The organism is Luteibacter anthropi (assembly GCF_011759365.1).
GTDB lineage: Bacteria > Pseudomonadota > Gammaproteobacteria > Xanthomonadales > Rhodanobacteraceae > Luteibacter > Luteibacter anthropi.
The window spans coordinates 54863-158146 of record NZ_JAARLZ010000013.1; the positions used below are offsets into that span (position 1 = coordinate 54863).

Consider the following 103284-nt stretch of genomic DNA (forward strand, 5'->3'; position numbering starts at 1 on the left):
ATGTCGTCTTCCTTCAGTTCAAAGGCGACGCGCAACTTCTTCAGTACCACGTTGTTGTTGACCCGCGGCTCCACGGGCCGGGCGGGCTGGCTTTCGTCGCGGCCGCGGCGATGCACGATGAGGCCGTCGAGGAAATGGGCCATGACCAGGTCGGGCATGGCGACGAAGCCGGGCTCTTCTTCTTTCTTCAGCCACGACTCGACGTCTTCGCGGGTGGCTTTGTAGCCTCCCAGGGCGAGGATATCCACGACGTGGACGTCGCCGAGGTCGAGCATGTAGCGGATGCTGCGGAGGGTATCGTTGTTCTGCATGGCGGCAAGGATACCTGTAGGAGCGCGCCTTGCGCGCGACCTGGGGACTGAGGCAATGCCGGGCCTGCCCTTAAATCCCGGTCGCGCGCAGGCGCGCTCCTACAAAAGCGGACGCCGCCCGGTGAGGGGCGGCGTCTGTAGGAGCGCGCCTTGCGCGCGACCGGTGCAGCAGGTCGCGGCTTAGTTCGGCAGCCCCAGGTCGTCGATCATGGCCTTCAGGAAGCGGGCTGCCTCACCGCCGGTGGCGGCGCGGTGATCGAAGGTGAGCGACAGCGGCATGCGGCGGTGCACTTCGATGCCGCCCATCACGGCGACCACGTCGTGGCTGAGCTTGCCGGCGCCGATGATGGCGACGGTGGGCGGTACCACGACCGGGGTGGCGTAGCGGCCGGCGAACATGCCGAAGTTCGACAGGCTGATCGTGTAGCCCGAGAGCTCCGACGGCGGGATGCTGCGGTCTTCCACCGAGGTGCGCAGGCGCTTGATGGCGGCACGCACGCCGGCACCGTCGAGGACGTCGGCGTTGCGCAGGGCCGGCACGAACAGGCCGTCGTCGGTGTCCACGGCGATGCCGATGTCCACGTGCGGATGCAGCGTGCGGGTGAGGTTCTTGCCGTCGAACCAGGCGTTGAGCGCCGGCACCGTCTTGCAGGCCACCACGATCGCGCGCACGAGGCGGGCAGTGATGTCCTGCTTGCCGATCCATGCGTGCAGGTCGGCATCGTCGACGATGCTGGTCGGCACAACGTTGGCGTGGGCATCGGCCATGACGCGGGCCATGTTGCGACGAACACCCTTGAGCTGTTCCGGCTGGCCCATGGCCTCGGCACCCGGAGGCGCGGTGCGCACCGGCTTGCCGGCCAGCGACACGGAGGTGCGCTGCTGCGGCGCCGGACCCGGTTCGGGCAGGCTGGGAGCCAGGTGCTGGGCCGAGGCCGGACGGGCCGGGGCGGCGCCGAGCTGCGCGCTGCCGTTGGCGGCGGCGTTCTTGACGTCCTGCATGGTGATCACGCCACCGGCGCCGGTCGCCTGCACGCGGGCGAGGTCGACCTTGAGCTTCTTGGCAGCGGCACGCACGGCCGGCACGGCCTTCACGCCGCCGGCGCTGGAGACCTGCTCGGTGTGCACGGCGTTGCCGCTGACCATGGCGCCCACGACGGTGCCTTCGTCTTCGCGATCGGCCTTGGCCTTGGGCGGATCGATCTCGCCGCCGTCATCGGAGGCGACGACCTTGGAGGCGTCATCCGGTGCCGGGCTGCCCACGCCCTTCTTCGGGCCATGGTGGTGGCCGGTGGACTCGGCTTCGGCACGCTGGCGGGCGTTCGGATCGATCTCGAAGTCGGCCAGGGCCGAACCCGTCTCGATGATGTCACCGGCGGCGCCGTGCAGCTTCTTCACGGTGCCGGAGTAGGGCGAGGGCACGTCGACGACGGCCTTCGCGGTTTCCATCGACACCAGCGGGGCGTCGAGCTTGATCGTGTCGCCTTCCTTGACGTGCCATTCCACGACGGTCGCGTCGGGGAGGCCTTCGCCGAGGTCCGGCAGGTAGAAGGTCTTGATGTCGGCCATGTGCTGGATTCCTCAGGATGCCGCGAGCGTGCGCTCGGCGGCCTCGACGATGCGTTCGACGCTGGGGAGGTACTTCATTTCCAGGCGGAACAGCGGGATGTGGGTATCGAAACCAGTGACGCGTTCGACCGGTGCGAGCAGGCTGTAGAGGCATTCCTCCGACAGGCGCGCGGCGATCTCGGCGCCGAAGCCGGCCGTCTTCGGGGCTTCGTGCACGATGACGCAGCGGCCGGTCTTGGTGACCGACTCGGCGATGGTGTCGAAGTCGAGCGGCGTAAGCGTGGCGACGTCGATCACCTCGGCGCTGATGTCCTTGGCGGCCAGTTCGTCGGCAGCTTCGAGGCATTCCTTCACCTGGGCGCCCCAGGTGACCAGGGTGACGTCGGTGCCGTCGCGCAGCACGAAGCACACGTCGAGCGGCAGGGCCTCGCCGTCGTCGGGCACTTCTTCCTTGTACTGGCGGTAGATGCGCTTGGGCTCGAAGAAGATGACCGGATCCGGATCACGGATGGCGGCCAGCAGCAGGCCGTAGGCACGGGCCGGCGACGACGGCATCACCACGCGCAAACCGGGGATGTTGGTGAACAGGTGCTCGTTGGCTTCGGAGTGGTGCTCCGGTGCACGGATGCCGCCGCCCCACGGGGCGCGCCACACGGCCGGCACGGTCATGCGACCGCGGGTGCGGTTGCGCATGCGCGCAGCGTGGCAGGCGATGTGCTCCATCATCGGGTAGATGAAGCCTTCGAACTGCGCTTCGGCAACGGGCTTCATGCCCTGGGCGGCGAGGCCCACGGTGAGGCCGGCGATGGTGGCTTCGTCCAGCGGCGTGTCGATGACGCGGTCTTCGCCGAACTGTTCCTGCAGGCCCTGCGTGGCGCGGAACACGCCGCCATTCACGCCGACGTCTTCGCCGAGCACCACGACGCTGTCGTCGTTGCGCATTTCATAGGCGAGCGCCTGGGTCACCGCTTCGATAAGAGTGATCTGTGCCATGGGAAGGAATCCTTACTTGCGATCGAGCGAGGCGACGAGGTCGCGCTGCGATTCGAGGTCGGCCGGGAGTTCGGCGTACAGGTAGTCGAACATGGCCGTGGCCGGTTGCACCTTCGATTCGAGGTACGCGTTGACTTCGTTGTCCATCCAGTCGTCGCACTCGGCCTTCCAGGCTTCTTCTTTTGCGTCGTCCCACTTGCCCTTGGCTTCTAGCCACTTGCGCAGGCGCGGCACGGGATCGCGTTCCCAGGCGTCTTTCACTTCCTGCTCGCCGCGGTAGCGACGGGCATCGTCGGCGGTGGTGTGGTCGCCGAGGCGGTAGGTGACCGCTTCGATGACCGAACCGCCCTGGCCAGAACGGGCGCGCTCGAGTGCGTCTTCCATGGCCTTGCGCACGGCGATGATGTCGTTGCCGTCCACCTGGATGCAGTGCAGGCCGGCGGCGATGCCCTTCTGGGCCAGCGTGCCGGAGCCGCTCTGGATGCGGCGGGGTACCGAGATGGCCCACTGGTTGTTCACGATGACGGCGACCAGGGGCAGGTTCTGCGCACCGGTGACGTTGATGGCACCGTAGAAGTCGCCCTTGGACGAACCACCGTCACCGATGGTGCACACGGCCACGCGCGGTTCCTTGCGGATCTTGAAGGCCATCGCCGAACCGGCGGCATGCAGGCACTGCGTACCGATGGGCACGCACCAGGCGAAGTCGTGCGCGGGGGCTTCGGAGAAGTCGTTGCCGCGCTCGTCACCACCCCAGTAGGTGTAGACCTCGCGGGGCTTCACGCCGCGGTACAGCTGGGCGCCGTATTCGCGGTAGGAGACGGCCAGGGAGTCTTCGCGACGCATGGCACTGCCGATGCCCACGTGAGCCGCTTCATGACCCAGGCACGAGGCATACGTGCCCAGCTTGCCCGTGCGCTGCAGGGCAATGGACTTGGTGTCGAACACGCGGGTGGACACCATGAGCTTGTAGAGCTCGACCATGTGGTCGAGATCCTTGGCGAAGGCGGGCAGCTCCTTGCCGGTTTCCTTGCCGTCCTGGTCAAGGTATTGCAGGTATTCGATTTCGAACTTGGCGGCGATGGACACGACTCGCTCCCAGGGGATGGTTAGAAACGACACGCAGTGGGGGAAGCGGTCGAACCCATCCAGCGGGGTGCGACACAGCTTTTGGGTTCTTGCGAGCCGGACTAGATATCAGGGGTATTATCACCCGGCAAGGCACGGCGCAGCATCAAACGCCCGTTAACGGCCCACGAATGGCGCCGCAGCGCGGTCGTGGCGGCTGTCAACCCCCTCTATGTGAAAACGTCCATGGCCAATCCGCAGCGCGACCTCGAAGCCGGCATACGCACCGATCTCGACGGGCGCCTTACCTACGGGCAGTACCTGAAGCTCGACCAGCTGCTCTCAGCGCAGCAGCCGCGCAGCGAGCCCGTGCAGCACGACGAGATGCTGTTCATCATCCAGCACCAGACCTCGGAACTATGGCTGAAACTGCTGATTCATGAGCTGGACGCCGCGCTGGCGTGCCTGCGCAACGACGACCTCGATGGCACCCAGAAGATCCTTGCCCGCGTCAAGCAGGTGCAGCAGCAGCTCTACGAACAGTGGGCCGTGCTGGAGACGCTCACCCCCGCCGATTACCTGAAATTCCGCGATGTCCTGGGGCCGTCGTCGGGTTTCCAGTCGGTGCAGTACCGCATCGTGGAGTTCATGCTGGGTAACAAGCACGCCGACATGCTGCGCGTGTTCGAGCACGATGCGGCGGCGTATGGTCGGCTGCGCGCCGTGCTCGATGCGCCAGGTCTCTACGACGAATACCTGCGTTTCCTGGCCCGTCGTGGCCATCTCGTGCCGGCCGACATCGTCTCGCGTGACGTGACCCAGCCATGGACATCCCAGCCTTCGCTGCTGCCCGTGCTGCGGCGCATCTACGAAGATACGGGGCGCCACTGGCCCGAATATCACCTGAGCGAACAGCTGGTGGACATCGAGGAATCCTTCCAGCTGTGGCGGTTCCGCCACATGAAAACCGTGGAGCGGATCATCGGTTTCCGTCCCGGCACGGGTGGTTCGTCCGGCGTGGCCTTCCTGCGCAAGGCGCTGGAGCAGAGTTTCTTCCCTGAGCTGATCGAAGTACGCACCATCCTGGGCACCTGAATTTGACGGACGGCGGTCCGGACGGGTACACACGCAGATCGTATTTTCACGCGCGGGCCACGAATCCGCCGCCGTACCCAAGGGAATCCATGACACCGACCGCCCCAGCCGACGCCCGGCCCGTGCCCGACTACCCGCAGACCATGGGGCATCCACGACCCTTGTGGATGCTTTTCATGACCGAGTTCTGGGAGCGCTTTGCCTTCTACGGCATGCGCTGGGCGCTTACCCTGTACATCGTGGCGGAGTTCTTCTCCGGTGATCCGTCGGGGCAGGGCTATGCCAGCCGCACCTACGGTGCCTACCTCGCCCTGGTCTACGCCTCGGCCATCTTCGGTGGCTATGTGGCGGATCGCGTGCTCGGTTACCAGCGTTCCATCCTGGTGGGCGCCATCGTGATGGGCGCGGGCCTGTTCATGGTGATGGTGCCGGATAGAGACGTCTTCCTCGTGGGCCTTTCCACGGTGATCGTCGGCAATGGCCTGTTCAAGCCGAATATCTCTTCCCTGGTGGGGCAGATCTATCCGGTGGGCGATGATCGCCGCGATCGCGGCTTCACCATCTTCTACATGGGCATCAACATGGGTGGCTTCCTCGCCCCCCTGGTCACCGGCTGGATCGCCTCGGTGCTCACCGATACGCCCCTGCAGCAGAACTACCGTGCCGTGTTCCTTTCCACGGGCATCGGCATGGTCATCTGCTTCATCTGGTTCCTGGTCGGCAAGCGCCAGCTCAAGGGCGTGGGTGCGCCGCCGCCGGAACGTCATCCCACCAAAAGCCTCGCCGCCGTGGTGATCGGCATCCTCGTGGCCGTGCCGCTGGTGTACCTGCTGATGGCACAGGCCGGCGCGATCTTCGTGGCCTGGCTGCTGGGTGCGCTGTTCATCGGCGTGGCGGTGATGCTGGTGGCCGAAGCGGTGCGTCACGACCGCATCCAGATTCATCGCGTCATCGCGATGCTGGTGCTGTTCGCCTTCAACGTGCTGTTCTGGATGTTCTTCGAGCAGGCCGGCAGCTCGTTCAACTTCCTCGCGCAGAACATCGTCGACCGCCAGATGTTCGGCTGGGAATTCCCCACCGGCTGGTTCCAGTCGGTGAACTCGGCGGCGATCCTGGTGTTTGCACCGCTGGTGGCACTGGCCTGGGCCGTGCTGGCGCGTGCGCGCAAAGAGCCCTCGATCCCGCGCAAGTTCGGCCTGGGCCTGCTGTTCAACGCCGTGGCCTTCCTGATCCTGATGTATGCGCTGAAGGACCTCGTGGACGGTCGTGGCCTGATTCCGTTCTGGCCGCTGGCCGCCTGCTACGTGGCACAGACCATCGGCGAGCTCTGCCTGTCGCCCATCGGCCTGTCGATGGTGACCAAGCTTGCGCCGCTGCGCGTCGTTGGCCTGGCCATGGGCGGCTGGTTCCTCTCCACCGCCATCGGCAACAACCTGTCCGGCCTGCTGGCCGGTCACATCAGCGGCGAGAGCGGCATGACGGTGGGCTCGGCGCTCTCGGGCTTCACCTTCAGCTTCGAGCTGCTGCTGGGCGCAGGCATCGTGCTGTTCCTGATCGCTCCGCTGATCAACCGCCTGATGCACGGCATCAAGTAAACCCATGTAGCAGCGCCAAGTAACCCCCTTGTAGGAGCGCGCCTGCGCGCGACCGGAAGAACCGTCGCGCGCAGGAAACCTGAGCCCAACGGCGCTCGGGCATTCTCCGGCATAGCGGTATCCCCCGGTCGCGCGCGAGGCGCGCTCCTACAGGGCCTGTCAGGCGGTCATCAGCTTGTCGAGGATGCGGCCCAGCCAGGCGGTTTCGTCGGCGTCCAGCTTCGCCAGCAGAGCGCGCTCGTGCGCTCTAGCCCGGGGCGCCACCTCGTCGTGGATCGCCCAGCCGGCCTCGGACAGCTTCAGCACCGAGCGCCGCTTGTCATCGTCGTGGATGCCCTTGTCCACGCGTCCGGCCTCCACCAGGCGCGCCACGGCGCGGCTCACGGCCACCTTGTCCATCCGGGAGCGGTCGACTACCTCCCGCGCGGAAACCTCCGGAAAACGGGCAAGGATCGTCATCACGCGCCATTCCGTCATGCTCAGGTCGAATTTGTCCTGGTATTCCGAGGCGATGGCCTGGCTGACCGTATTGGACAGGATCGACAGCCGATAGGGGAGGAAACGTTCTAGCTCGAGAGGGGCGTGGGCGGGGACGATCTCTGTGGACATTGCTGCGCCAGTCCTTGCAATTGGTTACAAGTGAAACTATAAGTTCGATTCATAGGGCGCAAGCCGCGCCCGCGCCTGCCAGGAGTATCGCCCATGAGCGCCCAGCCCAACATCGGTATGGAAGTCACCACCTTCGAAAACCCCCAGGGGGTCGATGGCTTCGAGTTCGTCGAATTCGCGGCTCCCGACGCCAAGCTGCTTCATGACCTGTTCCCCAAGCTCGGTTTCGTCGCCGTAGCGAAGCACAAGTCGAAGAACATCACCCTGTATCGCCAGGGCGAGTGCAACTTCCTCGTGAACGAGGAGCCCGACTCCTTCGCGACCGATTTCGTCGCCAAGCACGGCCCCTGCGCCTGTGGCTTCGCCATCCGCTTCAACCGCCCGGCCACCGATGTGCAGGCCACGGCCCTGTCCAACGGTGCGGAGAAGCTCACCGCCTTCACCGACACGCTTGCCCTCGACGTGCCCACCATCAAGGGCATCGGCGACGCCTGCCTGTACCTGATCGACACCTACGGTGAGAAGGGTGACTGCTTCGACGCCGAGTACGACTTCTTCGCGGGCGTGGATCGTCATCCGAAGGGTTTCGGCCTCACTTTTATCGACCACCTGACCCACAACCTGCACTTTGGCAACATGCAGAAGTGGTCGGATTACTACGAGCGCCTGTTCAACTTCCGCGAGATCCGCTACTTCGACATCAAGGGTGCGAAGACCGGCCTGGTGTCCAAGGCGATGACCGCGCCGGATGGCATGGTGCGCATCCCGTTGAACGAAAGCTCGGACCACGGCTCGCAGATCAACGAATACATCCGCGAATACAACGGCGAAGGCATCCAGCACATCGCCCTGTTCACGGACAACATCTACGAAACCGTGGAAGCCATGCGCGAGAAGGACGTGGCCTTCCTTGATACGCCGGACACGTACTTCGAAGTCATCGATGTCCGCATCCCCGGCCATAGCGAAGACGTGCCGCGCCTGCAGAAGAACAAACTGCTGATCGACGCCGATCCGGAGACGCACAAGAAGCTGCTGCTGCAGATCTTCACGCAGAACAACATCGGCCCGATCTTCTTCGAGATCATCCAGCGCAAGGGCAACGAAGGCTTCGGCAACGGCAACTTCCAGGCCCTGTTCGAATCGATCGAACGCGACCAGATGCGCCGCGGCGTGATCTGATCGACACCTGCAGGAGCGCGCCTGCGCGCGACCGGTTTTTGCGAGAGACTACGCAACGCGACAACCGGTCGCGCGCAAGGCGCGCTCCTACAGACACCAGAATCCAGGTAGCCATCGCACCAGGACACCACGATGACCCACACCGACGATACCCGCGGCTACCAGACAGGCTTCGCCAACGAATTCGCCACCGAGGCGGTAGCGGGCGTGCTGCCTACGGGCCAGAATTCGCCGCAGCGCGTGGCGAAGGGCCTGTATGCCGAACAGCTCACCGGCAGCGCCTTCACCGCGCCGCGCCACCGCAACCTGCGCAGCTGGCTCTACCGTATCCGTCCGGCCGCACAGCATTCGCCATTCACGGAGCTGGCGCATGCGAGCTTTCATAACCGCTTCGACGAAGCACCGGCCACGCCGAACCAGCTACGCTGGGACCCGCTGCCGATGCCCGAGGCGCCGACCGATTTCCTGGACGGCCTCTACACCATGGGCGGCAATGGCGGCCCGGCCGAGCAGGCGGGTGTCGGCATCCACCAGTACCTCGCCAATCGTTCCATGGAAGGGCGTTATTTCTACGACGCCGACGGCGAGCTGCTGATCGTTCCGCAGCAGGGTCGCCTGCGCATCCGCACCGAACTGGGCGTGCTCGACGTGGCACCGCTGGAGATCGCCGTGGTGCCGCGTGGCGTGCGTTTCCTCGTGGAGCTGCCCGACGGCCAGGCCCGTGGCTACATTGCCGAGAATTTCGGTGCACCGCTGCACCTGCCGGATCTCGGCCCCATCGGTGCGAACGGACTGGCACACCCGCGTGACTTCCTCACGCCCGTGGCTGCCTACGAAGACCTCGATGGCGATTTCGCGCTGGTCGCCAAGTTCCAGGGCCACCTGTGGCAGGCCGCCATCGGCCATTCGCCGCTCGACGTGGTGGCCTGGCAGGGCAACTATGCGCCCTACAAATACGACCTGCGTCGCTTCAATACCATCGGCTCCATCGCGGTGGACCATCCGGATCCGTCGATCTTCACCGTGCTCACCTCGGCCAGCGACACGCCGGGCACGGCGAACATGGATTTCGTGATTTTCCCGCCGCGCTGGCTGGTCGCCGAACACACCTTCCGTCCGCCGTACTTCCACCGCAACGTGGCCAGCGAGTTCATGGGCCTTATCGACGGTGCGTACGATGCCAAGGCAGGGGGCTTCGTTCCCGGTGGCTCCAGCCTGCACAATTGCATGAGCGGCCACGGTCCGGACGCGGCGAGTTTCGAGAAGGCATCCCATGCCGACACCTCGAAGCCCGACCACATCACCGGCACCATGGCCTTCATGTTCGAAACGCGCAAGGTCATCCGCCCCAGCCGCCAGGCGCTCGCGTCGCCGGCGTTGCAGGGTGACTACTACGAATGCTGGCGTGGGCTGAAGAAACACTTCGACCCGAACGCCGCCTGATCGAAGGACACGCATGAAACTCGCTTCATTGAAGGAAGGCGGCCGCGACGGCACCCTCGTCATCGTCAGCCGCGACCTGTCTCGCGCCGTCAAGGCGAAGGGCATCGCAGCCACGTTGCAGGCGGCACTGGATGACTGGCATACCGTGGCGCCGCGTCTCAATGCGCTGTCGGAGGACCTCAACGAAGGCAACGCCGAAGGCGCCTTCGACCTCGACATGACGGCACTGGCCGCACCCCTGCCGCGCGCCTTCGAATTCGTCGATGGCAGCGCCTACCTGCCGCACGTGGAGCGCGTTCGCCGCGCCCGTGGCGCCGAAGTGCCGGAATCGTTCTACACCGATCCGCTCATGTACCAGGCCACCAGCGCCGGCTTCCTCGGCCCGCGCGATCCGGTGGTGGTGCCCAGCGAGGATTACGGCATCGACCTCGAAGCCGAGGTCGTGGTGATCACCGACGACGTGCCGATGGCCGCCACGCCGGATCAGGCGTCGGGACACATCCAGCTCGTGGGCCTGGTCAACGACGTCTCGCTGCGCGGCCTCATTCCCAACGAACTGGCCAAGGGTTTCGGCTTTCTCCAGTCCAAGCCGCGCTCTGCGCTGTCGCCCGTGTTCGTCACGCCGGACGAACTGGGCGATGCCTGGCAGGGCGACAAGCTGCACCTGCCCATGCGCACGTGGATCAACGACCAGTGGTTCGGCGAAGCCGAATGCGGTGTCGACATGCAGTTCGACTTCTCGCAGCTGGTGGCCCATGCGGCGAAGACGCGCCCGCTCACCGCTGGCACCATCGTAGGCTCGGGCACCATTGCCAACGAAGATACGTCCAAGGGCGCATCGTGCCTGGCCGAACAGCGCACGGTGGAAACCCTGCGCGACGGCAAGCCCGTCACGCCGTTCCTGAAGTTTGGCGACACCGTGAAGATCGACGTAACCGACAAGGCCGGCGTGTCTATTTTTGGTGCGATCGAACAGGTGATTCGCAAACTCTGAGCGTGATGGCCGCGCCCCTCGCAAGGAGCGCGGCCATGTTCGTCAGGAGCCTTCCACCTTGTACCCGTGGCGGATGCTGCTCATCGAGACGGGCATGAGGGCATAGCGCATGTCTTTCTCGCCGGGCTTCAGCGGATCCCAGTGCATCTGTTCGACGGCTCGTGCCAGGCGCATGCCGCTGCTCGGCTCCGGATAAGCGTCGATCAACCAGCGGCGGGTGATATCCCCGTTGGGGGCCACCTCGATAAAGTACTGGGCGTACGAACCCTCGTCGCGCTCGGTGTTGGTGATGGGCGCCAGGCGGAACCTCGCAGGGCGATGCAGATTGCCAAGGCCCGGACCGTCAGGCTTGTGCCAGGGGTGCGCTGCACCGAGCTTTTCCAGCCCCGCCATGCGTGTATTCACGTCGGCGATGAGTTTCTGGTCGTCTACCGGTCCCAGTGCATCATTCACGCGCTTGAGCAGCATGGTGAAGTAACCGGCACCGGCGATCGTATCGCCGCCTTCCTTGTTCGCGTAGTCGTGCGTCTGGTAATAGGCGTGTTCGATCTGCACCCAGATCATGGCTTCGCGGGCATGGCCGTCGGTCAGTTCCAGCTCAGCCAGTTTCAACATGGCGCCCAGCCGTCCCTGTGCCGCAGCACCGTTCAGCAGGTCGCGTGCCTTGTCGTGATCTTCCTCGAATACATGGGCCGGGTGCCGGGGCCCCCAGCGATAGAGCGAGCCGGCCACGTCCATGCTGTTGGCATTACCGGCAACGGCCGAGCAGAGCAGCAGGTGGGCCAGCTCCTGGCGCTTTGCGTCAGGCGTGTCTTTATCCAGCAGGCCCTCACCGATAAGTGCGCCGGTAGGCGGCAGATCGCTCGGGCAATCCGCAGCAAAAGCCATCCGGGTGGCGAGCGCCAGGCAGGCGAGGGCGGCAAGACGTCGTGTCATTCGTTTCATCCCCTGAAAGAAGCGTCCACGCAACATGCGCAAACGATGCGATTCTGCCCCCCGATTATGGCGAAAGAGTGGCGGTGCAGAAGCGCGTTTTGCGCGCGATAGCCTTTCGCGATGACCTGACCACCAAAGGTTCAAAAGCCGACCGCGTCGAGGATCCCCACATTGCGACAACCTGCTTGTGTAGGAGCGCGCTTGCGCGCGACCGGTTGGATCGAAACGATGAAGGTTTCCGCGACAACCGGTCGCGCGCAGGCGCGCTCCTACAACAGCCTGCGATCACGTTTGGCAGAGGCGGCGGGGGCGGCCCTTGGCGCGACTGATGGAGGTGAGGGGAGTGGGCGGAAAAGGCCCGAAGGGGGCCGGCCAGGAAGGCCGGCCTTTTTCGCCGAGGCAGGAGCCGAGTCGAAAAACCCCGCACGCTCCCCGGGCCCGAAGGGGCGTAAGCCATAAGACACTGAGCCGCGCAGCGGCTCCTCCTTTCCCTAGGGACACCGCAGGCCGGAGCGCCAAGGGCCGCCCCCGTCGCCTCTGCAACGCCACGTTCCAGCGCCGAGTGCGAGGCCGATAGGCGAGCCCTTCCTACGGAGCGAAACACCGCATGGGCTGCGTCCCTACGGAGCGCAGCATCGCCGATGCGATCGGCTTTCACACCTGCGGTAGGGACGGCTTTGGTTTACTACGGAGCGTTACGTGTTAAACGGTCGCGCGCGAGGCGCGCTCCTACAGGGGGTGGGGCGTGGAGGTGCCGCCCTGCGGGGCAGGGCGGCACGGGGTCTTACTTGGCGGACATCAGCGCCTTGGTCATGTCGAGCATGCGGTTGGAGAAGCCCCACTCGTTGTCGTACCACGAGAGAACCTTCACCAGGGTGCCTTCCATCACGCGCGTCTGCGTCGAGTCGTAGATCGACGAGTGCGGGTTGTGGTTGAAGTCGATCGACACCAGCGGCTGCGTGTTGACGGCCAGGATGCCCTTCAGCGCGCCGTTGGCGGCTTCGTTGATGGCGGCGTCGATTTCTTCCTTGGTGGTCGCGCGGGCGGCCGTGAAGGTGAGGTCGACCACCGAGACGTTGATCGTGGGCACGCGCATGGCGAAGCCGTCGAGCTTGCCGTTGAGTTCCGGCAGCACCAGGCCCACCGCGGCGGCGGCGCCGGTCTTGGTCGGGATCTGGCTGTGCGTGGCGCTACGGGCGCGACGCAGGTCGGAGTGATAGACGTCCGTCAGCACCTGGTCGTTCGTGTAGGCGTGGATGGTGGTCATCAGGCCGTGCACGATGCCGACCTTCTCGTGCAGCACCTTTGCCAGCGGAGCGAGGCAGTTGGTGGTGCAGGAGGCGTTGGAGATGACTTCGAGCTTCGAGGTCAGCTTGTGGTCGTTGACGCCCATGACGAACGTGCCGTCCACGTCCTTGTCGCCGGGAGCGGAGATGATCACCTTCTTGGCGCCGCCCGCGATATGCGCGCTGGCCTTGGCCTTGGAGGTGAAGAAGCCGGTGGATTCCAGCACCACGTCGACGCCGTGCTCGCCCCAGGGCAGCTTCGACGGATCGCGCTCGGCGAACACCTTGATGCGATCGCCATTGACGATGAGGTCGCCGTTGTCGACCGAGACGTCGCCCGGGAAGCGGCCATGGGCCGTGTCGTACTGGGTCAGGTGCGCGTTGGTCTCGGCATTGCCGAGATCGTTGATCGCGACGATCTGGATGTCCTGGCCATTCTTCTTCGACTCATAGAGCGAGCGCAGGATGTTGCGACCGATGCGACCGTAACCGTTGATGGCGACCTTGATGGTCATGTGCAGCCTCCGGGAGTGGACTTGCGAGCGTAGGTAAGGGCAGTGCCGTAAACCTCCATGGTAACGGAAGGTCGCAGGGGCCGGCTTGCTGCAATGCCGCGATTTGTCATTCGTGCCTCAGTCGGGCTGTGGCACACTTGGCCGTTCGCCCGCGACGGAAACGTTTACAGACCCATGAAAACCCTCCATAAGCGCCGCACCATCGCCACCCTGCTGGCCCTGGCCGTCACCGCTGCCGCCGGCACCGCCCAGGCCTGGGGCGACATCGGTCACCGCATCGTCGCCGAACTGGCCTGGCGCCAGCTCGACCCCTCCGCGAAGGCCGAGGTGGAGCGCCTGCTCAAGGCCGATGGCTCCGACTCCCTTGCCGACGTGGCCAGCTGGCCGGACAAGCTGCGCGACATGCCGGGCAAGGAAGACCTGGGCAAGGCCACCGGCCCGCTGCACTACATCAACTTCGCCACCGGTTGCCGCTACCAGCCCCAGGGCGATGCCGGCACCGAGCGCAACGTCGTCGGTGGCCTGCAGAAGTACGTGGCCATCCTGAAGGACCGCAGCAAGTCCAACGCCGAGCGCGCCGAGGCCCTGAAGTTCGTGGTCCATTTCGTGGGCGACGTGCACCAGCCGCTGCACGCGGGTAACCGCGACGACAAGGGTGGCAACGACTACCAGGTGCAGTTCCAGGGCAAGGGCACCAACCTGCACCGCGTCTGGGATTCCCAGATGCTCTACACCACGAACCTCAAGTGGCAGGCCTATGCGGACAAGCTGGCCGCCGAAGGCCCGGTGACGCTGCCGAAGCCGATCCCGCCGCTCGACAACCCCTACGCCCAGTGGGCGGAGGAATCGTGCCAGATCGTGGCGGCACCGGGCTTCTATCCTGACGGGCATACGCTCGACGACGCCTATGTCACGAAGTACCTCCCCGTGGCCGAGACCCGCCTGCGTGATGCCGGCAAGCGCCTCGCCGACCTTCTGAACAAGACGCTCGACTAAGCCGCAAGCGTCCCGACCGAATTCGAAACCCAAGGTAAGCAAAGATGACCGATATCCAGGTACGCCGCACCAAGATTGTCGCCACCCTCGGCCCCGCCACGGACGCGCCGGGCATGCTCGAGAAAATCCTGGAAGAAGGCGTGGATATCGTTCGCCTCAATCTCTCGCACGGTACGCCGGACGACCATCGCGCCCGCGCCGCCGCGGTGCGCGCCGCTGCCGAGACGGTAGGTCGCGAAGTCGGCATCCTGGCCGACCTGCAGGGTCCGAAGATCCGCGTCGAGAAGTTCGCGGCCGGCCCGGTCGACCTCATGGCGGGCGACAGCTTCACGCTCGACTGCCGTCCGGATGCTCCGGATGGCGACCAGACCCGCGTGGGTGTCAGCTACTACGACCTGCCAAACGACGTGAAGGCCGGTGACATCCTGCTGCTCGACGATGGCCTGATCGCCCTGGCCGTCAACGAAGTGGCCGGTGCCGAAGTGCGTTGTACGGTCGCCATCGGTGGCCGCCTGTCCAACCGCAAGGGCCTCAACCGCCAGGGCGGCGGCCTCAGCGTTTCGGCCCTGTCGGATAAGGACAGGAACGACATCAAGCTCGCTGCTGAAATGGGTGCGGATTTCCTCGCCGTCTCGTTCGTGCGTTCGGCGGCAGACCTCCACGAAGCCCGCCGCCTGCTCCGCGAAGCCGGTGGCGATGCGGGCATCGTTTCCAAGATCGAACGCGCCGATGCCATCCCCGTGCTGGGCGAGATCATCGACGCCTCCGACGTGGTGATGGTGGCCCGTGGCGACCTGGGCGTGGAAATCGGCGATGCCGAGCTGCCGGGCCTGCAGAAGAAGATCATCCGCGAGTCGGTGTTGCGCAACCGTTCGGTGATCACCGCCACGCAGATGCTTCAGTCGATGGTGCGTGCACCCATCCCGACCCGCGCCGAAGTGCTCGACGTAGCCAACGCCGTCATCGACGGTACCGACGCCGTGATGCTTTCCGAAGAGAGCGCCGCGGGTGCCCATCCGGACAAGGCCGTGGCCGCCATGCGCCGCATCTGCCTCGGTGCCGAGCGTCAGTTCGAGCCGCGCGACGACCTGGGTCCGGCCACGCATTCGCTCGACCGCTCCGACCAGGCCATCGCCTTTGCCGCCATGCAGCTCGCCTCGAAGGTGGGCGTGCGCGCCATCGTTTCGCTGACGGAGTCGGGCGCCACGGCGCAGTGGCTGTCGCGTTATCGTTTCGCCGTGCCCATCTATGCCATGTCGCCGTCCGACGTGGCCCGCCGCCGCATGCTCATGCTGCGCGACGTGCAGCCGGTGGCCTTCGAGACGGGCAAGCTCGACCCCGCACACACCGCCCGCGCCGCGCTCCAGCACCTGTTCTCGCTGGGCAAGCTGGTGAAGGGCGATCGCGTGGTGCTCACCCATGGTGACCACATCGGCAGCCATGGGGGCACCAACACGCTGAAGCTGCTGGTCATCGGCGACGATGGCATTGCGGACAGCTTGCGCGATCTGTAAGCCGCGGCAGGCCCCGTTGTGTGTTTGGGGCAATAAGGCTTCGACGGTCGCGCGCGAGGCGCGCTCCTACAGGACTGGCCCTGTAGGAGCGCGCCTCGCGCGCGACCGGCCCGAAGCGGCTGTTCTGGAAAGCACTCCGCGCTGCCAACTCCAGCCAGACACACCATGCACGCGCTTGCGGAGTAAACTCGTAGCCCAAGGCAAACCAACGAGGGCGTCATGATCCGCAATCCCGTTCGTACCGGCGCCGTGCTCGCCGCCGTACTCCTCGTCGCAGGCCCCGTGGCCGCGCAGAACGTGCGCAAGGTCGCACCGGACCGTCTCCCGAACTACTGGACCCTGACCAACAGCTCGGTCAACGCGGACGTGCCCAACACCGGCAAGAACCTCGACCAGCCAGGCTGCGTCGCCGTGACCTACATGATCGGGTCCAATGGCCTGACCCAGAACGTCGTGGCCGCCAAGACGGTCCCCCAGGGCGACCTGGACAAGGTCGGCGTCAGTGCCGTCAAGGATTTCCGCTACGGGCCTTCCGGCGTGAATCGTGCCGCCGAACCGGTCAGCACGTACTACGTGGTCGGCTTCAACCTCCCCGAGGACCCGGCTCGCAAGGCCGCGATCATGAAGCAGTGCGAACTGCCCGGCTATAAGACCACTTGATCGCGCCGCACAACGGCTTTCGCGGGGTATTCCCCTATACTCCGCCGGTTTTCGCACTAGCCCCGCCTCGTTACTGGGGGCATACCACTACGTCCACGGAGTTCTCATGAGCATCGATAACCTCGAACAGATCGCGCAGGCGATGGTTGCACCCGGCAAGGGCATCATCGCCGTCGACGAATCCACCTCGACCATCAAGAAGCGTCTCGAGGCCGTCGGCCTGGAGAACAACGAGGAAAACCGTCGCGCGTACCGTGAGCTGCTGCTCACCGCCCCGGGCCTCGGCCAGTACATCTCGGGCGCCATCCTGTTCGACGAGACCATCCGCCAGAAGACCGGCGACGGCCGCAGCATGGTCGAGGCCATGGAAGCCGCCGGCATCATCCCGGGCATCAAGGTGGACAAGGGCACGCACCCGCTCGCCGGCTTCCCCGATGAAGTGGTCACCGAAGGCCTCGACGGCCTGCGCGAGCGCCTGCAGGAATACGCCAAGCTCGGTGCCAAGTTCGCCAAGTGGCGCGCCGTGATCAAGATCACCGACGGCACGCCGACCTCGGCGGCCGTGGAAGCCAACGTGCACGCCCTGGCCCGTTACGCATCGCTGTGCCAGGAAGCCGGCATCGTGCCGATGGTCGAGCCCGAGATCCTCATGGACGACAAGGAAAGCGTCCACGATATCGACACCAGCTACACGGTGCACGAGGAAGTCCTCCGCGCCCTGTTCGGCCAGCTGGCCCTTTTCAACGTCAATCTGCGCGGCCTGATCCTCAAGGTCAGCATGGTCATCCCGGGCAAGTACGCCCCGGCCGAGGAGCAGGTAGACGTCGAAGACGTGGCCCAGGCCACCGTGGATGTCTTCCAGAACGCCGTGCCGGCTTCCGTGGCAGGCATCGTGTTCCTCTCGGGCGGCCAGTCCGACGAGCAGGCCACGGCGCACCTGGACGCCATCAACAAGCTCGGTCCGCACCCGTGGCCGATCAGCTTCTCCTACGGCCGCGCCCTGGTCTCCAAGGCCCTGGACGTCTGGTCGAAGGATCAGAAGGCCAACTGGAAAGCCGGCCAGGAGACCGTGGTGGAGCGCGCCAAGGAAAACAGCGACGCCGCCAAGGGCAACTGGAAGAAGCGGGCCTGACGGTTCCTGCCGTCTAGACCGAAAAAGGCGCCGCTCTGTCGGCGCCTTTTTCTTGTGACCGGATCGCGCTTTCCCGTGGTTTTCGGTTGCGGCACGCTCGGCCCGGCGTTCCAATCGCACAAGGGGGCGTGTGCCACGCCCACGGGCTTGAGGGTTAGGGATGAAACAGCGTGCATGGGTCGCCCTGGCGGCCTCTCTGGCCTGTGCGGCCGCCGGATCGGCGGTGCTGCAAGGTGGTGGTTCACCTGTGCGCTGGGCGCTTGCCGACGGCGGGGACGCCGATGCACCCGCGCCGGCCGTTTCCACGGCTGCCGTCGCACCGCGGATGGCCGTGAATGCCCCGGCCAGACGCAGGGCCTCGGCTGGTGCCGATAACGGCCCCACGCTGCCCCTGCTGGTGATCACCGGCTCGGAGCCTCCCCGGCACGAGGGAGTATTTACCTATTACCCGGTGCGGATCGACGAAAAGCAGGCTCGCGCGGCGATGAAGGGCGGCCACCTGTCCATCCCCACGCCCGACGGCTCCCATCTCGACCTCGCCTTCGAGCATGCCGTGGAACACGAGAACGGCAACTGGAGCTGGGTCGGTCATCTCGACGGCCCGGACGATACCCAGCGCGCCGTGATCACCTTCGGCCCGGATTCCACCGTCGCCACCTTGCCCGACAGCGACGGCCAGCAGCGCAAGCTCACGGTGGAAAGCGGCCAGACCTATCTGGTGAGCGCGCCGCTCTCCAGCCTCCACGTCGGTGTGAATCCGCTGGGCGACGCCATCAAGCCGGTGGGCGTGCCGGGAGCGGGCCTTGCGGGAACCGGTGCCCTGGATGAAGCGCTGGGAACGCCGATTGTTTCCGCTGCCGACGCGGCGGCGGGCAAATCCATCTCATCTGCCGCGGGTCAGACCACGGTGGACGTGCTGGCAATCTATTCCAGTGGCTTCCGCCAGGCGAAGGGCTCGACGTCGGCCGCCATCACCGAACTGACCAATCGTTTCGACGTGGCCAACCAGGTACTGCGCAACTCGCAGATCGATGCATCCTTCCGCATGGTCCGCGCACAGGAAGCACAGGCTCCTGACGACACCGACAACACGCAGATGCTGGATGCGATCCGCACCAGCACGCCCTGGGTACAGACCATGCGCGACCAGGTGGGCGCCGATCTGGTCACCTTCGTGCGCCAGTACAACCAGGCGAACAACAGCTGTGGCGTGGCCTACATTCCGCCGGGTAACTACGCCGCGGCAGGGGACCTGATGTATTCGGTGGTGAGCGACGGCAGCCTGCCCACGGGCTACTACTGCGAAGCGACCACGCTGGCGCACGAACTCGGTCATAACCTCGGCGCCCAGCACAATCACGAGCAGGATGCGACAGGTGGCCTGTTTCCGTACTCGTATGGCTATCGCAACTTCTCTGCGAAGTTCTACGACGTGATGGCCTATGGCCCCGATGCCACCCAGCGCTTCTGGACGTTCTCCAATCCGCAGGTGCAGTGCAAGGGCCTGCCGTGCGGCGTTGCCGATTACGCGGATGTGGCTCGCACGCTACGCCTGACGATGCCGATTGCGGCGAAGTTCAGGACCAGCAAGACGCATTGAATGGAGTGTAGGAGCGCGCCTTGCGCGCGACCGCTCTTGGCGACAATCCGGTCGCGCGCAAGGCGCGCTCCTACAAAAAAGCCGGTGCCCTGGGGCACCGGCTTTTTCATTTCAACACTTGAAACGTGGATCAGAAGCGGTATTCAGCGCTGATCGAAGCCATGTTCGTCGACAGGTCCACACCGTGCTTGTCGGCATCGTAGTGGTCGTAGTTGATGCCAAGGCTCCAGTTGCTGTTGAAGTCGTAGCCCACGCCTGCACCGGCGTACCAGCTGGTCTTGTCGATGCTGCGACGGCTGCTCAGGTCGATGTCGTCGTTGCTGAGGCCATGGCCCTGCCAGCCGTAGATGCCGCCACGAGCGCTGATGTACCACTGCGGGGTGATGTTGAAGTGGCCGTTCACGCCGGCGGTCCAGCCATGCAGCTCCGACTTGCGGCGATCGATAACCCGGTTGCCGTTGAAGAAGTTCTTGGCGTGGATGTTGCCGAGATCGTTGTAGCCGACTTCGACGCCGAGTGCGGCCCACGGTGCCACGGCCCAGCGGTAGCCGCCGTTCAGGGCATAACCGGTGTCATGACCGTTGTAGGCGTTCTTGTCGACCGAGGTGCGACCAACGCTGCCGTTGACGAACCAGCCGGCTGCGCCATTGGCATCCTGGGCGAAAGCGGGGGTGGCGACGGCGCCCGCAGCGACGAGGGCGAGGGCAATAAGGGTCTTCTTCATGGTGATCTCTCCTGCTTTTTGTTCTTGTGAGCGGCGGCGACCTTAGGGGGAATGTCGTCTTTCGCTACCCGCGCACGAGTGGGGTATTCGTGCGTCCAACCTTAGATGTGGCAGTCCTGTGACGATTCAATACCGCGAGGTTTAATATTTAAAATCGGTTAAGTCTTCAAAGCGTGTTAAGCGCGCAGACGAAACAGGCCGCGACGGTTGCCCGTCGCGGCCTGTGAAATACCGTGAAAACCGGTATCTGTACGACTTAGAAGCGGTATTCGCCAGCCAGCGAGACGATGCCGGTGGAGCGCTTCAGGCCGGTCGAGACGTCGCCGGTGGCGTTGTTCTTGACCTTGCCGGCATTGGCGTGGAAGTAGTCGTAGTTCACGCCTACGCTGAAGTGCTGGTTGATGTCCCAGCCCGTGCCGATACCGGCATACCAGCTGCCACGACCCGGACGGCCGCCGTTGGAGAAGCCGATGTCCTGGCCCACGCTGTTGTTGTAGTTGTTGCTGTTGTCATTGGCGCGGAAGTAACCGCCGTGCGCGCTGATGTACCACTGCGGCACGAGGTTCAGCTTGCCGTTGACACCGACCATCCAGCCGCGCAGGGCGTTGCGGCTCTTGCGCTGGTTGACGTCGTTATCGTTGAAGATGTTCTTCACACGGTAGTTGCCGAGGTCGGTGTAGCCGCCTTCGACGCCGAGGCCCAGATCCTGGCCGACCTTCCAGCGGTAACCGCCGAGGACGCCATAACCGGTGCGACGGCCCTGTTCACCGTGCAGGAAATTGAAACCGCTGGCATTGCTGCCGAAACCGCCGGTGTCGCTGCCGTTGGTACGGCCGACGTTGGCGCCGATGAACCAGTTGCCGCTACCGACGGCCTGTTCCGGCTGGTAGTTGCCGGAGACAGCCGAGTTGCTGTCCTGGGCGAAGGCCGGGATGGCCGCGAACGAGATGCAAGAAACCGCAAGGGCAAGAGCTGCCTTCTTCATGGGAATGTTCCTCTTATTGTCGGGGCGGCCACCAGGCTTGGGGTGGGGGAGCTTTGGTGGCCGATACCGATTAGACCCCCCCGAACCTGAAGAGATTCAAAAATGCGGATGAAATTATTAAGGCTTGGTTAACTTGCCCACTGTCCCCTGAATCTCCACGACAACGTGATACCCAATGCGCGACAATGGCGTTTTTTCCGCCGCCTGCTAACTGGAGAACGCCGATGACGACACGCCGCGAACGCGCCAATGCGATCCGCGCCCTGGCCATGGATGGTGTGGAAGCTGCAAAGTCGGGTCACCCCGGCATGCCCATGGGCATGGCCGACATCGCCGAAGTGGTCTGGGGCGATTTCCTCCACCACAACCCGTCGAACCCGCACTGGCCCAACCGCGATCGCTTCGTCCTCTCGAACGGCCACGGCTCGATGCTGCAGTACGCGCTGCTGCACCTGACCGGCTACAACCTGCCGATCGAAGACCTGAAGAATTTCCGCCAGCTCAACCATCACACCGCGGGTCACCCGGAATACGGCCACACCCCGGGCGTCGAGACCACCACCGGCCCGCTCGGCCAGGGCCTGGCCAATGCCGTGGGCTTTGCCATTGCCGAGAAGGTGCTGGCCGAGCGCTTCAACAAGCCGGGCCACGACATCGTCGATCACCACACCTTCGTGTTCCTGGGCGATGGCTGCCTCATGGAAGGCATCTCGCACGAAGTGTCCTCGCTTGCCGGCACGCTCAAGCTCGGCAAGCTCGTCGCCATCTACGACGACAATGGCATCTCCATCGACGGCGAGGTGCACGACTGGTTCACCGACAACACCGCCGAGCGCTTCAGGGCCTACGGCTGGAACGTCGTGGTGGGCGATGACGGCAAGCCGGTGGACGGCCACGACGCCGACTCCATCAAGAAGGCCATCGCTTCCGCCACCTCGCAGAGCGAGAAGCCGAGCCTGGTGATCTGCAAGACCATCATCGGCTTCGGTTCGCCGAACAAGGAAGGCAAGGAATCCTCGCACGGTGCCCCGCTGGGTCCGGACGAAGTGAAGCTGGCCCGCGAGCAGCTGGGCTGGAAATACGGCCCGTTCGAGATTCCGGACGACATCTACGCCTCGTGGAATGCGAAGGACGCCGGTGCCAAGGCCGAAAAGGCCTGGAACGACCAGTTCGACGCCTACGCCAAGGCTCATCCGGAGCTGGCTGCCGAATTCAAGCGCCGTACCGCCGGCGAGCTGCCGAAGAGCTGGCACGAAGGCGCCGCCGCTTATGTTGCGAAGATGCAGGCCGAAGGTCCGGTCGTGGCGTCGCGCAAGGCGTCGCAGATGGCCCTCGATGCGTTCGGCCCGCTGCTGCCTGAGCTGATCGGTGGTTCCGCCGATCTCGCCCCGTCGAACCTCACCATCTGGAAGGGTTCGAAGAACATCACCACGGGTGGTGCGGATGGCAACTACATCCACTACGGCGTGCGTGAGTTCGGCATGTCGGCCATCGCCAACGGCATTGCACTGCACGGTGGTTTCATTCCGTACGACGCCACCTTCCTGGTGTTTTCCGACTACGCCCGTAACGCGGTGCGCATGTCGGCGCTGATTCCGGCGCACGCCATCCACGTCTACACCCACGACTCGATCGGCCTGGGCGAAGACGGCCCCACCCACCAGCCGGTGGAGCACCTGGGTTCGCTGCGCCTGATCCCGAACAACCGCGTGTGGCGTCCGGCCGATGCGGTGGAATCGGCGGTGTCCTGGAAGAAGGCGATCGAGCGCGCCGGCAACCCGTCGTGCCTGGTCTTCTCGCGCCAGAACCTCAAGCACAACCCGCGTACGGAAGCCCAGGTGGCTGATATCGAGAAGGGCGGCTACGTCCTGTTCGAGCCGTCGGAGAAGTTCAAGGCGATCATCATCGCCACGGGCTCCGAAGTCGGCATCGCCGTCGAGGCCGCGCAGGCACTGGGCGACCAGGGCGTGCCGGTCCGTGTCGTCTCGATGCCCTGCACCGAGGAATTCGACGCCCAGCCGGTGGAATACCGTGAAGGCGTGCTGCCGTCGTGGTGCCGCGCCCGCGTGGCGGTGGAAGCCGCCAGCGTCGATTTCTGGGCCAAGTACATCGGCCTGGACGGCAAGGCCATCGGCATGAGCACCTTCGGCGCCTCGGCCCCCATCGACAAGCTGTACGAGCACTTCGGCATCACCACCCCGAAGGTGATTGATGCCGTGAAGAGCGTCATCAAGTAAGCGACGCTGCTTCAGGAACGAAGGCTCCCGCATGGGGGCCTTCGTTCGTTATACGCCCATGGTTTTTCGGATAAGCCGTTCGTCACGATGACATCCTCCCGTTCGCCCCACGCTTATTTCCCCTATATCGACGGCTTGCGTGCCATCGCGGTGCTGTCTGTCGTGCTCTACCACCTGCATGGAAGCTGGCTGCCAGGCGGCTTCGCTGGCGTGGATGTGTTCTTCGTGATCTCGGGTTTCGTGGTAAGCGCCTCGGTGGGATTGCGTGAGCGGTCGTCGCTTGCGTCATTCTGGGGCTATTTCCTGGCACGCCGGTTCCAGCGCATTGCTCCCGCGCTGCTTGTCTGTCTGCTGGCGACTACGGTTGCCGCGACGCTATTCATCCCGGAGGCCTGGCTCAGCGGGCACAACCAGAAGACGGGACGCTTCGCGTTTTTCGGTTTCAGCAACCTCGTGCTGGCGAACAACGACAACAGTTACTTCTCGCCGATCACCGAATTCAACCCCTACACGCACACCTGGTCCCTGGGGGTGGAGGAGCAGTTCTATCTGCTGTTCCCGGTACTGTTCTGGGCCTGGAGTTTCGGCGGTCGCTGGCGTCGCCTGACGCTGGGGCTTTTTGCGCTGTTAGGCGTCGTGTCCTTCGGTTATGCCTGGGCGATCCGGACTACGGACAGTCTCGCCGCCTTCTATCTGCTGGCGCCACGCTTCTGGGAGCTGGCAGCCGGCGTGATGCTGTATCAGGCCATGGCCTGCATGGGGCGGCGTTTTGACACGTCCACAATGGATACGGTGATGCCCTGGAAGGTGGCGGTTGCCACCATCGGGTTCATTTTTATGGGTATCGGATTGTGGTTCTCGCAGCCCGATCAGTTTCCCGTGCCAGGTGCACTGTGGGCCGTTGCAGGTTCGGTGCTGGTGTTGGGCGCGCTTCATGGCCAGCCGGATGCAGTCTGGCCCGTTCGCCTGCTCACGGCATCGCCGATGCGCCTGCTTGGAGGCATGTCCTATTCACTCTACCTCTGGCACTGGCCGGTGTTCGTGCTGTTCCGATGGACGGTTGGCCTGGGCGACTGGCCGTGGCTGCTTGCCGCACTTGCCCTGACGTTTGTGCTGGCATGGTGTTCATGGCGCTGGATCGAGCAGCCGTTCCGACGGTCGCAGCGTATCCGGCGGCTACCACGCTGGGCTGTCGTCGGATGTGGACTGGTGATCCTGGTCATGGGGGCATCGCTGCACCGCTTCATCGACCACCGGCAACCGCGCTGGTCGTTGAGTACGGTCGCCAGGCATGCTGACGACTGGTACCCGACCACGGTCACGCTGAAAACGGCGCCCGCTTGCGGCGTGCCGGAGCCAGCCGTGGACGACCTGGAGCATGGCAAGCGCATCCGTTATGCGAGGACGGCCTGTGACCGTCCGGTGGACGGTCCGGATGTCTTTGTCGTGGGTGACTCGCATGCGATGGCGTTCGGCACGTTGTTCGAGGCCTACGTGGCGCGCACTGGTGCGCATGTCACGCTGTACAACAATTCAGGTTGCGCCTTCCTCGGCCTTCGCCCGGAAAGCGATGCAGGCGATCGGTGCAAGACGGCATCGGCCATTTCCGAGCGCGATATCCTTGCCCGGGTGAAACCGGGGGACGTGGTGTTTCTGCCTTCGTTGCGCATGCCGCGCTTCGTCGACCAATGGATCCGATACCCGCGCGACGCTGCGATCGCCCAGGCGCTGGATGCGGGCCGATTGGCGAAAGAGAGCGGTGCCGAACAGGCGGCGATCGATGTCGTTTCGCGTTTCAGCGCGAAGGGAGCACGTGTCGTGCTCGAAGCGCCCAATGTATTGCTCAACGCGCCGGCTTATCGCTGCGCCGACCCCTGGACGCGCAGCAATCCCATGTGCCTGCCAGGCATGGCCGTTGACCGGTCCTGGTTCTTGCACCTTCGGCAACCGATGCTGGAGGTCGAGATGAATGTGGCACGTGCCGTCCCGGGAACGACGGTGTTCGACCCCCTGCCCACACTGTGCCCGGAAGGAGCGGAGTGCACGGGATTCAGGGGCGGCCGCCCTTTGTTCTTCGACGGCGACCATGTGAGCGGCTATGGCAACAAAGTGCTCGCATCGGCGTTCGAAGCCGCGATGCGCGACGCGGCCAAGGGAACCCTTCACGGCCCAGGGTAGGCGGCCGAGCTGCCTGCGTCGGGCATATTGTGCAAATTCTCACGTGCCGACAGGATGCGCCGGGCGCAAGAAGGACTTTTCTCGATCGCTGGAGTCTGACCGCCCACGGTGGCCTGGCTAGGTCTCGTATCGAGGAACGAATCCGGTCGGATATCACGGTCGACACGGGGAATGGTCATGTCGTAACGGTCTACAGCCGTAGCTATTTCAGAATTCGCGGCGTCGATCGATCAGATCGCGACCGTTTTTTCCTCGGACAAAAGCTCAGAACCTAAGTCGCCAAATATCGAAGGAGGAAGGAATACACCAGGTCGGTGCGGCGCACGGGGGGTGGCCGGGATGTTTTGCTGGGCGACGGTCATACTCTGATGCAGTCCAGATCTCTCTGACTCCATACGTGGTCAAGTTGCCATTTGATGCCAGTGCGAGAAAGCCAAGGGAGCGAATCAAGGAGGTGCTTGGGCCGTACTTCGGCGCGGGCAAGCTACCTGCGTGGAAATTTCTTTTCTTTCCACCTGTTACGTGTAGGCCATTATCGATGTGAGCCGATGAGGCTCGCCAAGTGTGGGATGCCCAGATAGCCACCCCATGACGATACAGCACAAGGTTTCCGTCCGCCTGGAAAATCAGTGTGTGCCCATTGGCATGTGTGTAGTTCTGTCCTTTGTTTAATGCGGTTCCGTTACCAAAGATCATCGGCGTATTGTTGCTCACGCCCGACATGCCGGAGTCGCTGTTCCACGTTGGAACGATGGCGAGGACCATGGCCTGCCCATGTTCGGTAACGGTAAAGAAATGCCCTTGACCATGGCTTCCTGTCTGCCATACGGCCCTATGATCGGGCGTATACAGGACCAAGTTTCCATCAGATTGCATGACGGCGCGGTTTGCTCCGAGACCAGCAGTATTTGTCGACCAGACTGCCGAGTTTGTACCGTTGTTTCGGTAGACGACGAGATTTCCATCAGATTGCATGGCCGCAAAGTAATGAAGGTCGTCGGAGTACAGAAAGCTCCCTTGCCAGAGCGTTTCTCCTGCCTTGAGTGCCGCCGCTTGAGATGGTGTTGAAAACGCAGCCATCATCGCGATAGCGACCACCCGTAGTGGATATTTGTTCATCAGTGTTCCGTATCAGAAGCCAAAAATGTGGCTCCCGAAGCCTGGAACTATCCTTGCGTATGCTCCATCGGGCCGTCACGCCTCTGCACTGTCCAGTTCCTGACAGTCCTCGTACGGTTTCGAGGACCTGAAGTCGGCTTGAAGAAAGGTGACGATCAGGGGCCGCCTTCGTGTGGAAGACTTGATATGACTTACCGCTCATCCAGCGAGTTGTCGTCACCTCTGTGTTGTTAAAAGAGGGCGGATGTCAGGTGGTCGTTGATTGAGCAAAGGGCTGTTCGCTGTCGATCTGAGCGACCTGGTTTGAAAGTATCCTTTGGTCTGAAGTGCCATCGACGTCGCATAGGTGAGCCAGAGCGTCGCGGAATCAGTTCGTGGTGTCTGGTATATGCGCAGGTGGATACGGTTGCTGGATTTTGGCCCCTTACGCTTCGAATCTTCGAAGGGTGGGTGCCACGACGGTGGGGCGCTGGCCTGCCAAATTTCAGCAGCTGCCGATGATTGTGCCGCCACCAAGCAGGTCGTCATAAGAAAAGCCAATGCGGTTGGGTGCATAGGGTCGCTTCGCAGGTCTCGTGAATGAGGGCTACGAGGCTACCTGGCGTGGCCGTTATGACTATAGGCCGGGCAATCAATATGGCGCTGCGGAAACCGCGTACTTCCGTAGGAGATCGATGAAGTACGCGGTTCGATGTTTCCGTCAGGTAAGTGAGCGAAGCTCGGATGGTGTTCCAAGTGTCTTCCATGCCCCGGCTTTTTCCAGTTCATCCTGGTCGCCGAAGCCCCAGAGCACACCCACACCACGCACGTCGTTGGCTACCGCGCCTTCGATGTCGAAGCGGCGATCGCCGATCATGAACACCTGGTCCTTCGGATGGCCGAAGTCGGCGAGGGCGGCGGCGATCATCTCCGCCTTCTCGCTGTGCGCCGTGTCCGGTCCCGGGGCGTAGACGCGTTCGAACGCGGCGCCGAACGGCAGGTGCGGAATGATGCGCGCCGCATGGGTCCGCGTCTTGCTAGTCACCACGGCAAGCTGGTGGCCCGCCTCGGCCAGCGCGGCGATGGCTTCGGGGATGCCGTCATAGACGGTGTGCTCCGACCAGCCCACGTCCTGGAATCGCTCGCTGTAGGCGGCCACGGCAGCTTCGATGCGGTCGCGGTGGTCGCCCAGCACCTGCGCGAAACTCACGCGCAGGGGCGGTCCGATCCAGGAGCGCAGCACGGAATCATGCGGCGCTTCGGCGCCCACGCTGGCGAGCGAATGACGCACGCCAGAGAGGATGCCGATTTCCGAGTCGATGAGCGTGCCATCGAGGTCGAAGAGGAAAAGCATTACTTCGTCTCCCCGCGCGCCTTGAGCGCCGTCACGGCCGGCAGTTCCTTGCCTTCAAGGAATTCGAGGAAGGCGCCACCACCGGTGGAGATGTAGGACACGCCGCTTTCGATGTCGTACTTGTCGACAGCAGCGAGGGTGTCGCCACCACCGGCGATCGAGAAGGCCTTCGAGGCGGCGATGGCGCGCGCCAACGTCTCGGTGCCCTTGCCGAAGGCTTCGAACTCGAACACGCCCACGGGGCCGTTCCACACCACGGTACCGGCCTTGGCGATCAGCTCCGCGTAGCGCCTCGCGGTCTCGGGACCGATGTCGAGGATCATCTCATCGTCGCCAACCTGATCGACGGCCTTCACCGTGGCCTGGGCAGTGGCTGAGAATTCGGTGGCGACGACGACGTCGGTCGGCACTGGCACGTCGGCGCCGCGGGCCTTCGCATCGGCCATGATCTTCTTCGCGGTGTCGAGCAGGTCGGCCTCTACCAGCGACTTGCCTACCTTATGGCCGGTGGCAAGGATGAAGGTGTTGGCGATGCCGCCGCCCACGATCAACTGGTCGACCTTGCCGACGAGGTTCTGCAGCAGGTCGAGCTTGGTGGAGACCTTCGAGCCGGCGACGATGGCCAGCAGCGGCTTGGCGGGATGCTCGAGCGCTTTGCCGAGGGCGTCCAGTTCCTTCGCCAGCAACGGACCGGCGGCGGCCACGGGCGCGAAGCGGATCGCACCGTGCGTGGAGGCCTGGGCGCGATGGGCGGTGCCGAAGGCATCCATGACGAACACGTCGCACAGGGCGGCGTACTTCTTCGACAGGGCCTCGTCGTCCTTGCCTTCACCCACGTTCATGCGGCAGTTCTCCAGCACGACGACCTCGCCATCGGCGACGTCCACGCCATCGAGGTAGTCGCGCACCAGACGCACGTCCTTGCCCAGCTTCTGTCCCAGCCATTCGGCGACGGGCTTGAGCGAGGAGGCCTCGTCGAACTCGCCTTCCTTGGGACGACCCAAGTGGGAGATGACCATCACCTTCGCACCGGCATCGCGTGCGGCGACGATGGTGGGCAGGGACGCGTCCAGGCGCTGGGTCGAGGTGATCCTGCCGTTCTCGACCGGCACGTTCAGGTCTTCGCGGATCAGGACGCGCTTGCCGCGCAGGTCGAGGTCTTGCATGCGGGTGACGGACACGAGGAACTCCAGCTCAGGGTGTAGGAGAGACGCCCATTGTCCCCGGGCGGTGCCGACAGGCGCAAATCATTCCATTGTAGGAGCGCGCCTTGCGCGCGACCGGGAGGGCAGTAGTGCACCACCGTGATCGCCCTACCGGTCGCGCGCAAGGCGCGCTCCTACATAGAATCGGGTTTCACCCAGGCAGGAACGCCCATGCTCGCCCTCTACACCTACTGGCGCTCCAGCGCCGCCTACCGCGTCCGCATCGCCCTCAACCTCAAGGGGCTGGCCTACGAGCCGCGCCCGATCCACCTGGTCAACGACGGTGGCGAGCACCTGAAGCCCGCTTACCGTGATATTTCGCCCCAGGCCCAGCTGCCGACGCTGGTCGATGGCGATGTCGTGGTCCGCCAGTCGATGGCGATCCTGGAGTACCTGGAGGAGACCCGGCCCACGCCGGCCCTGCTGCCCGCCGATGTGCAGGGCAGGGCGCGCGTGCGTGAGCTGGCGCTGGCCGTGGGCACGGATATCCACCCGCTGGGCAACCTGCGCGTGCTGAAGGAGCTTGAGGCCTCCTACGGTGCCGATGCGGCTGCCAAAGCGGCGTGGTGCCGACGTTGGATCGGCAATGGCTTCAATGGCATCGAGGCATTGCTCGAGCGAGGGCCGCAGGGACATTTCTGTTACGGCGACAGCCCGACCATGGCCGACTGTTGCCTTGTGCCGCAGTACTACAACGCCGTGCGCTGGGAGCTGGATCTGGCGCCGTACCCGAATATTCGGCGCGTGGTGGAGGCGTGCCAGGCGCTGGAGGCGTTTCAGAAGGCCGCGCCTGAGGCGCAGCCGGACGCGCCCTGAAGATCATCGCCGATCGTGTCGGATGAGGGTGTCGGGCCGTTGTCGGGATGCCGGTCGCGCGCAGGCGCGCTCCTACAGGATCACCGCACACCTGTAGGAGCGCGCCTGCGCGCGACCATAGAAACGATAAACATCCATGCCCCCGGCGCGCGCCAGGTCACCCCCGACGATCATTCAGCCAGCAACCATCACACCCCGATCCCATAAGGATCACTCGACGCAAACTCATTCCCCGGCGCACCCTCCGACAGGCGGATCTTCAACGCCAGCCCGTCACGCGAATCGGCCTTGGCCAGGCACTCGTCCAGCGTGATCTGCCCGTCCTTGAAGAGCCGGTAGAGCGACTGGTCGAAGGTCTGCATGCCCTCCTGCAGGCTCCGATCCATGGCGTCCTTCACCTCGTGGATCTGGCCGCGACGGATCATGTCGCGGATCAGCGGGGTGTTCAGCAGTACTTCCACGGCCGGCACGCGGCGGCCGTCCTTGCCGATCACCAGGCGCTGGCTGATGACCGCGCGCAGGTTCAGCGCCAGGTTCATCAGCACGTTCTTGTGCGCGGACTCGGGGAAGAAGTTGAGGATGCGTTCCAGGGTCTGGTCGGCATTGTTCGAGTGCAGGGTGGCCAGGCACAGGTGGCCCGTCTCGGAGAAGGCAATGGCCGCCTCCATGGTCTCCGTGTCGCGGATCTCGCCGATCATGATCACGTCCGGGGCCTCACGCATCGCGTTCTTGAGGGCCTCGTGATAGCTGTGCGTATCCAGCCCCACCTCGCGCTGGTTCACGATGGAACGCTTGTGCCGGTGCAGGTATTCGATGGGGTCCTCGATGGTGAGGATGTGTCCCGGGGTGTTCTGGTTGCGGTGGTCGATCATCGCGGCCAGGGTGGTGGACTTGCCCGACCCCGTGGCGCCCACCACCAGAATCAGCCCGCGCGGCTCCATCACCAGCTCACGGAAGATCGCCGGCAGGCGCAGTTCCTCAAGCGAGGGGATCTCGCTCTTGATGGCACGGATCACCATGCCGATCTCGCCGCGCTGCTTGAACACGTTGATGCGGAAGCGTCCGGCTTCCTTCACGGCCAGGGCCATGTTCAGTTCCAGGTCGCGCTCGAACTGGGGCACCTGGCCTTCGTCCATCAGGGAGTAGGCGATCTTCTTGACCATTCCCGCCGGCAGACCCGTATTGCCGAGCGGGTAAAGCTTGCCCTCCACCTTGATGTTCACCGGGGCACCGGTCGTCAGGAACATGTCCGACGCGCCCTTGTCCACCATTAGCTTGAGGAAATAACCAATATCCACCTAAACCCCCGGGCGTTCGCATTACAATCGAGACGAGAGGTCTCTCCGACCCTGTATATCGACAATATCTCGCAAACCTGTAAGAGGAACGAGTGATGGTGCACAACTTGCCGTCGAACGCCCTGTACCGGGGCCGCCGGCTCCTTGCCACGGCCGCGCTGGGCCTCGCGATTGCCACGCTGGCCGGCTGCGCCAGCACGCCGCCACCCAATGGCGTGATGAACCAGGCCCTGGCCCAGCTCCAGGCTGCCCGCGATGCCGGGGCGGGCGACTACGCCCCGGTCGACCTCGACTATGCCCAGGGCAAATTCTCCCAGGCGCAGAAAGCCATGGCCAGCCGCAAATACGACGAGGCGGCCCTCCTGGCCGACGAGTCCAGCGTGGACAGCGAACTGGCTCGTGCCAAGGCCCGCCTGGGTGCTGCCCGCGCCCAGAACCAGTCCAAGAGCAAGGAAAACTCGCGCATGCGTGTCGAGATGATCGACAACCACGCGAATGACACCGTGCCGATTCCGAACAACGTGCAGGAAACCGAGACGGTCCTGCCCGAAGCCACCAACACCCCTCCGCCTCCCCCGGGTGGCGAGACCCAGCCCCTGAACGACCAGGGAGGCCGCTGAGATGAAGCGCACGACCATCCTGTTCTCCGCCCTGGCCTTGGCGGCCGTGGCCTCTCCGGTCTTCGCCGCCACGGACGACCTCGACGTCCGCCGGCTGAATTCGAGCCTCGACCAGCTTTCCAGCGACCCCACCCTCGGTGGTTATGCCCAGTCCGAGCAGGCCCGGGCGCGCGAGGCCATCAACCAGATGGCCCAGTTCAAGCCGAAGGACAAGCAGCACGCCCATTACCTGTACATCGCAGAGCGCCGCGTGGACATCGCCAAGGCGGCCGCCCAGCTCCAGGACGCCCAGTCGAAGACGGCCCAGCTCGATCGCGAGCACGACGCCATCCTGCTGGAGGCCAGCCGCCTCGACGCCGAGATGGCCCGTCGCCAGCTTGAGCAGCAGCGCATGCAGAACCAGATGATCCAGGAAGAGGCCGCCCGCCTGCAGCAGCAGGGCGTGGAGTACTCGCAGGCGCTGGACCAGGCCAAGGCCGAGGGCGAGAAGGCCCGCCAGGTCGCCGCAGCCCAGGCCAAGGTGGCCAACGCCGCCAAGAAGCAGGCCGCCCTGGCCGAAGCCGCCGCCCGCGCCATGCGTGACCTGAACTCCTCCGACAGCGGCGCCCCTGCCAGCACCCCGGCTACCAGCACGCCCAAGAAGAAAAAATCCACCGGCAACTAACCGTTGCTTGTGTAGGAGCGCGCCCTGCGCGCGACCGCCCGTCAGGGCGGCCCGCGCCAGGGTGTGCTGGTTTTAGCGCCATGTAAGTGTTTGCTTAAGAAACCATTTTTCTTTCGTGCCTCTACGAAAATTCGCTCTTGCACCCCCTCATCGAGGGGAGTAGCTTCGATCCCCCGTCACCGAAAAAACGCGTGACGGGATCTTCGGAGCATGCGTGACGTTACCCAGGCACACCGCATCGCGAGCGAACCCACTTCCGATGCGAAGCCGTGCCCGCATGGCTCCCCTCACGACCGGCCCAACGGGCCCGGCCCCAACGCGAGGAGCATGGCTATGTTCGAAAACCAGCAGCGTGACGACGTCGAAAAGTTCATCCACAAGGATAAGGACACCCGTCGTCTCTATTTCCGTCACCAGGAACTCAACGACAAGCTCGACAACGCAGGCCGGGGGTGTCTACCCCTCAGCGACGAGGAACTGACGCGGATGAAGCTGGAGAAACTGCAGGCGAAGAACCAACTCCAGAGAATGTGGGATTCCTGGAACGCACCACGACACTGAATTTATTCCGCAGTACAGCAATACGAAGAAAGGGCGCGGAAACGCGCCCTTTTTATTGTGCGCGTGCAGCAGGAACCGGATCACTTCCGCGTGGTCTGTGCTAGACCGTTTTTCCTCGGCCGGATGACGGGCATCGCGCGAGCGCGCGACCCCTTATCATGTGCGCCCTGAGTGCGGGGTCGAAGGGGCCCTGCCGACTTATCCAATGGAGTATCCATGAGTGTTCATGACAGCATCCTCGAACTGATCGGCCGCACCCCCATGGTGCGCGCACAGCGCCTGGATGCCGGCTGTTGCGAACTGTTCCTGAAACTGGAAAGCGCCAACCCCGGCGGTTCGGTGAAGGATCGCATCGGCATGTCGATGATCGAGGGCGCCGAGCGCGCCGGGAAGATCAAGCCGGGCGATACGCTGGTTGAAGGCACCGCCGGCAACACGGGCCTGGGCCTGGCGCTGGTCGCGCAGCAGAAGGGCTATCGCCTGATCCTCGTCGTGCCCGACAAGATGAGCCGCGAGAAGATCTTCAACCTCAAGGCCATGGGTGCCGAGGTGGTGCTCACGCGTTCGGACGTAGCCAAGGGCCACCCCGAGTATTACCAGGACATGGCCGAGCGCATCGCGCGTGAGACGCCAGGTGCTTATTTCATCAACCAGTTCGGCAACCCGGACAATCCGCTGGCGCACGTGCAGACCACCGGCCCGGAAATCCTCGAACAGCTCGATGGCAAGGTCGATGCCATCGTGGTCGGCTGCGGTTCTTCCGGCACGATGAGCGGCCTCACCGCTTACCTGAAAGAGCACTCCCCGAACACCGAAATCGTGCTGGCCGATCCGGTCGGCTCGATCCTTGCGCAGTACATCAACGAGGGCATCCTGTCCGAGAAGTCGGGCAGCTGGATGGTCGAAGGCATCGGTGAGGATTTCCTGCCGTCGATCAGCGATTTCTCCCTGGTGAAAAAGGCCTATGCCATCACCGACAAGGAGAGCTTCATGGCGGCGCGCGAGCTGCTCGGCAAGGAAGGCGTGCTGGGTGGTTCGTCCACGGGTACGCTGCTTGCCGCCGCACTCAAGTACTGCAAGGAGCAGACGACGCCCAAGCGCGTGGTGACGCTGGTCTGCGACACGGGCAACAAGTACCTGTCGAAGATGTACAACGACTACTGGATGCTCGACAACGGCTTCCTGGAACGCGAGCGCTATGGTGATCTGCGCGACCTGATCCTGCGCCCCTACGCGCAGCGCGACACCGTGGTGGTGAAGCCGGACGACCTGCTCGTCACGGCATACAACCGCATGAAGCTTTATGACGTCTCGCAGCTCCCGGTAGTCGATGGCGATCGCATCGTCGGCATCCTCGATGAATCCGACGTGCTCTTGCACGTGCATGCCGATGAATCGAAATTCCGCGATCCGGTCTCCACGGCCATGATCGCCTCGCCTGAAATGCTCCAGGTGACCGCCCCCATCGAAGCGCTCCTGCCGGTGTTCGAAAAGGGTCACGTGGCCATCGTTGTTGATGGCGAGCAGTTCCTCGGCCTCATTACCCGCATCGATCTGCTCAATTACCTGCGCCGCAAGGTCAACTAAGAAGGATTGCCGCCATGTGTGGAATCGTTGCCGCCGTCGCCCAGCGCGATATCGCCCCTATCCTCATCGCCGGCCTCAAGGCGCTCGAATACCGCGGCTACGATTCCGCCGGCATGGCCATCGCCGATGCCGGACAGATCCGCCGTGTCCGCGCCAAGGGCAAGGTGCGTGAAATGGAAGCGCTGTACGACGCCGATCCGGTTCCTGGTGGTACGGGCATCGCCCACACCCGCTGGGCGACGCATGGCGTTCCCAGCGAGGCCAATGCGCATCCACATGTGCAGGGCCGTATCGCGATCGTGCATAACGGCATCATCGAGAATCACGCGACGCTGCGTGACTCGCTGAGGGCCAAGGGGCGCACGTTCCATTCGGAAACGGATACCGAAGTCATGGGTGCCGTGATCGACGAGCATGTGCAGGCAGGCAAGTCGTTGCGCGAGGCGGTCACGGCTGCCGTTCGTGAACTCGAAGGCGCATACGCCATTGCCGTGATGAGCCTGGACGAGCCTGAGCGTATCGTCGGTGCCCGTCGCGGCTGTCCGCTCCTGGTCGGCATCGGTATCGGTGAGCACTTCCTGGGCTCCGATGCGCAGGCACTCATCAAGGTCACCAACCGGATGATGTACCTGGAAGAGGACGACATCGTGGAGATCACCCGCAATGGCGTGGAAGTCTTCGATATCAACGGTACTCCCGTGGACCGCGCTGCGCATGAAAGCGAAATCAGTGCAGATTCAGTCGAGCGTGGCGAATACCGTCACTACATGCAGAAGGAAATCTTCGAGCAGCCGCGTGCGGTGGCCGATACCCTGGAAGGCCGCATCGGCCCGCACGGCGTGCTGCCGAACATCTTCGGCATCGACGCCGACCCGATCCTGGACAAGACCCGCGGCATCCATATCGTCGCCTGCGGTACCAGCTATCACGCAGGCATGGTGGCGAAGTACTGGATCGAGGAATTCGCCAGGATTCCGGTCGTCGTTGAGGTAGCGAGCGAGTATCGCTACCGCGAGGTCGTGGTGCCGGAGAACACGCTCTTCGTCGCGGTGTCGCAGTCCGGCGAGACCGCCGACACCCTGGCTGCCATGCGCGAGTCGCGTCGGCGTGGCTATCTTGCCACTTTCGCCATCTGCAACGTTCCTGAGTCGTCCGTCGTGCGCGAGTCCGACCTGCGTCTGATGACCCGTGCGGGCCCCGAGATCGGCGTGGCATCCACAAAGGCTTTTACCACGCAGCTCACGGCCTTCGCGTTGCTCGCGCTGGATCTCGGACGCCGCCGTGGCCTGGATCACGCAAAGTACCTGGCACATTGCCAGGAACTGCAATCACTGCCGCGCTACATCGAGAATGCGCTGAAGAGTGAAGAGCAGATCCTGAAGATTGCCGATCATTTCATCACCAAGGCCCACGCGCTGTTCCTGGGTCGTGGTGCGCAGTATCCGGTTGCCCTGGAAGGCTCCCTCAAGCTGAAGGAGATTTCCTATATTCATGCAGAGGCGTATCCGGCTGGCGAGCTCAAGCACGGCCCCCTGGCACTCGTCGACGAGAACATGCCCATCGTGGCGGTAGCCCCCAACGGCCCCCTGCTGGACAAGCTGAAGTCCAACCTGCAGGAAGTGCGCGCGCGTGGCGGCGAACTGGTGGTGTTTGCGGACGAGCGCGCCGAAATGGACGACGGCACGCAGCACGTGGCCATGGTGCGGGTCGATGGTGGCGGTGACCTCATCGCGCCGGCTGTTTTCACCGTACCGATGCAACTGCTTGCCTATCACGTGGCCGTGCAGCGCGGCACCGACGTCGACCAGCCCCGAAACCTGGCCAAATCGGTGACGGTCGAATAACCGGTCGCCCGGGACACTCCTGCCGAGTTGAGTCCTGCTTGCGTCCGGACCAGAATGGCGGTTTTTCCAAGGAAAGACCGCCATGAATTGCTTCAAGGCCTATGACATCCGTGGCCGCGTCCCGGATGAGCTGAACGAAGACATCGCCTATCGGCTCGGAAGAGCGTTCGCCCGGACGGTGGGCGAGGGGGCGGTCGTGGTGGGATTCGACATTCGTCGCGACAGCCCCGCCTTTGCCGCCGCGGTGATCCGTGGCCTGAATGACGAAGGCCGCGATGCCATCGACATCGGCCTGTGCGGCACGGAAGAGGTGTACTTCCAGACGTTCCATCGTCAGGTGGCTGGTGGCGTCATGGTCACCGCCAGCCATAACCCCATCGATTACAACGGTATGAAGCTGGTCCGCGAGGGCTCGCGTCCGATCAGCGGTGATACGGGATTGCGCGATATCGAGCGACTGGTGGAAGAGAACACCTTTGGCGAGCCGGCGGGCACACGTGGTCAGGTGCTGCATGATCACGACAAGTCGGCATACATCAGCCACCTGCTTGGCTACATCGATCCACAGGCATTTCGTTCACTGAAGGTGGTGGTCAATGCGGGCAACGGTGGGGCGGGTGCCATCGTCGATCTGCTAAGCGCGCATCTTCCGTTGGAATTCATCCGGATCAACCATGAGCCGGATGGAAGCTTCCCCAATGGCATCCCCAATCCATTGTTGCCTGAGAATCGTGCTGCAACGGCAGACGCGGTCAAATCCCATGGCGCCGATTTCGGCATTGCCTGGGATGGCGATTTCGATCGCTGCTTCCTGTTCGACGCGGAAGGCCAGTTCATCGAGGGCTACTACATCGTAGGGTTGCTGGCGGCCCAGCTGTTGGAGACGCACCCCGGCGCCAAAGTCATCCACGATCCGCGCCTCACCTGGAACACCATCGACATGGTGGAAAAGGCGGGGGGGCTGCCGATCCAGAGCAAGACAGGCCACGCCTTCATCAAGGAGCGCATGCGGGCCGAGGACGCCATCTACGGTGGCGAAATGAGCGCGCACCATTATTTCCGTGATTTCGCCTATTGCGACTCCGGCATGATTCCCTGGTTGCTCGTGGCCGAGCGGATCTGCAAGACGGGGCTCAGTCTGGCTGACATGCTGTCCGAGCGGATGGCGGCCTATCCGTGCAGCGGCGAGATCAACTTCGTGGTGAGCGATGCTCGCGCCGCGGTCGAGCGGGTCCTGGCTTTCTATGAGCAGGACAACCCCGCGCTGGAGCGGGTGGATGGTGTGAGCGCCGACTTCGGCGCCTGGCGCTTCAACCTCCGGTCGTCCAATACGGAGCCTTTGTTGAGACTCAACGTCGAGGCGAGGGGCGATACCCTGCTGATGGAACAAAAAACGAAGGAAATTTCGGAGCTTATTGAGAAATAACGACGAAATTGCATGACGTTTTTCGCCGTAGATGACCGCATGATGACCGAAATTTTACGGCCTGTATGGCAAATACGGCAAAAAATCGCTTTACCATTCCTGCCCTGTAGTGTGATCATTGTCACAAGCATTGTCACAACAATGTTCATACAGGGCAGGGATAGTGAACATAGAAGTGAAACACTGGAGGCCGACAGGCCGCCTTTCGGACTCGTTTGTCCGCGGGCTTATTGAACTACGGGACGATCTGGACGCTGCCCGCAAGCGCCGCGAGATGCGGGCGGTTGCGTCGTCGGCATTGAATTGTTCTATCGTACCGTTTGGCGCCACGCCCCGTTCCAGAACTCAGTTCGTCAGCGCTTACGAGCCGGCTGCCATGTCGGCGGGTGACCGACGCCAGGCCAAGGGCTGATCCAGTTCCTGGATTGAGTGCGACGCATACAGGTAGAAAAGCACGCATAAAAAAACCGGGAGCCGCGGCTCCCGGTTTTTTTATGCCCGACTGTCGGCTCAGCCTACGGTGCCGGCACGGCCATAGACGTCATCGAAGCGGACAATATCGTCCTCTCCCAGATAGCTTCCGGATTGAACTTCAATGAGTTCCACCGGCACCTTGCCCGGGTTGCGCAGACGGTGTTTGCTACCCAGCGGCAGATAGGTACTCTGGTTTTCCGCGAGCAGGAACACCTTGTCGTCGCACGTGACCTCTGCCACGCCCTTGACGACGATCCAGTGTTCGGCGCGGTGATGATGCATCTGCAGGCTGAGTGCGGCACCGGGCTTCACGACAATACGCTTTACCTGGAACCGGTCGCCGTTTTCGAGGGAGTCGTACATGCCCCACGGGCGCCGAACGACGCGGTGCAGATCGTGTTCGGTGCGACCGGCGGCCTTCAGTTCCTCGACGACGCGTTTTACGTCCTGGGACGCATCGCGACGGGCCACCAGGGTGGCGTCCGGCGTGGTGACGACGACCACGTCGTCCAGGCCGACGGTGGCGATCAGGTGGCGATCATGCGAGCGGATGAAGGAGCCTTTCGTGTCGATCGTGATGACATCGCCTTCAGCATGGTTGCCGTGGGCATCCTTGCCGGCAGCCATCCACAGGGCGTCCCAGGAGCCGATGTCGCTCCAGCCGCAGCTGACCGGCACCACGGCGGCCTGGGAGGTCTTTTCCATCACGGCGTAGTCGATGGAGTCGCTGGGTGAAGCGGCGAACGACTCGCCATCCAGCCGGACGAAATCCAGATCGACGTTGGCTTTTGCGTACGACGCCCGCGCAGCATCGAGCATGGCGGGAGCATGGATACCCAGCTCTTCGAGATAGCGTGCGGCCCGGAACAGGAACATGCCGGAGTTCCAGTCATATTCGCCGCTGCGCACATACTCTTCTGCCGTGGCAAGCACCGGCTTTTCAACGAACTGGCTGACCTTGAACGAGCTTCCATCCAGGCCTTCGCCGCGGCGGATGTAGCCGAAGCCGGTTTCAGCGCGATCAGGGCGGATGCCGAAGGTTACCAGCCAGCCGGCTTCCGCCGAGGCACGGGCCTTGGCCACGGCTTCCGAGAACGATGCGTCATCGCCCACCAGGTGATCGGCCGGCAGCACGAGAATCAAGGCATCGGGCGACTTTTCGAGTGCCCGCAGGGCGCCCACGGCGATGGCCGGGGCGGTGTTGCGAGCCATCGGCTCCAGCAGGATGCTGGCGCCGTCGACCTTCAATTCCTGCAATTGCTCGGCAGCCAGGAAGCGGTGGTCATCACTGGCCACCACGATCGGCGCTCCGGTGTCCGGCAGCTTGCTGGCACGGGTCACGGTCTGCTGGAAGAGGGTTTCGGTCCCGGCGAGCGACAGGAACTGCTTGGGCAGATTGCGGCGCGAAATGGGCCACAGGCGCGTGCCGCTACCGCCGCTGAGAATAAGGGGAATGAGCATGGGACGTTATTCCGTGGGTTCGGAAAGGGAGGTCAGGACCTGGTCCAGGCCGGTTTTCCAGTGCGGGATGTCGAATGCAAACGTACGGGCGAAATGGCGAGTATCCAGCACCGAGTATGCCGGGCGGCGCGCCGGTGTCGGGTAGTCGGCCGTCGTGATGGCAATGACCCGGGGCGTACGGGAAATGAGCTTTCGCTCACTGGCTGCCGTAAGCAGCGCGTCGGCAAAGCCGTGCCACGTGGTGTCGCCGCCCGCCGTCAGGTGATAGGTGCCTTCAACGGCTTTCCGCACTGGCCCCGCACTGGCAAGCCAGCGATCGATGGCCACGAGCGAGGCCTCGACGATCAGCCCGGTGTCGGTGGGCGTGCCATGCTGGTCGGCCACGACCCTGATTTCATCCCTTTCCGCGCCGAGCCGAAGCATCGTGCGAAGGAAGTTCTGGCCGACTGCTGAGTACACCCACGCAGTACGGAAGATGTAATGGGGGGCGTCTGTGGCGCGGAGGGCTTCTTCACCTGCCAGCTTGCTACGGCCGTAGGCACCTGCAGGGGCCGTTGGTGCGTCTTCAGGGTAGGGCAGGGAGGCCGTGCCGTCGAAAACGTAGTCCGTCGAATAATGAACGAGCAGGGCACCATGCTCCGCAGCCCAGCGACCCAGGTAGGCCAGGGCAGTGGCGTTCACCATGGCGGCCGCACTCTCTTCCTGCTCGGCCTTGTCCACGGCGGTATAGGCGGCCGCATTCACGATGACGTGCGGTGCGGTTTCGTCGAGCAGCGCCGCAAGCGCTTCGGGCGCGGACAGGTCCGCCACCACGCCGCGGACGCCTTCAGGTGCCTGGCCGTTACGGCTGCCGGCAAACAGCGTACCGCGGCGGCCGAGGCCGCCATGGCTGAGAAACGTGCGTCCGAGCTGCCCGTGTGCGCCCAGCAACAGGATATTCAAGGCACGTACTCCGGCAGGCGCCCGGGGGCTACCTCGGATAGCAGGGGAGCCTTGGTGTCTTTCTCCGAAAGAACCGGATCCGTCACCGGCCAGTCGATGGCCAGTGCCGGATCGTTCCAGCGGACGCCGCCATCGGCTGCCGGAGCGTAGAAGTCAGTGCACTGGTACGAGAACGTCGCATGCTCGGAGACGACGCAGAACCCGTGCGCAAAGCCTTCCGGTATCCAGAAGTGCCGGTGGTTCTGCGCGGTGAGCATCACCGCTGCCCACTGGCCAAAAGTTGGCGAGCCGTGACGGATATCCACGGCGACGTCATAGACCTCGCCTTCGAGCACGCTTACCAGCTTGCCCTGGGGCTGCGGCCACTGGTAGTGAAGCCCGCGGAGCACGCCACGGCTCGAACGGGAGACATTCGACTGGACAAAACGGCGGTCGATGCCCGCTTCGCGGAATGCGTTCTCGTTGTAGCTCTCGTAGAAGAAGCCACGGGAGTCTCCGAACACCCTGGGCTCGATGACCAGGACGCCGGGCAAGGATGTTTCGGTGACCTTCATTTAACCAGACCGTGCCCGACAAGGTTGTGGAGGTATTCGCCATAACCGGTCTTGGCCAGCGGCTTGGCAAGGGCAAGCACCTGCTCGGCATCGATCCATTTATTGTTGAAGGCGATTTCTTCCGGGCAGCACACCTTGAGGCCCTGCCGGTTCTCGATCGTCTGGATGTAATTGCCCGCTTCCATCAGCGAGTCGTGCGTACCCGTATCCAGCCACGCATAACCGCGACCGAGCTGTTCGAGCATGAGCGAGTCGTCCTCGAGGTAGCAGCGGTTGAGGTCGGTGATTTCAAGCTCGCCGCGGGGCGAGGGCTTGAGTTCGGCGGCGAAGTCGCAGGCACGCTGATCGTAGAAATAGAGACCGGTGACGGCATAGTTCGACTTCGGCTTCGCCGGCTTCTCTTCGAGACCGATGACCCGTCCGTCCGTCGCGAATTCCGCCACGCCGTAGCGTTCCGGGTCGCGGACCCAGTAGCCGAAGACCGTGGCACCGTGCTCACGGCTGGCTGCGCGCTTGAGGCGGTCTGTCAGGCCGACGCCATAGAAGATGTTGTCGCCCAGCACCAGGCAGCTCGGCTTACCGTCGATGAAATCGCGACCGATCAGGAATGCCTGCGCCAGGCCATCCGGGGAGGGCTGCACGGCGTAGGTGATGTTGATGCCCCACTGGGATCCGTCGCCGAGCAGGCGCTGGAACAGGGCCTGCTCGTGGGGCGTATTGATGATGAGCACATCACGAATCCCCGCGAGCATCAAGGTTGCCAGCGGGTAGTAGATCATCGGCTTGTCGTACACCGGCAGCAGCTGCTTGCTGACCGCCTGGGTGATCGGATACAGCCGGGTGCCGGAACCACCGGCCAGGATGATACCCTTGGTGGTCATGCGCCCAGGCGCTCCATGCGATAGCTGCCGTCGAGAATCGACCCGACCCACGACTGATTGTCGAGATACCAGTTGACGGTGGCCTCAATACCCGATTCGAAGGTCTGGGTCGGGGTCCAGCCCAGTTCGCCGGCGAGCTTGCTGGCATCGATGGCGTAACGACGGTCGTGGCCCGGGCGATCGCGCACGAAGGTGATCAGCGATTCGCGAGGCTCGCCGCTAGCCAGCGGCTGGCGCGCATCAAGCATGCGGCAGATGGTCTTCACCACGTGGATGTTTTCCTGCTCTGCATTGCCGCCCACGTTATAGGTTTCGCCCACCCGGCCGGCCTCGAGCACCCGGCGGATGGCCGAGCAGTGATCACCCACGAACAGCCAGTCGCGGATGTTCTTGCCGTCGCCGTAGACCGGTAGCGCCTCGCCCTTCAGGGCTTTCTGGATGGTCAGCGGGATGAGCTTCTCGGGAAACTGATACGGACCATAATTGTTCGAGCAGTTCGTGGTGAGCGTCGGCAGGCCATAGGTATGGTGGAACGCACGGACCAGATGGTCCGAAGCCGCCTTGCTGGCGGAGTAGGGCGAGTTGGGGGCATACGGCGTGGTTTCCGTGAACATGCCTTCGGCGCCAAGCGAACCGTAAACCTCATCCGTGGAGACGTGCAGGAAGCGGAAGGCGTCGCGCTCGGTACCTTCGAGGGCGCGCCAGAAATCGCGGGCTTCTTCCAGCAGGCCGAGCGTGCCGACCACATTGGTCTCGACGAAGGCGGCCGGGCCGTCGATGGAGCGATCGACGTGGGATTCGGCCGCAAAATTGACGATAGCCTGCGGTCGATGTTCAGCCAGGAGCTTGCGCACCAGTTCGCGGTCGCCGATGTCGCCCTGAACAAAGGTATGGCGTTCATTGTCGTCAACGGATGCAAGCGTGCCGAGGTTGCCAGCGTAGGTCAGCTTGTCGAGGTTGACCACGCGAAGGCCGTCGGCAATGGCCTGGAGTACGAAATTCGCACCGATGAAACCGGCGCCGCCCGTTACCAACAATGTCTTCATAAAACCTCTGGTCGTCCGTGCTGCTCTTGGCGGGCCCATGCCCGCCCGGAACCGCGTTCATGGCACGGACGGAACGCATTCCGTATCGTCGTGCCTCTAAACCGCGGAGTGTAAGGCGCCAAGTGTAATATGTAGCGCCGTTTACAAGGGGCGGGGGTTGAACGATTCATGAATCGCCAGGACTATTTCAAGTGAAAAGAACGGCTTACAAGAAAGATGCCCGCTCCGGTCATGGACTCGGAACCCGTGCCATTCACGCAGGGCAGCGTCCCGACCCGTCGACCGGCGCGATCATGACGCCCATTTACGCGACGTCGACCTATGTGCAGAGCAGCCCGGGCAAGCATCAGGGCTTCGAGTACTCGCGCACGCAGAATCCCACCCGCATGGCTTATGAGGCGTGCGTAGCCTCCCTTGAAGGGGGCGTGACCGGCTTTGCGTTCGCCTCGGGGCTGGCTGCTGCCTCGACCACGCTGGAACTGCTTGACGCAGGCAGCCACGTCATCGCGATGAACGACCTCTACGGCGGCACCTATCGCCTGTTCGAGCGCGTACGCCGCCGTACGGCCGGTCTGGAATTCGATTTCATCGATCTCAACGACACCGCTGCCCTGAAGGCGGCGCTGAAACCGAATACCCGGATGATCTGGGCGGAAACGCCGACCAATCCGATGCTGCAACTCGTGGATCTGGCCAAGCTGTCTGTTTTTGCCCGCAAGCATGGGCTGATCCTGGTGGTCGACAACACGTTCTGCTCGCCGATGCTCCAGCGGCCCATCGAGTCCGGCGCCGACCTGGTGCTGCATTCCGCCACCAAGTACCTGAACGGACATTCCGACATCGTCGGCGGCGTGGTGGTGGCGGCGAATCAGGAGCTGGCCGAACAGATGGCGTTTCTGCAGAACTCCATTGGCGCGGTGGCCGGCCCGTTCGACGCCTTCCTCGCCATGCGTGGTCTCAAGACCCTGCACCTGCGCATGCGCCAGCACTGCGAGAGCGCTCTGGAACTGGCCGGCTGGCTCGAGAAGCACAAGGCGATCGAGCGCGTGATCTACCCCGGCCTGCGCAGCCATCCGCAGCACGCCCTGGCGCGCAGGCAGATGGACGGCTACGGCGGCATCATTTCGGTCGAGGTCAAGGGCGGCAAGACCCGCGCACGCAAGGTCCTGGAGCGTTGCGAGCTTTTTGCCCTGGCCGAATCGCTCGGTGGCGTGGAGAGCCTGATCGAGCATCCGGCCATCATGACGCACGCGTCCATTCCGCCGGCCACGCGCAAGCGCCTGGGCATTTCCGATGGCCTGATCCGTCTTTCCGTCGGCGTGGAAGACCTGGCCGACCTGCGTGACGAACTTGAGTCCGTCCTGGCATGACAGGAGTCCGACTGAAGTCATCCGCGCTGCGTGTGCCTCTGCATCCGCTGGGGCCGTACGTGTCGCTGGCTCGCCACGGAAGGTTGGTGTGGGAGCTGTGTCGCCGGGACATATCGGGCCGTTATCGCGGCTCCATGGGGGGCATCTTCTGGGCCTTCCTGAATCCGCTGCTGATGCTGGCGATCTATTCGTTTGTTTTCGGCTATATCTTCAAGTCGCGTTGGACGGCTGCCGAGACCGGCGATGTTCATTTCGCCATCATCCTGTTCATCGGCCTGATCGTCAGCAACTTTTTTTCCGAGTGCCTGAATCGGGCACCGATATTGATCACGTCGAATCCGAACTACGTCAAGAAAGTAATTTTCCCCCTGGAAACGCTGTCCTGGGTCACTGTGGGAACCGCCCTGTTCCATGCCTTGATCAGTAGCATCGTGCTCATCGTTGCCCTGGTAGCGACGGGCACGCACGTGGCGTCGACGGCAGTACTTTTTCCGCTGGCACTCCTCCTGTTTCTGCCGATGACAGCCGGGGTCACCTGGTTGTTCTCCGCGCTGGGCGTGTACTTTCGCGATACGCAGCAGATCATGATGGTGTTGACCACCTCGCTGGTCTTCCTTGCCCCCATCTTCTATCCACGCAGCAGCCTGCCGGCGGACTATCGCTGGATGCTTTCGCTTAACCCATTGACCTACGTCGTGGAGACGTCGCGGAGCCTGATCCTGTGGGGGCAGCTGCCGACACTGGAAGATACCCTGGTTTACGCCACGGTATCCCTGGTGGTGGCCTGGTTCGGCTGGCTTGTGTTCAATGCCACACGAAAGGGATTTGCCGATGTCATCTGACGATCTGGTCATCGACGTCCGCGACATCAGCAAGCGGTACGAGATCTATGCCAAGCCCGCCGATCGCTTGAAGCAGATGCTGGCATCGGGAGCCCGCCGCGTTACCGGTGGCCGAGAGGCACGCTTTTTCCAGGAATTCTGGGCGCTGCATGGCGTGTCCTGCCATGTGCGCCGTGGCGAATGCGTGGCGATCATCGGCCGTAACGGTTCGGGCAAGTCAACATTGTTGCAGATCATCGCCGGTACGGTCACGCCTACCAGCGGCTCGGTGAGCGTCGATGGTCGCGTGGCGGCTCTCCTTGAACTGGGCTCCGGATTCAATCCGGAATTCACGGGCCTGGAGAACGTCTATCTCAATGCGTCACTGCTGGGCCTATCCCGGGAGGACGTCGACGCCCGCCTTGATGCCATCCTCGCCTTCGCGGACATTGGCGACTTCGTACACCAGCCGGTCAAGACTTACTCGAGCGGCATGACGGTACGACTGGCTTTCGCGGTGCAGGCGCAGATCGACCCGGATGTACTTATCGTGGATGAGGCATTGGCTGTCGGCGATGCACGCTTCCAGGCCAAGTGCTTTGCCCGCCTGAAGACCCTGCGCGAGCGCGGGACGTCGATTCTCCTCGTGACGCACTCCACCGAGCAGGTGGTGACACATTGCGATCGTGCGATCCTGATCGACCACGGACACAAGCTCGACGATGGTGAGCCGCGTCCCGTGGTCAACCGCTACCTCGATCTGCTCTACGGACGTCAGCGGGTGGAGACCTCTCCTCGTACTGGCGAGCATGCGGGCGAAGCACCGGTCAATGAACAGCTTGCCAGCCTTGACGCAGCGTTCGGCGAGCGCCACGAAAGCCTGTTCGAGACACGCCCTTCGTATAATCCTTATGAGCATCGGTGGGGGGACGGACGCGCCGAGCTCATGGATTTCGCCCTGTTCTCCGGAGACGAGGCCTTCCCGCCCACGCTGCGCAGCGGCCAGGAACTGGCACTTTACGTCCGTTACCGGTTCAAGGCAGCGATAACGCGGCCGATACTGGGCATCACGCTAAAAACCAAGGAAGGATTGACGGTCTATGGGACCAATACGGAAATGACACCGACGGATGAATCCTGCTTTGTGGGTGAAGAAGGTGTTTCCGGCGTGGTGCTCTGCCAGATCCCCATGAAATGCGCCCCTGGCGATTATTTCCTGTCGATCGGTATCGCCAGCCGTGACGGCAGTGGCGAGGCAGTGCCCCACGACCGTCGTTACGACTCGATCCACGTCTGCGTCGAGCCCGACAATCCGTTCATCGGCATTGCCGATCTACGCGCCAGGTTGCAGTTCCTATGAATAATCCAATCGATTCGACCAACAGCTTCGAGGCTTATCGGTTCGACGAAGCCTCGCAATGCTGGCTCCGTGCCGACCAGGTCCACGAGTGGGCCTATTCCGACGGCGAAGCCGTTGAAGAGAATCTCTTCCGGCTTATCGCGGAATGCGCAGATCGATCGGTGCTTTCGCCGGAGCTGGCGGCAAGGATCACGGATTGGCCGACGCGCTACTATCTGAGCGCCCGCCGCGCGAATCTGCTCCGCCCTCTCGCGGACATGCTCAAGGGCGATGTCCTTGAGATCGGGGCCGGATGTGGTGCGATCACACGTTATCTCGGTGAAACGGCCGCGTCGGTTGTCGCGATCGAGCCTTCGCCCCGTCGTGCCCGTGTGGCTGCCAAGCGTTGCGAAGACCTGCCCAACGTCAGTCTCGTGGTCGATAACCTCGAGGCCTTCCAGACCAGTGCTTCGTTCGACGTGGTGACGCTCATCGGCGTGCTCGAATACGCGGAGCGCTTCTCGGATCGTCCGGATGCGGCGGCTCACTGGCTCGCCTGCGCGCGTCGTCTGCTCAAGCCAAATGGCATCCTGCTTGTCGCCATCGAAAATCAGCTCGGGCTGAAGTACTTCGCCGGCGCTCCGGAGGATCACCTCGGCCGGCCCATGCTTGGACTCTCCGATCTCTACGGCAAGAGTGGCGCGCGGACCTACGGGCGCGATGCCATCGAGGCGTTGATGCGCGATGCAGGCTTTGTCGACGTGGCCTTTGCATTGCCTTTCCCCGACTACAAACTACCTACATCGGTATTGCTCGCCCAGGGTGACGACGCAATGCCAGGTTTCGATGGAGGCGCCGCGCTGGCTGCAGCATCGGCCATCAAGGATCCTCAGCTGGGAAGGCCTCCGTTGTTCGCCATTGACCGCACCTGGTCGGTCATAGCGCAGAACCGGCTGCTGGTCGACATGGCAAACTCATTCCTTGTCGTTGCCCACAATGCGGCGGCGGCACAGCCTTTCGGGCCAGCGAATGATGCCGTATCCGGATATCACTTCTCCGTCGAACGCCGGCGTGCTTTCGTCAAGGAAGCGCGCTTCGAGCGCGGTGAAGGCGGTGGCTGGGTCAGGCGACGGTTCCTTGCCGACAGCGAGGCGCGCGAGATCGGGGGCTTTACATGCCGCCCGGTCGACGAATCGTATTTGAGTGGAAACACCGTTTCCCAAAGCATCTACGAAATTATGCTGCAGGATGGCTGGCGCATCGCCGATGTGAGTAACTGGGTGCGGGGTTGGCTCGATGCGGTCGCCCTGCATGTCGGCATTGACTTGGATACGCTACGTGCGTCCAGTTACAGCGCCGAATTGATGCTTCCTGGCAATGTGCTGGACCTGGTACCCCACAATCTTGTCCAGCAATCCGATGGCCAGTCGCGTTTCATCGATCTCGAGTGGGAGTTCTCAGAAGCGATATCCCTCGGTTACCTGGCCTTTCGTGGATTGCTCGAGGTTGTGTCCGGGTGTGTGTCCGTCGCACGACCCTATGACGAACGACACGCCCAGGTTGCCCATTTTGTAGCAGATGCCATGCGTGAAACAGGGGCAGACCTGCTCCTGCTCCCGTCTGATATCGATCGTTATATCGAGATGGAGCGTCGTTTCCAGGAAGCCGCCACGGCGCAGCCTTCCGGCCTGACCTTGCAGATGTTCGAGGAAGGCAGGCTGCCCGTTTCCGTGTCCTCCCAGGTCGAGGGCTCACTGGTACCGGCCATCTCGCATATGCGCGATGTCGAGGAGCACCTGGCGAGCCTGCAGGCGCATCATGATGATCTCATTGCCGAACATGGCAAGGTGGCCGCATGGGCACATCAGGTGGATTCGGAGCTGAGCGACGTCAGGGGCCGGTACGCGGGCCTCGTGGCGGAACACGAAGAAGTGGCGACCTGGGCAAAGAGCCTCGACTCGCAGGTCGAACTGGCGATGGAGCGACTGGATGCATTGATCCAGCTGGCTGAGGATGAAGGCGACGTCGATGGCGCTACCCTCGGTGCCTACATGCTGGAAGTGGTGACGCTACGCCGTAATCTTGGCCTTGCGAAACGACGAGGCGATCGCCTTGCTGCCGACATTGCAGCGCTGGAACGCAGCGTGACTGTTGATTCACAGGTGTCAGACGAGCTTCGCGGTGAGCTCATGGCCACCCAGCAGCGTATCGGCGAACTCTCCTCGAGGAATGAGCAGCTGGAGGTGTCGCTGGAGAATTCCAGACAGCGCTCGCATGAGCTGGAAAAAGAGCTCGTGCGGCTGCGTCGCGTCCTCCAGGGTGCCTATGTCAACGAAAATGGAAGCAAGGACCTCGTCGAATCCCTCACGTTGCAACATGAGACAGATGAGGCACTCATCGCTTCTCTGCGCATGGAGCACAGCCACGCGGCTGATGAGGTTGAGCGCGCGCATTCTCGTGAGAAGGCATCCGCGGATGACCTGAGAAATGCACTTCGCCGGCTTTCCGTACTCGAGTCCGAACTGGCACATGCACGAAGCGAATTCGACACCATCATTGCATCGAAGTCCTGGCATCTGACCAAGCCGATCCGGTTCGGCATGCGCGTGCTGCGTGGCGACTGGGCGGGTGTGGTGGATTCCCTGCGAGGAAAGCGCTGGGTGCAGTCAAGGGCGCTTGGCTTCGTCAGGAAGCCGGCCAAGCGGTTCCTCATGTCCCGGCGCCGGCCGATCGTTCCGCTTCAGACCATTTCCATGCACGCCGAGGGCGATCCGCGCCATCTGCTCGAAGGAGTTTCCTTTCAGCAAGTGGATCAGCCCGAAGTGAGCATCATCATTCCGGCATACGGCCGGCTTGACCATACAGCTGCCTGCGTGAAATCCATTCACGCGAACCTTCCGCGTGTGTCCATTGAGGTAATTGTTGCGGAAGACGCGTCGGGTGACCCGGACATTGGTGCGCTGGCCGGTGTCCCGGGACTGCGCTATTACGAGAATCCGACCAACCTCGGCTTTCTCCGCTCTTGCAACCACGCGGCGAAGCAAGCAAAGGGACACTACGTCTACTTCCTCAACAACGATACGGAAGTTACGGCAGGTTGGCTTGATTCACTGGTGGATACCGCCCGTCGCTGGCCTGCTTGCGGCATGGTGGGTTCCAAGCTGGTGTATCCGGATGGGCGGCAGCAGGAAGCCGGCGGCATCGTCTGGAAAGATGCCAGTGCCTGGAACTATGGCCGCCTGGATGATCCCACCCGGAGCATCTACAACTACACCCGCGAAACCGACTACATCTCCGGCGCGTCGATCATGCTTGAGCGTAGTCTTTTCGAATCCTTCGGTGGATTCGACGAACTGTACTTGCCTGCCTACTTCGAGGACACCGATCTTGCTTTCAAGGTCCGGGCGGCAGGATTGAAGGTCGTTCTCGAGCCCAAGTCAGTGGTTGTGCATTACGAGGGCATTTCGCACGGCACGGATACTAATTCAGGCATCAAGGCTTATCAGGTCGAGAACCAGAAGAAGTTCCGTGAACGCTGGTGTGATGTCCTTGATCGGGATCATCTGGAGAACGCGGATCGCCCTTTCCTGGCCCGAGATAGAAGTCAGCTGAAAAAGGTTGTTCTGGTCATTGATCATTACATTCCGCAGCCAGACCGCGATGCCGGATCGAGAGCAATGCATCAGCTCCTGCTGCTCCTGGTCTCTCATGGTTACTCGGTGAAATTCTGGCCTGAGAACATGTGGCACGATGAAATTTACGCTCGTCCGCTGCAGGATGCAGGCATCGATGTGATGTATGGCGGCGAATACGTGGGTGCGTTTGACCGATGGATAGCAGAGAACGGGCGTTCCATCGACGCGGTGATATTCAGTCGCCCCCACGTAAGCGTGAACTTTGTAGACGCGGTGGCTGCCCATAGCGACGCGAGGCGTCTCTACTATGGACACGATATTCACCATCTTCGTCTTGCGGAGCAGATGAAAGTGGAGCCGTCGCCTGAGGGAATGGCGGAGATGTCCCGATTCAAGCAAATGGAAGAGTTTTTATGGACCAAGATGGACGGGATCTATTATCCGTCCGATCTCGAGTCGGCCTATGTTTCCGAATGGGCGGGGCGACACGGCGTCAATGCTGCTGTCCGTACGGTACCTTTGTACGCTTATGACGGCGTCCTGGAAGGTGTCAGGAATAATTTATCTTCCCGTTCAGGCATTCTCTTTGTTGCAGGATTCGGCCACCCGCCCAATGCGGATGCGGCCGAGTGGTTCGTCAGCAAAGTGCTGCCCCTGGTTCGTATGCGTTTTCCTCAAGCCAGCGTGATTTTGGCTGGCTCCAACCCTAGCGAGCGTGTCCGCGATCTCCAGTCAATCTATGTCACGGTGACCGGATTTGTATCCGATGATCGTCTGGAGGAACTGTATCGTGAGGCAAGGGTGGCCGTGGCGCCTCTGCGTTTTGGTGGAGGAATGAAGGGGAAAGTGCTCGAGGCCATGCGTCACGGGCTCCCCATGGTTACGACCAGTACGGGTATGCAGGGGCTTGCGGACGCTGCTTCCTTCATGTGCGAGGCTGATGACGCCGAGACGTTTGCCAGGCACATCGTGAGCCTCATGGAAGACGACATCGATTGGTTGGATCGATCGCGATCCGCGCAGATATTCATCCAAAATAATTTTTCGGCAGAAACGGTGTTCAGGGCCCTGGCCCAAGAGCTTCCGTCGATGCCAATCAAGGGGTTGTGAAGTGATGAAATACCAGGTCTCCGTACTACTGGTGTTGCTTGGCCTGATCAGCGGGTGCGGGCACTCGATGTGCGATATTCCGCCGAAAGAGACAAGCAATATCTCTACCGACCATCCCGCAGCTAATAATGCCGAACTTCAGGTGATGGACTACGGCCCTCGTGTAGCCAAGGCAGGGGTTGCATTCAACAAGCAACCTGATGGCTTATCGGCGATGTGGTTCAAGCTGGATAGAAGCGTAGAAGGAAGTCTGATCAACGTCCATGTGGGAGATCAGGTACTTAAAGGCGATATATCAGGACAGATGGTCACTGTGAAAATACCCGATTCAATTCACGAAAAGCCCATGGCAGTGATTATCTCGCTCGACAAGGTCGACGGTGCCAACGTCCTTAGAAGCAATGTCGTTACGCTAACCCTGGAACAGCCATGAATGAAACCAAGCTTACGTTGCATTTTGGTGTCGGGGCATGGCGCTTTCTTCTGGCAGTCCTTGTCGCAGCCTCTCACCTTTGGGTGAACATGGTTCAGGGATATGCTGCTTACGCAGTGTGGGCCTTTTTCGTGCTTAGTGGTTATCTGATGACTTTTGTCATCAAGCACAAGTACGGAGTGGACCGACGCGGGCTTAGGGATTTCGCATTCAACCGCTTTCTCCGCATCTATCCTTCCTATCTGGTGGCATTTGTATTTGGCATCGTTGTAATTCTGTGGATGCGATACAACTGTATCGAAGGTACGCGCCTCAACCCGGAATTCTTCATGCCTGAGGGGTGGGGGTGGCTCAATCCACTGACCTTGCTTCCGGTATTTCCCCATAATGGCCTTCCTGTTGCCGTTTCCAACGCATTGTCGGTTGAAATCGGAGCGTACTTTCTCATACCTCTCATGGCCCGGTCTGCGTCGACGGCCTGGATTGCAATTATTGTTTCAGCTGTTGCAACCTGGAATCTGGGATTCCAGACTTCCTCTTTTGCCGACAGGTACGTGCTTTTTCTTCCATGTCTGATGACGTTTGCAACGGGAAGTCTTATCTGTCACTACCGTGACAACCTACTTCGATTCGCTCGCCCGCGCCTAAGCTTGTTGATCTGGATGATTCACGGTGGCCTGTGGGTGAAGTGGGATTGGATCCCGTGGACCGTGGGCTTGTATACCTCCATGGTTCTATCAGCTTGGGTGACACTTTCCCTTACGGCACACAAATCCAGCAAGATTGATTCTCTCCTGGGCGACATGTCGTATCCGATATACCTGATTCACACGACGATCGGAGCCCTCTTCCTTGCTCAGTTTGGTTATGGTCGACCGTTCGTTTTCTTTGCTACTGCATTTGTGGTAACAATCGTGGTTTCACTGCTAATGGCTATTGGTCTCGAGCGGCCGTTGCATAGATTGAAGAAGAAACCACGAGTGCATGACCCAGAGACGGTTCTTGCTGCGCAGTAGTATTGGCTTGAGGTCGATCTGCATCCAATTAAAAAGGTGGCCAGATAAATCTGGCCACCTTTTTTTATGCTGGCATACCCATTGAGGTCATGGGGAGGGGTTATTCTTTGCCTGATTCATTTGGTTGGATTATCTTCGATCCAACGCAAACCATGACGATGCCGGAAGCTCGGGGAAAATACGTTCCATGGTCCCTTGGTCAACTCACCGATGACGTCTTTACGCTTCTGAGGTGTCCATGAGCATGGCACGATGTTCACCGAGCATGGCGTAGGAGTGGCCTCGGGATTCAGCCACAGGGCGTGAATCTGATCTGCCATCTGCTGATTATAAGCCCTGACGTAGGGCTGCTCGATGGCGGTTGCTTTTGCATAAACTATCCACAGGCCCACGACGCACAAGGCGCCAAACGTAATCAGACCTCGTGCTGTCTTGCTAGCTCCTCTGGACCATGCATGGGATGCCATCATCAGTACTGCAACCAGCTGCAGGGTGAAAAAAAGCGCGTACCTGGGTTGCAGCAGATAGTCGAATCCAAATTCCGGTACCCGGACAAGCAAGACTCCGGCGACTGAGCCATAGCAAATCAGCATCAGGCCTGCGGCGATGAAGGGAATTCGCTCATCCGTATGCTTTAGGAATCGCTTCCAGAACCATACAGAGATCAACAGCATCACGGCAGCGCTGAGCCATAAAGATGGCCATAGATAAGCTGGCTTGAATGCGAGGATTCGCGATGGTGACACGATGGCACCACCAAGAGGAACAACGATAACTTTCCAGCTTTCCCTCCATCCGTGGAGCAGGTTGGGCAACTTGGCGATCAAGCCGCCTCCGCCTGGATTGCCGCCAAGAAATATCAGCGTATAGAGAACTTTATAGAGTAATGCGCCGGAAAGTGAGCTGCCGATCAGTATCCAATGGCTACGCGCACCTCCGTGACGGGCATACGAGAGAAGATAAAGCAAGGATATGGCGGCTACAGCCATAATCCCCACGGTATCCATAAGGGCGCAGCCTATGAAGACGGCGATGAGAAGCCGCAGTGGATGGCCCTTTTGTCGACATCTGTCGGCGTAAGCTATCAGTAGCACAGCGCCGAGAATATCGGCAAAAACAAGCGTAACGAGCGACCAGTCGAATACATTTCGTGCATTCAGCGTAAATACTGCGGCAAAGATGGAAACCAAGAGAAGAGCAGAGAACCATGGTTTCTGTGCTGCCTTTTGAAATGGTTCATTTGCTACGTATACGCAGAACGCAGCCAGCCCAGCAGCAAATATACATCCGATGACGCCTTCGACACCGAAGTCCATCTGGAACAGCACCATGTGCAGCCACAATACCGCTCGCTGGATCGGTTGCGAATGGTCGTAACTCAATGGACGTTTCCCGAAGAAATCATCCAGGCTCAACGTGCCGTGGTTCAGATGCGTGACAAAGCCTTCTATGAAGTTCCAGGAATCGGCAATTGCTACCGAAATACCTGCGCGATAGGCATATCGACCCACGAACCATACGAAGAACGCAGCCAGAATCCAACTGGCAGTTCCCATCAAGGAAAAGCGTAAACCAGGGGTAGGAGATAATGCTCTACTCATTGCGTCGCCTGTGCTGCAGATAGGAGGGATCCTATTGCACTGGTAATGCGTGGCATGTGTGGCTCGATGCCCAGCCAGAATGGAAGGCGCACGAGCGTATCACTGACGCGGAGCGTGACGGGGAGCTCGCCATGTGGCCGCCCGTATCGAAGACCAGCCGGTGCCGTATGAAGTGAGAGATAATGGAACACCGCCTGGATATTCTGCTCACGAAGCTTGGCAATGAGCTCGGTGCGGGCCTCAAGGTCTTCCATGAGCATATAGTACATATGTGCATTGTGACGGCATGAGTCAGGGATGGACGGCCGCCGTACCGGAAGCCCTGACGTTCGGGCCCACATATCGTACTGCTCCCAGATAGCTAGCCTGGCTTCGGTGATTTGCTTGCCGGCATCGAGCTGAGCCATCAGGAAGGCCGCTGTGATTTCACCCGGGAGGAACGAGGACCCGACATCGACCCAGGTGTACTTGTCGACCTGCCCTCGGAAGAATCGGCTGCGATTGGTTCCTTTCTCGCGAATGATCTCGGCTCTTTCAATAAAGCGTTCATCGTTGATGAGGAGTGCGCCGCCTTCACCGGAAATGATGTTCTTCGTTTCGTGGAAGCTGAGCGCAGCAAGATGGCCGATGCTACCTAAAGGGCGTTCTTTGTACGTGGAGTAAATTCCCTGCGCGGCATCTTCAATGACGAAAAGTCCATGGCGAGCAGCGATCGCCATGATTTCATCCATCTCGCATCCAACGCCTGCATAATGAACTACGCAGATCGCCTTCGTCCGGCTGGTGATCGCCGACTCGATGAGGCGTTCATCGATATTCAGCGTGTCTTCTCGAATATCCACGAAAACAGGCACTGCACCGCGCAGTACAAAGGCATTGGCCGTGGAAACGAACGTAAACGAGGGCATGATCACTTCATCGCCCGGTTGTAGGTCGAGAAGGATGGCGGCCATCTCGAGGGCGGCGGTGCACGAATGGGTCAGTAGCACCTTGTTGCTGCCCGTGATTTTTTCTAGTTGTGCATGACAGCTTCGCGTGAACGGGCCGTCACCGGAAAGATGTCCATTGGCATGGGCCTTGGCAATGTTATCGAGCTCCTTTCCAGTCATGAAGGGCTTGTTGAATGGAATGTTTTCCATGGTGTTCATATCCTGGTAAAGAAGAGTAGACCGAAAATAATCAGCGCAAGGCCGATCAGTTTGGACGTTGTAAATGACTCGCCGAACAAAGGCACTGCGATAAGGCCCACCAGCACGAAATTGAGTGCCATGAACGGGTAGGCTCGGCTTAGTTCCATTTTGCTGATGGCCGCCATCCAGGCAAGGGATGCGCCAAAAGCAGCAGCGAATGCACTGATCACCCAAGGGTTCAGCAGCAATCGCAAGTAAAAGGACAGGCCGATGCTTTCTCCTGGGAGCGGGGCATGCAGGCCCACTTGCCACTTGAGCATAAGCTGACCATATACGGTCAGAAGAATCGTGAGTGCGATGAAGATATATGCCATGGCTTATGAATGACGCTCTTGTTGGGCCTGATGCACAGGGGGGGCATGGTTTTCGGTTTTTCTGGCGATAATGTAGATAGGCCGTCCCTTGGCGCTCTCGTACACCCGGCCCAGGTAAAGACCTACTACCCCCAGGGAAAAGAGAATGATCCCGCCAAGGAGCCATACGGACAAAATCAGGCTGGTATAGCCAAGTACCATGACCTCGCCGGAGAGATAGCGCACCATTACACATGCGCCGTACAGGATTGCCCCGGCGGCGAAGGTGAAACCAAGGTATGCGGAAAGGCGAAGAGGCTTATCCGAGTAGGATAGAGTGATGTCGACAGCAAGTTTGATGAGCTTCTTCAGGCTATAGCTGCTTTTCCCTTCACTGCGTGCATCGTGCTGCACGTCGATGACGGTCTGGCGAAAACCCGCCCATTTCACCTGAATCGGAAAAGCCCTGTTAGGTTCAGGCATCTGGCGCAAGACATTGATGACCTTCTCATGGAAGATCCCGAAGTTTGCGGTTCTGGCATCATGGTGAGCATCGCTCAGGTAATTGAGCAGGCCATAGAAAATTCTCGAGCCGGCTCGTTTAAGCGTGGAATCCTGTCGTTCCTTTCGGGCTGCAAAAACAACGTCATACCCTTTCTGAGTCTCTGCATATAGGCGAGGAATTTCTTCCGGGCGGTCCTGCAGATCACAATCCATGACCACGATCCATTCCCCGCGCGCCTGCTCCAGGCCGGCGGTGATGGCGTAGTGCTGTCCAAAGTTGCGTGAAAGGAGGAAGCCTCGAACGCGACTATCTTCGGCAGCCAGCTTTTGAATCGCTTCCCATGAGGCGTCCGGGCTGGCATCGCAGACAAGCACGATTTCGTAATCGTCGGTGATGCTGGATACGCTGGCCACGACGCGCGCGTGCAAATCCTGCAGGCAACCTGCGCAGCAGTACACGGGTGAGACGACCGTGATTTTGGGTTGTAAGGAAGGCATGACTGTTCCGTTGTTGGAGCACGACTCGGGTACGAGCGTTACCCGTGGGTCAGCATGGCATTTACGTGCCATGTATCGAATGCGTGGGAAAGGCGGAGACCTTCCCTGGCCCACACGCGTTGGACGGCATAGTTGCCAACTTGCGTAGACACGCTTAGTTCTTCTATGCCGGCCTGCTTGAAATGACCCTGCGCTGTTCGCACCAGGTCGGCATATATGCCCTGGCCGACGTGCGTGCTTAGTACGCCGTTGAGAATGATCTCCGCAGATATTCCAGAGGAATCCAATCCGCAGCAGATAAAACCCACGATGGATCCCTGATCGGTGGCGACCCACGTCATCAGGTTTCTATCGGGCCGCAGGTGATTGACGGCCCATTCTGCATAGCCGGCAAGAACCTTATCCGCAGGGAATACAGGATTAGCGTGATAGTGGTTCTGGTAGCTCGCAAAGACACTCTTCGTGACTTCTCTGAGTTCGGCTTCGTCTTCAGGGGTGGCGATGCGATAGCTGGATCCAGGGCGAGATAACGCATTTATCTCACGATGCTTCAGATCCTGTGAGTAATACACCAGCGTATCGGCGTGAATCAGAGAATTCCTGGGGCCGCTGTAGCCGGACATTGCACGAATATGTTCTGCAGGCACGCGGAAAATCGCCACGTCTGCCCGGACGTTGACGATCTCTTGCCACACATCGGGCAATTGCTGAGCTGATACGTGTCCACGCCAGACCTCTATGCCGAAGCGTGCGCTATCCAGAGATGAGCGATTCAATAATGGCGGCACTTCGATGCCCATGAGTCCATCCTTTCTTTCCCCTGGGGCAGCGATGACGCTGCCCATGTATCGCGAGATCAGCCCAGGGCCGCCTCAAGTTCCGGCAACAGCTTGAACAAGTCGCCCACCAGGCCGATGTCGGCAATCTCGAAGATGGGGGCTTCGCCGTCCTTGTTGATGGCGACGATGGTGCCTGCATCCTTGATGCCGGTCAGGTGCTGGATGGCGCCGGAGATGCCCACGGCGACATACAGTTCCGGGGCGATGATCTTGCCGGTCTGGCCGACCTGGAGTTCGTTCGGCACGTAACCGGCGTCGACGGCGGCACGCGAAGCACCCACGGCGGCTCCGATCCGGTCGGCGAACTTGTAGATCACCTCGAAGTTTTCCTTCGAACCGACACCGCGGCCGCCGGAGACGACCTTGGCGGCGCCCTGGAGGTCGGGGCGGTCGCTCTTGCCCTGCTGGAGATTGACGAAGCGGGTGTGCGACGGCAGTGACACATCGAGCGACAGCGATTCGACGGACGCGTTGCCGCTGGAAGCGGCGGCCGGCCAGGAGGCCGTGCGCACGGTGGCGACGACGATCGAGGCGGCATCGACTTCGACGGTCACGATGGTATTGCCTGCGTAGATGGGACGCTTGAAGCTGTGCGGGCCTTCCACGGTCATGATGTCGCTCACCTGCGACACGCCCAGCAGGGCGGCCACGCGGGGAGCGAGGTCCTTGCCGAAGGTGGTGGACGGCGCGAACACGTGGGTGTAGCCCGCCGCGGCCTTCGCGACCTGGGGTGCAAACACGGCGGCCAGCGCATGGGCGTTTTCACTGCGGGCCACGGTGAGCACGCGGCTGACACCGTCGATCTTCGCGGCTTCGGCGGCGACGGCGTCGGGTGTGTCCGAGAGCACGATGATATCGATGGCTTCCGGCTTGACGGCCGCAGCGGCGCTGACGGCACGGGCCGTGGAAGCGTTGAGCTTGCCATCGAGGTGTTCGGCGATAACGAGGATCTTGGTCATGTCGATTCTCCGGTCGGCTGCCTTACAGCAGGCCCTTCTGCTTGAGGGCCGCGACGAGCTCGGCGGCGTCCTTCACCATCACGCCCTTGCTGCGCTTGGCGGGCGCGGCATAGTGGGTGGTCTTGATGTGATCGGCCGCATCGACGCCGAGGGAGCCCAGTTCGATCACGTCGATGGGCTTGGACTTGGCCTTCATGATGTCGGGCAGCTTGATGAAGCGCGGCTCGTTGAGGCGCAGGTCGGTGGTGACCACGGCAGGTAGTTCGGCTTCGATGGTTTCGAGGCCGGCGTCGACTTCGCGGGTGACCGTGGCCTTGCCGTCGGCGATCTCGAGCTTGCTGGCGAAGGTGGCCTGCGGGCGGTCCCACAAGGCAGCCAGCATCTGGCCGGTCTGGTTGGCGTCGTCGTCGATGGCCTGCTTGCCCAGGATCACAAGACCGGGCTGTTCCTTCTCGACCAGCTTCAGGAAGGTGCGGGCGGCGGTGAGCGGGGAGACACCATCGGCCGTCTGCACGTGGATGGCCCTGTTGGCACCCATGGCGAGGCCGTTGCGCAGGTGCGCGGTGAGATCGGCCGGACCGATGCCCACGACCACCACTTCTTCGGCGAGGCCCTTTTCGCGCAGGCGCAGGGCTTCTTCCAGGGCAATATCGTCAAACGGGTTGGCGGAGAGCTTCACGCCGTCCGTGACGACGCCGGTGCCGTCCGGCTTGACCTGGATGCGGACGTTGTAGTCCACCACGCGCTTGTAGCCGACCAGAATCTTCATTCGCGTTTCCTATGCAGGGCGCCTGGGCTCGTGCCCGGGCCAATGATTGACCCTGCATTCTAGCGAATCGCCCCGTTCCTTGTCTGACGCGGCGCCGCAGGCGAAACGGGCCCTTCAGCCGGTCAGGGCGGCCCGCAGCGCTTCGCTGGCGGCCTGCCAGGAGAAATGGGCCGTTACGTGCTCGAGGGAGCGATCTGACAGTCCCATCCACAGTCCGGCATCCGTGGCCAGGCGCAACGTGGCGTCTGCCATGGCCTCGGGGGTATCGGCCACCAGCACGTCGATGCCATCGTTCAGGTGCATGCCTTCGACGGCGATCGGGGTGCCGATGACCGGCAGGCCGTGACTCATGGACATGTTGATCTTGCCTTTCACCCCCGCACCGAAGCGCAGCGGGGCCATCGAAGCCAGGCAGGTATCCATGAGGGGACCGAGATCGGGAACCCGCCCGTGCATGGTCAGACCGCGTTCCGACAGCGACTGGCGTATATCGGCCGGGACATCGCCTGCCACGTGGATCTGGATCGACGGATCCCTGCTGCGCAGGGCCGGGAGAATGGCGGAGGCCATCCATTCCATGGCATCCGCATTCGGCGGGTGGCCATGGCCGCCCACGAACAGCAGGTCGCGACGGCCTTCGAAGCCATGGCGGCGCCCGTGAACTTCGTGGATGTTGGAGAGCATCGCGACATGGGCCGATGGCAGCAGCCGGGACAGCAGTTCGCGTTCGTATTCGCTCACCACGAAGGTGGTATCCACCGTGGCGATCAGGTCGAGCTCCTGTTTTCGCGTCACCTCGGCCTGCCGTGCGATGGCGGCACTGCCGGCCTGCTTTGCGGCACGCTCCTCACGGAGAAAGTGCAGGTCGACCGTATCGAAGATGAGCCGGGCCTGCGGCGCGTGCCTGCGCACGAACGGTGCGTATTGCATGGCGACCGTGTGCCGGCAGAGGATCGCGGCATGCAGCTGGCTGCCGTATACCGCAAGCCACGCAGGAATACTCAAGGTCGCTGGCGCTACGGCCACTTCGATGCCGTGGCTGCCCAGCTCGCGAATGGCTTCGTCGCTTGCGTGGCCGTCATCGGGTGCGAATACGACGTGCCAGCCGTCGGTGACGAGCAGTCGCATCAGCGAAATCAGACGAAGAGAGCCTGAATCCCGGGACGCGTCGGGCATGGCGATGTCCGAAACCAGGATCATTCCACGTTGTCGGGATGCGTTGACATCGGCAAGGGCCGTTCCGGCGGCGGGCTGCCTTTCGAGTTCTTTTTTCCACTTCTCGGCGAAGGTGCGCTGGTTGATCGCCTGGAACCGTTTCATGCCGGATGCCTGCGCCCCTGCCGAACTGATGCCTTCGGCATGTATCACCACGCTGTCCGGGACGTAGCGAACCTGGAGCCCTGCATCGCGCACGGTGAATGCGAGGTCCGTGTCCTCGTAGTAACCAGGAGCGAAGCGATGGTCGAAGCCACCGACACGTCGGAACAGTTCCACTGGAATGGCGAGGGACGCACCGGACACGTAATCGACGGTACGGGTATAACGGAAGGCGGGTGACCTGCGATTCTCGAATCGGCCGATATTCCAGGCCGAGGCATCGGCAAACACCCATGCGCCGGCTTCCTGGAGGCGGCCGTCGGGATACACCAGCTGACTTCCGGCGATACCGGTATCCGGAAAGCGCTCGAACGCACGCAACAGTGCATCGGCCCAGCCGGAAGTGACCTGGGTATCATTGTTCAGGAAGATAAGGACGCTACCGCGTGCGGCGGCGGCACCGGCGTTACACGAGCCCACGAAACCGAGATTCTGCTCGTTGCGCAGCAAGCGTAGTCCGGCAGCTGCCGCGAGAACGGTTGCCGTATTGTCCGGCGAGGCATCGTCGACGACGATCACTTCGAAGGGTACGCCAGGCGGGGCATACCGGATCGAATGCAGGCAGGCCAGGGTGTATTCGATCTTGCCGTAGACCGGAATGATGATCGATACCGCCGGCGAAGCGGAGGTCGGAAGTGTCAGCGGGCCAAAGGTCGAGTCCAGCGGAAGCAACTGGAGCGAATCGTCTTCGGTAGGGCGTTTTTCGAGGCTGGATGAAATACGAACCAGCGTGCCCCGCCAGCCGCGCAGCGCGATGCTGGTGCGTACCCGCTGGAGCAGGGAACGCATGCGCCGATAGCGCCAGGAAAGGTAGTTCGACACGTAAGGCCCGCCTGGAGATGGATGGGACATTCTACCGGCAGGCGCGTGGCCGGGTATCGCGCGTCAGGCTGCGGGGCGAGCGCTACGCGACCTCGCCCCGCCAAGGATCAGAGGTTCTGGTAATTCGGCCCCGAGCCGCCTTCCGGCGTCACCCAGGTGATGATCTGGTAAGGGTCCTTGATATCGCAGGTCTTGCAGTGCACGCAGTTAGCCGAATTGATCTGCAGGCGCTTGCCCGCTTCGTCCTGCACGATCTCGTACACGCCAGCCGGGCAAAAGCGCTGGCAGGGGTTGCCGTACTCGGTGGTGCACCGGTCGACGCAGATCGAGGTGTCGGCCACCTCCAGGTGAACCGGCTGGTCTTCGTCGTGCTCGGTGGCGGCGAAGTAAACACTGGCGAGGCGGTCACGCGGTGCCAGCGTGCGCTCCACGTAATCCTTTTTCGGTGCCTCGTACTTGCCGAGCTTGTGCAGCGACGACCAGTCGGCGTGGTTTCTCAGGGTCCACGGCGACTTGCCGCCAGTGACGGTTTCCCAGGCCGCATTGATGAGGCCCCACCACAGCCCCTTGTTGAAACCGGGGCGGATATTGCGGACCTTCTTCAGCTCGTCGACCACGGCCGAGCTGCGCAGCTTCGCGTCCCAGCCCTTGCTGTCCAGCGACGAGGCGACCAGATGTTCGGCGGCCAGCATGCCCGAGGCGATGGCCTGGTGGGTGCCCTTGATCTTGGGCACGTTGACCAGGCCGGCCGAATCGCCGACGAGGACCGCGCCAGGCATTTCTACCTTCGGCAGTGACTGGAAGCCGCCTTCGACGATGGCGCGCGCGCCGGCCGACACGATGTTGCCGCCTTCGAGCAGGCCCTTCACGTTTGCATGGTGCTTGAACTGTTGGAACGCTTCGAAGGGCGAGAACTCCGGATCGGGATAATCCAGACCCACGACGAAGCCCACCGCCACGCGGTCGTGATCGAGGTGATAGAGGAAGCTACCGCCGTAGGTGTCGCTGGCCAGCGGCCAGCCCGTGGTGTGCACCACCTTGCCCGGTTCAACGCGGCCCGGCGGAAGCTGCCAGAGCTCCTTGATGCCGATGCCGTAGGTCTGCGGGTCGCTGTCCTTGTCCAGGTCGAATTTCTTGATCAGGGTCTTGCTGATGTGGCCGCGGCAGCCTTCGGCCAGCACGGTCACCTTCGCGCGGATGTCGATACCCTCGGTGTAACCGGGCTTGTGCGTACCGTCGCGCGCGATGCCCATGTCGCCGATGCGCACGCCGTTGACCGCGCCGGCCTCGTCGAACAGTGCCTCGGCAGCGGCGTAACCCGGAAAGACATCGACGCCCAGCGCTTCGGCCTGCGGTGCGAGCCATGCGCACATGGCGCCCAGGCTCACGATGACGTTGCCGTGGTTGTTCATCTGCGGAGGGGTCACGGGCAGCTTCGAGCCGCTCGCGTGGTCGCGCAGGATCCAGAACTCGTCCGTCGACACCGGCACGCAGACCGGCGGCGGGTTGCTGCGCCACTCGGGCAGCAGGCGGTCGAGCGGCGCGGTTTCGATCACCGCGCCGGACAGGATCTGGGCTCCGATGGTGGATGCCTTTTCAATGACGCAGACGGATACGTCCGGGTTGAGCTGTTTCGTACGAATCGCAAACGCCAGGCCGGAGGGTCCGGCACCGACGACGACGATGTCGTATTCCATGGTTTCGCGTTCGCTCATGGCTGGCTTACTCAAACTCGGCTGGCGGGGAAGGGCGGGCACCTCCCCGGCGCCCGCATGACCGTTCATTGTCCGGTTTCACCGGCGGAGGGGCAAATGGCTGTTTCAAACGGTTCATGCTGCGCTGCGGGGGCTTGCATGCTCTTCACATACCGCGTTCATAATCGTCTCACGCGCACACGGAGATCCCATGAACACGATGCCACCGGTCGCCGAGACCGACATGCGCCGCGCCACGCTGCTGCAGACGCTGCACTGGCTTGCCATTGGCCGGATCCAGCCCCAGGCCCTGGCCGATGTCTACCAGGACGCCATCGAGCGCCTGAACCCCCGCCTCAATGCCTACGTCGACTTCAGCGTATCGCTGATCCAGGAACAGTCTGCCGCGGCGGACCGCCGCCGCCGCGATGGCGTCATCGGGCGCCTGGACGGCCTGCCGATCGCCATCAAGGACAACTTCGACGTCGCCGGTGTCACCACCCGCGCCGGCATGCGGCGCCGCAGCGTCGTGCCGGAAGAAGACGCCCACATCGTGGCGCGCCTGCGCGCCTCCGGCGCCGTCCTGCTGGGCAAGACCAACATGGACGAAGGTGCGCTGGGGCTTGCCACGAACAATCCTTTCCATGGCGCGACGCACAATCCGCATCGTCATGGATACACCGCTGGCGGCTCGTCGGGCGGTGCGGCGGCGGCCGTCGCCTCCGGCATGGCGGTGGCCGCCATCGGCTCGGACAGCCTCGGCTCGATCCGCGTGCCGGCGAGCTACTGCGGCGTCTATGCCCTGAAACCGACCCATGGCGAGATTTCCGCCCGTGGTCTGGTGCCCGCCGCGCGCCGCCTGGATGCCGTGGGCCTGCTGGCGCGGGGTGTAGACGACCTCACCGTGCTGTTGCAGACCCTGGCCGGCTACGACGCTGACGATGCCCGCTCCCGTCGCCGCCGCGTTGCCTTCTCGCCGCCCGACTGGGAGCCGGGCAACCTGCGCACCGGTTTCCTGCCCGACCTTGCGGCCGTCGGTGTCGATACGGATGTGTGCGATGTCTTCAACGCGGCGCTGGGCCAGCTGAAGGGGGAGCTCGGCGAGCGTCGCCAGGTCGATTTCTCCGACTGGGATTTCGCCCGCACCCGCCGGGCGGGCCTGTTGCTGATGGAAGCAGAGATGCTTCATACCTTCGCTGCCGAACTGGCCGACGAGGCCTATCCGGTATCGGCGGGCTTCCGGCAGATGGTGGAATTCGCGGCGAACAAGTCCGCCGCTGATTACGTGGCTGCCGATCTCGTGCTCGACGCCGCCACCCTCAAGATGCGTCGCCTGTTCGCGCAGGTGGACGTACTGGTGTTGCCGACGACACCGCAGGGTGCCTTCCCGCTCGACGGCCCGGCCCCTGCCTCGCAGGCCGACCTGTGCAGCTTTGCGAGTCTCGCCGGTTGTCCGTCAGTCAGCATCCCCATGGGTTTCCTGCCCAATGGATTGCCCATCGGCATGCAGCTGGTCGGTGCGCGTGGTTCGGACCTGCGCCTGCTGGAGCTGGCGGCCGTATGCGCATCTTCGCTCGACGCCGAGCCGGCCTATCCGGTGGAGCCTGCCTGACCACCTGGCAAGCCATCGGCCTGCCCGGCGCGGACGTCACGTTCGCGCCGGACTGGCTTGAGCGCGTCGAGGCCGACGCGCTGTTTGCTGTGCTTCACGACGAGATTCCATGGGAGGTGCATCGCCTGCGTATGTTCGGTCGCTGGGTGGATGCGCCGCGCCTGAATGCGTGGCTGGGTGATCCGGGGGCGAGCTACCGGTATGCCGGCAACACCTTCGAGCCTTCGCCCTGGACGCCGACGCTGCTTGCATTGCGCGAGCGGGCAGAAGCGGCCTGTGGCGTGCGCTTCAACAGTGTGCTGGCGAATCTGTACCGCCATGGCGGTGAATACATGGGCTGGCATGCCGACGATGAAAAGGAACTGGGCCCGGAGCCGGTCATCGCATCCGTCAGCCTCGGCGCGCAGCGCACGTTCCGCTTTCGTGCGAGGGCAGGCGGCGATCCTGTCGCAGTAGAGCTTACCCACGGCAGTCTTCTACGCATGGGAGCCGGCACACAACGTCTCTACAAGCACGACATGCCGGTGCGTAAACGCATAGCGACGCCACGCCTCAACCTGACCTTCCGCTGGATCGAACCCGCGCCAGCCACCGAAACGCCGCTACCGCCTCTGTAGGAGCGCGCCTCGCGCGCGACCGTCCTCAATATCCATCCTCGCGAACGAAGCCTTGCGACGATCAGGCGAGCGCTCTACCGTCCGCATGTTGATGCACACCTCTTCATCTGACATCGATCCGCCGGGGCGGTCGCGCACGAGGCGCGCTCCTACAAGGGCGTAGTCGGGACCGTTGCGAACGTCCAGTCGACCACTTCGCCGGAAAGCGTGTCCATGGCCCTGCCAAAAGCCTCGACCACCTGCGGCACCTCCTTCCCGGCCACCGGTTCGCTGACCTCGAAGCGCCGGCTGCCCACGATGCGATGCTTGCGCGTATCGGCGATGACGGCGTCGTAGCGGATCGTCACCACGGGCTTGCCGTCCACGTAATCGGACTGGAACGCGGCCAGGCCACCACCCAGTTCGTAATCGGCGGCGAGGTTTCCGTCGTCGGTGCTCAGCGCGGGAATACGCCCCGTGTCGCGCAAGGCATTCGCGAGACGGTCGCGGAACAGATGCGGCCCGGTGTCGCTCCAGCGTGCGCCGGCATAGACAGTGATGGTGTTGGCCTGCGGCACGACCGCGATACGCGGGGTGTCGAGCACGCGCGGGGCATTCGGCGAGGCGACGCGCAGCGCCCAGCTTACCGGGGCGGGTGCCTGAGGCCGTGCGCCAGGTGCGGCAGGCAACGTGTACACCTTCGACACCTCCTGCTTCGGCAGGATCGAGCACGCAGACAGCAGGGCGAACAGCGGCAGGGCGAGGCGGGCGCGGGTCATGGGGTGAACTCCTGGGTCTTTTCGCGGCCGAACAGGTAACCGCTGGGGTTTTCGTCGAGGCGGCGGGTGATCGAGCGCAGCGAGCCCAGCGTGTCGCGCAGTTCGCGCAATGCCGGTGCCAGTTCGCCCAGGCTGGCGGCGCCACCGTTGATGGCGTCGCTGTTGTCGTTGAGCAGGCGGTCGATCGAGCTCATGGAGCGTTCCAGCGAGGCCATCGCCCGCTGCGCGCTCTCCAGTGTGGCCTTGCCCTGGCCTTCGACGAGGCCGTTGGCGTTGTGTACGAGTTTCTGGCTTTCGGCCAGGGTGTCGTTGGCCTGCTTCGTGGTGACGGCGAGCTGCTTGATCAGCGTGCGGATGTCTTCGCGCTCGTCTGAAATGACGCCCGTGGTGCGGTCCAGGTGATCGAGGATGTGCTCGATGCGGTGGACGTTGTCTTTCGACAGCAGCTGGTTCGCCCGCGCGGCGGCCTGGTTGATATTGGTGATGAGATCTTCGCCGTTGGACAGCAATCGCGCCAGCGGTGACGGGTCGGCGACGATGACCGGCACCTCGCCGTCGTGGCCCACGAGCAAGGCGCTGCCGGGTGACCCGCCGGAAAGCTGGATGATCGCCACGCCGGTGACACCGGTGAGGGCAAGCTTCGCGTGGGTATCACGGCGCAGCGGCGTGTCGCCGGTGACGCGGATGCGCGCCAGCACGCGACGCGGATCTTCCGGGTCGAGCTTCAGCTGCATCACGTCGCCGAGCCGGATGCCGTTGTACTGCACGGCGCCACCGCGCGAGAGCCCGGTGACGGCCTCGTTGAAGACGACGTCGTAGTAGTTCCACTCCTGGTCGGAGTGCGCCTTGGCCAGCCAGACGCCGAAGATCAGGCCGGCGATCACGACGATCACCGTGAACAGGCCGATCAGGATGTGATGGGCACGGGTTTCCATGGAGTCAGTCCTTGCCTTGCGTGGCGGCGAAGGTGGCCGCGCGACCGCGCGGTCCGTTGAAGTACGCCTGTACCCAGGCATCGTCGGTGCGGGCCACTTCGTCGATGGGGCCCACGGCGAGCACGCGGCGCTGGGACAGCACCGCCACGCGGTCGCAGGTGGAATACAAGGTGTCCAGGTCGTGGGTGACCAGGAACACGGTAAGACCCAGCGCATCGCGCAGGGTGACGATGAGGCTGTCGAACGCGGCGGCGCTTATGGGATCGAGACCCGCCGTGGGTTCGTCCAGGAAAAGGATCTCCGGATCAAGTGCGAGCGCGCGGGCCAGCGCGGCACGCTTGATCATGCCGCCGGACAGCTGCGAGGGATACTTGCGCCCGGCGTCCACCGGCAGGCCGGCAAGGGCAAGTTTCACGCCGGCCAGGCGCTGGGCATCCGGACGAGGCAATCGCGCGTGCTCGACTAGCGGCAGGGCGACGTTCTCCGCGACGGTCAGCGACGAGAACAGCGCACCACTCTGGAACAGCACGCCGAAGCGGCGCTCCACGAGCGAGCGCCGGTCTTCCGGCAAGGCCAGCAGGTCTTCCCCGAAGACACGCACTTCGCCGGCCACCGGACGTACCAGGCCTACGATGGTGCGCAACAGTACCGACTTGCCCGTGCCCGAGCCGCCGACGATGCCGATGATCTCCCCGCGGCGCACGTCGAGATCCAGATCCTCATGCACCGTTTGCGTGCCGAACCGGTTGACCAGGCCGCGGACCTGGATCACGGCATCCTGTGCCGGTGACTGGGCGGGAAGTGCATTCACCAGCCCATTTCCATATAGAAGAGTGCGGCCACGGCATCGAGCAGGATCACCACGAAGATCGACTGCACCACGGCCGAGGTGGTGTGCTCGCCCACCGACTGGGCACTGCCGGAGACCTTGAAGCCTTCCATGCAGCCGATCACCGCGATCATGAAGGCGAACACGGGCGCCTTCGCCATGCCGACCAGGAACTGGGCGATCGACATATCGTCCTGGAACATCGTGAGGAACATCGACAGCGACATCTTCAGGGTGGCCATGCAGACCACGGCACCGCCCGCGATGCCGGCCAGCATCGCCACGAAGGTGAGCAGGGGCAGGGCAATCAGCAGGGCCAGCGTGCGCGGCAGCACCAGCAGTTCCACCGGATCGAGGCCCAGCGTGCGGATGGCGTCGATTTCCTCGCGGGCCTTCATCGAGCCGATCTGCGCGGTGAACGCGCTGGCCGTGCGGCCAGCGAGCAGGATCGCCGTGAGCAGCACGCCGAACTCGCGCAGGAAGGCGAAGCCGATGAGGTCTACCGTGAAGACGCTGGCGCCGTAACTGGCCAGCGCGGTGGCACCGAGGAAGGCGACCACCGCGCCCACCATGAAGGACAGCAGCGCCAGGATCGGCACGGCGTCGAGGCCGGTCTGCTCGATATGCGACACCAGCGAGGTGACCCGCCAGCGCGACGGACGCCAGCAGGTGGATGCGAAGCCCTGCAGGGTCACGCCGATGAAGCCCAGCAGCTTGGCCGTCTGTTTCCAGAACGAGGCCACGGCGTTGCCGATCCGCTCCAGCAGCACGACGAAGCCGGCATCGCGGACGGGCTTGCTGCCCTTGCAGTAGGTGTCGATGGCATCGGCGACCGTCTTCAGCAGGGCGCGTCGCGCCGCCGGAAGGCTGGTGTCCTGGGCCAGTGTCTGGGTGCGCGCGCTGCCTAGCAGTTCGGCAATGACGAAGGCGCCGGAGGTATCCATGGCGCCGAGGTCGTGGATATCCACATGGACATCGCTGCCGATGCTGCCCGCCAGTTCGTTGGCGCGCCCCTGCAGATCGACATAGTGAGGCAGGGTCCAGTCGCCGCGCAGGCTCAGCCGGGCACCGCCCGCATCGCGGGTGAGGGAGACCGAACCGGGCAGGGATGGGGTCGTCATGAGGGAAGGCTAGCAGGACTGGATGTTGCGGTCGCGCTTGGCCTTGTGCCCCAAGGGCCCGATAATGGTCGACCGCTTCGCCCGCCATCCCCTTCAAGGTAAGACGATGACCGACAAGACCGAACTGAATGCCTCCCACCGCGAGCTCGGCGCCCGCATGGTCGACTTCGGCGGCTGGGACATGCCGATCGCCTACGGCTCCCAGATCGAGGAACACCACGCCGTGCGCAAGGATGCCGGCATGTTCGACGTGTCGCACATGACCGTGGTCGACCTCACCGGCGAGAAGACCCGCGACTTCCTCCGCAAGCTCGTCGCCAACAACGTCGACAAGCTCACCAGGTCGGGCAAGGCGCTGTACACCTGCATGCTCAACGAGGAGGGCGGGGTCATCGACGACCTCATCGTCTATTTCCTCCGCGAAGATTTCTTCCGCCTGGTGGTGAATGCCGCCACGCGCGTGAAGGACCTCGCATGGATCGAAAAACAGGCCGCCGCGTTCGGCGTGTCGGTCCGCGAGCGTCCGGAATTCGGCATGATCGCCGTGCAGGGTCCGAACGCCCGCGAGAAGCTGATCGGCCTGTTGCCGGCCGACGTCCAGGAGAAGGCCGGCAAGCTCGGCAAGTTCGCCGCCATCGAAACCGAAGGCCCGAATGGCATGCCGCTGTTCCTGGCCCGCACCGGCTACACCGGTGAAGACGGTTTCGAAGTGGTCGTGCCGAACACCCGCGTGGTCGAACTGTGGAACCTGCTCAAGGATGCCGGTGTCGCCCCGGCCGGCCTCGGCGCGCGCGACACCCTGCGCCTGGAAGCTGGCATGAATCTCTACGGCCAGGACATGGACGAAACCGTCTCCCCGTGGGAAGCCGCGCTGGCCTGGACGATCTCGCTCGACGAAGGTCGCGACTTCATCGGCCGCGCCGCGCTCGAGCAGCACAAGGCCGACGGCGTGAAGCGCGTCATGGTGGGCCTGGTCATGGACGACAAGGGCGTGCTGCGCCACGGCCAGAAGGTGCTCACCGCCAACGGCGACGGCGAGATTTTGTCCGGCGGCTTCGCGCCCACGCTCAACAAGTCCATTGCCTTCGCCCGCATCCCGGCCGGCGAGCCGGGCGATGTCCGCGTGGACATCCGCGGCCGCGAGGTGCCGGTGCGCGTGGTGAAGTTCCCCTTCGTCCGCGACGGCCAGCCGATGGCCGGCATCTGATCCACACACGTATATATATGTAGTCAGGAGGGAGTGGCATGGCCACTCCCTCTCTTTCCATCCGGCGCCAGCTTTCCCGTCACGCCCAGACCGGTACAATTGGCCGCCACAATCACCGCAGCCCCGTACCGAGACATCGAGGAGCACCCCCATGAGCGAAATTCCCGGCGATCTGAAATTTGCGAAGTCCCACGAGTGGGCGCGCGTCGAACAGGACGGCACCGTCACCGTCGGCATCTCTGACCACGCTCAGGCACAGCTTGGCGATCTTGTGTATGTGGAATTGCCGGAAGTGGGCAGTTCCGTGCAAGCCGGTAACGGCACGGCTGTGGTCGAGTCGGTCAAGGCCGCCTCCGATATCTACTCGCCGGTGTCCGGCGAAGTGATCGCGGTGAACAACGTGCTGTCCGACTCGCCTGAAACCATCAACGAAGACGCCTTCGGCGAGGGCTGGATCTTCAAGGTGAAGATCAGCGACAAGGCCGAGCTCGACGAACTGCTCGGTCCGGACGAGTACGCCGAACTGGTCGAGAACGAAGACCACTGATCGCGTAAACGCGCTCGACCCCCATGCCGGTCGTCCCTCGACCGGCATTTTTTTGTCCGGAAGGGCATCCGCCGGGAAATTTTTTTCCCGGTCAGTCGTATTCCGTTCATCCCCCGGAAGTGGTCCTCCGGGGGGCCGCCTGGCAGCGGCCGAGGGATGCGCGGGCATGCGCTGAGAGCGCATTGCGTTATTCCAGTGATTAACGGGAAACATCATTATTTAAGGCATTTCTTGAATCGCATTGCTTGCATCAGGACATGCCGGTGCAATGCCGGATTACCCGGTGGCGTGATTCCAAATGACGCCGAAGGCCATGGTGGAAGGAAACCTCAGCAGGGAATATGCACCTGCAAGACCTTCAATTTAGAGCCAAAATTTATTGACACCGGATATGTTCAGGAATAGCTTTTGCGTCAATTGACGGGGAACCCGGAAATGGAAACACAGACATTCATCAGGCCGTATGTCGATCACGGTGCAAAAGCAGGATCGGTTCGCAAGATCACAGTCTCGATTCCGCTGCATGTGCTCCGACTGCTTTCCGATGAACGTACGCGCCGACAGGTGAACAATTTGAGGCACGCGACAAACAGCGACCTGCTGGTTGAAGCGTTCCTCCATGCTTTTACTGGGCAACCACTGCCAACTGATGAGGAGCTGAGACGAATTATGGCCACTGCCAAGAAAGCCACTGCCAAGAAGCGTACCGCCAAGAAGGCGGCCACCAAGCGCGTCGCCAAGAAGACCGGCGTCAAGAAGGCCGCCACCAAGCGCGTAGCCAAGAAGGCCGCCGTCAAGCGCGTTGCCAAGAAGGCAACCGCCAAGAAGGCCGCCACCAAGCGCGTAGCCAAGAAGGCCGCCACCAAGCGCGTTGCCAAGAAGGCAGCCGGCAAGAAGGCCGCCGTCAAGCGCGTTGCCAAGAAGGCAACCGCCAAGAAGGCCGCTACCAAGCGCGTAGCGAAGAAGACCGCCACCAAGACCGCCCGTAAGCCCCGCGCTGCCAAGAAGGCCGCCGGCGCCAAGGTCGTTCGCGCCACCCGTACCGCCAAGGTTGCCAAGGCACCGAAGGCCGCCAAGGCTCCGCGCGCTCCGCGTGCTGCCAAGGCCGCCAAGGTCTAAGCGTCACCTTTTAATAAGAAAGCTCGTTACGAATTCCCTCTCCGCGGTGCCCAGCGCGGAGAGGTATTTCGAAACTTGACCCCGGCCATGCCGGGGTTCTTCGTTTTTGAAAAGCGCGAACCAGGCCGCACCCCGAAAACCTCCTAGGTCGCCGGGCTGGATTCACACCTCCGTTACGATTACCTTTCAGCGGTATCGCGCTGCGGTGACCGGGGGGTCGCCGCCTTGCCTACAGGGGGAGCGCGTCCCTGCGGAAAAGGTTCGTACCGCCATGGTTCCTCGTCACCGTCTTCCGTTGCACCGTCACGATCGTGGCGCGATCCAGCCTGTCACCCTTGCCGTGCTTGCCATCGTCGTGGCGCTGGCGGTGGCCGCGTGGTTCCTCATCATCAAGCCGTATCGCGACGCCACCGGCAACGAGGCGACGGTGGTGGCCGCTGCCCATCCTGCCACCAACCGCGATGCGCCCCTGGCCAACGTCGATGCGCTCAGCGTCGATCAGCTCCTCAATGAGGCCCGCACGGCCATCAACGAACAGCGCCTGGTGGCGCCCGCAGGAAATAATGCCTTCGAGTTCTATATGAAGGCGTTGCAGAAGCAGCCGGGTAACCCCGTGGCCGTGGATGCCTTGCGCGAAACGTTCTCCTACGGCGCGGCGGCAACCGAGCAGACGATCAACCAGCGCGACTTCAACGAGGCGCAGCGCGAGATCGACCTGCTGGCAAAAGCCGACCCGGAAAACTACACGCTCACGATCCTGCGCTCGAAGCTGGACGCCCAGCGCAAGACGCTCGACCGCGAGCAGCAGCAGGCGCTCGACGCCCAGAAGGCCCAGCAGCTCGCGCAGCAGAATGCCGCGGCGGCAGCGAAGCAACAGGCGGCGGAGCAGGCCGCCGAGGCACGCCAGCAGCAGGCAGCGCGTGACCAGGCGGCACGTGTGGCCCAACAGCAACCGCAGGCTCCGCGTGCGACGGCACAGGCGCCCGCGGTGGCGAAAGCCGCGGAAGGCGATGCGATCGTCGATGCCGTGCTCGTCAACCAGGTCAAGCCGCGCTACCCGACGGCCGCCATGCGCGCGAACCAGGAAGGCTGGGTGGATATCGAGATGACCGTGGGCACCGATGGCACGGTAAGCAATGTCACCGTGCTCGACTCTCAGCCGCGCCACGTCTTCGACCGCTCGGCCACCGACGCCGTCAGCCGCTGGGAGTTCAAGCCGGCCACGCGCAACGGCGAGCCGATGGTGGTGACCCTGCGCCGTCGGTTGCAGTTCAACCTGGGACGATAGACGGCAGGTCGCGCGCGAGGCGCGCTCCTACAGGGAGTGAGCGGCCGGTGCTGTTGTAGGAGCGGACCTTGTCCGCGACATCCTCAGGATGTCGTATAGAACGGAGAAGCCTTGCGACCATCAGGCGGGCCGTTGGGTCTCCTGCCTGATCGTCGCAAGGCTTTGTTGGTCGTTGTCGCCCTGTCGGGTCGCGCGCGAGGCGCGCTCCTACAACGGGTCAGGGTTTCTTTTTCTTCTTGGGGGCGGCTTTCTTGGTCGGGGCGGCCTTGGACTTCGTCGTCGCCTTGGCCTTGGCCTTCGGTGCCGGTGCGGCGGGGTGTGCGGGGCCTTCCACGCCGGCCCAGTCCACGTGCGGCAGGCCGAGCAGGCTGTCGAACACCATGGGCATCAGGCCGGCGGGCATCGGGCCTGCGCCGTTCCACATGCTGACCACGCCAGCGTGGTACTTGGGGAAGAAGCCGATCATGGTGCGGTAACCCGACACGGCACCGGCGTGGTAGATCAGGTCTTCGTTGCCGTAGCGGAACACGCGCCAGCCCAGGGCGTAATGCGCATCGGTGACGCGCGAGCGACGCCAGGGCAGCGAGCGTTCCTCACCCGGCGTGGATACTTCCGGTGCGTGTAGCACCTCCAGCAGCTGCGCGGGCAGGACGTCCGGACGTCCGCCCATCTGCGCGATCAGCCATTGCTCCATGTCGCGCAGGCTGGCATTCACACCGGCTGCCGGAGCGACACGGTAGTAGGCGTCGTTGGGTTCGTAGGGAATCCAGTTATGCGGGCCGCCGCGGTGCGGACGTGCCCAGCTCTTGCTCGATTCCAGCGCATCGCGGCCGTAGCTGGCGGTGGTCATGCCCAATGGGGTGAAAATGCGGCGCTCGACCTGGCGGAAGTAGTAATCGCCCGTCTGCGCGTAGATGACGTCGCCGATCATGCTGAAGGCCACGTTCTGGTAGCCGTAGCAGGCGCCGACCTTGCACGAGAGATCCACCTCGTCGAGCTTGCGGACCAGCTCCTCATACGGCGCATCGGCTTCGAGCATCGCGTCGTAGGTGTTGCGTGGCAGGCCCAGGCGCTGCCCCAGGATGTCGCGCACGGTGGCCTGCTGGGCTGCCTGCATGTCCTTGAGCTTGAAGTAGGGAATCACGTCGACCAGCCTGGTATCCCAGCTGAGGAAACCCGCGCGCACCAGCACGGCGGTGACGCCGGTGGCGAAGGCCTTTGACAGCGAAGCCAGGCGGAATACGGTTTCCGGGGTGGCAGGTTCTTTCGTTTTCGCGTTGGCGTAGCCGAAGGCACGCTCGTAGACGACCTTGTCATCCACCACGATGGCCGTGACCAGGGCCGGCGCCGCGTCGCGCGCTTCGGCCTCGTCGAGCCAGCGCTTGTAGTTTTCGATGGTTTCCTTCACCCGCTCCGGCGGCAGCTTCACATACTGCGGGTCGTTGCTGACGACGGCAGGCTTCGGCGGAGGCGGTGCAGCGAAGGCGAAGGAGGTGGCCAGCGTGGCGGTCAGCGCGCAGGCGAGCAGGGAAACGGAACGAAACGACGACATGCTTATCTCGCGAAAGCCCGGCGCAGGAGCGCGCCATCAATACCTGGATGCCTCGATTGTCTGCCAGTTCCGGCCTCGCGACAACGCATTCGTAGCCGTGAACGCGTGTTAGGCTTTGCCCGCCTCCACCGGACATGCCGGCCCTCCCCGTGAACGCTCGTCGACACGCCGCCCTGGGCGATGGGATCACCCTCGCGCTCTCGGTCATCGCCTTCTTCTTCGTGATGACCTCCTACTACGTGATTCGCCCCGTGCGCGACCAGCTCATCGGCGCGGCGGGGTCGTCGTCGCTGCCGGTGTTCTACGCGATCCTGTTCGTGGTGATGCTGGCGCTGACACCGGTATTCGGGTGGCTGGTCTCGCGGTTTCCCCGGCGTCGTGTGCTCGGTGGCAGCTATGTGTTCTTCGCGGTGTGCCTCGTGGCCTTCATGCCCGCGTTTTCGGCACAGGATCGCATCGGCGCGGTGAACCTGGGACGGGTGTTCTTCGTCTGGGTCAGCGTGTTCAACCTGTTCGTGGTGTCGCTGTTCTGGAGCGTCATGGCCGACGTCTACCGGAGCATGCAGGCCCGGCTCGTCTTCCCCTTCATTGCCTTCGGTGGCATGGCCGGTGCCCTGGTCGGCCCGCTGGCGACGTCCCTGCTTGTCGCGAAGATCGGCGTGCCTCCGCTGCTGCTGGGCTCCGCGTTCACCCTGCTGCTCGCCCTGGGACTGCTGCTGGCCGTCTCATCGAAGGCCACCGCCAACGACCACAGTGGCGGCGCGCCCATCGGGGGTTCGATCCTCGATGGCGTGAAGGCCGTGATCGCGCGCCCGTTCCTGCGCAACATGACCCTGCTGATGCTGCTCAGCGATGGCGTGGGCACCGTGGCTTACGCCTTGATGGCCGATTACACGAAGACGCACTACATCGATATCGCCGGACGTACGGCGTTCTACGCGCGGCTGGATCTTGCGATCAACCTGTTCGGCGCGCTGCTCCAGCTCACCATCACGCCCATGCTGTTGCGTGGGCTGGGCGCGGTCTGGGCCATGGTGCTGCCGTCGGTGGTGAACTTCCTGCTTCTGGTGGCGCTGGCCATCCACGGACCGGTGGATGTGGCGTTGTTCGGGTGGGCCGTGTCGCTGGTGACGATCGTGCAGATCGGCACGCGCGGCATGACCTATGGCATGACCAAACCGGCCAGCGATGCGCTGTACACGCGCATCCCGCGTGACGATCGCTACAAGGGCAAGAACTTCGTGGAGACCACCGTATGGCGCCTCGGCGACCTGCTGGTCACCACGGGGCTTACAGCGCTGCGTGGCATGGGCGCCACGGTGGCGACGCTGGGCCTGATCTGCGCGGGGCTGGCCGGCGTGGCCGCGTTCGTCGCAAAACGCGCGGCCACCTCGCCCGACCTCTTGCCGGAAAACGACGACGCTAGCTCGTGATGTAGCTTTCGAGCTGGTTGATGGTTTCCTTTTGCTCGGAAATCACCGCTTTCACCAGGTCGCCGATGGACACCATGCCGACCACGCGACCCTTGTCCACCACGGGAAGGTGGCGGAAGCGGCTGTCGGTACACAGGCGCATGCACTCGTCCACCGTGGTGTCCGTGGCGACGGTGATGACGCTCGCCGTCATGATGTCGGCCACGGGCGTCTCGCGCGAGGAACGGTCCTTCAGGATCACTTTTCGAGCGTAATCGCGTTCGGAAACGATACCGACCAGTTCGCTGCCCTTGATGACCACCAGGGCACCGACATTCTTCTCGGCCATGATGCGTATCGCGTCGATCACCGGCGCGTCGGGAGCCACGGCGAATACGCCCTTGCCCTTGGCCTCCAGGAGATGCTTGACCTGCTGCATGCTCGACTCCGCTGGCTGTGCACGGCCTAGTGCCGCGTGGAGTCCCAGTCTAGCGCGGTGCGCGACAGGCGGAGTAAGCGACAGGTGAAGGCGTCAGCGCACGCGTCCGCGGACGGGCGCGGGGCGGTCCAGGTAGGCCGGGCCGCCGAGCTGTCCCATCTGCTGGAGAATCCATGCGACACGGCGTTGCACGTAGGCGCTGGGCGCATCCACGCGGAAGCGTTCCGGGTTGGGCAGCACGGCAGCGAGCCGCGCGGCCTGCGTCGCATTGAGGCGATCGGGCGTCGTATGGAAGTAGACCTCGCTCGCGGCGCCCACGCCGTAGATGCCGTCGCCCAGCTCCACGCTGTTCATGTAGACCTCGAGGATGCGCTTCTTGGGCCACAGGGCTTCGATGAGCACGGTGTACCAGGCTTCGAGTCCCTTGCGCACGAAGCTGCGGCCGTTCCACAGGAACAGGTTCTTGGCCACCTGCTGGCTGATGGTGCTGGCGCCGCGCAGGCGCTTGCCCTCGTCGGCGGCGTCGATGGCATCCTGGATGGCGTCCACGTCGAAGCCATGGTGGAAGGGGAATTTCTGGTCTTCGCCGGCGACCATGGCGATGCCGACGTAAGGCGAGATGGATTCGCGGGGCACCCATCGATGGCGGAACTGAAAGCTATGGTCGCCGTCCAGCATGGCCGTCAGGCGATCCTGGAGCATCACCGAGCTGGTCCACGGCGGCACGAAGCGCAGGACGAACACCACCAGCACGGACAGGGCCAGCCAGGAGGCAACCAGCAGGAGGACGAGGCGGAGCAGGCGGCGGGGCTTCGGTCTCATGGGCACACGATAAGGGGGGATGGCGCAGTATAGGGGCGCGGCGGGAGCGGGCTTGTCGCCGGGCCCCGCAGGCCCCATCTTCCGTCGGATCATGAGGAGAGCACCGTGAGCGATACGACCCCCCACACATCCCTGACCGACGATGTCCTGCACCGCTTCATGCTTGAAAAGGCGGGCGTGCGCGGCGTATTCGTGCGGCTTGGCGCCAGCTGGCGGGAGATCGCCTCGCGCGCCGAGTATCCCGAGGCCCTGCGCGACACGCTGGGCCAGACGGTGGCCGCCAGTGCACTGCTCACGGGCAACATCAAGTTCGATGGTTCGCTTTCGCTGGAGTTCAAGAGCCAGGGCGCGGTGCGCCTGCTGTTCAGCGAATGCACCGACCGTGGTCGCCTGCGTGGCCTGGCTCGCTTCGATGCCGATGCGCTCGGTGAAGCCGTGAACCTGGCCAGCATGGATGACGAAATGCTGGCGATCACGGTAGGCAGCGCCGAGCGTGGCCGCTATCAGGGCATCGTCGATCTCGCGGACAGCGCGAACATCGGCGAGGCGCTGGAAGGCTACTTCAGCCGGTCGGAGCAGTTGCCCACGCGTATCCTGCTGGCGGCGGATGGCGAGCGTGCCGTGGGGCTGATGCTGCAGCCCGTGCCGGGCGAGGGTGGTCACAGCGCGGCCGAAGAGGATGCCGATGCCTGGGAGCGTATCGGCATGCTTACCTCCACGCTGGGCACGGCAGAGATGCTGGAGACGCTTCCGGAAGACCTGCTTTACCGGCTCTATCACGAGGAGACGGTGCTTCTTTACGAGCCGAAGTCGCTGGCGTTCGGCTGCACCTGCTCGCGCGAGCGCGTAGAGGGCATGCTGCGCAACCTGGGACGCGAGGAAGTGGAAGCGACACTGGAAGAGCGTAACGGCGAGATCGAAGTCGTCTGCGAGTTCTGCGCCACGAAGTACCTGTTCGACCGCGTGGATGCAGGGCAATTGCTCACCGAAGGCGATACGCCGCCGGTGTCGCATACGCTTCAGTAGCCGGGCTGTCGCGCGCGAGGCGCGCTCCTACAGCTGCGCCCTGAACAGGTCGCGCGCAAGGCGCGCTCCTACAGCTACGCCCTGGACTGGTCGCGCGCGAGGCGCGCTCCTACGAGGGAGCCTTGGACTGGTGGCGTGCGGAATCGTTTCCACAACGGCGCCCTGGGCCGGTCGCGCGCAGGCGCGCTCCTACATGTTTGCCTTGTAGGAGCGCGCCTTGCGCGCGACCGGTCCAGGGCGATACCCGCTTTTCACGCATCCAACGACAACGGCGCCCCAAGCCACTTGCTCGCCGGCGCCGGCTGGGCGAAGAGAAACCCCTGCCCGAACCGGCAACCGATCCGCCGCAGTGCCTTCACCTGCGTTTCCGTTTCGATGCCCTCGGCAATCACATGCATATGCAGCGAATTGGCCAGCGCCTGGATCGCGCGGACCACGGCCGTGCTGTGCGCCTCGTTGTCCTCGGCCGGCAGTTCGGTCACGAACGAGCGATCGATCTTCAGGGTCTCGATCGGGTACTGATGCAGATAGCTCAGTGACGAATACCCCGTGCCGAAATCGTCCAGCGCGATACCCACGCCATGCGCACGCAGGTTTTCGAGGATGCGCTTGACCTGCGCCGGGTTCTCCAGCAGTGCGCGCTCGGTTACTTCAACGCGAATGCAACGGGCCGGCACCTTGTGCTGGGCCAGCAGGTCGAGCAGCTTCTGATCGAGATCGGGCGAGCGGAAATGGCTGCCCGACACGTTGATGCTGATGAAGCCTTCGTCGCGCGTGAGCGCACGCGTCTGGCGCGCCACCTGCTGGAAGATCTGCCAGTCGATGGCTTCGGCGCAGCCGGTGTCCTCGGCCACGGCGAGGAACTCGCCCGGCGGCAGCAGACCGCGTTCCGGATGGCGCCAGCGCAGCAGGGCTTCGTAGCCCACCACGCGCTGGTTTTCCAGGTCGACGATGGGCTGGAAGAACGGCACGAACTCGTTACGCGTGAGCGCACGGCGCAGGTCGCCTTCGAGTTCCAGCAGTGAAAGCGCTTCACGACGCAGCCGGTCGTCGAACACGGCGGCGCGGTGACGGCCTTCGTCTTTCGCGCGATACATCGCGGAGTCCGCGTCACGCAGCAGTTCTTCCGGACGCGTGTAATCCGGCGTGGGTAGCGCAATGCCGATGGAGGCTGAGGTGAAGATCTCCTTCGCACCCAGCCGGAATGGGGTCTGCAACTGGGCGATGATGCGCTCGGCGATATGCGTGGCGGCCTGCGGATCGGTGATGCCTTCCACCAGCACGGCGAATTCGTCGCCACCCAGGCGCGCCACGACATCGCGCGTCTTCAGGCAGGCGCGCACACGACCGCCGACCTGGAACAGCAGGTCGTCTCCCACCAGATGGCCCACGGAATCGTTGATGACCTTGAAGCGATCCAGGTCGATGAACAGCACCGCGAACAGCTCGCCCGGGTTCTCCCGGTAGTGGTTCAGCGCCTGCTCCAGCCGTTGCAGCAGCAGGGTGCGGTTGGGCAGGCCGGTGAGCGAGTCGTGCAGGGTTTCGTACTTGAGGCGACGCTCCACGCGTTCGCGCTCGGCGATCTGCTCGCGCAGGTCACGGTTGGCCAGTGCCAGCGCACGCGTGCGTTCGGTGACCCTTCGCTCCAGGCTGGCATAGGCCTGCTTGAGCGATTCGGTGGTGTATTTGCGCTGCAGCGCATTGGCGATGTGGTAACTGACGAAGGTCAGCAGTTCCTGGTCGCGCGCGCTATAGGTGTGCTCGGGCGAATAGCTCTGTACAGCGAGCACGCCCATCGATTTTTCGTTCCAGATCAACGGCACGCCCAGCCAGTGCAGCGAACGCGCGCCCGTGGTGGAGAGCACCTGGTCGCGGTTGAGGCGGTCGATCTCGGCACGGTCGGCCAGCAGGGCCTTGCCATTGCGCAAGACGTATTCGGTGAGCCCGCGCCCCAGTTCGCGCGGCTCGCGCGAACCATCGAGTTCGTCGACGGAATAGGGAAAGGTCAGCTTGTTCTGGTCTTCGGAGAGCAGCGCGATATAGAAGTTGCGCGCGTAGAGCAGGCCACCGATGACGCGATGCACGGCGGCGTAGAAATTCTCGATGCTGTCGGAGGTGTTCGCCAGCTCGGCAATGCGGAACAAGGCGGCCTGCAACCGCTCGCCTCGCTGGCGCTGCAGCACCTGCTGGCGCAGCACGCGGTTGGCTTCGCGCAAGGCCGCCGTACGCGTGGTGACCCGGCGTTCCAGTTCCTCGTGTGCCTGGCGGCGTTCCAGTGCCGTCTGTACATGCTGCGCCACATAGGTGAGCAGCTCGCGGTCGTTGGGCGTATAGCGGGTGTCGTCGCGGTAGCTCTGCACCACGAGGGCGCCTACCACTTCGTCGCCGCGCTTCATGGGCACGCCGAGCCAGTCGTCGCTGGGCGGGCCGATCGGCACGCTGGGGCCGGGCAGTTCCTGTTCCAGGTCGGTGCTGGAGCCCATCAAGGGGCGGCCACCCTGGAGCACGTGCCAGGTCAGGCTGTTCTCGATGGCCTCGATGGGGCGGATCGTTTCCGGATCGGGCGGATCGTCGTCCACCGAGTCGACGAAATAGGGGAAGCGCACCGTGCGGCTCTGGGCGTCGTACAGCACGATGAAGAAATTCTCGGCGTACATGAGACTGCCGACGATGCTGTGCAGCGCCGTCATCATGTCGCGCATGTTGTGCTCGGCGCCCGCCTGCTCGGCGATGGCGTAGAGCGCGCGTTGCAGCCGCTCGGCCAGGGCCAGGCGGGAAATCGCCTCGTACAGGTTGGCCGTTTCCGCCAGCTGGCGCAGGCGGGCACCGGCCAGGCGGCCCAGCCAGCCGATCATGTCGGCCCAGGTGCCGCCGTCATGCTCGGGGATGGACAGGAACAGGGTCCGGTCGGTCTGCGGGTCGTTGCCCAGCTCGAACACCGACTCGCCGGCACCGGCCGGGGGCATGCTCTCGTGCCAGTCCACCCGGGCATCCGGCAGCAGGCAACGGGCAAAGGCCTCGCATTCGCCACGCACGACTTCGGCGTCGGCGGCCCGCAACAGGCGCTCGACGGCGTCATGCAACGGCTCGACCTCGCCGGAACCGGCCGTCTGCAAAGCGTGGCTTTGGGATGGAGCGATAGTCATCGCCTGACGTAGGTCCCGGTCGTGGTCGGTTCAGTCTATATGCGTTGCGGCGGTCGCGCGACGGGCCGGCCTCACCCGTCTCACGGGCCCTGCGCCTGAGCGTTGCAACCCCTCTGGACGGTCATAAACGGCAGCTATCCTGATTCCTGAAGGTGCCCTCCCCGGGGTGTTAGTAAAAAGTAAAACGAGCTACACTGACCCAACCACGGGCGTCGGCTTGCGCCGGGGTCCGGGGGGACATCAAGCCGCTTCCGATCAATGGTTTCCATGCGCCGAACCTTGCCCGCATTGCTTCTGCTCGTGCCGCTTATCGCGGCAGGCCGTGGCGTGGGCATGGCACCGGAAGGCACGGGCGAGCGCCTGTATGCCGAGCCGGTGGCTGCGGACGTGGCAGACGGCAGCTCCGATCCCCAGAATTCCTCGGTTCCCCTCTGGCGTTCACCGGATGGCCGGGCTCTTTCGGTCCGCTCCGACGACCGTCCCGACCCCACCAATCCGCTGGCGCCGCGTCCGCTGGGGGCCGGTCAATACGTCTCCAATGGCGTGCAGTACGACCTCGGCCCCGATGTGCAGGCACATGCCACCATCAGTGGCCAGGGCTGGATCAATTCCGCGGAATCCTGCGGTGCCTCCGCCAGCTCCCATGGCGACCGCTGCACGTCGCCGGGTGCGCCGCCGCGCATCGTCGGCAGCGAAGTGGGTGCCACCTGGCGGGGTTCGGGCTATAGCGTGGGTGTCGGCGTGGGCTCCACACGGCCGTCGGGCAACAGCCCGGCCCTGCCGCGCGTGCTGCCCAGCATGTCCACGCTCTCGGGCCTGCCGTTCGGTTCGCTCTCGTCCAGCACGGAGCTCAACGCGCATGGCCGCGTCGATCTTGGCGGCCGTAGTGGTATCGACGTGGGTGCCAGCTTCGGCCGCATCCGCCTGCTGCCGGGCAACCTGCTCGGTGTCGGTGCCGTCGACCAGAAGGCACTGAGCTTCGGCATCGACCGTGGTCCGCTCTACGGCACCATCACCGGCCGCAGCATGCAGCCGGAGCCGGGTGCGGGCCTGAATCCGGAGCGTCGCTGGAACTCCATCGACCTGGGCGTCACCTTCCGCCTGCCGTGGCGGGGTGAGCTGTCGGTGGGTGCGCAGAATGTCTGGTCGTCGGGCAATGGCCCGGCCAACAGCGGGCCCACGCTCACCGAGCCCGACCAGTCACGCACGCCGTACGTTCAGTACCACCAGGATCTTTAAGATCCCAAAAAAAGGCCGCGAATCCGCGGCCTTTTCTGTGACCTGCTCCTGTAGGAGCGCGCCTCGCGCGCGACCGGTTGGAACGTTGCGCTCCGTAGTAAAGCAGCCCATGTGGTGCGTCGCTCCGTAGGAAAGGCTCGCCTGTCGCCCTCGCATCGGCGCTGGAACGTGGCATTGCAGAGGCGACGGGGGCGGCCCTTGGCGCTCCGGCCTGCGGTGTCCCTCGGGAAAGGAGAGCCGCTGACGCGGCTAGTGTCTTATGGCTAGCGCCCCTTCGGGCCCGGGGAGCGTGCGGGGTTTCCTGACTCGACATCCTGTCTCGGCAGGAAAGACGGGTCATCCTGACCCGTCCCCTTCGGGCCTTTTCCGCCCGCTCCCCTCACCTCCATCAAGTCGCGCCAAGGGCCGCCCCCGCCGCCTCTACCGATCTCACGGTGATCTTGTAGGAGCGCGCCAGCGCGCGACCGGTTGTCGCGAAAATTTTCATCGTTTGCGATACCTCGGTCGCGCGCAAGGCGCGCTCCTACTTAAGAGGCGGGTTTTACGTCAGTTGCCGGCCTTGCGCACCTTTACGTCGCCGCTGAACGACTCCAGGTGCACCAGCCCGCGACCGTCACCGATGGTTACCTTCAGCTCCTTGCCCGGACCATCGTCGTTGCGCGACGGGTTGCCCCAGTCGGTGCGGATGTCGCCGCTGAAGGTGCTGGCTTCGAGCTTCGTGGACGCATTGTTCGGCAACTGCAACTGCACGTCGCCGCTCATGGCATCGACGGTGATCTTGCCGGCTGCGGCCGGGCCGCCGTTGATCAGCGTGTCACCCGACACCGTGCTGAAGTTGGCGCTGCTCCATGGGCCGCCACCGATGGTCATGCGGCCGGAAACGGTCTGCGCATCGACCTTGCTGATGACAGACGGCGCGGTGATGTCGCCGGAGACGGTTTGCAGGTCGGCCTTGTCGGCACGGCCGGCGAGGTCGATGGTGCCGCTCACTGTCTGCATCTGCACGTCGGGTGAGCGCACGTTGGCACGCACGCGGCCACTGACCGATTCGACTTCGACTTTACCGCCGTCGAGGCCGTCGATACTCACCGGGGCGCTGACCACCTTCACCTCGACGCTGACGCCCTTGGGCACGCGCACGTTGAGGGTGGTGGATTGCATGGCTGCGTCGTTGCCCCAGCTGAACCACTTCTTGCCGTCGCCACTGCCGCCGCCTTCGATGCGGATGTCGATGCTGTTCGCATCGCCGTCGAGTTCCAGCGGGCGGGCGCCGTTGCCGAGCATGCCGGTGACCTGGATCTGGTTGCGATCCCAGGCGGTGACGGTGACGTCACCCTTGGCGTTGTCGATGCTGATCTTCGCGTTGGGGCGAATATCCTTCGACAGGTTGATGGGAGTGGAAGCCAGGGCCTGGCCGATCGACAAGGCCAGCAGCAGGGGGGCGATGTAGAAGGTTTTCATGGGGGAATCCTGCCTGTTCTGTTAGCCGGCTTGCTTGTCGAAGTTACGCAGGCGCTCACGCTGGCGTTCGGTGCGCAGCATCAGGCGTTGCAGGGCGGCGGAGTCGGGGGCCTCGCGCATCGCCTGGTTGAGCTCCATGCGGGTGGCATCGAGCTGGATCGCGGCACCGGCCAGTCGCGGGTCGGCAGGTTTCCATGCCGGGCCGACGGCCATGTCGTCGAGGGAGGTCGGCGCTACAAGATGCAGGCCGATGCCGCCTCCGAGGACTGCGACACCGGCGATGGCGGCGGCCATCAGCCAGGGGCGGGTCCGGCGCTGTCGCGGGGTGACGGCAGCGGCGGGGCGGCCTTCGTCGAGGCGCGCTTCGATACCGGCCCACAGGTCGCGTTGGGGCGCGACCGGGCGGTTGAGCGAGCGCATCTGGCGCAGGTAGTCGAGTTCGTTCATGGCGTATCTCCCAGCGCGCGGCGTAGCAGGCCGCGGGCACGGTGCAACTGAGCTTTGGAGGAACCCACCGCCATACCGAGCTCGATGGAGATTTCCTCGTGTTTCCAGCCTTCCACGTCGTGCAGCACGAGGACGGCGCGGGCCCGCGGCGGTAGTGCCGCGATGGCCTTTTCCAGTTCGGCGCGCTCGATGGCGCGCACGGGATTGTCGGTGTCGGCGATGTCGGGCAGGTGTTCGTCGTCGACGATGCTGACCGGATCGGCGTTGCGGGCGCGTATGGACATCAGCGCCACGTTCACCGCCAGGCGGTAGACCCAGGTACCGAAGGCGCTCTCGAAGCGGAAGCCGTCGAGCTTCTGCCAGGCGCGGACGAAGGCTTCCTGGGTGAGGTCTTCCGCCCGGGCATGGTCGAAGGCGGCCAGGCGCAGGATGGCACCGTAGACGCGGTCGGAATGCTTGCGGTACAGGGTTTCGAAAGCCTTGCGATCGCCGGCCACGGCGGCCCGCACGATGTCGTCGTCGGTCGACGCGGCGGGCAGCTCAGGCTGCATGAATGAAGTGGCGGCGAGGCATAGGGCGTTCATCTTGCCAGCTTGGATGCCGGCAGGGGAGAAACGGTTTAAGGGGATGTTTCGGCCGCTTCGTCGGACCGCAGGGCGGTTTCGTCGGGACGAGGGCCTGGGAGGGTTGAAGTGGGGCTACCGGAGGGGGTATTGGGGCCGGTGTGGGTGTTTCGATTCGTCCGGTCGCGCGCAAGGCGCGCTCCTACAAACGCCATTTCGGCCCGGCCGCGCAGGCACGGTTTGTGTAGGAGCGCGCCTCGCGCGCGACCGGCAATGCGAAAAGTCCACCCGACACGCCCTGTAGGAGCGCGCCTCGCGCGCGACCGGCAATGCGAAAAGTCCATCCGACGCGCCCTGTAGGAGCGCGCCTCGCGCGCGACCGGCGGTGCCGGAACCTCAGGCCACCCGTTCCGCCCGCTGATCCTGCGCCGCTTCCAGGGCCTTGCTCACCTTCTCCCGCTCGACCTTCAACCGCTCGGGCATGCGCTCACCGAACCCATCAAGGTACGTGCCGATGGCATTGAGCTCCTCGATCCACCCCTCGACATCCACGTGCAGCAGCTCATCGACCGTGGTCGCCGGAATCGCCAGCCCCTCGGTATTGAGCTCGCCACGCGCCGGCACCGTGCCGATCGGAGTGTCGTGCCCGCTGGCCAGCCCCTGCACGCGCTGGATCATCCAGTCGAGCACGCGAAGGTTCTCGCCATAGCCCGGCCACATGAAACGACCATCGGCATCCTTGCGGAACCAGTTCACGTGGAAGATGCGCGGCAGCTTTGCGCCCGGCTTGTCGAACGACAGCCAGTGGGCGAAATAATCGGCGAAGTTGTAGCCGCAGAACGGCTTCATCGCCATGGAATCACGACGCAGCACACCCACCGCGCCTGTGGCGGCAGCCGTGGTTTCCGACCCCATCGCCGCACCCACCAGCACGCCGTGCGCCCAGTCCTTCGACTCGAACACCAGCGGCACCAGTGACGGACGGCGACCACCGAAGACGATGGCCGAGATCGGCACGCCCGCGGCGTCTTCCGATTCCGGCGCCCAGCTGGGGCACTGCTTCGCACTGACGGTGAAGCGAGAGTTGGGATGCGCGGCCGGACCGTTGGCCGGATCGTACGGACGACCCTGCCAGTCGGTAACCGGCTTGCCTTCGTCGAGGCCTTCCCACCACGGACGGTTGTCGGCGGTGACGGCCACGTTGGTGAAGATGGCATCGTGGCCCAGCGTGGCCAGCGCGCTGGGATTGGTGTTGGCACCCGTGCCCGGGGCTACGCCGAAGTAGCCGGCTTCCGGATTGATCGCCCACAGGCGGCCGTCCTTGCCCGGCGTCATCCAGCAGATGTCGTCGCCGACCGTCCAGACCTTCCAGCCCGCCTTGCGGTAGCCCTCGGTGGGGATGAGCATGGCGAGGTTCGTCTTGCCGCAGGCCGACGGAAACGCAGCGGCGATGTAGTGCTTTTCGCCCTTCGGATTCTCGATGCCCACGATAAGCATGTGCTCGGCCAGCCAGCCTTCGCGGCGTGCCTGGTGGCTGGCGATGCGCAGCGCATGGCACTTCTTGCCCAGCAGGGCGTTGCCGCCGTAGCCCGAGCCGATCGACTTGATCGTGAGCTCTTCGGGGAAATGCATGATGAAGCGGCGATCCGGGTCGAGATCGCCCGTGGAATGCAGGCCCTTCACGAAGCTGCCCTCGCGCTCGATGCGCGCCAGGGCAGGGGCGCCCATGCGGGTCATGATCTTCATGTTGGCGACCACGTACGGGCTGTCCGTGATCTCCACGCCGCAACGCGACAGCGGCGAGTCGATGGGGCCCATGCAATACGGGATCACGTACATCGTGCGGCCGCGCATCGCGCCGTCGAAGAGGGCATCCATCTTCGCGTGGGCGTCGGCCGGCGCCATCCAGTGGTTGTTCGGGCCCGCGTCGTCCTGCTCCGGCGTGCAGACGAAGGTGAGGTGCTCGACGCGCGCGACATCCGAGGGATGCGAGCGGTGCAGGTAGCTGCGCGGGTTGGTGGTCTCGTTGAGCGGGAGCAAATCGCCGCTTTCGAGCATGGTTGCTACCAGTCGTGCGTATTCCTGGTCCGAGCCGTCACACCAGAGGACCGAAGCCGCTCCGGTCAGGCGGGCGACATCGTCGACCCATCGATTGAGGGCTTCCAGGGAACTGCCTTGCGAACGCATCCGTTGTGGTCTCCAGGTAAACGCAAGGCGCGACAGTAGTTTGCGCTTCCTGGTATTGGCAAGGCACGGCGCAGCAAAACGCGCGCCGGGCATTCAGCTTCAGCCGTGCGGCCTGGCGGGCGTGAGCGTGGCGATCATGTGTTCGACGTAGGCGTCGAATTCTTCGTGACTGATGCGCGGCAGGCCCAGCGTGAAGTTGAGTTGCAGGAAACCCACATAGGCCGCGTAGGTAAGGCGCGCGCGATGCAGCGCCGCCACCGGTTCGAGACCGGCTTCGCCGTAGAGGCGGGTGAGGAAGTCCATGCGCCGCTGCGAAACGCGCGCCATCACCGGCACCACCTGCGGATGGTCCAGTGCCTTCAGCAGGGCGGCATAGACACGGTGGGGTTGCAGCTCGTGCGCCACGCGGCGGAACAGTTCCGGAAAGCGCTTCAGCGGATCGGGGATGCGCTCGATTTCGGCAAGCACTTCGCGTTCGCCGTATTCTTCCCAGCGTTCCAGCGCTGCCTGAAGCAGCGCCTCGCGGGTGCGGAAGTGCCAGTAAAAGCTACCCTTGGTGACGCCGAGGCGCCTCGCAAGCGCTTCGACGGCAAGGGCGCCGACGCCCTGTTCGGCGATCAGGGCTAGGGCGCCGTCTTCCCAGTCTTCGGCGGACAGACGGACGCGTTCGTTCTTGGCACCTTCGTTCATCGGCGCATGGTAACGGAGACAGGGCCATTTGCAATCCGGGGCACCCCCGGCATGCTGCATAAGACCTTGACTTTGCGGGCCTTGCATGTCCATACGCGAGCGTATTGACGGGTTCTGCCCCAAACCACATACTCGGCCGTATGGTAGCCCAACCGACCACCGTCCCCTCCACCCGGCAGCGCCTGGCCTCGTACGACGGCCTCGCCCTGGCAACCCAGCACTGGCGCGGCGAGCGCGAGCCCGCGCTGGTGTTCGCGCACGGCTTCGGCCAGACCCGGCACGCCTGGAACGGCAGCGCCCGTGCCCTGGCGGGTCAGGGCTACGACGCCACCACCTTCGACGCGCGCGGTCATGGCGAGAGCGCCTGGGCAGCCGACGGCGAATACCATATGGAACAATTCGTCGGCGACCTCCTGGCCGTCACGAAGCACGCCACGCCCGCCGCGGGCCGCAAGCCCGTGCTGATCGGCGCCTCCATGGGTGGCCTGCTGGCCATGGTGGCCGCCGGTGAGCCGGAATACGCCGCGCCGTTCTCGGCCCTGGTGCTCGTGGATATCACGCCGCGCTGGGAGACGAAGGGTGTCGAGCGCATCCTCGGCTTCATGCGCGCCCACCCTGATGGCTTTGCCAGCTACGACGAGGCGGCCTCGGCCATCGAGGCTTACCTGCCGCATCGTCGCGAACGCAAGACGGAAGAACAGCTCAAGCCCCTGCTGCGCCAGGGCGACGATGGTCGCCTGCGCTGGCACTGGGACCCGGCCATGCTCGACGGCGTGGTCCACGAGAGCGAGCGCTACCAGCCCCGCCTGTTCGCCGCCGCGGCGAACATCCAGGTGCCGGTGCTGCTGCTCTCTGGCGCGCGCAGCGACGTGGTGTCCAGCCACACCGTCGACGAATTCCTCCGCGTGGTGCCGCATGCGCGTCATGTCTCGCTGGCCGATGCCACCCATATGGTGGCCGGCGACGCGAACGACGCCTTCACCCGCGAGATAGCACGGTTCGTCGAAACACTTTCCTGAGACGCTTTTCGTAGTAAACCCGGCATCGAGCCGAACGTAATGAGGTGACACCCATGTCTGCGATCCTGGTTGTGCTGGCGGCGCTCATCGCCTCCGGTGCATGTGCCTACCACCGCACGTCCCTTAAGACGTGGGCCATCGCCACGGCGGTGACGACGCTCGTCGTCGGCATCCTTGCCGGCGCCCCGGTCACCACCATCGTCCTGCTGATTTTGCTGGCGATCGTGGCCGTGCCGCTGCTGATGGTCGACTTCCGCCGCAAGAAGATCTCGGCGCCGCTGCTGTCGATGTTCGCCAAGGTCACGCCGAAGCTCTCCGAAACGGAGCAGACGGCGCTGGAAGCCGGCACCGTCGGTTTCGAAGGCGAGCTGTTCTCCGGCAAGCCGAACTGGTCCGAACTGCTGAAGCAGCCGAAGCCGGAACTATCGGTGGAAGAGCAGGCCTTCCTCGACGGCCCGGTCGAAGAACTGTGCGCCATGGTCGACGACTGGCAGATCAGCCACGAACTGGCCGACCTGCCGCCGGAAATCTGGGACTTCGTGAAGAAGCACAAGTTCTTCGGCATGATCATCCCGAAGAGCTACGGCGGTCTCGGGTTCTCGGCGCTGGCCCACTCGGCCGTGTTGCAGAAGCTGTCCAGCATGTCTGCCACGCTGTCTTCCACCGTGGCCGTGCCCAACTCGCTCGGACCGGGCGAGCTGCTGATGCACTACGGCAGCGATGAGCAGAAGAACCACTTCCTGCCGCGCCTGGCCGATGGCCGCGAGATTCCCTGCTTCGCGCTTACCGGCCCGTACGCAGGCTCCGATGCCACGTCCATTCCTGATTTCGGCATCGTCTGCAAGGGCACGTGGAACGGCGAGGAAACCGTCGGCATCCGCCTCACCTTCGACAAGCGCTACATCACGCTGGCGCCCATCGCCACCATCGTGGGCCTCGCCTTCCGCATGTACGACCCGGACAAGCTGCTGGGCGACAAGGAAGACCTGGGCATCACGCTCGCCCTGCTGCCGCGCGAAACCCCGGGGCTGCAGATCGGTCGCCGTCACTTCCCGCTCAACACGCCGTTCCAGAACGGCCCGATCCACGCCAAGGACATGTTCGTTCCGCTGTCCGTGCTGATCGGTGGTCCGCACATGGCCGGCCAGGGCTGGCGCATGCTGGTCGAGTGCCTGTCGGTGGGTCGTGCCATCTCGCTGCCGTCCAACGCCACCGGCGCCTCGCGCATGGCCGTGGCTGCCACGGGTGCCTACGCCCGCATGCGCAAGCAGTTCGGCCTGGCCATCGGTCGTTTCGAAGGCGTGGAAGAAGCCCTGGCCCGCATCGGTGGCCTCACCTACGCCACCCAGGCGCTCTCGCGTGCCACGGCCGCTGCCGTGGACCGTGGCGAGAAGCCGGCCGTGCCCTCGGCCATCGCCAAGTACCACGCCACCGAATGGTCGCGTCAGATCGCGGCCGATGCGATGGACGTGCACGGCGGCAAGGGCGTGATCCTCGGCCCGAAGAACTACATGGGTCGCGGCTGGCAGGGCGTGCCCATCGCCATCACGGTGGAAGGCGCGAACATCATGACGCGCAGCCTCATGATCTTCGGCCAGGGTGCCATCCGCTGCCACCCATACGTGCTGAAGGAAATGCAGACGCTCGGCATCGCCGATTACCGCGAGCGCCTGAAGACCTTCGACAAGGTGCTGTTTGGCCACATCGGTTTCGGCTTCTCCAACGCGGTGCGCAGCTTAGTGCTGGGCCTCACGGCGGCGAAGATCGGCGACACCGCCGGCGATGCCTACACCCGCCGCTACTACCGCAAGCTCAACCGCTACTCGGCGGCGCTGGCGCTGTGCGCCGACGTCTCTATGGGCGTGCTGGGCGGCAAGCTGAAGTTCAAGGAAAAGCTCTCGGCCCGCCTCGGCGACGTGCTCTCGTACCTCTACATCGCCAGCGCGATGCTCAAGCGCTACGAAGACACCGGCCGTCCGGAATCTGATCGCCCGCTGCTCGCCTGGGCGTTCCACGAGTGCATGTGGCGCATCCAGAACGCGCTCGACGGCGTGATCCGCAACTTCCCGGTGCGCCCGGTGGCCTGGCTGCTGCGCGCCCTGGTGTTCCCGTGGGGCCGTCGCGAAGTGCCGCCGTCCGATCGCCTGGGCCGTCGCGTCGCAGCGCTCATCACGGCGCCCAGCGAAGCCCGCGATCGCCTGATGACCTGGTCGTACATCACGCCCACGGCCAACAACACGGTCGGCCGCATGAACGCGATCCTGCCTGACGTGATCGCCGCCGAGCCGGTGGAGCGCAAGTTCGTCAAGGCGCTCAAGAGCGGCCAGCTGCGCGCCCACACGTACAACGAGCAGCTGGTGGAAGCCGAGAAGCTCGGTGCCATCAACGCGGCGGAGCGTGAACTGCTCCAGCGCGTGCGCGATGCGGTGGCCGAATTCATCTCGGTGGACGACTTCGATGGCGACGAGCTGCGCGCCGCCGTAGTGCGCAAGGCCGAGAAGATGCAGGCGTCGAAGGCGGCGTAAGCCCCGACGACAACGCAAAATGAAAAGGCCGCGAGCAATCGTGGCCTTTTTTTAACCCCTGTAGGAGCGCGCCTTGCGCGCGACCGGTTGAAACGATATCGATGGATGCACCTCACGATACCCGGTCGCGCGCAAGGCGCGCTCCTACAGAAGCAGTTGTCTCCATGACGCCGGGTTACCGCTCGCACGGGAGCGACGTCCCATGGCCCGTCGCGCTCCCCAACGCGCCGGGGCCATTTCATCGCGCCGGTGCTGCTACCGGCACGATGTCCCCTGCCTGTCGATCCCGCACGAGCGGTAACCCGGCGTCACGGAGAGAATCAGTTGTAATCGAGTGTCAACATGGCCTGGGCGCCAATGCTGCCGGAAAGCAGAGGCACCGGCTTGCGGAAATACCTCGAAGCAAACGTCAGCAAGCTATCTCCTTTGATCGATGGTGTACTCCATGAGGTATTCATGGCGATGGGACGATCGTCACGTAGCAGTTGAAGCAATACGCCTTGCGCAGTCGAGTCGGCGGCAGGTGACAGCTCTGTACCAAAGTTGCCAGGATTGAGTGCGTCCTTCATTGTCAGGCGAAGGGAACGGCCATCCCCATCGCAGTGCAGGCCGACGGTGAAGCGTGCTGTGTTGGCTGCTGGTCCGGGTGCCGAAAGTTCGGAAGCAGCAATATCAGGCAATCGGAACGATACCTGGGACAGGCGACACGTGGGCTGCGTGACGTTGACGGCTAAACGCAGGCCGGATGGAATGGATATGCCAGGGTAGTCCTGAGGGGTGGTGGTAAAGGTCACAGCCAGTCGGTCCGGGACGGACGTCATCGCTGCTCCCCTGCCGACCACGGCGTACTCGAGATACGCTCCCCGCGAAGTGAAAACGTTGCCCGCAGAGGGTACTTCGCCAGGATTAAGAATGCTCGAGAGATTGGTCACCGGCACGCTGGCGCCTCCACCGGGAACGCTTCCGACATGCGTGACCAACCGGAAGATCAGTAGCGGTGATGAGGGCGTCATTTCATATCCCGTATACCAGTACCCTTCGTTTGGTACGATCGATACGGGTCGAAGGATGCCCTCGCCACGCGAGAAAATAGCGACCCGTTCCGTTAACGAGCAGCCGGAGAAATAATGGTCCTGACCACGCCCGGTCAGCAATGACCAGCCCTTCAGTACGCGCGTGGTGGGTGCATCCGCATCGATCGCCGCGATGGTGATGCGGTCGCCGTAACTGCCTCCGGTGGAGGCGCTGGTGCATGCCATGCTTTTCATTGGCGCCGATACGAGCCCTGCGACGATCGACGCGATGAAGCGATTGGCAAGGTGAAAGCGTCGAAGCATCATTGATAGTCGACCATCAAAGTGGCTTTTCCCCCAATGCTTCCCGAGAGAAATGCACCCGGCAAGCGGTAGTACCGAGCCGCCAGTTCCAGCGTGATGTTGCCTTTGACCGAAGGCGTGTTCCAAGACGTGTTCATGGCCAGCGGCATGCTTCCGCGCAAGATCTGCAGCCTGACGCCTTGTGCCGTGGAATCCGCGGTAGGGGCCAGTTCCGTAGCCGCATTTCCCGGTGTGGTGGCATCCCTGATGCTGAAGCGAAGCGTTTTCCCTGCCAGGTTACAGTCCATTGATACATCGAAGCGTTTCGAATAGGCCGATGGACCGGGAGCAGACAAGGTGGTTGCATCGATATCGTCGAGCTTGATCGCCTGGTCGGGAAAGGCGCAGGTGGGAAGTGGCAGGGTGATGGTCTGGTTGCTGGTAGGGCGGAGCGTCAGAGAAGGATAGTCCACCGGTGTCATGCTGAAGGTAAGGCGACCGGATGCTGCGGTCATGAGGCTGCCGCGTGCAACGATTCGATAGCGTATGAATGTCGCTCTACGGGTTTCCGTGTTACCCGCAGGAGGTATGGCCCCGGCACTGATGATCTCGTCAATGTTTCGCACGGGTGTTTCCGTCTGCGATGTGCTTCCGCTTGCACCGATGATCGCGACATGCTGGAACATGTACAAAGGTGACGTAGGGCTGAGCTGGTAGAGGCCGTAGATCCGGCCGCCATACGCCAGGTCGGTAACGTAGGTGAGTGGCCCTGTGATATGGGCCACGATAGGTACGCGCTCATCCGGCGCACAGCCTGTGTAGTAGGAGCCAGTACCGGTCACCATCCAGTCTGAACTCGAAAGTTTGGTTCCCAGAGATGCTTCCCTGTACTCGATGGGGACATTGGTGGTGTGTCCAAAGCTTCCGCCTCCTGTCGTTCCGGTGCACGCGAGGACGGGCGAGGAGAGTAGTCCGAGAAAGGATATGGACGCGACCTTGCCGCCATGTTGTCCTATGGCGCGACAAAGAGAAATAGTCATGGGCTTGATGGTTACCTTCCTCATGGAAGAATCGCCGTTGTCGTATCCACCGTTGCGCCGTAGTCGTCGATCCACTGAAACGCCACCTTGCCAGCTTCAGGGCGTTTGTCGTTCCTCCCGTCACCGATCGCCATCCGCACGCTGGAATGCGGCGGAACCATCGCGGGTTCTTTCGTCACGCGGCCATCGGGAAGTGTCGCCTCGTTGATCGAGACGTAGTAATGGGTCGGATTGGTAACATCGATATGGTCGCTTTCAGCCTCGCTTCCTACCTGCCAGCGGAGTTTGCCGGCAGCGTCCCGCGGCAGGCCCTGTAGCGCGCTGGGCCTGAAAAACAGTTTGATCCGTGTACGTACTGCCAGCTGGAGCGTGTTCTCGCCCTGTGATGCTTCCGGCGCCGGAGGAATCTCGAGCACATTGAGGTAGTACACCGTAGCGCGATCGGCTGCCATGGGCTTGTCGGGCATGGGGAGATAGGTAAGACGCAGTGTCTGGCCCTGGCCCGGGTCCAGCCGTGTCAGGGGGGGAGTAAGCACGAATGGCACGCGGATCGTACGAGGGCGCGCATTGGCATCGCCATCGTCGATCCAGCTCTGAACCATGGCGGGTACCTTGCCCTGGTTGGTGATCTGGATCGTCTGCTCCTTGCTGCCTTCGTTGAAGACGACACGCGTGCCGCCTACGACCACGCCCGCATGAGCGGGCATGAGCGTGGACGTGGCGATCAGGCCGGCGCATGCCAGCAGGCGGATCTTCCGTGGAAACATGGTTGACCTCGGGGAAAGGGATGGAGCGCGTACCGGCGGCCGGGGTAGGCGGCCGCCGGTAGCGGATGGCTTACTGGTAGACGACGTCGAAGGTGGCGTTGGCGCGGATCGTGCCTTCACCGGCCGGGCCGGTGGCGTAATAAGCCACGGTATGGTCGAGCGCGATATCGCCGTTGGTCGTGTCCTTCCACGAGCTGGCGGTGGGCGCGGCGTTGAACTGCTGCACTTCACCTTCGGTGTTGTAGATGGCCAGCTGCACGTTGGTGGCCGTGCTGGTGGTGTCCGGCTTCAGGTGACCCGTGACCGGATCGGCAAAGTTGGCGCTGGTGAACTTCACCGCCACCTTGCGGCCAGACGCCGAGGTGCAGGTGAGCTTGATGGGCAGCACGTGGTGACCGGCAGTCTGGCCTTCGGCGGACAGGGCGCCAGCATCGACAGGGGTGAGGTTGACGGTGAGGTTGTCGGCGCCGGAGGAGGTATCGCAGGTGGACGCGACGATCTCGCCGGTGAACTGCACGGTGCCTGCCGTAGCGAACGTGGGCGCAAAAGCCAGCGAGGCGGCGAGAAGGAGGAGCTTGGTCTGCATGAGGTGACGTTCCTTGCGTTGATGAGGTGCGTTGGGCCCGGGTGGTGTGGGTCCGACGGCTTTCGCCCGGGCGGGAAGCCGTCGGTCGTGGAGGATCAGTCGTAGGAAACGATGACCGTGGCGGCACTGGAGACGCTGCCCTGGCGTACCTGCTCCACGCCGAGGCGGAAGTAGTACGCCAGTGCGGCGTACGTCACGGCACTGCCGGCAATCGGAAGGCTGACGCGAAAACCCGACGCGGAGAGGACATCGCGCCGCGTCGCGTCGATGAGATGCAAGGCGACGCCTTTTGCATCACCGATGTTTGCATACTGCGCGGCTGCCGGTCCCGTCGTCGTACCGGAGAACTGCAGATACGCATTGCGCACGCCACGGCAATTCACCAGACGAAGTTCGAACGGCGTTTCGCTCGACGGTACGGGCGCATCGTTCAACGAGGTGAGCTCGTCGGCGCGAAGCGACGGCATCGTCACGGATTTCGCGGCGTCGTCGACATGGACATCGCAGGTACCTGCCCGCACCTTGCCCTGGAACGTCAGCGAGCCGTCGGCCAGCACTGGCCATGGCATCAGCAAGGCCATGGTCAGAATGAGCGGGCAGGGGAAATGCGGCATGGCGGCGACCCGTCAGAAGTAGGTGATGCTGACGTTGAACGTCGTGCTGATGTCGCCAGCGGTGATCGACCCGGTGCTTTTCTTGAAGTAAGCCGCACACAGCGGAACCGACTGGCTGGCACTCGAAACGGTGACGGCACGCGTCGCTCCCGGCGTGATGTCATTGCCGGTGGCGGTGCACGACGTATGCCCCAGCCAGATGGCCGTATGCGGTGCAGCGGCCGTGGCCTTGTTCTTGAAGACAGTGGTGGTATCGGTATCGCGATCCGCCGTGGTGCCAAACGTAAGGTCGGCACGCGTGACGCCCGCACATCCCGTGAGCTGTAGCGTCAGTGGTGTATTGCTGGCCGCGATACGTCCGTTGGTGAGCATGTCTTTCGCCGACATCTCTGGCAGCGTTATCGTTGGGTTGCTTGGTGTGCAGGTGCCGGCCTTCACGCGTCCCGTGAGCCTGATGGTGGCTGCATTCTGGGCCTGTGTGGGCAGGGCGGTGAGCAAGGTGATGCCGAGGGCGGTCATCGTGAGCAGGGCATGTTTCGTCATGAAACGGTCTCGGTCGTGGAAGGATTTCAGTTGTAGGTGACGCCGACAGTGATCGTGGCACTGACGTCACCGGCAGTGACATCGTCGTTGCCCTTGTTCCAGTACGTAGCGCACATCGGCAGGGTCTGGTCGGGTCCGGTGATGAGCATGGAGTGGGTAGAGCCAGGTGCCTGCACCGAGCCACTGGTAGGGCAGGCGCCTGCGGCGTTGGCACGCTGCAACCAGATCGTCAGGTGAGGTGCCGGTGAGGTAGCGGTGTTGCGGAATGTGTCCGTCTGCCCCGGATCGTTGTCCGACGCCGAACCGAACGTGAATTTTGCCGAGGCGACGCCGGCGCAGCCGCTCAGTTCGATATCGAATAGTCTGGCACTCTCGGCCACTCGTCCATGCGCCTTGATGTCGCCGGCTGAAATTTCATCCCAGATCACGGCGGGGTGATTGACCACGCAGGTGCCAGCCGTGATCTTTCCGTTGAGGTTGATCTGACTGTCCGCAAGACCCGGGACAGGAAGACATAGCGCGCAGAACATCACCATCGCGATCACGGAAATACGCCGGAGTCGTCGATGGACATTGGCAGGAAAATGAGTTGTGGGACGCCTCATGTGGATGCCTCGTTCAGGGGGAGGGGGATCAGTGATAAGCAACACTGACGGCGATGGTTGCGCTGACATCGCCAGCGGTAACGTTGTTGCTTCCGGTGTTCCAGTAGGTGGCGCATAGCTTCATGACCTGGTCTGCGCTGCCGATGCCCCATGTGAAGGGTGATCCGGGCACAAAGGTCGAGTAATGCGCGGGACAGTTGCCCGACGTGTCCGTGCGTTGTATCCAGATCGACAGGTGCGGTGCCGGCGTGCCGGCGGTGTTACGGAACGTGTCTGTCTCGATGGGGTCACGGTCACTGACGGAGCCGAAGGTGATGGATGCCGACGACACGCCAACACATCCACTGAAACCCAGATCGAAGAACTTCGTACTGCGGGATAAGCGACCGTGTGCACGGATGTCGGCAGCGGACATCGGATCCCATGTCACGATGGGGCGGGTGACTTCGCAGGTGCCGGGGCTTACCTTGCCGCTGATGCTGACCTGGCTGTCTGCTCTTGTCGTACGCACGAACAGCATCTGAAGAAGTACCGCCATGGCGATACCTGATGTGATCTTGATCTTCACAGGGAAGCCTCCGACTGTACGGGTGGGCTTTCGATACGACCGGGATGACAGATAGCCTCTGTCATGCGCAGGCCGCTGGTGTCGGACGTTTCCGGCACGGCATAGTCGAGGCGACACTGCTCGGTATCGGCCTGACCGACCACCAACGTCTTGTGATCGCCCTGCACGCGAATCATGCCGCCCTGGCCCACCGTGCCCACCCGTTCGCCGGCTTCGTTGCGCACATCGCTACCGAAGGGAATGTCGAGCGGACCTCCCGGTGCCCTGGCATGGATATAGACGGTGGTATCGATCTTCGTGGCAAAGGTGAGCTTCACCATCGCGCCGGCCGTAGGAACCACCCGCTGGCTCGTCTGCAACAGCTCCACGTCGTGCGAGAGTCCCTGGGGATCGATGCTGACGCTGTTCCAGCGATAAGGCGTAACCTGCGGCACTACTGCGAAGCCGTTCCGTGCAACGCGGGTCTCGCCCTGGCCCACGTAGGCGCCCCGTGCGCCGCGGGCTTCCACGAGTACAAAGCCATCGCTGATGGTCGGACTGAGATTGATGCCGCCACCGTGGGCAACGATGGCGCCGGATGCACCGATCGCCGTCGTAGTGGCGTCCTGCGAGCGGGCCATCATGGCGCTCCACTGGGCCAGCGCGCTGGTGTACGACGCGCTGGCGTAGTACGAAGCGGAGTCGCCGCGTGTCTGCGAAGCACCGATGTTGTAGCCCAGGTTGCCGCGATCCCCGGCGGTGCCGTTGATAGAAGCCTGCGCACTCGTATCGCGGCGGCTGCGCTGCAACGATGTGCTGAGGCTGGGTGCGCGGCTGCTTCCGCCCAGCGGCATGCTCAGGGTGAACTGGATGCTGTTGTCGTTGCGGCCGACGATATCCCGCGTCCGCATTGCCGAGATGCTGTAACTCGCTGTGCGAACGGCGCTCTGGAAGCCGATCTGATAATCGGTCTGCGTGCCACGGCTCGACCAGTAGCGGACATGACCACCACTGATATAAAGCGAAGACCTGTCGCCAAGCCGTTGCGAAAGGTTGAACTGAAATCGCCGTTTCGCACGCGACAGCGTATAGCCCACATCTTCCCCGCCACGTGACTGCGCGGTTTCCGCCAGCGTGTAAAAACCTTCCGTACTGTAGCGATACGCCGCCAGTCCGAAGTTGGTGCCCGCATCGGCGAAGTTGCGCTGGTAGTTAAGGCGGAAGCTGCTGCCGTTATGGCTTCGGCGGCGTTGCAAGGTCGCGCGCGCCACGGTCATGTCGGCGCCGAACGCACCCCATCGCGTATTGATGGCGCTACCGGCCAGTACCGCGCGGTAGTCGTTGCTGAGCTGCGCGCCGCCGATAAGGGTCAGGTAATTGTTCATGCCATGCGCCCAGGTTCCTTCGGTGAACAAGGGCTTGTTGCCACCTCGGGACTGCGTCATGCGCAAGCGACCGGCAGTGACACTGAAACGGGAAACACCTTCACGCAGTGCCTGGGGAACGGCAGCAAAGTTCACGGTGAAGCGCTGCTCGCGACCGTCGGCCTCGTGAACGGTGACTTCAAGGTCACCGCCATAGCTGGTCGGGTAGAGATCGTTGATCTCGAAGGGACCGGGAGCGACGGTCACCTCATAGAGGACATAGCCATTCTGGCGGATGGTGACACGCGCTTCGGTCGTTGCCATGCCGCGAACCACGGGCGCATAGCCGCGCAGCGCATCGGGAAGCATGCGATCATCGCTGACCACCTGGGCGCCGACGAAACCCACGCCATCAAACAACAGGCCACTGGTATAGCTCTGTCCCACCAGAAGCTGGCTTCGCCAACCGGGAAGATCACGCTCCAGTGAATTGGTGAACGACTGGTAATGCGTATCGGTGCGCGTGCTGTACTGAAGCGATCCGCGATGACGAAGCCGCCAGGCACCGAGGTTCAGTCCACCCATGAGGCTCGCATAGGCATTGGTATTCCCGCGTGTCCGTTGGGCATTCAGCGTGTAATCGAGAAACGACGCTGTCTCGCCGTAGTTCCAGAGCACAGGATCGACATAGCCCCGCGGATCATTGGCCATCACAGCCTGGGGAAGGCTGAGGCTGAGGCGAAGTGCATGACTGTCGTAGGTGGCAGTCGCATCGGGAACGAGTGCCTTGAGGTCGATGCAAGCGGCCTCACCGGAGGGTGCGTTCGCCAGTACATCCGGACGGACACCTGCAACCGTGAGCAGGTTGATCGTGAGGCAGGGCGCTGCATGATCGGGAACATCGGTGGATACGAAAACGATCTCCCGTCGATCCAGCACGACGCCGTTGACGACAAGATCCAGCTGCTTCGGCCCGGCCTCCACAGGATTGCCAGCGGCATACCGTGAGAGATCCACTTCGTCGCCGTCCATGAGGAAAGCACTATTGAACGTAATGGCGCTTCCACCTGGCGCTGCCGAAGCGTCTGCTGCGCATACAGGGTCGGCAGCCGACAGCAGGGCAGCGGCGATGGCCAGGGTAAGAGCGTTGTAATGGACCGGCCTGAGCGGTTTTTGGCCGCAGCAGTCCCTTGCCCCGTTTGTCACAGGCATGTCGCGCACTCGTCGTTCCATTGGTCTGTGTTGCACGCCATCGCGTTGCGCATCGATGGATGCACGACGTGGATGCAGTGATGGCGGTGATCCTCCCCGGGCAAGCGAAGGCTTGCCACGTCGCCGGACTGGGCCGGCTTGAGGAAAAGATTAGGGGTAGGGGATTTATCTGACTATTAGGACTTGTCCTAAAAACTAGTGGCTATTCGGCAAGTTTGTGATGTGCGACACACTGTCGTGTGTTGGTAGTTTTTCTCATTGAATGGTTTTGTTGCGTGTGATTGGGGTTTGTTGTTGCGCAGTTGTGTGGGGTTCGTTCCGTAGGGTGGGCTCGCCTGTCGGCCTCGCGCTCGGCGCGTGAGCGTGGCGGCGAACGAGGCGACGGGGGCGGCCCTTGGCGCTCCGGCTTGCGGTGTCCCTCGGGAAAGGAGGAGCCGCTGCGCGGCTCAGTGTCTTATGGCTTCGCCCCTTCGGGCACGGGGAGCGTGCGGGGTTTTTCGACTCGGCTCCTGCCTCGGCGAAAAAGGCCGGCCTTCCTGGCCGGCCCCCTTCGGGCCTTTTCCGCCCGCTCCCCTCACCTCCATCAAGTCGCGCCAAGGGCCGCCCCCGCCGCCTCTCCACACGTGATCGCAGGCTGTTGTAGGAGCGCGCCTGCGCGCGACCGGTTGTTGCGAACACCATCATCGTTTCGATACCACCGGTCGCGCGCAAGCACGCTCCTACAGGGATGCGGTGTCGCACGATGGAGCGCCGATGCGACCGGCGCCACCTCACGACTAACCTGGCGTAACTACTGTCGTGTAGGAGCGCGCCTGCGCGCGACCGGTTATCGCGAACATCTTCATCGTTTCGATGCATCCGGTTGCGCGCAAGGCGCACTCCTACAGGGATTGTGTGGCGCTGGATGGATATCGAAACGATCGGTGCCAAAGCCGATGCAACGTCATCGTGTTTGCTGGCAAACCGAGGCGCAGGGTTCCTGCGTGCGCAGGAACGACGGGGGTGATTTTTGAGAATATTTCCATACCCAAACGCATCCGCAATTTGCTACGGTGTGCGCGTTGTCTGCTCGTTCGTTGATGGCTCGGCAGACAACCATCGCTCGACGTATCGAGAAAGACGCGGAACGGAGGTGCGCTAACACCTCCGCCCGCTGACCAAACCAACCGCTTAGGAGTTGATTATGGCTGTGCCAAATCTTAAGGCATTCTCACACCCACCGTCTGTCCCGGACGGTCCAGGGACGTCCTAAACGCTCGTCAGGACGCGGCTAACGCCCGCGTTCGTCCTGATTCCTCACGGTTTCTGGCTCTGCCGTCGCACCCGGCGCGTAGCGCCCTGCTCGTGAGAAAACCGGACAAAACGCGGGAATCGTGAGATCTCGTCGCCCGAGTCGATGAGGGGCACGGCCCTTGGCGTGCCCCGCTCGGAAGGCGGCGTACCAGGGAAAAACCAAACCATGAGTGATCCGAAAGACGATGGCGTCCTCGGCGAGGGGAGCTTTGGCCTGAATGTCGAGGCCAGCATGGATACGTTGATGAATGACGCGACCGCGTGGCAGGCGTATGCCGAGGCGATGCAGTCCGTCCTTGCGGAGTACATGGCCGAAACCGAATTGCCGAATCAACGCTGTGTGGCCCGGGCGATGTCGGGCGTCAATGTGCTGTATCGCATGGGCCTGCAATGCACCAAGCAGGCGAACGTGCGGCGCATGTGGGACGAGGTGCGTGCGCTGGGAGGCGCGAAGTGATCGTGGGGCTATGGGAAGTGGGTGTCGCACTGGTGTTGCTGGTGGTGAACCTGCTTATCTACATGAGCAGTTATGGCAAGTCCTGTTCGCTGGCGACGGGGGCGCGGATGTTTTCGGTGTTGTCGTTTGTGGCGTTTATTGCCGGGTCGTTTGCCGTGGGGGATATGGCGGCGCATGGGTGTCTGCTGCCGCGGGAGGAATGGCCGGGGATGGTGTTTGAAGCGGCGAGTGCGGGGTTAGTGGGCGCGTCGCTGGGGGCGGTCTGGCTTTGGGGGATGTCGCGGTAGGAAGCGATGCACCCGACGACACCGTATCCCTGTAGGAGCGCGCCTTGCGCGCGACCGGATGCATCGAAACGATGATGGTTTTCGCGACAACCGGTCGCGCGCAGGCGCGCTCCTACAAGATCACCGTGAGATCGGTAGAGGCGGCGGGGGCGGCCCTTGGCGCGACTTGATGGAGGTGAGGGGAGCGGGCGGAAAAGGCCGCGTAGCGGGGCCGGCCAGGAAGGCCGGCCTTTCCTGCCGAGGCACGGGGCGATCTCAACCGGTCGGTGCAACACCAGCGTCTAATCGGGACGGAGGTGGGCATCATGAGCAGAACAGTCAGGCTTTGGCATCATTTATCGGCAGCCGAACGCAGGCAGATCTGGGCGG

The 103284-nt window shown here is 63.3% G+C and carries 87 protein-coding genes (1 of these 87 running past the window's edge); 38 read left to right on the plus strand and 49 right to left on the minus strand.

Annotation, left to right across the window (positions count from 1 at the left end; all coding sequences use genetic code 11):
* The 4 genes from HBF25_RS19335 to pdhA all read right to left on the minus strand — a co-directional run.
* Nucleotides 1-311: the 5' portion of a YehS family protein gene (locus HBF25_RS19335; RefSeq protein WP_166951548.1), read on the minus strand. Its footprint begins 154 nt before the window's first position; only the first 311 of its 465 coding nucleotides appear in the window; the start codon lies at nt 309-311; the stop codon falls past the left edge of the window.
* Nucleotides 312-491: 180 nt separating this feature from the next.
* Nucleotides 492-1880: a dihydrolipoamide acetyltransferase family protein gene (locus tag HBF25_RS19340; RefSeq protein WP_166951551.1), complete on the minus strand. Its 1389-nt coding sequence runs from the start codon at nt 1878-1880 to the stop codon at nt 492-494.
* Nucleotides 1881-1892: 12 nt separating this feature from the next.
* Nucleotides 1893-2873, minus strand: a complete 981-nt coding sequence (locus tag HBF25_RS19345) for an alpha-ketoacid dehydrogenase subunit beta (protein WP_166951553.1) — start codon at nt 2871-2873, stop codon at nt 1893-1895.
* Nucleotides 2874-2885: 12 nt separating this feature from the next.
* Nucleotides 2886-3962 carry a pyruvate dehydrogenase (acetyl-transferring) E1 component subunit alpha gene (pdhA, locus tag HBF25_RS19350; RefSeq protein ID WP_166951556.1) on the minus strand — a complete coding sequence of 359 codons (1077 nt, stop codon included), beginning with the start codon at nt 3960-3962 and terminating at the stop codon, nt 2886-2888.
* A 225-nt stretch (nt 3963-4187) separates the two neighbouring features.
* Between pdhA and HBF25_RS19355 the strand changes: the two genes are divergently transcribed.
* Both HBF25_RS19355 and HBF25_RS19360 read left to right on the plus strand, forming a co-directional pair.
* Nucleotides 4188-5036, plus strand: a complete 849-nt coding sequence (locus tag HBF25_RS19355) for a tryptophan 2,3-dioxygenase (RefSeq protein ID WP_166951559.1) — start codon at nt 4188-4190, stop codon at nt 5034-5036.
* 89 nt (nt 5037-5125) lie between these two features.
* The gene (locus tag HBF25_RS19360; protein ID WP_166951562.1) at nt 5126-6631 is read left to right on the plus strand and encodes a peptide MFS transporter; all 1506 of its coding nucleotides are present in this window, start codon (nt 5126-5128) and stop codon (nt 6629-6631) included.
* 159 nt (nt 6632-6790) lie between these two features.
* Here HBF25_RS19360 and HBF25_RS19365 read toward each other — a convergent pair whose 3' ends face one another.
* Nucleotides 6791-7240 (minus strand): MarR family winged helix-turn-helix transcriptional regulator, encoded by a 450-nt coding sequence (locus HBF25_RS19365; RefSeq protein WP_166951565.1) that lies wholly within the window; start codon nt 7238-7240, stop codon nt 6791-6793.
* A 93-nt stretch (nt 7241-7333) separates the two neighbouring features.
* On the opposite strand from HBF25_RS19365, the gene hppD reads away from it, so the two are divergent.
* The 3 genes from hppD to HBF25_RS19380 all read left to right on the plus strand — a co-directional run bounded on the left by hppD (nt 7334) and on the right by HBF25_RS19380 (nt 10859).
* The gene (hppD, locus tag HBF25_RS19370; protein WP_166951568.1) at nt 7334-8422 is read left to right on the plus strand and encodes a 4-hydroxyphenylpyruvate dioxygenase; all 1089 of its coding nucleotides are present in this window, start codon (nt 7334-7336) and stop codon (nt 8420-8422) included.
* A gap of 132 nt (nt 8423-8554) precedes the next feature.
* Nucleotides 8555-9865, plus strand: a complete 1311-nt coding sequence (gene hmgA, locus HBF25_RS19375; protein ID WP_166951571.1) for a homogentisate 1,2-dioxygenase — start codon at nt 8555-8557, stop codon at nt 9863-9865.
* A 13-nt stretch (nt 9866-9878) separates the two neighbouring features.
* The gene (locus HBF25_RS19380) at nt 9879-10859 is read left to right on the plus strand and encodes a fumarylacetoacetate hydrolase family protein (protein ID WP_166951573.1); all 981 of its coding nucleotides are present in this window, start codon (nt 9879-9881) and stop codon (nt 10857-10859) included.
* Between the two features lie 42 nt (nt 10860-10901).
* Here the strand turns inward: HBF25_RS19380 and HBF25_RS19385 are convergent, their stop codons facing one another.
* Together HBF25_RS19385 and gap are read right to left on the minus strand one after the other, a co-directional pair.
* Nucleotides 10902-11795, minus strand: a complete 894-nt coding sequence (locus HBF25_RS19385; RefSeq protein ID WP_166951576.1) for a hypothetical protein — start codon at nt 11793-11795, stop codon at nt 10902-10904.
* 784 nt (nt 11796-12579) lie between these two features.
* Nucleotides 12580-13596, minus strand: coding sequence for a type I glyceraldehyde-3-phosphate dehydrogenase (gap, locus tag HBF25_RS19390; protein WP_166951579.1), 1017 nt, complete (start codon nt 13594-13596; stop codon nt 12580-12582).
* 174 nt (nt 13597-13770) lie between these two features.
* On the opposite strand from gap, the gene HBF25_RS19395 reads away from it, so the two are divergent.
* From HBF25_RS19395 to HBF25_RS19415, 5 genes are all read left to right on the plus strand, one after another.
* Nucleotides 13771-14592, plus strand: coding sequence for a S1/P1 nuclease (locus tag HBF25_RS19395; RefSeq protein WP_166951582.1), 822 nt, complete (start codon nt 13771-13773; stop codon nt 14590-14592).
* Between the two features lie 44 nt (nt 14593-14636).
* Nucleotides 14637-16106, plus strand: coding sequence for a pyruvate kinase (gene pyk / locus HBF25_RS19400; protein ID WP_166951585.1), 1470 nt, complete (start codon nt 14637-14639; stop codon nt 16104-16106).
* Between the two features lie 219 nt (nt 16107-16325).
* Nucleotides 16326-16766, plus strand: coding sequence for an energy transducer TonB (locus HBF25_RS19405; RefSeq protein ID WP_166951588.1), 441 nt, complete (start codon nt 16326-16328; stop codon nt 16764-16766).
* Between the two features lie 106 nt (nt 16767-16872).
* Nucleotides 16873-17898 (plus strand): class I fructose-bisphosphate aldolase, encoded by a 1026-nt coding sequence (locus HBF25_RS19410; protein WP_166951591.1) that lies wholly within the window; start codon nt 16873-16875, stop codon nt 17896-17898.
* Nucleotides 17899-18058: 160 nt separating this feature from the next.
* On the plus strand, nt 18059-19498 hold the full coding sequence (locus HBF25_RS19415; protein WP_166951594.1) for a reprolysin-like metallopeptidase: 1440 nt from the start codon (nt 18059-18061) through the stop codon (nt 19496-19498).
* Nucleotides 19499-19628: 130 nt separating this feature from the next.
* Here HBF25_RS19415 and HBF25_RS19420 read toward each other — a convergent pair whose 3' ends face one another.
* Nucleotides 19629-20222, minus strand: coding sequence for a porin family protein (locus HBF25_RS19420; protein WP_208392686.1), 594 nt, complete (start codon nt 20220-20222; stop codon nt 19629-19631).
* 256 nt (nt 20223-20478) lie between these two features.
* The gene (locus tag HBF25_RS19425) at nt 20479-21207 is read right to left on the minus strand and encodes an outer membrane protein (protein WP_166951597.1); all 729 of its coding nucleotides are present in this window, start codon (nt 21205-21207) and stop codon (nt 20479-20481) included.
* Between the two features lie 224 nt (nt 21208-21431).
* Here HBF25_RS19425 and tkt point away from each other — a divergent pair, with 224 nt between their 5' ends.
* Entirely contained in the window at nt 21432-23444 is a 2013-nt protein-coding gene (gene tkt, locus HBF25_RS19430) for a transketolase (RefSeq protein WP_166951600.1), read from the plus strand.
* A gap of 87 nt (nt 23445-23531) precedes the next feature.
* Nucleotides 23532-25622 carry an acyltransferase family protein gene (locus HBF25_RS19435; RefSeq protein WP_166951603.1) on the plus strand — a complete coding sequence of 697 codons (2091 nt, stop codon included), beginning with the start codon at nt 23532-23534 and terminating at the stop codon, nt 25620-25622.
* 264 nt (nt 25623-25886) lie between these two features.
* Here HBF25_RS19435 and HBF25_RS19440 read toward each other — a convergent pair whose 3' ends face one another.
* The 3 genes from HBF25_RS19440 to HBF25_RS19450 form a co-directional block, all read right to left on the minus strand.
* The gene (locus HBF25_RS19440; protein WP_166951606.1) at nt 25887-26741 is read right to left on the minus strand and encodes a hypothetical protein; all 855 of its coding nucleotides are present in this window, start codon (nt 26739-26741) and stop codon (nt 25887-25889) included.
* A 700-nt stretch (nt 26742-27441) separates the two neighbouring features.
* Complete coding sequence (locus tag HBF25_RS19445) at nt 27442-28074, minus strand: HAD hydrolase-like protein (RefSeq protein ID WP_166951609.1); 633 nt, start codon at nt 28072-28074, stop codon at nt 27442-27444.
* Nucleotides 28074-29255: a phosphoglycerate kinase gene (locus tag HBF25_RS19450; protein WP_166951612.1), complete on the minus strand. Its 1182-nt coding sequence runs from the start codon at nt 29253-29255 to the stop codon at nt 28074-28076. Before HBF25_RS19450 ends, HBF25_RS19445 begins: the two co-directional genes overlap by 1 nt.
* 195 nt (nt 29256-29450) lie before the next feature.
* Between HBF25_RS19450 and maiA the strand changes: the two genes are divergently transcribed.
* Complete coding sequence (maiA, locus tag HBF25_RS19455) at nt 29451-30095, plus strand: maleylacetoacetate isomerase (RefSeq protein WP_166951615.1); 645 nt, start codon at nt 29451-29453, stop codon at nt 30093-30095.
* Nucleotides 30096-30283: 188 nt separating this feature from the next.
* Here maiA and HBF25_RS19460 read toward each other — a convergent pair whose 3' ends face one another.
* Nucleotides 30284-31366 (minus strand): PilT/PilU family type 4a pilus ATPase, encoded by a 1083-nt coding sequence (locus HBF25_RS19460; RefSeq protein ID WP_208392692.1) that lies wholly within the window; start codon nt 31364-31366, stop codon nt 30284-30286.
* A 122-nt stretch (nt 31367-31488) separates the two neighbouring features.
* Between HBF25_RS19460 and HBF25_RS19465 the strand changes: the two genes are divergently transcribed.
* The 6 genes from HBF25_RS19465 to HBF25_RS19490 all read left to right on the plus strand — a co-directional run bounded on the left by HBF25_RS19465 (nt 31489) and on the right by HBF25_RS19490 (nt 38095).
* The gene (locus HBF25_RS19465; RefSeq protein WP_166951620.1) at nt 31489-32013 is read left to right on the plus strand and encodes a DUF4398 domain-containing protein; all 525 of its coding nucleotides are present in this window, start codon (nt 31489-31491) and stop codon (nt 32011-32013) included.
* A gap of 1 nt (nt 32014) precedes the next feature.
* Nucleotides 32015-32677 (plus strand): DUF4398 domain-containing protein, encoded by a 663-nt coding sequence (locus tag HBF25_RS19470; RefSeq protein WP_166951623.1) that lies wholly within the window; start codon nt 32015-32017, stop codon nt 32675-32677.
* A gap of 327 nt (nt 32678-33004) precedes the next feature.
* Nucleotides 33005-33238 (plus strand): HP1242/YdcH family protein, encoded by a 234-nt coding sequence (locus HBF25_RS19475; RefSeq protein WP_341778180.1) that lies wholly within the window; start codon nt 33005-33007, stop codon nt 33236-33238.
* 216 nt (nt 33239-33454) lie between these two features.
* Nucleotides 33455-34825 (plus strand): pyridoxal-phosphate dependent enzyme, encoded by a 1371-nt coding sequence (locus HBF25_RS19480; protein WP_166951626.1) that lies wholly within the window; start codon nt 33455-33457, stop codon nt 34823-34825.
* 14 nt (nt 34826-34839) lie between these two features.
* Nucleotides 34840-36669: a glutamine--fructose-6-phosphate transaminase (isomerizing) gene (glmS, locus tag HBF25_RS19485; RefSeq protein ID WP_166951629.1), complete on the plus strand. Its 1830-nt coding sequence runs from the start codon at nt 34840-34842 to the stop codon at nt 36667-36669.
* 82 nt (nt 36670-36751) lie between these two features.
* Nucleotides 36752-38095, plus strand: coding sequence for a phosphohexomutase domain-containing protein (locus HBF25_RS19490; RefSeq protein ID WP_166951632.1), 1344 nt, complete (start codon nt 36752-36754; stop codon nt 38093-38095).
* Nucleotides 38096-38605: 510 nt separating this feature from the next.
* Here HBF25_RS19490 and HBF25_RS19495 read toward each other — a convergent pair.
* From HBF25_RS19495 to rfbB, 5 genes are read right to left on the minus strand one after another with little or no spacing between them, the layout of a single operon-like run.
* Nucleotides 38606-40030 carry a mannose-1-phosphate guanylyltransferase/mannose-6-phosphate isomerase gene (locus HBF25_RS19495; protein ID WP_166951635.1) on the minus strand — a complete coding sequence of 475 codons (1425 nt, stop codon included), beginning with the start codon at nt 40028-40030 and terminating at the stop codon, nt 38606-38608.
* 6 nt (nt 40031-40036) lie between these two features.
* A complete protein-coding gene (rfbD, locus tag HBF25_RS19500) occupies nt 40037-40972 on the minus strand; it encodes a dTDP-4-dehydrorhamnose reductase (RefSeq protein ID WP_166951637.1) in 936 nt (311 codons plus the stop codon).
* Entirely contained in the window at nt 40969-41526 is a 558-nt protein-coding gene (gene rfbC / locus HBF25_RS19505) for a dTDP-4-dehydrorhamnose 3,5-epimerase (RefSeq protein ID WP_166951639.1), read from the minus strand. Before rfbC ends, rfbD begins: the two co-directional genes overlap by 4 nt.
* Complete coding sequence (gene rfbA / locus HBF25_RS19510) at nt 41523-42407, minus strand: glucose-1-phosphate thymidylyltransferase RfbA (RefSeq protein WP_166951642.1); 885 nt, start codon at nt 42405-42407, stop codon at nt 41523-41525. The genes rfbC and rfbA overlap by 4 nt, the downstream gene beginning before the upstream one ends.
* On the minus strand, nt 42404-43453 hold the full coding sequence (gene rfbB / locus HBF25_RS19515; protein ID WP_166951644.1) for a dTDP-glucose 4,6-dehydratase: 1050 nt from the start codon (nt 43451-43453) through the stop codon (nt 42404-42406). Before rfbB ends, rfbA begins: the two co-directional genes overlap by 4 nt.
* Nucleotides 43454-43746: 293 nt before the next feature.
* Here rfbB and HBF25_RS19520 point away from each other — a divergent pair, with 293 nt between their 5' ends.
* From HBF25_RS19520 to HBF25_RS19545, 6 genes are read left to right on the plus strand one after another with little or no spacing between them, the layout of a single operon-like run.
* Nucleotides 43747-44823, plus strand: a complete 1077-nt coding sequence (locus HBF25_RS19520; protein ID WP_243853322.1) for a trans-sulfuration enzyme family protein — start codon at nt 43747-43749, stop codon at nt 44821-44823.
* 59 nt (nt 44824-44882) lie between these two features.
* Nucleotides 44883-45665, plus strand: a complete 783-nt coding sequence (locus tag HBF25_RS19525) for an ABC transporter permease (RefSeq protein WP_341778181.1) — start codon at nt 44883-44885, stop codon at nt 45663-45665.
* Nucleotides 45655-47004, plus strand: a complete 1350-nt coding sequence (locus tag HBF25_RS19530; protein WP_166951651.1) for an ABC transporter ATP-binding protein — start codon at nt 45655-45657, stop codon at nt 47002-47004. The genes HBF25_RS19525 and HBF25_RS19530 overlap by 11 nt, the downstream gene beginning before the upstream one ends.
* Complete coding sequence (locus tag HBF25_RS19535) at nt 47001-51728, plus strand: glycosyltransferase (RefSeq protein ID WP_166951654.1); 4728 nt, start codon at nt 47001-47003, stop codon at nt 51726-51728. Before HBF25_RS19530 ends, HBF25_RS19535 begins: the two co-directional genes overlap by 4 nt.
* A 4-nt stretch (nt 51729-51732) precedes the next feature.
* Nucleotides 51733-52161, plus strand: a complete 429-nt coding sequence (locus HBF25_RS19540) for a hypothetical protein (RefSeq protein WP_166951656.1) — start codon at nt 51733-51735, stop codon at nt 52159-52161.
* Entirely contained in the window at nt 52158-53177 is a 1020-nt protein-coding gene (locus HBF25_RS19545; RefSeq protein WP_166951658.1) for an acyltransferase family protein, read from the plus strand. The genes HBF25_RS19540 and HBF25_RS19545 overlap by 4 nt, the downstream gene beginning before the upstream one ends.
* Nucleotides 53178-53293: 116 nt before the next feature.
* Here the strand turns inward: HBF25_RS19545 and HBF25_RS19550 are convergent, their stop codons facing one another.
* The 9 genes from HBF25_RS19550 to HBF25_RS19590 all read right to left on the minus strand — a co-directional run bounded on the left by HBF25_RS19550 (nt 53294) and on the right by HBF25_RS19590 (nt 63744).
* A complete protein-coding gene (locus HBF25_RS19550) occupies nt 53294-54778 on the minus strand; it encodes a hypothetical protein (RefSeq protein WP_166951660.1) in 1485 nt (494 codons plus the stop codon).
* Nucleotides 54775-55917 carry a dTDP-4-amino-4,6-dideoxygalactose transaminase gene (gene rffA / locus HBF25_RS19555; RefSeq protein WP_166951662.1) on the minus strand — a complete coding sequence of 381 codons (1143 nt, stop codon included), beginning with the start codon at nt 55915-55917 and terminating at the stop codon, nt 54775-54777. Before rffA ends, HBF25_RS19550 begins: the two co-directional genes overlap by 4 nt.
* A gap of 5 nt (nt 55918-55922) precedes the next feature.
* Nucleotides 55923-56282, minus strand: coding sequence for a DMT family transporter (locus HBF25_RS19560; protein WP_166951664.1), 360 nt, complete (start codon nt 56280-56282; stop codon nt 55923-55925).
* Nucleotides 56283-56285: 3 nt separating this feature from the next.
* Complete coding sequence (locus tag HBF25_RS19565) at nt 56286-57263, minus strand: glycosyltransferase family 2 protein (RefSeq protein WP_166951666.1); 978 nt, start codon at nt 57261-57263, stop codon at nt 56286-56288.
* A 38-nt stretch (nt 57264-57301) separates the two neighbouring features.
* Nucleotides 57302-58063 carry a GNAT family N-acetyltransferase gene (locus tag HBF25_RS19570; protein ID WP_166951668.1) on the minus strand — a complete coding sequence of 254 codons (762 nt, stop codon included), beginning with the start codon at nt 58061-58063 and terminating at the stop codon, nt 57302-57304.
* Between the two features lie 56 nt (nt 58064-58119).
* Entirely contained in the window at nt 58120-59061 is a 942-nt protein-coding gene (locus HBF25_RS19575; protein ID WP_166951670.1) for an electron transfer flavoprotein subunit alpha/FixB family protein, read from the minus strand.
* Nucleotides 59062-59083: 22 nt separating this feature from the next.
* On the minus strand, nt 59084-59830 hold the full coding sequence (locus HBF25_RS19580; RefSeq protein WP_166951673.1) for an electron transfer flavoprotein subunit beta/FixA family protein: 747 nt from the start codon (nt 59828-59830) through the stop codon (nt 59084-59086).
* Between the two features lie 114 nt (nt 59831-59944).
* On the minus strand, nt 59945-61996 hold the full coding sequence (locus HBF25_RS19585) for a glycosyltransferase (protein ID WP_166951674.1): 2052 nt from the start codon (nt 61994-61996) through the stop codon (nt 59945-59947).
* A 140-nt stretch (nt 61997-62136) separates the two neighbouring features.
* Nucleotides 62137-63744, minus strand: a complete 1608-nt coding sequence (locus HBF25_RS19590) for an electron transfer flavoprotein-ubiquinone oxidoreductase (protein WP_166951676.1) — start codon at nt 63742-63744, stop codon at nt 62137-62139.
* 190 nt (nt 63745-63934) lie between these two features.
* On the opposite strand from HBF25_RS19590, the gene HBF25_RS19595 reads away from it, so the two are divergent.
* Together HBF25_RS19595 and HBF25_RS19600 are read left to right on the plus strand one after the other, a co-directional pair.
* Nucleotides 63935-65335, plus strand: coding sequence for an amidase (locus tag HBF25_RS19595; RefSeq protein ID WP_166951679.1), 1401 nt, complete (start codon nt 63935-63937; stop codon nt 65333-65335).
* On the plus strand, nt 65284-65952 hold the full coding sequence (locus HBF25_RS19600) for an alpha-ketoglutarate-dependent dioxygenase AlkB family protein (protein WP_166951681.1): 669 nt from the start codon (nt 65284-65286) through the stop codon (nt 65950-65952). Before HBF25_RS19595 ends, HBF25_RS19600 begins: the two co-directional genes overlap by 52 nt.
* A 149-nt stretch (nt 65953-66101) precedes the next feature.
* Here HBF25_RS19600 and HBF25_RS19605 read toward each other — a convergent pair whose 3' ends face one another.
* The 4 genes from HBF25_RS19605 to HBF25_RS19620 are packed head-to-tail and all read right to left on the minus strand — an operon-like array spanning nt 66102 to nt 69595.
* Nucleotides 66102-66710, minus strand: coding sequence for an ABC-type transport auxiliary lipoprotein family protein (locus tag HBF25_RS19605; RefSeq protein WP_166951684.1), 609 nt, complete (start codon nt 66708-66710; stop codon nt 66102-66104).
* Nucleotides 66707-67645: an MlaD family protein gene (locus HBF25_RS19610; protein WP_166951686.1), complete on the minus strand. Its 939-nt coding sequence runs from the start codon at nt 67643-67645 to the stop codon at nt 66707-66709. Before HBF25_RS19610 ends, HBF25_RS19605 begins: the two co-directional genes overlap by 4 nt.
* A gap of 4 nt (nt 67646-67649) precedes the next feature.
* Nucleotides 67650-68456, minus strand: a complete 807-nt coding sequence (locus tag HBF25_RS19615; protein WP_166951689.1) for an ATP-binding cassette domain-containing protein — start codon at nt 68454-68456, stop codon at nt 67650-67652.
* Nucleotides 68453-69595, minus strand: coding sequence for an MlaE family ABC transporter permease (locus HBF25_RS19620; protein ID WP_166951692.1), 1143 nt, complete (start codon nt 69593-69595; stop codon nt 68453-68455). Before HBF25_RS19620 ends, HBF25_RS19615 begins: the two co-directional genes overlap by 4 nt.
* A gap of 106 nt (nt 69596-69701) precedes the next feature.
* On the opposite strand from HBF25_RS19620, the gene gcvT reads away from it, so the two are divergent.
* From gcvT to HBF25_RS19640, 4 genes are all read left to right on the plus strand, one after another.
* Nucleotides 69702-70802: a glycine cleavage system aminomethyltransferase GcvT gene (gcvT, locus tag HBF25_RS19625; RefSeq protein WP_166951695.1), complete on the plus strand. Its 1101-nt coding sequence runs from the start codon at nt 69702-69704 to the stop codon at nt 70800-70802.
* A gap of 151 nt (nt 70803-70953) precedes the next feature.
* The gene (gcvH, locus tag HBF25_RS19630; RefSeq protein WP_166951698.1) at nt 70954-71349 is read left to right on the plus strand and encodes a glycine cleavage system protein GcvH; all 396 of its coding nucleotides are present in this window, start codon (nt 70954-70956) and stop codon (nt 71347-71349) included.
* Between the two features lie 435 nt (nt 71350-71784).
* Nucleotides 71785-72468 carry a met regulon transcriptional regulator MetJ gene (gene metJ, locus HBF25_RS22595; RefSeq protein WP_166951701.1) on the plus strand — a complete coding sequence of 228 codons (684 nt, stop codon included), beginning with the start codon at nt 71785-71787 and terminating at the stop codon, nt 72466-72468.
* Nucleotides 72469-72739: 271 nt separating this feature from the next.
* Nucleotides 72740-73756: an energy transducer TonB gene (locus tag HBF25_RS19640; protein WP_166951704.1), complete on the plus strand. Its 1017-nt coding sequence runs from the start codon at nt 72740-72742 to the stop codon at nt 73754-73756.
* A 217-nt stretch (nt 73757-73973) separates the two neighbouring features.
* On the opposite strand, the gene HBF25_RS19645 is transcribed toward HBF25_RS19640, so the two are convergent.
* On the minus strand, nt 73974-75308 hold the full coding sequence (locus HBF25_RS19645; protein WP_166951707.1) for a serine hydrolase domain-containing protein: 1335 nt from the start codon (nt 75306-75308) through the stop codon (nt 73974-73976).
* A 149-nt stretch (nt 75309-75457) separates the two neighbouring features.
* Here HBF25_RS19645 and HBF25_RS19650 point away from each other — a divergent pair, with 149 nt between their 5' ends.
* Entirely contained in the window at nt 75458-76741 is a 1284-nt protein-coding gene (locus HBF25_RS19650) for an NTP/NDP exchange transporter (protein ID WP_341778182.1), read from the plus strand.
* Here HBF25_RS19650 and HBF25_RS19655 read toward each other — a convergent pair.
* Both HBF25_RS19655 and mtgA read right to left on the minus strand, forming a co-directional pair.
* Entirely contained in the window at nt 76731-77159 is a 429-nt protein-coding gene (locus HBF25_RS19655) for a CBS domain-containing protein (RefSeq protein ID WP_166951712.1), read from the minus strand. The two genes, HBF25_RS19650 and HBF25_RS19655, sit on opposite strands and share 11 nt — an antisense overlap.
* Nucleotides 77160-77252: 93 nt before the next feature.
* Entirely contained in the window at nt 77253-78059 is an 807-nt protein-coding gene (gene mtgA / locus HBF25_RS19660) for a monofunctional biosynthetic peptidoglycan transglycosylase (RefSeq protein WP_425483511.1), read from the minus strand.
* A gap of 27 nt (nt 78060-78086) precedes the next feature.
* On the opposite strand from mtgA, the gene hslO reads away from it, so the two are divergent.
* The gene (hslO, locus tag HBF25_RS19665) at nt 78087-79007 is read left to right on the plus strand and encodes an Hsp33 family molecular chaperone HslO (RefSeq protein ID WP_341778186.1); all 921 of its coding nucleotides are present in this window, start codon (nt 78087-78089) and stop codon (nt 79005-79007) included.
* 251 nt (nt 79008-79258) lie between these two features.
* On the opposite strand, the gene HBF25_RS19670 is transcribed toward hslO, so the two are convergent.
* Nucleotides 79259-82153: a bifunctional diguanylate cyclase/phosphodiesterase gene (locus tag HBF25_RS19670; RefSeq protein WP_166951717.1), complete on the minus strand. Its 2895-nt coding sequence runs from the start codon at nt 82151-82153 to the stop codon at nt 79259-79261.
* A 267-nt stretch (nt 82154-82420) separates the two neighbouring features.
* Here HBF25_RS19670 and HBF25_RS19675 point away from each other — a divergent pair, with 267 nt between their 5' ends.
* Nucleotides 82421-83392 (plus strand): hypothetical protein, encoded by a 972-nt coding sequence (locus tag HBF25_RS19675; protein WP_166951720.1) that lies wholly within the window; start codon nt 82421-82423, stop codon nt 83390-83392.
* Nucleotides 83393-83938: 546 nt separating this feature from the next.
* Here HBF25_RS19675 and HBF25_RS19680 read toward each other — a convergent pair.
* The 5 genes from HBF25_RS19680 to HBF25_RS19700 all read right to left on the minus strand — a co-directional run bounded on the left by HBF25_RS19680 (nt 83939) and on the right by HBF25_RS19700 (nt 88740).
* Nucleotides 83939-84853: a DUF4097 family beta strand repeat-containing protein gene (locus HBF25_RS19680; protein ID WP_166951723.1), complete on the minus strand. Its 915-nt coding sequence runs from the start codon at nt 84851-84853 to the stop codon at nt 83939-83941.
* Between the two features lie 21 nt (nt 84854-84874).
* Complete coding sequence (locus tag HBF25_RS19685; protein ID WP_166951726.1) at nt 84875-85300, minus strand: hypothetical protein; 426 nt, start codon at nt 85298-85300, stop codon at nt 84875-84877.
* Nucleotides 85297-85851, minus strand: a complete 555-nt coding sequence (locus HBF25_RS19690; protein WP_166951789.1) for an RNA polymerase sigma factor — start codon at nt 85849-85851, stop codon at nt 85297-85299. The genes HBF25_RS19685 and HBF25_RS19690 overlap by 4 nt, the downstream gene beginning before the upstream one ends.
* Nucleotides 85852-86259: 408 nt before the next feature.
* Nucleotides 86260-88050 (minus strand): phosphoenolpyruvate carboxykinase (GTP), encoded by a 1791-nt coding sequence (locus HBF25_RS19695; protein WP_166951728.1) that lies wholly within the window; start codon nt 88048-88050, stop codon nt 86260-86262.
* 99 nt (nt 88051-88149) lie between these two features.
* Nucleotides 88150-88740 (minus strand): TetR/AcrR family transcriptional regulator, encoded by a 591-nt coding sequence (locus HBF25_RS19700; RefSeq protein ID WP_166951732.1) that lies wholly within the window; start codon nt 88738-88740, stop codon nt 88150-88152.
* Between the two features lie 140 nt (nt 88741-88880).
* On the opposite strand from HBF25_RS19700, the gene HBF25_RS19705 reads away from it, so the two are divergent.
* Together HBF25_RS19705 and HBF25_RS19710 are read left to right on the plus strand one after the other, a co-directional pair.
* On the plus strand, nt 88881-89759 hold the full coding sequence (locus HBF25_RS19705; RefSeq protein WP_166951735.1) for an alpha/beta hydrolase: 879 nt from the start codon (nt 88881-88883) through the stop codon (nt 89757-89759).
* A gap of 53 nt (nt 89760-89812) precedes the next feature.
* Nucleotides 89813-92284, plus strand: a complete 2472-nt coding sequence (locus HBF25_RS19710) for an acyl-CoA dehydrogenase (RefSeq protein ID WP_166951738.1) — start codon at nt 89813-89815, stop codon at nt 92282-92284.
* 320 nt (nt 92285-92604) lie between these two features.
* On the opposite strand, the gene HBF25_RS19715 is transcribed toward HBF25_RS19710, so the two are convergent.
* The 9 genes from HBF25_RS19715 to HBF25_RS19755 form a co-directional block, all read right to left on the minus strand.
* Nucleotides 92605-93624 (minus strand): fimbrial protein, encoded by a 1020-nt coding sequence (locus tag HBF25_RS19715; RefSeq protein WP_166951740.1) that lies wholly within the window; start codon nt 93622-93624, stop codon nt 92605-92607.
* The gene (locus HBF25_RS19720; RefSeq protein WP_166951743.1) at nt 93621-94664 is read right to left on the minus strand and encodes a fimbrial protein; all 1044 of its coding nucleotides are present in this window, start codon (nt 94662-94664) and stop codon (nt 93621-93623) included. Before HBF25_RS19720 ends, HBF25_RS19715 begins: the two co-directional genes overlap by 4 nt.
* Nucleotides 94661-95407, minus strand: coding sequence for a fimbrial biogenesis chaperone (locus HBF25_RS19725; protein ID WP_166951746.1), 747 nt, complete (start codon nt 95405-95407; stop codon nt 94661-94663). Before HBF25_RS19725 ends, HBF25_RS19720 begins: the two co-directional genes overlap by 4 nt.
* Nucleotides 95408-95477: 70 nt before the next feature.
* Nucleotides 95478-95993 (minus strand): fimbrial protein, encoded by a 516-nt coding sequence (locus HBF25_RS19730; RefSeq protein ID WP_166951749.1) that lies wholly within the window; start codon nt 95991-95993, stop codon nt 95478-95480.
* Between the two features lie 95 nt (nt 95994-96088).
* Entirely contained in the window at nt 96089-96607 is a 519-nt protein-coding gene (locus tag HBF25_RS19735) for a fimbrial protein (RefSeq protein WP_166951752.1), read from the minus strand.
* Nucleotides 96608-96619: 12 nt separating this feature from the next.
* Nucleotides 96620-97150, minus strand: a complete 531-nt coding sequence (locus HBF25_RS19740; protein ID WP_166951755.1) for a fimbrial protein — start codon at nt 97148-97150, stop codon at nt 96620-96622.
* 26 nt (nt 97151-97176) lie between these two features.
* Entirely contained in the window at nt 97177-97755 is a 579-nt protein-coding gene (locus HBF25_RS19745) for a fimbrial protein (protein WP_166951758.1), read from the minus strand.
* Between the two features lie 28 nt (nt 97756-97783).
* Nucleotides 97784-98323, minus strand: a complete 540-nt coding sequence (locus HBF25_RS19750; protein WP_166951761.1) for a fimbrial protein — start codon at nt 98321-98323, stop codon at nt 97784-97786.
* Nucleotides 98320-100878, minus strand: a complete 2559-nt coding sequence (locus tag HBF25_RS19755; RefSeq protein WP_166951763.1) for a fimbria/pilus outer membrane usher protein — start codon at nt 100876-100878, stop codon at nt 98320-98322. The genes HBF25_RS19750 and HBF25_RS19755 overlap by 4 nt, the downstream gene beginning before the upstream one ends.
* A gap of 1459 nt (nt 100879-102337) precedes the next feature.
* Between HBF25_RS19755 and HBF25_RS19760 the strand changes: the two genes are divergently transcribed.
* Both HBF25_RS19760 and HBF25_RS19765 read left to right on the plus strand, forming a co-directional pair.
* Nucleotides 102338-102628: a hypothetical protein gene (locus HBF25_RS19760; protein WP_166951766.1), complete on the plus strand. Its 291-nt coding sequence runs from the start codon at nt 102338-102340 to the stop codon at nt 102626-102628.
* On the plus strand, nt 102625-102915 hold the full coding sequence (locus HBF25_RS19765; RefSeq protein ID WP_166951769.1) for a hypothetical protein: 291 nt from the start codon (nt 102625-102627) through the stop codon (nt 102913-102915). Before HBF25_RS19760 ends, HBF25_RS19765 begins: the two co-directional genes overlap by 4 nt.
* The last annotated feature ends 369 nt before the right edge of the window (nt 102916-103284 follow it).

Excerpts from the sequence above, each read along its gene's own strand:
- HBF25_RS19420 (WP_208392686.1), bottom strand. The coding sequence starts at position 20,222 with ATGAAGAAGACCCTTATTGCCCTCGCCCTCGTCGCTGCGGGCGCCGTC.
- HBF25_RS19740 (WP_166951755.1), bottom strand. The coding sequence starts at position 97,150 with ATGACGAAACATGCCCTGCTCACGATGACCGCCCTCGGCATCACCTTG.
- HBF25_RS19365 (WP_166951565.1), bottom strand. The coding sequence starts at position 7,240 with ATGTCCACAGAGATCGTCCCCGCCCACGCCCCTCTCGAGCTAGAACGT.
- HBF25_RS19720 (WP_166951743.1), bottom strand. The coding sequence starts at position 94,664 with ATGAGGAAGGTAACCATCAAGCCCATGACTATTTCTCTTTGTCGCGCC.
- HBF25_RS19475 (WP_341778180.1), top strand. The coding sequence starts at position 33,005 with ATGGCTATGTTCGAAAACCAGCAGCGTGACGACGTCGAAAAGTTCATC.
- rffA (WP_166951662.1), bottom strand. The coding sequence starts at position 55,917 with ATGGAAAACATTCCATTCAACAAGCCCTTCATGACTGGAAAGGAGCTC.
- HBF25_RS19570 (WP_166951668.1), bottom strand. The coding sequence starts at position 58,063 with ATGGGCATCGAAGTGCCGCCATTATTGAATCGCTCATCTCTGGATAGC.
- HBF25_RS19405 (WP_166951588.1), top strand. The coding sequence starts at position 16,326 with ATGATCCGCAATCCCGTTCGTACCGGCGCCGTGCTCGCCGCCGTACTC.
- HBF25_RS19520 (WP_243853322.1), top strand. The coding sequence starts at position 43,747 with ATGACGCCCATTTACGCGACGTCGACCTATGTGCAGAGCAGCCCGGGC.
- HBF25_RS19435 (WP_166951603.1), top strand. The coding sequence starts at position 23,532 with ATGACATCCTCCCGTTCGCCCCACGCTTATTTCCCCTATATCGACGGC.
- tkt (WP_166951600.1), top strand. The coding sequence starts at position 21,432 with ATGACGACACGCCGCGAACGCGCCAATGCGATCCGCGCCCTGGCCATG.
- HBF25_RS19670 (WP_166951717.1), bottom strand. The coding sequence starts at position 82,153 with ATGACTATCGCTCCATCCCAAAGCCACGCTTTGCAGACGGCCGGTTCC.
- HBF25_RS19480 (WP_166951626.1), top strand. The coding sequence starts at position 33,455 with ATGAGTGTTCATGACAGCATCCTCGAACTGATCGGCCGCACCCCCATG.
- HBF25_RS19535 (WP_166951654.1), top strand. The coding sequence starts at position 47,001 with ATGAATAATCCAATCGATTCGACCAACAGCTTCGAGGCTTATCGGTTC.
- HBF25_RS19705 (WP_166951735.1), top strand. The coding sequence starts at position 88,881 with ATGGTAGCCCAACCGACCACCGTCCCCTCCACCCGGCAGCGCCTGGCC.
- HBF25_RS19445 (WP_166951609.1), bottom strand. The coding sequence starts at position 28,074 with ATGCTTTTCCTCTTCGACCTCGATGGCACGCTCATCGACTCGGAAATC.
- HBF25_RS19355 (WP_166951559.1), top strand. The coding sequence starts at position 4,188 with ATGGCCAATCCGCAGCGCGACCTCGAAGCCGGCATACGCACCGATCTC.
- HBF25_RS19575 (WP_166951670.1), bottom strand. The coding sequence starts at position 59,061 with ATGACCAAGATCCTCGTTATCGCCGAACACCTCGATGGCAAGCTCAAC.
- HBF25_RS19745 (WP_166951758.1), bottom strand. The coding sequence starts at position 97,755 with ATGAGGCGTCCCACAACTCATTTTCCTGCCAATGTCCATCGACGACTC.
- HBF25_RS19655 (WP_166951712.1), bottom strand. The coding sequence starts at position 77,159 with ATGCAGCAGGTCAAGCATCTCCTGGAGGCCAAGGGCAAGGGCGTATTC.
- HBF25_RS19640 (WP_166951704.1), top strand. The coding sequence starts at position 72,740 with ATGGTTCCTCGTCACCGTCTTCCGTTGCACCGTCACGATCGTGGCGCG.
- HBF25_RS19490 (WP_166951632.1), top strand. The coding sequence starts at position 36,752 with ATGAATTGCTTCAAGGCCTATGACATCCGTGGCCGCGTCCCGGATGAG.
- HBF25_RS19550 (WP_166951660.1), bottom strand. The coding sequence starts at position 54,778 with ATGAGTAGAGCATTATCTCCTACCCCTGGTTTACGCTTTTCCTTGATG.
- HBF25_RS19695 (WP_166951728.1), bottom strand. The coding sequence starts at position 88,050 with ATGCGTTCGCAAGGCAGTTCCCTGGAAGCCCTCAATCGATGGGTCGAC.
- HBF25_RS19605 (WP_166951684.1), bottom strand. The coding sequence starts at position 66,710 with ATGACCCGCGCCCGCCTCGCCCTGCCGCTGTTCGCCCTGCTGTCTGCG.
- HBF25_RS19700 (WP_166951732.1), bottom strand. The coding sequence starts at position 88,740 with ATGAACGAAGGTGCCAAGAACGAACGCGTCCGTCTGTCCGCCGAAGAC.
- HBF25_RS19620 (WP_166951692.1), bottom strand. The coding sequence starts at position 69,595 with ATGACGACCCCATCCCTGCCCGGTTCGGTCTCCCTCACCCGCGATGCG.
- HBF25_RS19600 (WP_166951681.1), top strand. The coding sequence starts at position 65,284 with ATGCGCATCTTCGCTCGACGCCGAGCCGGCCTATCCGGTGGAGCCTGC.
- HBF25_RS19590 (WP_166951676.1), bottom strand. The coding sequence starts at position 63,744 with ATGAGCGAACGCGAAACCATGGAATACGACATCGTCGTCGTCGGTGCC.
- rfbA (WP_166951642.1), bottom strand. The coding sequence starts at position 42,407 with ATGACCACCAAGGGTATCATCCTGGCCGGTGGTTCCGGCACCCGGCTG.
- HBF25_RS19610 (WP_166951686.1), bottom strand. The coding sequence starts at position 67,645 with ATGGAAACCCGTGCCCATCACATCCTGATCGGCCTGTTCACGGTGATC.
- glmS (WP_166951629.1), top strand. The coding sequence starts at position 34,840 with ATGTGTGGAATCGTTGCCGCCGTCGCCCAGCGCGATATCGCCCCTATC.
- HBF25_RS19580 (WP_166951673.1), bottom strand. The coding sequence starts at position 59,830 with ATGAAGATTCTGGTCGGCTACAAGCGCGTGGTGGACTACAACGTCCGC.
- HBF25_RS19710 (WP_166951738.1), top strand. The coding sequence starts at position 89,813 with ATGTCTGCGATCCTGGTTGTGCTGGCGGCGCTCATCGCCTCCGGTGCA.
- HBF25_RS19495 (WP_166951635.1), bottom strand. The coding sequence starts at position 40,030 with ATGCTCATTCCCCTTATTCTCAGCGGCGGTAGCGGCACGCGCCTGTGG.
- HBF25_RS19465 (WP_166951620.1), top strand. The coding sequence starts at position 31,489 with ATGGTGCACAACTTGCCGTCGAACGCCCTGTACCGGGGCCGCCGGCTC.
- rfbB (WP_166951644.1), bottom strand. The coding sequence starts at position 43,453 with ATGAAGACATTGTTGGTAACGGGCGGCGCCGGTTTCATCGGTGCGAAT.
- HBF25_RS19560 (WP_166951664.1), bottom strand. The coding sequence starts at position 56,282 with ATGGCATATATCTTCATCGCACTCACGATTCTTCTGACCGTATATGGT.
- HBF25_RS19415 (WP_166951594.1), top strand. The coding sequence starts at position 18,059 with ATGAAACAGCGTGCATGGGTCGCCCTGGCGGCCTCTCTGGCCTGTGCG.
- HBF25_RS19440 (WP_166951606.1), bottom strand. The coding sequence starts at position 26,741 with ATGAACAAATATCCACTACGGGTGGTCGCTATCGCGATGATGGCTGCG.
- HBF25_RS19595 (WP_166951679.1), top strand. The coding sequence starts at position 63,935 with ATGAACACGATGCCACCGGTCGCCGAGACCGACATGCGCCGCGCCACG.
- rfbC (WP_166951639.1), bottom strand. The coding sequence starts at position 41,526 with ATGAAGGTCACCGAAACATCCTTGCCCGGCGTCCTGGTCATCGAGCCC.
- HBF25_RS19675 (WP_166951720.1), top strand. The coding sequence starts at position 82,421 with ATGCGCCGAACCTTGCCCGCATTGCTTCTGCTCGTGCCGCTTATCGCG.
- hmgA (WP_166951571.1), top strand. The coding sequence starts at position 8,555 with ATGACCCACACCGACGATACCCGCGGCTACCAGACAGGCTTCGCCAAC.
- HBF25_RS19715 (WP_166951740.1), bottom strand. The coding sequence starts at position 93,624 with ATGATGCTTCGACGCTTTCACCTTGCCAATCGCTTCATCGCGTCGATC.
- gcvT (WP_166951695.1), top strand. The coding sequence starts at position 69,702 with ATGACCGACAAGACCGAACTGAATGCCTCCCACCGCGAGCTCGGCGCC.
- HBF25_RS19585 (WP_166951674.1), bottom strand. The coding sequence starts at position 61,996 with ATGCGTTCCCTGCTCCAGCGGGTACGCACCAGCATCGCGCTGCGCGGC.
- HBF25_RS19545 (WP_166951658.1), top strand. The coding sequence starts at position 52,158 with ATGAATGAAACCAAGCTTACGTTGCATTTTGGTGTCGGGGCATGGCGC.
- HBF25_RS19755 (WP_166951763.1), bottom strand. The coding sequence starts at position 100,878 with ATGCCTGTGACAAACGGGGCAAGGGACTGCTGCGGCCAAAAACCGCTC.
- hppD (WP_166951568.1), top strand. The coding sequence starts at position 7,334 with ATGAGCGCCCAGCCCAACATCGGTATGGAAGTCACCACCTTCGAAAAC.
- HBF25_RS19725 (WP_166951746.1), bottom strand. The coding sequence starts at position 95,407 with ATGTTTCCACGGAAGATCCGCCTGCTGGCATGCGCCGGCCTGATCGCC.
- HBF25_RS19410 (WP_166951591.1), top strand. The coding sequence starts at position 16,873 with ATGAGCATCGATAACCTCGAACAGATCGCGCAGGCGATGGTTGCACCC.
- HBF25_RS19760 (WP_166951766.1), top strand. The coding sequence starts at position 102,338 with ATGAGTGATCCGAAAGACGATGGCGTCCTCGGCGAGGGGAGCTTTGGC.
- HBF25_RS19470 (WP_166951623.1), top strand. The coding sequence starts at position 32,015 with ATGAAGCGCACGACCATCCTGTTCTCCGCCCTGGCCTTGGCGGCCGTG.
- HBF25_RS19340 (WP_166951551.1), bottom strand. The coding sequence starts at position 1,880 with ATGGCCGACATCAAGACCTTCTACCTGCCGGACCTCGGCGAAGGCCTC.
- gcvH (WP_166951698.1), top strand. The coding sequence starts at position 70,954 with ATGAGCGAAATTCCCGGCGATCTGAAATTTGCGAAGTCCCACGAGTGG.
- HBF25_RS19680 (WP_166951723.1), bottom strand. The coding sequence starts at position 84,853 with ATGAAAACCTTCTACATCGCCCCCCTGCTGCTGGCCTTGTCGATCGGC.
- HBF25_RS19345 (WP_166951553.1), bottom strand. The coding sequence starts at position 2,873 with ATGGCACAGATCACTCTTATCGAAGCGGTGACCCAGGCGCTCGCCTAT.
- HBF25_RS19460 (WP_208392692.1), bottom strand. The coding sequence starts at position 31,366 with ATGGTGGACAAGGGCGCGTCGGACATGTTCCTGACGACCGGTGCCCCG.
- HBF25_RS19730 (WP_166951749.1), bottom strand. The coding sequence starts at position 95,993 with ATGCAGACCAAGCTCCTCCTTCTCGCCGCCTCGCTGGCTTTTGCGCCC.
- HBF25_RS19735 (WP_166951752.1), bottom strand. The coding sequence starts at position 96,607 with ATGCCGCATTTCCCCTGCCCGCTCATTCTGACCATGGCCTTGCTGATG.
- HBF25_RS19690 (WP_166951789.1), bottom strand. The coding sequence starts at position 85,851 with ATGCAGCCTGAGCTGCCCGCCGCGTCGACCGACGACGACATCGTGCGG.
- HBF25_RS19380 (WP_166951573.1), top strand. The coding sequence starts at position 9,879 with ATGAAACTCGCTTCATTGAAGGAAGGCGGCCGCGACGGCACCCTCGTC.
- HBF25_RS19540 (WP_166951656.1), top strand. The coding sequence starts at position 51,733 with ATGAAATACCAGGTCTCCGTACTACTGGTGTTGCTTGGCCTGATCAGC.
- pyk (WP_166951585.1), top strand. The coding sequence starts at position 14,637 with ATGACCGATATCCAGGTACGCCGCACCAAGATTGTCGCCACCCTCGGC.
- HBF25_RS19395 (WP_166951582.1), top strand. The coding sequence starts at position 13,771 with ATGAAAACCCTCCATAAGCGCCGCACCATCGCCACCCTGCTGGCCCTG.
- HBF25_RS19360 (WP_166951562.1), top strand. The coding sequence starts at position 5,126 with ATGACACCGACCGCCCCAGCCGACGCCCGGCCCGTGCCCGACTACCCG.
- HBF25_RS19425 (WP_166951597.1), bottom strand. The coding sequence starts at position 21,207 with ATGAAGAAGGCAGCTCTTGCCCTTGCGGTTTCTTGCATCTCGTTCGCG.
- gap (WP_166951579.1), bottom strand. The coding sequence starts at position 13,596 with ATGACCATCAAGGTCGCCATCAACGGTTACGGTCGCATCGGTCGCAAC.
- HBF25_RS19685 (WP_166951726.1), bottom strand. The coding sequence starts at position 85,300 with ATGAACGAACTCGACTACCTGCGCCAGATGCGCTCGCTCAACCGCCCG.
- HBF25_RS19565 (WP_166951666.1), bottom strand. The coding sequence starts at position 57,263 with ATGCCTTCCTTACAACCCAAAATCACGGTCGTCTCACCCGTGTACTGC.
- metJ (WP_166951701.1), top strand. The coding sequence starts at position 71,785 with ATGGAAACACAGACATTCATCAGGCCGTATGTCGATCACGGTGCAAAA.
- HBF25_RS19530 (WP_166951651.1), top strand. The coding sequence starts at position 45,655 with ATGTCATCTGACGATCTGGTCATCGACGTCCGCGACATCAGCAAGCGG.
- maiA (WP_166951615.1), top strand. The coding sequence starts at position 29,451 with ATGCTCGCCCTCTACACCTACTGGCGCTCCAGCGCCGCCTACCGCGTC.
- HBF25_RS19645 (WP_166951707.1), bottom strand. The coding sequence starts at position 75,308 with ATGTCGTCGTTTCGTTCCGTTTCCCTGCTCGCCTGCGCGCTGACCGCC.
- HBF25_RS19385 (WP_166951576.1), bottom strand. The coding sequence starts at position 11,795 with ATGACACGACGTCTTGCCGCCCTCGCCTGCCTGGCGCTCGCCACCCGG.
- mtgA (WP_425483511.1), bottom strand. The coding sequence starts at position 78,059 with ATGGGGCCTGCGGGGCCCGGCGACAAGCCCGCTCCCGCCGCGCCCCTA.